Annotated in this window: 103 protein-coding genes and 3 tRNA genes (2 of these 106 cut by a window edge); 59 read left to right on the top strand and 47 right to left on the bottom strand. The window is 71.0% G+C overall.

What is annotated here, in order from left to right; translation table 11 throughout:
• The 5 genes from BLT99_RS13410 to BLT99_RS13390 form a co-directional block, all read right to left on the bottom strand.
• A protein-coding gene (locus tag BLT99_RS13410) for an alpha/beta hydrolase (RefSeq protein WP_092673422.1) crosses the window boundary here: on the bottom strand, positions 1 to 216 show its 5' portion. 732 nt of this gene lie to the left of the window's left edge; only the first 216 of its 948 coding nucleotides appear in the window; the start codon lies at positions 214 to 216; its stop codon lies off the left edge, out of view.
• A 122-nt stretch (positions 217 to 338) separates the two neighbouring features.
• Positions 339 to 1,496, bottom strand: coding sequence for an L-rhamnose isomerase (rhaI, locus tag BLT99_RS13405; RefSeq protein WP_371874209.1), 1,158 nt, complete (start codon positions 1,494 to 1,496; stop codon positions 339 to 341).
• A gap of 5 nt (positions 1,497 to 1,501) precedes the next feature.
• Complete coding sequence (locus BLT99_RS13400) at positions 1,502 to 1,903, bottom strand: L-rhamnose mutarotase (protein ID WP_092673416.1); 402 nt, start codon at positions 1,901 to 1,903, stop codon at positions 1,502 to 1,504.
• 85 nt (positions 1,904 to 1,988) lie between these two features.
• A complete protein-coding gene (locus BLT99_RS13395) occupies positions 1,989 to 4,664 on the bottom strand; it encodes an alpha-L-rhamnosidase (protein WP_092673413.1) in 2,676 nt (891 codons plus the stop codon).
• Between the two features lie 51 nt (positions 4,665 to 4,715).
• Complete coding sequence (locus BLT99_RS13390) at positions 4,716 to 5,747, bottom strand: LacI family DNA-binding transcriptional regulator (protein ID WP_229724395.1); 1,032 nt, start codon at positions 5,745 to 5,747, stop codon at positions 4,716 to 4,718.
• A 241-nt stretch (positions 5,748 to 5,988) separates the two neighbouring features.
• Here BLT99_RS13390 and BLT99_RS13385 point away from each other — a divergent pair, with 241 nt between their 5' ends.
• The 5 genes from BLT99_RS13385 (at position 5,989) to BLT99_RS13365 (ending at position 12,341) form a co-directional block, all read left to right on the top strand.
• Positions 5,989 to 7,314, top strand: coding sequence for an ABC transporter substrate-binding protein (locus tag BLT99_RS13385; protein WP_197675498.1), 1,326 nt, complete (start codon positions 5,989 to 5,991; stop codon positions 7,312 to 7,314).
• 74 nt (positions 7,315 to 7,388) lie between these two features.
• A complete protein-coding gene (locus BLT99_RS13380) occupies positions 7,389 to 8,327 on the top strand; it encodes a carbohydrate ABC transporter permease (protein ID WP_092673407.1) in 939 nt (312 codons plus the stop codon).
• Entirely contained in the window at positions 8,324 to 9,154 is an 831-nt protein-coding gene (locus BLT99_RS13375) for a carbohydrate ABC transporter permease (RefSeq protein ID WP_092673404.1), read from the top strand. The genes BLT99_RS13380 and BLT99_RS13375 overlap by 4 nt, the downstream gene beginning before the upstream one ends.
• A gap of 2 nt (positions 9,155 to 9,156) precedes the next feature.
• Positions 9,157 to 11,241 carry an alpha-L-rhamnosidase-related protein gene (locus tag BLT99_RS13370; protein WP_092673400.1) on the top strand — a complete coding sequence of 695 codons (2,085 nt, stop codon included), beginning with the start codon at positions 9,157 to 9,159 and terminating at the stop codon, positions 11,239 to 11,241.
• 86 nt (positions 11,242 to 11,327) lie between these two features.
• Positions 11,328 to 12,341 carry a LacI family DNA-binding transcriptional regulator gene (locus tag BLT99_RS13365; RefSeq protein WP_092673397.1) on the top strand — a complete coding sequence of 338 codons (1,014 nt, stop codon included), beginning with the start codon at positions 11,328 to 11,330 and terminating at the stop codon, positions 12,339 to 12,341.
• Here BLT99_RS13365 and BLT99_RS13360 read toward each other — a convergent pair.
• From BLT99_RS13360 to BLT99_RS13345, 4 genes are all read right to left on the bottom strand, one after another.
• Positions 12,338 to 13,381, bottom strand: coding sequence for a hypothetical protein (locus tag BLT99_RS13360; protein ID WP_092673394.1), 1,044 nt, complete (start codon positions 13,379 to 13,381; stop codon positions 12,338 to 12,340). The two genes, BLT99_RS13365 and BLT99_RS13360, sit on opposite strands and share 4 nt — an antisense overlap.
• Before the next feature lie 130 nt (positions 13,382 to 13,511).
• Positions 13,512 to 15,152 carry a M20/M25/M40 family metallo-hydrolase gene (locus tag BLT99_RS18180; RefSeq protein ID WP_269456991.1) on the bottom strand — a complete coding sequence of 547 codons (1,641 nt, stop codon included), beginning with the start codon at positions 15,150 to 15,152 and terminating at the stop codon, positions 13,512 to 13,514.
• A 178-nt stretch (positions 15,153 to 15,330) separates the two neighbouring features.
• Positions 15,331 to 16,752 (bottom strand): MFS transporter, encoded by a 1,422-nt coding sequence (locus BLT99_RS13350; RefSeq protein ID WP_092676352.1) that lies wholly within the window; start codon positions 16,750 to 16,752, stop codon positions 15,331 to 15,333.
• A gap of 5 nt (positions 16,753 to 16,757) precedes the next feature.
• On the bottom strand, positions 16,758 to 17,219 hold the full coding sequence (locus BLT99_RS13345; protein ID WP_092673391.1) for a MarR family winged helix-turn-helix transcriptional regulator: 462 nt from the start codon (positions 17,217 to 17,219) through the stop codon (positions 16,758 to 16,760).
• A gap of 116 nt (positions 17,220 to 17,335) precedes the next feature.
• Between BLT99_RS13345 and BLT99_RS13340 the strand changes: the two genes are divergently transcribed.
• Positions 17,336 to 18,184 carry an alpha/beta fold hydrolase gene (locus tag BLT99_RS13340; RefSeq protein WP_092673388.1) on the top strand — a complete coding sequence of 283 codons (849 nt, stop codon included), beginning with the start codon at positions 17,336 to 17,338 and terminating at the stop codon, positions 18,182 to 18,184.
• Between the two features lie 28 nt (positions 18,185 to 18,212).
• On the opposite strand, the gene BLT99_RS13335 is transcribed toward BLT99_RS13340, so the two are convergent.
• Positions 18,213 to 18,836 (bottom strand): histidine phosphatase family protein, encoded by a 624-nt coding sequence (locus tag BLT99_RS13335; RefSeq protein WP_092673385.1) that lies wholly within the window; start codon positions 18,834 to 18,836, stop codon positions 18,213 to 18,215.
• Between the two features lie 160 nt (positions 18,837 to 18,996).
• Between BLT99_RS13335 and BLT99_RS13330 the strand changes: the two genes are divergently transcribed.
• Together BLT99_RS13330 and BLT99_RS13325 are read left to right on the top strand one after the other, a co-directional pair.
• Complete coding sequence (locus tag BLT99_RS13330; protein ID WP_092673382.1) at positions 18,997 to 20,046, top strand: lipoyl protein ligase domain-containing protein; 1,050 nt, start codon at positions 18,997 to 18,999, stop codon at positions 20,044 to 20,046.
• 70 nt (positions 20,047 to 20,116) lie between these two features.
• Entirely contained in the window at positions 20,117 to 20,437 is a 321-nt protein-coding gene (locus BLT99_RS13325) for a hypothetical protein (RefSeq protein ID WP_092673379.1), read from the top strand.
• Between the two features lie 57 nt (positions 20,438 to 20,494).
• Here the strand turns inward: BLT99_RS13325 and BLT99_RS13320 are convergent, their stop codons facing one another.
• Complete coding sequence (locus BLT99_RS13320) at positions 20,495 to 20,998, bottom strand: flavodoxin family protein (RefSeq protein ID WP_092673376.1); 504 nt, start codon at positions 20,996 to 20,998, stop codon at positions 20,495 to 20,497.
• A 131-nt stretch (positions 20,999 to 21,129) separates the two neighbouring features.
• On the opposite strand from BLT99_RS13320, the gene BLT99_RS13315 reads away from it, so the two are divergent.
• Complete coding sequence (locus tag BLT99_RS13315) at positions 21,130 to 22,002, top strand: DNA-methyltransferase (RefSeq protein WP_092673374.1); 873 nt, start codon at positions 21,130 to 21,132, stop codon at positions 22,000 to 22,002.
• Between the two features lie 127 nt (positions 22,003 to 22,129).
• Here the strand turns inward: BLT99_RS13315 and BLT99_RS13310 are convergent, their stop codons facing one another.
• The 5 genes from BLT99_RS13310 to BLT99_RS13290 all read right to left on the bottom strand — a co-directional run bounded on the left by BLT99_RS13310 (position 22,130) and on the right by BLT99_RS13290 (position 27,972).
• Positions 22,130 to 23,155 carry a LacI family DNA-binding transcriptional regulator gene (locus BLT99_RS13310; protein ID WP_092673371.1) on the bottom strand — a complete coding sequence of 342 codons (1,026 nt, stop codon included), beginning with the start codon at positions 23,153 to 23,155 and terminating at the stop codon, positions 22,130 to 22,132.
• 68 nt (positions 23,156 to 23,223) lie between these two features.
• Positions 23,224 to 24,675: a GH1 family beta-glucosidase gene (locus tag BLT99_RS13305; RefSeq protein WP_092673368.1), complete on the bottom strand. Its 1,452-nt coding sequence runs from the start codon at positions 24,673 to 24,675 to the stop codon at positions 23,224 to 23,226.
• A complete protein-coding gene (locus tag BLT99_RS13300) occupies positions 24,672 to 25,613 on the bottom strand; it encodes a carbohydrate ABC transporter permease (RefSeq protein WP_092673365.1) in 942 nt (313 codons plus the stop codon). The genes BLT99_RS13305 and BLT99_RS13300 overlap by 4 nt, the downstream gene beginning before the upstream one ends.
• Before the next feature lie 2 nt (positions 25,614 to 25,615).
• On the bottom strand, positions 25,616 to 26,608 hold the full coding sequence (locus BLT99_RS13295; RefSeq protein WP_092673362.1) for a carbohydrate ABC transporter permease: 993 nt from the start codon (positions 26,606 to 26,608) through the stop codon (positions 25,616 to 25,618).
• A 98-nt stretch (positions 26,609 to 26,706) separates the two neighbouring features.
• Positions 26,707 to 27,972, bottom strand: a complete 1,266-nt coding sequence (locus tag BLT99_RS13290; RefSeq protein ID WP_092676349.1) for an ABC transporter substrate-binding protein — start codon at positions 27,970 to 27,972, stop codon at positions 26,707 to 26,709.
• Between the two features lie 279 nt (positions 27,973 to 28,251).
• On the opposite strand from BLT99_RS13290, the gene BLT99_RS13285 reads away from it, so the two are divergent.
• From BLT99_RS13285 to BLT99_RS13260, 6 genes are all read left to right on the top strand, one after another.
• Entirely contained in the window at positions 28,252 to 28,962 is a 711-nt protein-coding gene (locus tag BLT99_RS13285; RefSeq protein WP_092673359.1) for an amidase domain-containing protein, read from the top strand.
• 17 nt (positions 28,963 to 28,979) lie between these two features.
• On the top strand, positions 28,980 to 29,771 hold the full coding sequence (locus tag BLT99_RS13280; RefSeq protein ID WP_231945686.1) for a M15 family metallopeptidase: 792 nt from the start codon (positions 28,980 to 28,982) through the stop codon (positions 29,769 to 29,771).
• A gap of 36 nt (positions 29,772 to 29,807) precedes the next feature.
• Positions 29,808 to 31,082, top strand: a complete 1,275-nt coding sequence (locus BLT99_RS13275; protein ID WP_092673352.1) for an MFS transporter — start codon at positions 29,808 to 29,810, stop codon at positions 31,080 to 31,082.
• Between the two features lie 161 nt (positions 31,083 to 31,243).
• Positions 31,244 to 32,509 carry an amidase domain-containing protein gene (locus BLT99_RS13270; protein ID WP_133988391.1) on the top strand — a complete coding sequence of 422 codons (1,266 nt, stop codon included), beginning with the start codon at positions 31,244 to 31,246 and terminating at the stop codon, positions 32,507 to 32,509.
• Between the two features lie 132 nt (positions 32,510 to 32,641).
• Positions 32,642 to 34,804 (top strand): glycosyltransferase, encoded by a 2,163-nt coding sequence (locus BLT99_RS13265; RefSeq protein ID WP_092673346.1) that lies wholly within the window; start codon positions 32,642 to 32,644, stop codon positions 34,802 to 34,804.
• Positions 34,801 to 36,120: a nucleotide disphospho-sugar-binding domain-containing protein gene (locus BLT99_RS13260; protein WP_092673343.1), complete on the top strand. Its 1,320-nt coding sequence runs from the start codon at positions 34,801 to 34,803 to the stop codon at positions 36,118 to 36,120. Before BLT99_RS13265 ends, BLT99_RS13260 begins: the two co-directional genes overlap by 4 nt.
• Here the strand turns inward: BLT99_RS13260 and pgm are convergent, their stop codons facing one another.
• Positions 36,121 to 37,752, bottom strand: coding sequence for a phosphoglucomutase (alpha-D-glucose-1,6-bisphosphate-dependent) (pgm, locus tag BLT99_RS13255; RefSeq protein WP_092673340.1), 1,632 nt, complete (start codon positions 37,750 to 37,752; stop codon positions 36,121 to 36,123).
• Between the two features lie 70 nt (positions 37,753 to 37,822).
• On the bottom strand, positions 37,823 to 39,112 hold the full coding sequence (locus tag BLT99_RS13250; RefSeq protein ID WP_092676344.1) for a DUF445 domain-containing protein: 1,290 nt from the start codon (positions 39,110 to 39,112) through the stop codon (positions 37,823 to 37,825).
• A gap of 86 nt (positions 39,113 to 39,198) precedes the next feature.
• Here BLT99_RS13250 and pheA point away from each other — a divergent pair, with 86 nt between their 5' ends.
• From pheA to BLT99_RS13235, 3 genes are read left to right on the top strand one after another with little or no spacing between them, the layout of a single operon-like run.
• Positions 39,199 to 40,158, top strand: coding sequence for a prephenate dehydratase (pheA, locus tag BLT99_RS13245; RefSeq protein WP_092673337.1), 960 nt, complete (start codon positions 39,199 to 39,201; stop codon positions 40,156 to 40,158).
• Between the two features lie 3 nt (positions 40,159 to 40,161).
• Positions 40,162 to 40,791, top strand: coding sequence for a hypothetical protein (locus BLT99_RS13240; RefSeq protein ID WP_092673334.1), 630 nt, complete (start codon positions 40,162 to 40,164; stop codon positions 40,789 to 40,791).
• Positions 40,792 to 40,799: 8 nt separating this feature from the next.
• Positions 40,800 to 41,129 carry a hypothetical protein gene (locus BLT99_RS13235; RefSeq protein WP_133988393.1) on the top strand — a complete coding sequence of 110 codons (330 nt, stop codon included), beginning with the start codon at positions 40,800 to 40,802 and terminating at the stop codon, positions 41,127 to 41,129.
• Here the strand turns inward: BLT99_RS13235 and BLT99_RS13230 are convergent.
• Positions 41,095 to 42,165 carry a diacylglycerol/lipid kinase family protein gene (locus BLT99_RS13230; protein ID WP_092673328.1) on the bottom strand — a complete coding sequence of 357 codons (1,071 nt, stop codon included), beginning with the start codon at positions 42,163 to 42,165 and terminating at the stop codon, positions 41,095 to 41,097. The genes BLT99_RS13235 and BLT99_RS13230 overlap by 35 nt on opposite strands.
• A gap of 91 nt (positions 42,166 to 42,256) precedes the next feature.
• Here BLT99_RS13230 and serS point away from each other — a divergent pair, with 91 nt between their 5' ends.
• The 7 genes from serS to BLT99_RS13195 all read left to right on the top strand — a co-directional run bounded on the left by serS (position 42,257) and on the right by BLT99_RS13195 (position 50,399).
• Positions 42,257 to 43,525 carry a serine--tRNA ligase gene (gene serS / locus BLT99_RS13225; protein ID WP_092673325.1) on the top strand — a complete coding sequence of 423 codons (1,269 nt, stop codon included), beginning with the start codon at positions 42,257 to 42,259 and terminating at the stop codon, positions 43,523 to 43,525.
• A gap of 8 nt (positions 43,526 to 43,533) precedes the next feature.
• Positions 43,534 to 44,406, top strand: coding sequence for an HAD family hydrolase (locus BLT99_RS13220; protein ID WP_172802981.1), 873 nt, complete (start codon positions 43,534 to 43,536; stop codon positions 44,404 to 44,406).
• 75 nt (positions 44,407 to 44,481) lie between these two features.
• Complete coding sequence (locus BLT99_RS13215) at positions 44,482 to 45,915, top strand: LCP family protein (protein WP_092673322.1); 1,434 nt, start codon at positions 44,482 to 44,484, stop codon at positions 45,913 to 45,915.
• 149 nt (positions 45,916 to 46,064) lie between these two features.
• Positions 46,065 to 46,149, top strand: a tRNA-Ser gene (locus BLT99_RS13210).
• 36 nt (positions 46,150 to 46,185) lie between these two features.
• Entirely contained in the window at positions 46,186 to 47,490 is a 1,305-nt protein-coding gene (locus tag BLT99_RS13205; RefSeq protein WP_092673319.1) for an LCP family glycopolymer transferase, read from the top strand.
• A gap of 264 nt (positions 47,491 to 47,754) precedes the next feature.
• Positions 47,755 to 47,843 (top strand) — tRNA-Ser (locus tag BLT99_RS13200).
• 201 nt (positions 47,844 to 48,044) lie between these two features.
• Positions 48,045 to 50,399, top strand: coding sequence for an arylsulfatase (locus tag BLT99_RS13195; RefSeq protein WP_092673316.1), 2,355 nt, complete (start codon positions 48,045 to 48,047; stop codon positions 50,397 to 50,399).
• Positions 50,400 to 50,406: 7 nt separating this feature from the next.
• Here BLT99_RS13195 and zwf read toward each other — a convergent pair whose 3' ends face one another.
• On the bottom strand, positions 50,407 to 51,792 hold the full coding sequence (gene zwf / locus BLT99_RS13190; protein ID WP_092673313.1) for a glucose-6-phosphate dehydrogenase: 1,386 nt from the start codon (positions 51,790 to 51,792) through the stop codon (positions 50,407 to 50,409).
• Positions 51,793 to 51,825: 33 nt separating this feature from the next.
• Positions 51,826 to 53,757, bottom strand: a complete 1,932-nt coding sequence (locus tag BLT99_RS13185) for a glycoside hydrolase family 15 protein (protein WP_092673310.1) — start codon at positions 53,755 to 53,757, stop codon at positions 51,826 to 51,828.
• A gap of 122 nt (positions 53,758 to 53,879) precedes the next feature.
• On the opposite strand from BLT99_RS13185, the gene BLT99_RS13180 reads away from it, so the two are divergent.
• Positions 53,880 to 54,776, top strand: coding sequence for a LysR family transcriptional regulator (locus tag BLT99_RS13180; RefSeq protein ID WP_092673307.1), 897 nt, complete (start codon positions 53,880 to 53,882; stop codon positions 54,774 to 54,776).
• 7 nt (positions 54,777 to 54,783) lie between these two features.
• Here the strand turns inward: BLT99_RS13180 and BLT99_RS13175 are convergent, their stop codons facing one another.
• Positions 54,784 to 55,956, bottom strand: a complete 1,173-nt coding sequence (locus BLT99_RS13175) for a CaiB/BaiF CoA transferase family protein (protein ID WP_092673304.1) — start codon at positions 55,954 to 55,956, stop codon at positions 54,784 to 54,786.
• Positions 55,957 to 56,140: 184 nt separating this feature from the next.
• Between BLT99_RS13175 and BLT99_RS13170 the strand changes: the two genes are divergently transcribed.
• The 4 genes from BLT99_RS13170 to BLT99_RS13155 all read left to right on the top strand — a co-directional run bounded on the left by BLT99_RS13170 (position 56,141) and on the right by BLT99_RS13155 (position 60,214).
• A complete protein-coding gene (locus BLT99_RS13170) occupies positions 56,141 to 57,283 on the top strand; it encodes an acyl-CoA dehydrogenase family protein (protein ID WP_092676337.1) in 1,143 nt (380 codons plus the stop codon).
• 63 nt (positions 57,284 to 57,346) lie between these two features.
• On the top strand, positions 57,347 to 57,922 hold the full coding sequence (locus BLT99_RS13165; protein WP_092673301.1) for a TetR/AcrR family transcriptional regulator: 576 nt from the start codon (positions 57,347 to 57,349) through the stop codon (positions 57,920 to 57,922).
• 163 nt (positions 57,923 to 58,085) lie between these two features.
• Positions 58,086 to 59,576, top strand: a complete 1,491-nt coding sequence (locus tag BLT99_RS13160) for a sensor histidine kinase (protein ID WP_092673298.1) — start codon at positions 58,086 to 58,088, stop codon at positions 59,574 to 59,576.
• Positions 59,570 to 60,214: a response regulator gene (locus tag BLT99_RS13155; RefSeq protein WP_092673295.1), complete on the top strand. Its 645-nt coding sequence runs from the start codon at positions 59,570 to 59,572 to the stop codon at positions 60,212 to 60,214. Before BLT99_RS13160 ends, BLT99_RS13155 begins: the two co-directional genes overlap by 7 nt.
• 56 nt (positions 60,215 to 60,270) lie before the next feature.
• On the opposite strand, the gene BLT99_RS13150 is transcribed toward BLT99_RS13155, so the two are convergent.
• Entirely contained in the window at positions 60,271 to 62,331 is a 2,061-nt protein-coding gene (locus tag BLT99_RS13150) for a PxKF domain-containing protein (RefSeq protein ID WP_157674998.1), read from the bottom strand.
• Positions 62,332 to 62,431: 100 nt separating this feature from the next.
• On the opposite strand from BLT99_RS13150, the gene BLT99_RS13145 reads away from it, so the two are divergent.
• From BLT99_RS13145 to BLT99_RS13125, 5 genes are all read left to right on the top strand, one after another.
• Positions 62,432 to 62,890 (top strand): hypothetical protein, encoded by a 459-nt coding sequence (locus BLT99_RS13145; protein ID WP_092673289.1) that lies wholly within the window; start codon positions 62,432 to 62,434, stop codon positions 62,888 to 62,890.
• Positions 62,891 to 63,052: 162 nt separating this feature from the next.
• The gene (gene glgX, locus BLT99_RS13140; RefSeq protein WP_092673286.1) at positions 63,053 to 65,260 is read left to right on the top strand and encodes a glycogen debranching protein GlgX; all 2,208 of its coding nucleotides are present in this window, start codon (positions 63,053 to 63,055) and stop codon (positions 65,258 to 65,260) included.
• Entirely contained in the window at positions 65,257 to 67,659 is a 2,403-nt protein-coding gene (gene treY, locus BLT99_RS13135) for a malto-oligosyltrehalose synthase (protein WP_092673283.1), read from the top strand. The genes glgX and treY overlap by 4 nt, the downstream gene beginning before the upstream one ends.
• Complete coding sequence (treZ, locus tag BLT99_RS13130; RefSeq protein ID WP_092673280.1) at positions 67,656 to 69,431, top strand: malto-oligosyltrehalose trehalohydrolase; 1,776 nt, start codon at positions 67,656 to 67,658, stop codon at positions 69,429 to 69,431. The genes treY and treZ overlap by 4 nt, the downstream gene beginning before the upstream one ends.
• Positions 69,432 to 69,466: 35 nt before the next feature.
• A complete protein-coding gene (locus tag BLT99_RS13125) occupies positions 69,467 to 70,585 on the top strand; it encodes a hypothetical protein (RefSeq protein ID WP_092673277.1) in 1,119 nt (372 codons plus the stop codon).
• Between the two features lie 23 nt (positions 70,586 to 70,608).
• On the opposite strand, the gene BLT99_RS13120 is transcribed toward BLT99_RS13125, so the two are convergent.
• Genes BLT99_RS13120 through BLT99_RS13110 form a run of 3 tightly spaced genes read right to left on the bottom strand, consistent with a single transcriptional unit; the run spans position 70,609 to position 73,334 of the window.
• A complete protein-coding gene (locus BLT99_RS13120) occupies positions 70,609 to 70,926 on the bottom strand; it encodes a hypothetical protein (RefSeq protein ID WP_092673274.1) in 318 nt (105 codons plus the stop codon).
• A gap of 50 nt (positions 70,927 to 70,976) precedes the next feature.
• Positions 70,977 to 71,933 (bottom strand): non-homologous end joining protein Ku, encoded by a 957-nt coding sequence (gene ku / locus BLT99_RS13115; RefSeq protein WP_092673271.1) that lies wholly within the window; start codon positions 71,931 to 71,933, stop codon positions 70,977 to 70,979.
• Between the two features lie 51 nt (positions 71,934 to 71,984).
• On the bottom strand, positions 71,985 to 73,334 hold the full coding sequence (locus BLT99_RS13110) for a glucose-6-phosphate dehydrogenase (protein ID WP_092673268.1): 1,350 nt from the start codon (positions 73,332 to 73,334) through the stop codon (positions 71,985 to 71,987).
• Positions 73,335 to 73,461: 127 nt separating this feature from the next.
• On the opposite strand from BLT99_RS13110, the gene BLT99_RS13105 reads away from it, so the two are divergent.
• The 4 genes from BLT99_RS13105 to BLT99_RS13090 all read left to right on the top strand — a co-directional run bounded on the left by BLT99_RS13105 (position 73,462) and on the right by BLT99_RS13090 (position 80,144).
• Positions 73,462 to 75,279, top strand: a complete 1,818-nt coding sequence (locus BLT99_RS13105; protein ID WP_092673265.1) for a glycoside hydrolase family 15 protein — start codon at positions 73,462 to 73,464, stop codon at positions 75,277 to 75,279.
• Between the two features lie 19 nt (positions 75,280 to 75,298).
• Entirely contained in the window at positions 75,299 to 77,167 is a 1,869-nt protein-coding gene (locus tag BLT99_RS13100; protein ID WP_092673262.1) for a glycoside hydrolase family 15 protein, read from the top strand.
• Between the two features lie 34 nt (positions 77,168 to 77,201).
• A complete protein-coding gene (locus tag BLT99_RS13095; protein ID WP_092673259.1) occupies positions 77,202 to 79,697 on the top strand; it encodes an ATP-dependent DNA ligase in 2,496 nt (831 codons plus the stop codon).
• 108 nt (positions 79,698 to 79,805) lie between these two features.
• On the top strand, positions 79,806 to 80,144 hold the full coding sequence (locus BLT99_RS13090; protein ID WP_092676332.1) for a DUF7882 family protein: 339 nt from the start codon (positions 79,806 to 79,808) through the stop codon (positions 80,142 to 80,144).
• 35 nt (positions 80,145 to 80,179) lie between these two features.
• Here the strand turns inward: BLT99_RS13090 and BLT99_RS13085 are convergent, their stop codons facing one another.
• The 4 genes from BLT99_RS13085 to BLT99_RS13070 form a co-directional block, all read right to left on the bottom strand.
• Positions 80,180 to 81,244 (bottom strand): fatty acid desaturase family protein, encoded by a 1,065-nt coding sequence (locus BLT99_RS13085; protein WP_229724392.1) that lies wholly within the window; start codon positions 81,242 to 81,244, stop codon positions 80,180 to 80,182.
• Positions 81,245 to 81,426: 182 nt separating this feature from the next.
• On the bottom strand, positions 81,427 to 82,404 hold the full coding sequence (locus BLT99_RS13080; protein ID WP_092673254.1) for a DNA topoisomerase IB: 978 nt from the start codon (positions 82,402 to 82,404) through the stop codon (positions 81,427 to 81,429).
• Positions 82,405 to 82,414: 10 nt separating this feature from the next.
• Positions 82,415 to 82,687, bottom strand: coding sequence for a DUF7218 family protein (locus tag BLT99_RS13075; protein ID WP_092673251.1), 273 nt, complete (start codon positions 82,685 to 82,687; stop codon positions 82,415 to 82,417).
• 30 nt (positions 82,688 to 82,717) lie between these two features.
• Positions 82,718 to 83,599, bottom strand: coding sequence for an SDR family oxidoreductase (locus BLT99_RS13070; protein WP_092673248.1), 882 nt, complete (start codon positions 83,597 to 83,599; stop codon positions 82,718 to 82,720).
• Positions 83,600 to 83,781: 182 nt separating this feature from the next.
• Here BLT99_RS13070 and BLT99_RS13065 point away from each other — a divergent pair, with 182 nt between their 5' ends.
• Entirely contained in the window at positions 83,782 to 84,147 is a 366-nt protein-coding gene (locus tag BLT99_RS13065; protein ID WP_229724390.1) for a DUF7882 family protein, read from the top strand.
• A 14-nt stretch (positions 84,148 to 84,161) separates the two neighbouring features.
• Here BLT99_RS13065 and BLT99_RS13060 read toward each other — a convergent pair whose 3' ends face one another.
• Positions 84,162 to 84,758 carry an SRPBCC family protein gene (locus tag BLT99_RS13060; protein WP_092673245.1) on the bottom strand — a complete coding sequence of 199 codons (597 nt, stop codon included), beginning with the start codon at positions 84,756 to 84,758 and terminating at the stop codon, positions 84,162 to 84,164.
• A gap of 148 nt (positions 84,759 to 84,906) precedes the next feature.
• Between BLT99_RS13060 and BLT99_RS13055 the strand changes: the two genes are divergently transcribed.
• Positions 84,907 to 85,110 carry a hypothetical protein gene (locus BLT99_RS13055; RefSeq protein WP_092673242.1) on the top strand — a complete coding sequence of 68 codons (204 nt, stop codon included), beginning with the start codon at positions 84,907 to 84,909 and terminating at the stop codon, positions 85,108 to 85,110.
• Between the two features lie 24 nt (positions 85,111 to 85,134).
• Here BLT99_RS13055 and BLT99_RS13050 read toward each other — a convergent pair whose 3' ends face one another.
• Positions 85,135 to 85,458, bottom strand: a complete 324-nt coding sequence (locus tag BLT99_RS13050; protein WP_092673239.1) for a DUF7882 family protein — start codon at positions 85,456 to 85,458, stop codon at positions 85,135 to 85,137.
• 62 nt (positions 85,459 to 85,520) lie between these two features.
• Between BLT99_RS13050 and BLT99_RS13045 the strand changes: the two genes are divergently transcribed.
• The 5 genes from BLT99_RS13045 (at position 85,521) to BLT99_RS13025 (ending at position 90,687) form a co-directional block, all read left to right on the top strand.
• On the top strand, positions 85,521 to 85,958 hold the full coding sequence (locus BLT99_RS13045; RefSeq protein WP_092673236.1) for a DUF6098 family protein: 438 nt from the start codon (positions 85,521 to 85,523) through the stop codon (positions 85,956 to 85,958).
• 74 nt (positions 85,959 to 86,032) lie between these two features.
• On the top strand, positions 86,033 to 87,214 hold the full coding sequence (locus BLT99_RS13040; RefSeq protein ID WP_092673233.1) for an alcohol dehydrogenase catalytic domain-containing protein: 1,182 nt from the start codon (positions 86,033 to 86,035) through the stop codon (positions 87,212 to 87,214).
• Positions 87,215 to 87,350: 136 nt separating this feature from the next.
• Positions 87,351 to 88,742 (top strand): ABC transporter substrate-binding protein, encoded by a 1,392-nt coding sequence (locus tag BLT99_RS13035; RefSeq protein ID WP_092673230.1) that lies wholly within the window; start codon positions 87,351 to 87,353, stop codon positions 88,740 to 88,742.
• Positions 88,742 to 89,752 carry a carbohydrate ABC transporter permease gene (locus BLT99_RS13030; protein WP_092673227.1) on the top strand — a complete coding sequence of 337 codons (1,011 nt, stop codon included), beginning with the start codon at positions 88,742 to 88,744 and terminating at the stop codon, positions 89,750 to 89,752. The genes BLT99_RS13035 and BLT99_RS13030 overlap by 1 nt, the downstream gene beginning before the upstream one ends.
• Positions 89,749 to 90,687, top strand: a complete 939-nt coding sequence (locus tag BLT99_RS13025; protein ID WP_092673224.1) for a carbohydrate ABC transporter permease — start codon at positions 89,749 to 89,751, stop codon at positions 90,685 to 90,687. The genes BLT99_RS13030 and BLT99_RS13025 overlap by 4 nt, the downstream gene beginning before the upstream one ends.
• Positions 90,688 to 90,710: 23 nt before the next feature.
• Here BLT99_RS13025 and BLT99_RS13020 read toward each other — a convergent pair whose 3' ends face one another.
• On the bottom strand, positions 90,711 to 91,379 hold the full coding sequence (locus BLT99_RS13020; RefSeq protein ID WP_092673221.1) for a DUF6766 family protein: 669 nt from the start codon (positions 91,377 to 91,379) through the stop codon (positions 90,711 to 90,713).
• A 228-nt stretch (positions 91,380 to 91,607) separates the two neighbouring features.
• Here BLT99_RS13020 and BLT99_RS13015 point away from each other — a divergent pair.
• The 4 genes from BLT99_RS13015 (at position 91,608) to BLT99_RS13000 (ending at position 93,933) form a co-directional block, all read left to right on the top strand.
• Positions 91,608 to 91,680: transfer RNA gene (locus BLT99_RS13015), tRNA-Arg, on the top strand.
• Between the two features lie 171 nt (positions 91,681 to 91,851).
• On the top strand, positions 91,852 to 93,027 hold the full coding sequence (locus BLT99_RS13010) for a DUF998 domain-containing protein (protein WP_133988401.1): 1,176 nt from the start codon (positions 91,852 to 91,854) through the stop codon (positions 93,025 to 93,027).
• An 88-nt stretch (positions 93,028 to 93,115) separates the two neighbouring features.
• Positions 93,116 to 93,625, top strand: coding sequence for an Hsp20/alpha crystallin family protein (locus BLT99_RS13005; RefSeq protein ID WP_229724388.1), 510 nt, complete (start codon positions 93,116 to 93,118; stop codon positions 93,623 to 93,625).
• Positions 93,622 to 93,933: a GNAT family N-acetyltransferase gene (locus BLT99_RS13000; RefSeq protein ID WP_092673215.1), complete on the top strand. Its 312-nt coding sequence runs from the start codon at positions 93,622 to 93,624 to the stop codon at positions 93,931 to 93,933. The genes BLT99_RS13005 and BLT99_RS13000 overlap by 4 nt, the downstream gene beginning before the upstream one ends.
• A 298-nt stretch (positions 93,934 to 94,231) precedes the next feature.
• Here the strand turns inward: BLT99_RS13000 and BLT99_RS12995 are convergent, their stop codons facing one another.
• Positions 94,232 to 94,714, bottom strand: a complete 483-nt coding sequence (locus BLT99_RS12995) for a MarR family winged helix-turn-helix transcriptional regulator (RefSeq protein WP_229724386.1) — start codon at positions 94,712 to 94,714, stop codon at positions 94,232 to 94,234.
• 279 nt (positions 94,715 to 94,993) lie between these two features.
• On the bottom strand, positions 94,994 to 95,731 hold the full coding sequence (locus BLT99_RS12990; protein WP_229724384.1) for a M23 family metallopeptidase: 738 nt from the start codon (positions 95,729 to 95,731) through the stop codon (positions 94,994 to 94,996).
• Between the two features lie 127 nt (positions 95,732 to 95,858).
• Here BLT99_RS12990 and BLT99_RS12985 point away from each other — a divergent pair, with 127 nt between their 5' ends.
• Positions 95,859 to 97,385 carry a serine hydrolase domain-containing protein gene (locus BLT99_RS12985; protein ID WP_157674997.1) on the top strand — a complete coding sequence of 509 codons (1,527 nt, stop codon included), beginning with the start codon at positions 95,859 to 95,861 and terminating at the stop codon, positions 97,383 to 97,385.
• Here the strand turns inward: BLT99_RS12985 and BLT99_RS12980 are convergent.
• Positions 97,316 to 98,122, bottom strand: a complete 807-nt coding sequence (locus BLT99_RS12980; RefSeq protein WP_092673203.1) for a winged helix-turn-helix domain-containing protein — start codon at positions 98,120 to 98,122, stop codon at positions 97,316 to 97,318. The two genes, BLT99_RS12985 and BLT99_RS12980, sit on opposite strands and share 70 nt — an antisense overlap.
• A gap of 527 nt (positions 98,123 to 98,649) precedes the next feature.
• The gene (gene upp, locus BLT99_RS12975) at positions 98,650 to 99,282 is read right to left on the bottom strand and encodes a uracil phosphoribosyltransferase (protein ID WP_092673200.1); all 633 of its coding nucleotides are present in this window, start codon (positions 99,280 to 99,282) and stop codon (positions 98,650 to 98,652) included.
• Positions 99,283 to 99,330: 48 nt separating this feature from the next.
• Here upp and tadA point away from each other — a divergent pair, with 48 nt between their 5' ends.
• Positions 99,331 to 99,810 carry a tRNA adenosine(34) deaminase TadA gene (gene tadA / locus BLT99_RS12970; RefSeq protein ID WP_092676328.1) on the top strand — a complete coding sequence of 160 codons (480 nt, stop codon included), beginning with the start codon at positions 99,331 to 99,333 and terminating at the stop codon, positions 99,808 to 99,810.
• An 11-nt stretch (positions 99,811 to 99,821) separates the two neighbouring features.
• Here tadA and BLT99_RS12965 read toward each other — a convergent pair whose 3' ends face one another.
• Both BLT99_RS12965 and BLT99_RS12960 read right to left on the bottom strand, forming a co-directional pair.
• Entirely contained in the window at positions 99,822 to 100,574 is a 753-nt protein-coding gene (locus tag BLT99_RS12965; RefSeq protein WP_092673197.1) for a glutamine amidotransferase-related protein, read from the bottom strand.
• A complete protein-coding gene (locus BLT99_RS12960; protein WP_092673194.1) occupies positions 100,571 to 101,533 on the bottom strand; it encodes a cation diffusion facilitator family transporter in 963 nt (320 codons plus the stop codon). The genes BLT99_RS12965 and BLT99_RS12960 overlap by 4 nt, the downstream gene beginning before the upstream one ends.
• Before the next feature lie 24 nt (positions 101,534 to 101,557).
• Here BLT99_RS12960 and proC point away from each other — a divergent pair, with 24 nt between their 5' ends.
• Positions 101,558 to 102,421, top strand: coding sequence for a pyrroline-5-carboxylate reductase (proC, locus tag BLT99_RS12955; protein WP_092673190.1), 864 nt, complete (start codon positions 101,558 to 101,560; stop codon positions 102,419 to 102,421).
• Here proC and rlmC read toward each other — a convergent pair.
• From rlmC to BLT99_RS12930, 5 genes are read right to left on the bottom strand one after another with little or no spacing between them, the layout of a single operon-like run.
• Entirely contained in the window at positions 102,418 to 103,551 is a 1,134-nt protein-coding gene (gene rlmC, locus BLT99_RS12950; protein WP_092673187.1) for a 23S rRNA (uracil(747)-C(5))-methyltransferase RlmC, read from the bottom strand. The genes proC and rlmC overlap by 4 nt on opposite strands.
• A gap of 9 nt (positions 103,552 to 103,560) precedes the next feature.
• Positions 103,561 to 104,046 (bottom strand): GbsR/MarR family transcriptional regulator, encoded by a 486-nt coding sequence (locus BLT99_RS12945; RefSeq protein ID WP_092673184.1) that lies wholly within the window; start codon positions 104,044 to 104,046, stop codon positions 103,561 to 103,563.
• A 12-nt stretch (positions 104,047 to 104,058) separates the two neighbouring features.
• Positions 104,059 to 105,681, bottom strand: coding sequence for an ABC transporter permease (locus BLT99_RS12940; protein ID WP_092673181.1), 1,623 nt, complete (start codon positions 105,679 to 105,681; stop codon positions 104,059 to 104,061).
• Positions 105,678 to 106,610: an ABC transporter ATP-binding protein gene (locus BLT99_RS12935; RefSeq protein ID WP_172802980.1), complete on the bottom strand. Its 933-nt coding sequence runs from the start codon at positions 106,608 to 106,610 to the stop codon at positions 105,678 to 105,680. Before BLT99_RS12935 ends, BLT99_RS12940 begins: the two co-directional genes overlap by 4 nt.
• Before the next feature lie 52 nt (positions 106,611 to 106,662).
• A complete protein-coding gene (locus BLT99_RS12930; RefSeq protein ID WP_092673178.1) occupies positions 106,663 to 107,604 on the bottom strand; it encodes an ABC transporter ATP-binding protein in 942 nt (313 codons plus the stop codon).
• Between the two features lie 96 nt (positions 107,605 to 107,700).
• Between BLT99_RS12930 and BLT99_RS12925 the strand changes: the two genes are divergently transcribed.
• Positions 107,701 to 108,102 carry a hypothetical protein gene (locus BLT99_RS12925; protein WP_092673175.1) on the top strand — a complete coding sequence of 134 codons (402 nt, stop codon included), beginning with the start codon at positions 107,701 to 107,703 and terminating at the stop codon, positions 108,100 to 108,102.
• Positions 108,103 to 108,171: 69 nt separating this feature from the next.
• Here BLT99_RS12925 and BLT99_RS12920 read toward each other — a convergent pair whose 3' ends face one another.
• On the bottom strand, positions 108,172 to 108,840 hold the full coding sequence (locus BLT99_RS12920) for a potassium channel family protein (protein WP_092673172.1): 669 nt from the start codon (positions 108,838 to 108,840) through the stop codon (positions 108,172 to 108,174).
• On the bottom strand, positions 108,833 to 110,278 hold the full coding sequence (locus tag BLT99_RS12915) for a TrkH family potassium uptake protein (protein ID WP_092673169.1): 1,446 nt from the start codon (positions 110,276 to 110,278) through the stop codon (positions 108,833 to 108,835). Before BLT99_RS12915 ends, BLT99_RS12920 begins: the two co-directional genes overlap by 8 nt.
• 70 nt (positions 110,279 to 110,348) lie before the next feature.
• Between BLT99_RS12915 and BLT99_RS12910 the strand changes: the two genes are divergently transcribed.
• On the top strand, positions 110,349 to 110,783 hold the full coding sequence (locus BLT99_RS12910; RefSeq protein WP_092673166.1) for an ArsR/SmtB family transcription factor: 435 nt from the start codon (positions 110,349 to 110,351) through the stop codon (positions 110,781 to 110,783).
• Between the two features lie 13 nt (positions 110,784 to 110,796).
• On the opposite strand, the gene BLT99_RS12905 is transcribed toward BLT99_RS12910, so the two are convergent.
• Entirely contained in the window at positions 110,797 to 111,306 is a 510-nt protein-coding gene (locus tag BLT99_RS12905; protein ID WP_092673163.1) for a GNAT family N-acetyltransferase, read from the bottom strand.
• Positions 111,307 to 111,423: 117 nt separating this feature from the next.
• On the opposite strand from BLT99_RS12905, the gene BLT99_RS12900 reads away from it, so the two are divergent.
• The 4 genes from BLT99_RS12900 to BLT99_RS12885 all read left to right on the top strand — a co-directional run.
• Positions 111,424 to 111,522 (top strand): 30S ribosomal protein bS22, encoded by a 99-nt coding sequence (locus tag BLT99_RS12900; protein ID WP_003792170.1) that lies wholly within the window; start codon positions 111,424 to 111,426, stop codon positions 111,520 to 111,522.
• A gap of 79 nt (positions 111,523 to 111,601) precedes the next feature.
• Positions 111,602 to 111,877 carry a glutaredoxin family protein gene (locus BLT99_RS12895; protein WP_172802979.1) on the top strand — a complete coding sequence of 92 codons (276 nt, stop codon included), beginning with the start codon at positions 111,602 to 111,604 and terminating at the stop codon, positions 111,875 to 111,877.
• Positions 111,878 to 111,953: 76 nt separating this feature from the next.
• Complete coding sequence (locus BLT99_RS12890; protein ID WP_092673160.1) at positions 111,954 to 113,543, top strand: FAD-dependent oxidoreductase; 1,590 nt, start codon at positions 111,954 to 111,956, stop codon at positions 113,541 to 113,543.
• Positions 113,544 to 113,982: 439 nt separating this feature from the next.
• Positions 113,983 to 114,712 carry the 5' portion of a DUF559 domain-containing protein gene (locus tag BLT99_RS12885; protein ID WP_229724382.1) on the top strand. It continues 173 nt past the right edge of the window, so the window shows 730 of its 903 coding nt (coding positions 1-730); it begins with the start codon at positions 113,983 to 113,985; its stop codon lies off the right edge, out of view.

Below are 114,712 nucleotides of genomic sequence, written 5' to 3'. Positions count from 1 at the left end.
GTCGCCGACGAGCCGGTAGTCGATGGAGACGACCGTGACGCCGCGAGCGGCGAACGCGCGTGCGACCCAGTCGGCCTCGGGCATGTCGAGGTCGCCCGCGGCGAATCCGCCGCCGTGCGCCCAGACGAGCCCCGGCGTCGGGCGGGGCGCCGCGTCATCCGCCGGGTACACCCGCACGAGCCCGTAGGCGGCCGCGTACGGCGTCTGCTGCGTCATCCGTCTGCCTCTCTCGGTCTCGTCTCGTTGGTTCTCGAAATCGAGAAGTCACGGATGGCGAATGGCACTGGCCATCCCCGACGTCTCGGGGGCGGGGTGGGGGCGGGAAGGGAATGGTTCCGTCAGGCGCCCCACCCGGCCTGCACGCCGCCGACGCGGTCGGCGGCGATCTCCTGCAGGTAGCCGGATGCCGCGAAGGCCGCCATCGGGTCGGCGGGCAGGCCGCGCGACTCGCGCCACTCGGCGAGGGCCGGACGCACGTCGGTGTAGAACGCGTCCATGAAGATGCGGTTCGCCTCGAGCACGTCGCCCGACACCTGCGCGGTGCGCAGCGCCTCGGTGTCGACGAGCAGTGCGCGCGCCGTCATCTCCTGCACGTTGAGCACCGAGCGGATCTGGCCGGGGACCTTGTCCTCGACGTTGTGGCACTGGTCGAGCATGAACGCGACGTCGGGGTGGTTGAAGCCGCCGCCGCGGATCACCTCGAAGATGATGCGGAACAGCTGGAACGGGTCGGCCGCGCCCACGATGAGGTCGTCGTCGGCGTAGAACCGCGAGTTGAAGTCGAACGAGCCGAGCTTGCCGAGGCGCAGCAGCTGCATGACGATGAACTCGATGTTCGTGCCGGGCGCGTGGTGGCCCGTGTCGAGGCAGACCATGGCCTTGTCGCCGAGCGCGGCGACCTGTGCGTAGCTCGTGCCCCAGTCGGGGACGTCGGTGTGGTAGAACGCCGGCTCGAAGAACTTGTACTCGAGCACGAGCCGCTGGTCGTCGCCGAGGCGCGCGTAGATCTCCTGCAGCGATTCGTGCAGGCGGTCCTGCCGGCCGCGCAGGTCGGCCTGCCCGGGGTAGTTCGAGCCCTCGGCGAGCCAGATCTTCAGGTCGCGGCTGCCGGTCGCGTGCATGATGTCGATGCACTCGAAGTGGTGGTCGATGGCCTTGCGGCGCACCGCGGCATCCTCGTGCGTCAGGGCGCCGAACTTGTAGTCGTCGTCCTGGAACGTGTTGGAGTTGATGGTGCCGAGCGCGACGCCGAGGTCCTCGGCGTGCTTCCGCAGGTCGTCGTACGAGTCGACCTTGTCCCACGGGATGTGCAGCGCCACAGTCGGCGCGAGCGCGGTGTAGCGGTGCACCTGGGCGGCATCCGCGATCTTCTCGTACGGGTCGCGTGGCGTGCCCGGGGTCGCGAAGACCTTGAACCGGGTGCCCGAGTTGCCGAAGGCCCAGCTCGGCAGTTCGATGGACTGCAGCTCGAGCTGGTCGAGGACGGTCTGCGGAATGGTGCTCACGAGTCGCTGCTTTCTGTGGTGGTGGTGACGGATGCCGCGTCCGCATCGAGCGCGGCGAGCTGGTCTTCGAGGTGGAACACCTCGGGCAGGTGCGGGGCGCCCTGGTCGGGGCGGTCGCCGCTGAGGGCGACGAAGAAGGGGGCCATCTCGGCTTCCCACGGGGCGGTGCGCGGGTCGTTCGCGAGCGCCGCTTGCGCGGCCGCGTCGTCATCGACCTCGTAGTAGCCGATGAGCAGGCCGTCCTCGCGGAGGAAGAGCGAGTAGTTGCGTCGCCCGGACGCCTCGATGGCGCGCAGCATGTCGGGCCAGACCGCGGCGTGGCGTTGGCGGTACTCGTCGAGCCGAGCGGGGTCGACCTGCAGCTGGAAGCAGATCCGCTGCGTGGTGCCTGTGCTCATCGTCGAGCTCTCCGTTCGTTATGAATCGTTTCAAGCGTAGACAACCGGGAACGTCCCCGCAAGTACGGAACCCGGTTTCGGGTGTCTACGCCACCAGCAGCGCCGCCGGATCGGCCACACGGGCCGCAGTCACGAGGATCCGGTGCGCCCCCGCCGCGAGTGTTCCGCCGGTGGCGGGGCCCGAATCCCACGCTTCGCCGTCGACGGTCACGGTCGAGTCCGGGGTGACGGGGAGGTCGAGCATGGCGTCTGCGCCGTGGGGGACGCGGAGGTCGATCTCGAGGTCACCGGAGCCGGTGAGCCGCCAGTCGATCGCGACCGTTCCGAGCCGCGACTCGACGCTCGCGCGAGCCCACGGGATGCTCGCCGTCGGTCGCGGCGCGACCACCACGCGGCGGTACCCCGGCCGCTCCACGGTCGGCGCGATCCCCGCGACGTGCCGGTAGATCCAGTCCACGACCGCGCCGTAGGCGTAGTGGTTGAACGAGATCATCCCGTTGCCCTCGGACATGTCGCCGGCGTGGATGGCGCCGTCGGGCGCGATGGCGTCCCAGCGCTCCCAGACCGTGGTCGCGCCCATCTCGACCTGGTAGAGCCACGACGGCGGCGCCTGGCGCAGGAGCATGAGGTACGCCTCGTCGACATGGCCGCTGTGCACGAGCGCGAACAGCACGAGCGGCGTGCCGAGGAATCCGGTCGCGATGCGGCCGTGCTCGACGCGCACGTTGCGCGCGAGCGCCTCGCCGATGCGGTCGCGTTCGGCGGCGGGCGCGATGCCGAACTCGAGCGCGATCGCCGCACCGGTCTGGGTCTCGACGGCGGCCTCGCCCCACGCGGCCCACGTGTCGCGCGCGACCCGCTCGGCGAGCTCGTCGGCTCGCGCGGCCCGCTCGGGGTCGCCGACCAGCCGCTCGGCGTCGGCGAGCAGACGGGCGCTGCGGGCGAAGAACGCGTTGGCGACGAAGTCGGCCGAGACCTTCGCCTCCCAGGGCTTCTCGCCGGGTGCGTCGGGGTCGAGCCAGTCGCCGAACTGGAACTCGGTCGGCAGCAGTCCGCGCTCGCCGGCCCGGCGCTCGAGATGATCGACCCACCGCCGCATCGAGTCGAGCTGGCGCTCGAGCACCTCGGTGCTGCCGTACGACTCGTAGACGGCCCAGGGCACGATGGTCGCGGCATCCGCCCAGCCCGCCCGGCCCATGAGGACCCAGCCGCTGGGCATCGCGGTGTCCTGCGTGAGGATGTTCGGCACGACGGCCGCGACGGCGCCGTCGGCGTCCTGGTCGAGCTCGACGTCGCGCAGCCACGACATCCAGAAGGCCTCGACGTCGAAGAGCGTCGAGGCGGCCGGCGCGAACGCCTGCGCGTCGCCGGTCCAGCCGAGACGTTCGTCGCGCTGCGGGCAGTCGGTGGGCAGCGAGACGAAGTTGTCGCGCTGCGACCAGGCGACGTTGGAGTGCAGCCGCTCGAGCCGGGCATCGGCGCACGCGAAGCTCGAGCGCGGCACGTCCGCGCTGGAGATCGCGACCGCGGTCGCCGACACCACCTCGGCGCCGGTGACCTCGGCGTACTGGAACCCGTGGAAGGTGAACGTGGGCTCGAGGGTCGTCTCGCCGTCGTGCGCGAGCACGTAGCCGTCGGTCGCACGCGCGGTGCGCAGCGCCTTCGTGTGGATCGCGCCGTCGGGCTCGAGCACCTCTGCGTGGCGCACCTCGACGCGCTCGCCGGCCCTGCCCCGCACGACGAGGCGGAGCCATCCGGCGATGTTCTGGCGGGCGTCGAGCAGGGTGTGGTCACCCCGCGGCTGCGGCTCGATCGACCATTCGCCGACCGTGCGGACACCGCCGGCGATGCGCGGCTCGACGACGCTCGTGTCGACGGCGATCTCGCGGGCGGGCGTCCACGACGAGGCGTCGAACGCAGGCGAGTCCCACCCGTCCGGCTCGGCGCGGAGATCGATCTCCACGCCGTCGTAGAGCCCCGCCGAACGGATGCCGCCCGTCGAGGTCGTCCACTCGGGCGAGCTCGCGACGCGCACGTGCGATCCGTCGGCGCACTCGACGTCGAGCTGCACCAGGGCCGCGGCCTCGGCGCCGTACTGCTCGATGCCGTCCTCCCATCCCAGGCGGCCGCGGTACCAGCCGTCGCCGAGCAGGACGCCGAGCGCGTTCTCCCCGGCATGCAGCAGGTCGGTCACGTCCCACGTGCCGAGCACGACGCGGTCGTGATAGGCGGTCCATCCGGGCGTCAGGTGCTCGTCGACGGCGCGCCGACCGTTGATCCGGAGTTCGCCGACGCCCCAGAAGGTGGCGCGCAGGCGTGCCCGGACGGGCTCGGCCGGCAGCGGGACATCCGCGCGCAGCAGCATGACGGGGCCGTCGACCGGCTCGGAGCCGCCGATCGGGCGGGCCTCGAGATCGGCGGGGTGGACAGCGGCCTCGACCACGAGGTCCGCGCTCCAATCGGACCAGCCATCGGCGGTCGCGATGCGGACCGCGTAGCGGCGCACTTCGCCGGATTCGAGCGCGGGCCCCGGGGCGACGAGGCCGATCGACGCGTCGGACGCCACCGGCTCGGCCGTGCCCGACCGGGCTCCCGACCACCGGACCTGGTAGCCGACCTGGGGCGACCCGGCGCTCGAGCGCCAGGTCAGCCGCAGTCCGTCGCGCGGCACGCCGATCAGGCCGTCGGGGTACTGGGTGCTCAGCGACTCGACGCGCGCGCCGGGGTCGGCCGACGAAGTAGGGGGCAGGTGCGTGGACATCCGCGTCCTTCCATGGGGGTGCCGGGAACGCCGCTCGGGCCGTTCCTATGATCAGTCGATGTGGCGCGCCGCAGCCGGCCGCGTGGATCCGCGCACCCTCAGGGTGGGCTCGACGGAGAAGTGGACGGGCTCGGTGCGGCCCGCGATGCGCTCGAGGAGCAGTCGGATGGCCCGCTCGCCCATGGCCACGCCCGACTGGTCGACGCTCGTGAGCGAGATCGCCGGGTGGCTGGCGATGTCGACGTCGTCGTAGCCGACGACGGACACGTCGGCGGGCGAGAGACCGTGCTCGCCGATGGCCCGGAGGGTGCCGAGCGCGAGCTCGTCGTTGCCGACGAAGATCGCCGTGGGCACCTCGTCGTCGAGCAGCGCGAGCGTGTCGAGACGCGCCGACTCCTCGGTCATGCCGGTGCGCACGACGCGGATGTCGTCGCCGAACCCGGCGTTGCGCATGCTCGCGAGGTACTGCTCGAGTCGCATCGCGTGCGGCGTGCCCGAGCCCGGCTGCGTCACCTCCTCGCTCCGCGTGAGGTGGACGATGCGACGGTGCCCGAGCTCGAACAGGTGCTCCATCGCGAGGCGCGTTCCCTCGGTGTCGTCGCCGGTGACCGTGTCGTAGGCGGCCGAGCGGTCGTGGCGCCCGATCATGACCACGGGCACGCGGGCGGCCAGCCGTTCGAGCCATTCGGGCGAGACGAGCGGCGAGATCGCCACGATGCCGTCGACCTGGCGGTCGGCGAGCGCGCCGAGGGCGCGCACGCCCTCCTCGCCGTCGAAGTCGGCGGGCGCGATGATCAGCTGGTACTCGGTGCCCTGCAGGGTCGCCGTCGCTCCCGCGACGATCTTGGTGAAGAACGGGTTGCCGATGTGGGGGAGCTCGATGCCGAGCGTGAAGGTCGCGCCGCGCATGGCCCTGGCTGCGACGCGCGGGCGGTAGTCGAGCGCCTCGATCGCGGCGTTCACGCGGTCGCGCATCGACGGGCTCACGCCGTAGGCGTTTCGGATGACCTTGGAGACGGCGGCGCGCGAGACTCCGGCCTCGCGTGCGACGTCCTCGATGGTCGCTGCTCGGGCTCTGGTCACCCCTCATCCCCTTTCGCCGTCGTCGGCCGGAGGCGCTGCCTCGGTGTCACCATACACGCTTGCGGCGTCTGGGATAGACCGATCTACACATTTCGGCCGCGCCAGTCATAAATCGTTTCAAACAATCTGTGTAGATCGGTTGACAAACGGAACCTGAGGCTCGTAACGTGGGCCGCGCCACAGCACCGAGAACCCGTCGGCGCACACAACAGCGCAGTTGCTTTACATGGAGGTAGAGAAGATGGTCCCCCGTACCCCGCGGCGCACGCTCGTCGCCCTCGGCGCAGGCGGTCTCGCCCTGTCGCTCGCGCTCGCCGGCTGCAGTGCCGGCGGCGGCTCCGACGATGAGGGTGGTCCCGTGACACTCTCGTTCCTGACCGACAACACCGAGGCCACGGTCGCGACGGCCGAGGCCCTCGCCGACGCGTTCATGAAGGACAACCCCGACATCACGATCGAGGTCGAGACCCGTCCCCAGGGCGCCGACGGCGACAACGTCGTCAAGACGCGCCTGTCCACCGGTGAGATGAACGACATCTTCCAGTACAACTCGGGGTCGCTGATGCAGGCGCTGAGCCCCGACCAGACGCTCGTCAACCTGGCCGATCAGGACTACGTCGACAAGTTCGACGAGAACTTCATCAAGAGCGTCTCGACCGACAACGGCGTGTACGGCGTTCCGATGGGCCAGTCGATGGCCGGCGCCGTCATCTACAACAAGGACATCTACGAGCAGCTGGGGCTCGAGATCCCCGAGACGTGGGACGAGTTCATCTCGAACTCCGAGGCGATCAAGGAGGCCGGCGTGGCCGCTCCGATCGTCCAGACCTACGGCGACACCTGGACCTCCCAGCTCTTCGTCCTCGGCGACTTCAACAACGTGCTCGCCGACGACCCCGACTGGGCCCAGAAGTACACCGAGAACAAGGCCAAGTACGTCGACGAGCCGGCGCTCGCCGGGTTCGAGCACCTGCAGGAGGTGTTCGACAAGAAGCTCCTCAACGAGGACTTCGCGTCGGCGAAGTACCCCGACGGCGTGAGCATGGTGGCGACCGGTGAGGGCGCGCAGTACCCGATCCTCACGTTCGCCGCCTCGCAGCTGATGACGACGAACCCCGAGGCGGCCGATGTCGTCGGCACCTTCCCGCTCCCCGGCCCCGACGCGGGCACCAACGGCCTCACGGTCTGGATGCCGACGAACACGGTCTACGTCCCCAAGTCGACCGAGGGCGCCAAGCTCGAGGCGGCGCAGAAGTTCCTCGAGTTCCTCACCACGCCCGAGAGCTGCGACATCCAGTCGGAGACGACTGCGGCGCAGGGCCCGTACGTGATCGACGGCTGCGAGCTGCCCGAGGACGTCCCCGCGATGGTCTCGGACATGCAGCCGTACTTCGACGATGGCAAGACCAACCTCGCCCTCGAGTTCCTCTCGCCGATCAAGGGCCCGGCCCTCGAGCAGATCACGGTCGCCGTGGGCTCCGGCATCACCTCGGCTGAGGACGGCGCCGCCCAGTACGACGAGGATGTCAAGAAGCAGGCGCAGCAGCTCGGCCTCGAGGGCTGGTAGGCCGCGCTTCACCAAACGAACGCCGCGGGGCGGGGTCGTCACCCCGCCCCGCGGCCTCATCCGGGAGAACCACCATGACCACCGCGACGGCCCCAGGCCGCCCCGCGACCGCGGACTCCGCGGCGAAGACGCCGCGTGAGCCGCGCAAGCGCAAGCCCATGAGGAGCCCGTACCCGACGTGGTTCTTCATCCCCGCCGGCGTGTTCTACGTCGTCCTCTTCCTGGTCCCGACCATCGCCTCGTTCTACTTCTCGCTCACGCGGTGGACCCTGTTCGACGTCGAGTTCATCGGCTTCGACAACTTCGTACGGTTCTTCCAGGAGCCGCAGCTCGTCACGGGCTTCGTCAACACCTTCATCTACGCCTTCCTCACCTCCGGGCTCAAGGTCGTGCTCGGCCTGCTGCTCGGGGTCTTCCTCAGCTCGCAGATCATCGGCCGCGGGTTCCTCCGCGCCACGGTGTTCTTCCCGGTGCTCGTGAGCACGATCGGGGTCGGCATCCTGTTCCAGGTGCTCCTCGACCCGTTCGGCGGCCCGATCAACGAGGCGCTGGCCGCAGTGGGCATCACGGGACCCGGATGGCTCACCGACCCGTCGCTCGCACTGATCTCGGTGGCCCTCGTCGACGTCTGGAAGGGCGTCGGACTCGCGACCCTCATCTACATCGCCGGCATGGTGGCCATCCCCGCCGAGTACTTCGAGGCGGCGAAGGTCGACGGCGCCGGCTCGTGGAACACCTTCCGGCACATCACGCTGCCCCTGCTCCGCCCCGCGACCGTCACCGTCGTGCTGCTCTCGCTGATCGGCGGGCTCCGCTCGTTCGACCTCATCTGGACGATGACCGGCGGCGGCCCCGGCTTCACGAGCGACGTGCTCGCCTCCGTGGTCTACAAGCAGTACCAGGCCGGGTTCTTCGGCCTCTCGACCGCCGGCAACGTCGTGCTCTTCGTCGTCGTGGCCGCGATCATCTACCCGCTCTCGTGGTGGCTCAACCGGAAGGAGGCGGAGCAGTGAGAAGCGTCGCCTGGCGCTGGGGAGCGGGCAGTGCCGCCATCCTCGTCGCGATCGTCGTGTTCATCGTGCCGTTCGCGTTCATCGTGTTCACCGCCGGCAAGACCCAGGCTGAGGCGTCGTTCCTCGAGTTCACGTGGCCCACCGAATGGGTCCTCTGGGACAACCTCATCGCTGTGATCGAGAACCGCGACTTCCTCCTGGTGCGCGCGTTCCTCAACAGCGCGATCCTCACGGTGGGCGCCGTCTCGATCATGGTCGTGCTCGGCGCCATGGTCGGCTACGTCGTGCAGCGTCGCCGGTCGCGATGGAACCCGGTCGTCAACGGCCTCGTCCTGGCGGGACTCATCATCCCGCCGGCCGTCGTGCCGACGATCTGGGTGCTGCAGGGGCTGGGGCTCTTCAAGACCCTGGTCGGCCTCATCGCCGTGCACGTCGCCTTCGGCCTGTCGTTCTGCATCCTGCTGTTCCGCGCCTTCGTCGCGACGATCCCCCGCGAGCTCGACGAGGCGGCGATCATCGACGGCGCGGGCTCGATCAAGCTGTTCTTCCGTGTGATCTTCCCGCTGCTCAAGTCGGTCATCGTCACGGTGATCGTCGTGCAGTCCGTGACCGTCTTCAACGACTTCGCCTTCGCCCTGTACTTCCTCCCGGGCGAGGACAACGCGACGGTGCAGCTCACGACGTTCAACTACCGGGCGCAGGCCGTGAGCTCGTTCAACCTGCTCTTCGCCGACATCCTGCTGATCACCATCCCGCCGCTGATCATGTACATCATCTTCCAGCGCCAGATCGTCGCCGGCATGACGTCCGGTGCCGTGAAGGGCTGACCGTGGCGGAGGGGCCGCCGCACTCCGCCGAGGAGCTGCGGCGGTGGGTGCGGGCGCGCTCGCCGCAGCCGTTCGACGACGCCGACGTCGTACCGCGGGCTTCGACGCACGACTGGATGTACGGGCCCGAACAGTACCCGCTGGCGCTGCTGGTGCGGCTCGTCGACGACGGCTTCGCGGCGAACCGGAACGTGCACTACCCGCGCAACCACGGCCGTCCGGCTTCGCGCGTGCGGTTCCGGGCGGTCGCGACGGCGGCCGGCCCGGCGCGCGTGCTGGTCGAGGGGCGGGCGGATGTCGCGGTGCTCGTGCTCGAAGGTGCGGGGCCGGATGTCGCGGGGCCGACCGGATCCGAGTCGATGCGCCAGGTGGGCGACCGCATCGAGGTCGTGCTCCCCGCGGCCGGGTCGGTCGTGGAATTCGACGTGGTCGCGGAACCGGGCGGGGCACCCGCGATCGGCGTGCCGGCGGACGCTCCGCTCGGAGAGTGGACCGCGAGCGTCGACCAGGGCCCGTTCGAGCGGGTCGCTGTCCGGCACGGAGGCGTGCGCGCCCCGCACCTCGACCCGCCGGGCATGGTCGCGGTCGCGGCGGTCCGCGGCGCCGACGGACGATACGACGTCGGCGCTCCGGTGCTCGGACGACCGCTTCTCGATATCGAGCGCGCGCCCGTCGTGGGCAGCGGCGAGAGCATCGCGGAGGCGCTCGCCGACGAGTCGGAACGCGAGACCCGCCACGAGATCGTGGCCGCGCCGGTGGGCGGCTGGACCACGCGACATCCGCTCGGCTTCAGGTACCTGGCCGTGTCGGCGGATGACGCGCCGCCCGTGATCCCGGTGCGCGCCGAGGTCGCGCCGCTCGGCCGCACGGGCGCGTTCGCCTGTTCCGACGAGCGGCTGACCCGCATCTGGGCGGCCGCCCAGTACACGCTGCGCCTGTGCGACCAGGGCCTCATGATCGACGGCATCAAGCGCGACCGCATGCCGTGGGCCGGCGACCAGGCGCTCAGCACGCTCGCGAACGCGTTCGCGCTGGGCGACGGGCAGGTGATCGCCGACGGGCTCGTCGCGCTCGGGCGGCCCGAGCACGGCTACGTCAACGGCATCGCCGACTATTCGCTGTGGCACGTCGTGAACACCGACCTCTACGTGCGGTACTTCGGCGACGTCGCCCACGCCCGACGGGAGGCCGCTCGGATCGACGCCTTCGTCGGCGAGCTCGCCAGGCACGCCGATGCCGACGGCGTGTTCCGACCCGAGGCGCAGCCCGGCGGATTCGTCGACTCCGGGCCGGGGTCGGTGTTCCTCGACTGGGGCCTGGCGCTCGAGCACGGGCGCGACCCGGTCGCCCTGCAGATGCTCTGGGCCTGGGCGTTGCGCAGCGCCCAGCGGGTGCTCGCGCGAGTCGGTCACCCCGGCGCGGTGCGATGGGGTGAGCTCGCCGACGCCCTCGAGTCGACCGTGCGGGCGCGCGGATGGCTCGCCGACGCCGGACGCTGGGCCGATTACCTCGACGCCGACGAGTCCGCCTCGCGCGCGCCGTATGCGAACTTCCTCGCGGTGCTCGCGGGACTGCACCCCGTCGACGTACCGGCCGGCGTCGTCGCATCGATCCGGGAGGGCACGGCGGGGACCCCGTTCATGACGGCCTTCCGGCTCCGCGCGCTCCTGGCCGCCGGCTGGTCGAATGTCGCGCTCGACGAGGTGCGGGACGTCTGGGGCGACATGCTCGACGCGGGGCCGGGCACGTTCTGGGAGGAGGCGGCGACCGACGGATCGCCGTTCGAGATGTACGGGCGCCCGTACGGGCGAAGCCTCTGCCACGCGTGGTCGGCGGGGCCGGCCGCGATCCTGCCCGAGGCCGTGCTCGGAGTACGGCCGCTCGCCGACGGCTGGTCGCGCTTCGAGGTCGCCCCGCGCCTCGGCGGGCTCGACTGGGCGAGCGCGGTGATTCCGCTTCCGGTGGGCGACCTCGTCGTCCGGGTCGACGCGGACCGCGTCTCGGTCGACGTGCCCGCCGGGACCGCGCTCGTCCGCGGCGATCGCGTCGACCATGGTCCGACGGTCGTGGAATGGCCGATCGGCTGATCCGGCGGGGCGGCTCCGCTTCGAGCGGCGCTCGGCTGCGATCATTGGAGGAGCCGGGGGAGCGCGGCGACGACAGGAGGACGGTCATGGCGGTGAGCGTGCGCGACGTCGCAGCCGCGGCATCCGTCTCGGTCGGCACGGTGTCGAACGTGCTGAACCGGCCAGAGAAGGTCTCGCCCGACACCGTCGCGCGGGTGCTCGCCGCGATCGACGAGCTCGGCTTCGTGCGCAACGACGCCGCGCGGCAGCTTCGGGCGGGCCGCAGCCGATCGATCGGCCTCGTCGTGCTCGACGTGCGCAACCCCTTCTTCACCGACGTCGCGCGCGGCGCCGAGGATCGCGCCGCCGAGGACGGCATGACGATCCTGCTCGGCAACAGCGACGAGAACGCCGACCGCGAGCGCGCCTACCTCGACCTCTTCGAGGAGCAGCGCGTGCACGGCGTGCTCATCTCGCCCATGGCCGACGACCTTCCGCGGCTGGCACGCCTCCGCGCGCGCGGCGTGCCCGTCGTGCTCGTGGACCGCGAAGCCGAGGACCGCAGCTTCTCGTCGGTCGCCGTCGACGACGTGGTCGGGGGCGCGCTCGCCGTGCGGCACCTCGTGGAGTCCGGACGCCGCCGCATCGCCTTCATCGGGGGGCCGACGAGCATCCGCCAGGTGGCCGACCGGCTCGAGGGCGCGCGCCGTGCCGCCGCCGAGACGCCGGGCGTGACACTCGAGGTCATCGAGACCGAGGGCACCACCGTGCTCGAGGGCCGGGCCGCGGGCGAGCGGATCCGCGATCGGGCCCCGGGCGATCGCCCCGACGCGGTCTTCGCGGCCAACGACCTGCTCGCGATGGGCGTGCTGCAGGCGCTGGTGATGCTCGGGTCCGTGAAGGTGCCCGAGGATGTCGCCCTCGTCGGTTACGACGACATCGACTTCGCGCAGGCCGCGGTGGTGCCGCTCTCCTCGATTCGGCAGCCGGCATGGCTCATCGGTCACACGGCGGTCGACCTGCTGCTGCGCGAGGCCCGGCAGGGTGACGATTTCGTTCCCGACCAGGTGCAGTTCCAGCCCGAGCTGGTCGTGCGGGAGTCGACCGCGGCGCGGCGCTAGACGGTGTCGGCGGTGCTGGCGCGCGTCCGGGCCCGCGATCGTCGCAGGATGGCGCGCAGAACCAGCCCGATGACCGCGACGACGACGGCGACGACCAGTGGCGGGATGACCACGCTCGGCTGGGTCAGCGCCATGCCGAACACGTCGACGGCGTAGTCGATCATCTCCGGCGGGTCCTTCGCAAGCACCCGACTGCCCGCGGCCATGCTGACGGCGGTGATGAGCGCGGGCGCCACCCACAGCAGGATCAGGCCGATCAGGGCCGCGATCACCCGCCCGACCGTGTTCACGCCGCCCCACGCGATGGCGGCGCCGACGAGGATCGGCGGGATCCAGCGGACGAGGTCCAGCAGCGGCGACAGCTCGGTCGCCTGAACGCTGCCGAACGGGACGATGAGCCCCGTGAACCACGACATCGAGGCCACCGCCGCGATGCTCAGGCCGATGACCGCACCGGCGCGCGGCGCGGCGGCGATGAGCAGCATCACGAGCACGCCGACGAGCGTCGAGAGCGCGGAGACGCCGACCAACGCGGCGAGGTACAGGTCGGACTCCCAGCGTTGCTCGAGCCCCTGGTTCACGACGACGGAGGTCTGCACGACCGCGGTGACCTGCACGACGAGCAGTCCGACGAGCGCGAGGACGACCCCGAACCGCGGTCGGCGACGGCCCATTGCCCTGATCGCGATGCCGGCGATCGCGGCCCCCGTGACGAGCACCGCGACGATGAGGGTCAGCGCGTACTGGCTGAACGGCAGCAGGGCCACGGGCATGTCGTCGGGCAGCGTCTCGGTCGCCCACAGGTTCTGCAGCGGCAACCGCATGCCCGTGATGAGCCAGGGCAGCAGGCCGATCGCGGCCGCGGCGATGCCGACGAGCAGGCACACCCACCGCGGGATGCGGGGCAGTGTCGCGGACTCGTCGTCCGCCCGCCACTCGTCGAGCGCGGTGTCGTCGGCGCGGGCCGGGCCGTTGGTGACGACGGAGTCGGCGGGCGGCTCGGTCGGCGCGGCGGCGGGGTCGGTCTCGGATGGTTCCACGGCGTCTCGTCTCGGTCGGCAGCACGGCAGGGCGTACGGGTACCGTATCGCCGCGCCCCGACGTCGAGGCCCGGACGCGCGGATCGGCCCCCCGCACCGAGAGGTGCGAGGGGCCGATCGTCAGGTTGCGTCAGCGACGGAAGTGGGAGCCCAGGTGCTCTCCCGCGTGCAGGGTCGCGTTCGGCGAGGCCTTCGCCGTGCCGCTCACCGACCCCGTCGACATCGCGAAGGTGAGGATGGCGTGCGCCGCGGCATCCGACATCTCCTCGAGTGCGAGCGTGTTCACGTTCGTGATCACGTTGTCGTACTCGAGCGCACCGTCATACGCGTCGTTGATCGCCTCGTACAGGTCGGCGTCAGCGCCGTCGTCGATCGGGTCCATGCTGTCGCAGGGCTGGTGATAGCACGGGTCGTACGACACCGGCTGGCCATCGAAGGTCGCGAGGCCGCCGTAGAGCGCCACCTGCTCAGGAGTCTTGTTGTCCTCGGCTCCGGTGAACAGGCCGCCCGCCGGGATGCCCGCGCTGATGAACGCGTCGTAGTCCGAGCGCCCGTCGAAGGCGGTCGGCTCCGACGCGAGGCCCTGCGAGTCGAAGTACGACTCGAAGACGCCCTCGATGTTTCCGCTGCCGGTCGGGCCCTTGATGCCGAACGCGTCACCGCTGCCGTCGTAGATGAAGCGGGCGTAGTTCGGCGAGCCGATCATGTCGAAGTTGAGGTAGAGCTGGATGTTCTTCTGCTCCCGCTTGCTCAGCTGGTCGACGTAGTACTGCGACCCGACGAGTCCGGCCTCCTCGGCGCCCCACCACGCGAATCGCACGGTGTTGCGCGGTTCGATGCCGAGGTCGGCCATCTGCAGCGCGATCTCGAGCAGCGCGGCCGAACCCGTGCCGTTGTCCTCGATGCCGGGCCCGTCGGGCACGGAGTCGAGGTGCGCACCGGCCATCACGACGCGGTCGTCGCGACCGGTCGGCGTCTCGGCGATGAGGTTCGACGTCGGCACGTCGAGCTCGATGAGCGTGTCGGTCTTGAGGTGGACGACGACCTCGCCCTCCTCGAGCAGCGCGGCCAGCTCGTCACCGATCGCGAACGACGTGCCCACGACCGGGATCTCGTCGCTGAACTGGTCGCCGAGCGTCGCGTTCAGCGTCTCCTGGCGGCCTTCCTGGCCCTCGTTGAAGATGATGACACCGACGGCTCCGGCGTCATAGGCGTTCGCGGCCTTGACCGAGAAGTCGCACGTGCCGCGCTGGACGAGCGCGATGTTGCCCGCGGTGAAGTCCGCGAAGTCCTCGGGCTCGCAGCCGCTGTTGGACGTGCTGGCCGTCGCACCGGGCGGCAGCACGAGGTCGACGGCCTCGAGCGGGGCAGTCACGTCGCCGCTGCCCGAGTATTCGGCGGTGAAGAAGTCCTCGCCCGGGACGTACGCCGGCAGGTCTGGCACGACGACGTCGAACACGGGCTCCGACAGCTCGCGGAAGGAGTTGAATAGGAACTTCTGCTCGCTCACCACGTAGCCCGCGTCGGTGAGCAGTTCCTTGATGTAGTCGATGGAGTCGGCATATCCCTCGGTGCCGCTGGCCCGCGTGCCGTCGTTGTCATCGGCGATCTCCTGGAGCTCAGCGAGGTGGTCCATGATCGCGTCGGATGTGACGGCCTCGCGCAGCGCGCTCGTATCCGTCGGTACGGCGGCGTTCGCGGTGGTCGCAGCCATGGTGACGACGGCCGCGACGGCCACGACTCCCACGCCTGCTCTGGTGATGTTCTTCACGGTTTCTCCCTGCGACTCTGCAGTGGTGGACCGGGCGTCGATCGTCCGGAAGGGGGGTGCCGGCGAGCCTGGGGCGGTTCACCGGACTCGACCACTCTTTCCACAGATGGGGCGATCGGTCAAGGGGTGTCATCGCGAGCGCGGCCATGGCATGGCCCGACCGAGACCGCGCGCGGCGTCAGGTGCCGGATGCCGCGGGGGCGGTGGGAGACGGCGTCGGACGCGTCGATGCGGCCGGGCGTTCGGGTGCCACCGGCGGGCGCTCGGCGGCGCCCGCGTGCGGGGCGGGCTGCCGCTTCACCACGTCGACCGGACGCGTGAGGGGCACCGCGATGGCCGCGGTCGGCGCCTCGGCGTAGTCGAGCGCGAGTCGGGGCATCCAGCCCGCTGCCGGATGGCGCACGACGCGCAGGCCGCGGGCGACGATGAGCCAGCCGAGGCCGATGAGTGCGGCGACCGCCGCCGCGGCGGCCGCGACGCCGAGCGCCCAGCGAGGACCCCAGGCGTTGGCCACGGCACCCACGATGGGCGCGCCGATCGGCGTGCCGCCCGAGAGGATCGCCATGTAGATCGCCATGACGCGACCGCGCAGCAGCGGGTCGGTCGTGGTCTGCACGTACCCGTTCGCGGTCGTCAGCATCGTGACGATCGTGAAGCCGATGAACACGGTCGACGCGGCGAACAGCCAGTACGTCGGCATGACGGCGGCGACCGTCGCGGCCACGCCGAAGAACGCGACGGCGGCGATGATCACGCGGATGCGGGCGCGCTCGCGCTTGGCGGCGAGCAGCGCGCCCGTCAGCGAGCCGATCGCGAGGATCGACGAGAGCAGCCCGTACTCGCCGGCGCCGCGCCCGAACTCGACTGCCATGGTCGACGAGAAGATCGGGAAGTTCATGCCGAACGCGCCGATGAGGAACACCATGACGAACACGACGGCGAGGTCGGGTCGGCCCGCCACGTAGCGGAAGCCGGCGACGAAGGCGCCGCGCTCCTGGGGGGCCCGCGGCATCCGTCGCACCTTGGCACCGCTCAGCTTGGCGAGCGCGACGAGCACCGCGATGAACGTGACGGCGTTGATAACGAAGACCCAGCCGGTGCCGACGAGCACGATGAGCAGGCCAGCGGCGGCCGGGCCGATCATGCGCGCTGCGTTGAAGGACGCCGAGTTGAGGGCGACCGCGTTCGACATGTTGGACGACGAGACGAGGTCGGCGACGAACGTCTGGCGCGCGGGCGTGTCGATCGCGTTCACGATGCCGAGCAGGCCGGCGAAGACGTAGAGGTGCCAGAGCTCGGCGTGGCCGAGGATGAGCAGCGCGCCGAGCGCGAAGCCGAGCACCATGAGGGCGCTCTGGGTCACCATGAGGATCTTGCGGCGCTCGAAGCGGTCGGCGATGAGCCCGGTCACGGGCACGAGCAGCAGCTGGGGCGCGAACTGCAGCGCCATCGTGATGCCGACGGCGAGTGCGTCGTTGTCGGTCAGCTCGGTGAGCACGACCCAGCTCTGGGCGGTGGCCTGCATCCAGGCGCCGATGTTGGAAATGAGCGCGCCGACGAACCAGATGCGGTAGTCGACCGACGCGAGGGAGCGGAACATGGACTTCACTGGTCGGTGAGCCTCCTGAGGATGTCGGTTGCGGCGGCGATGGTGTTGCGTTCGTCGGGGGTGAGGGCGGCCAGGCGCTTCGCGAGCCAGGCGTCGCGACGGCGGCGGGTCTCGCGCACGATCTCGTGACCGGCCTCGGTGGCGTGCAGCAGGATCTTGCGCCCGTCGTCGGGGGAGCCCTCGCGCACGAGGAGGCCCGATTCGACGAGGCAGTTCACGGTGCGGTTCATCGAGGGCGGCGTGACCCGCTCGAGCTCGGCGAGCCGGCCCGGAGTGAGCGGGCCCTCGCTGGCCGTCCACGCCAGGGCGGCGTACTGGGTCGCGCTGAGCTCGGTGTCGGCGCGCTCCTGCCGCATGCGGCGGGCGAGGCGCATGACCGAGAGGCGCAACTCGGTGCTCTGCTCGGCGAGCGTTGCGCGCTTGGGGCGCGCGGGAGCAGGGGCGACGGTTGCGGTCATGTATTTAGCATAACAAATTAGTGTGGCTAATGATTCCTCGCGGACCCACCGTGCACGCGGCGGACCCGCGGCATCCGCCGGCCGCCGGCCGCCCCGGTCGATGACAGGATGAGCGCATGCCGACGTTCACCGACGCCTGGGGCGTGGAGATCCACTACGAGAACTGGCGCGTGCCCGATCCGGTCGCCGTGATCCAGCTCGCGCACGGCATCGGGGAGCACTCCGGGCGGTACGCCGAGCTGATCGGCGCACTGAACGCGGCGGGGTACTCGGTCTGGGCCGACGACCACCGCGGGCACGGCCGCACGGGATTCGCGCAGCACGGCGGCGGCCGCGATCGGATGGGCCGGCCGGGGCCCGGCGGGATGCGCGCCGCCATCGCGGGTGTCGCGCGGTTCGGCGAGGTCATCCGCGAGACCGAGGGCGACGACGTCCCGCTCGTGATCCTCGGTCATTCCTGGGGCTCGTTCATGACCCAGCACGTGGTCAACCGCCACCCCGACCGGTACGACGGGGTCGTGCTGAGCGGAACGGCGTGGCTGCAGCTCGGGTACACGAACATCGGCGATCTCAACAAGCGATTCGCGAGACCGGATGGCACGCCCGTCGAGTGGCTCAGCCGCGACCCGCAGGTCGCGCGCGACTTCATGGCCGATCCGTACACGACCGAGCGCACGCTGCAGCAGCTGTTCGGGTGGCCCCAGTCGTTCACGCTCATCACGCGGCCGTCGAAGCGCATCCCGAGCGAGCTCCCGCTCCTCATCCTGGTGGGCTCCGACGACCCTGTGGCAGGCGAGCGGAGTGCGCGGGCGCTCCTCAAGGACTACCGACGTCGTGCCCATCTCGCCGACGCCACCCTCATCGTCTACGACGAGGCGCGGCACGAGGTCTTCAACGAGATCAACCGCGAGGAGGTCCGCGCCGACCTCATTCGCTGGCTCGACGAGCGTTTCGCGGTCGACTGAGCCACCGATCGGTCCGCGGAGCCGCGCGTCAGTACGCGCGAGGCGGCACGTTGAATCCCAGGAGGCGCGCGCGTCGCCGCCCGTCGAGCTCCTCCAAGCGCAGGTCGGTGAGCGCGCAGTTCTCGACGACCGGGAACAGCTCGCGGTAGCGGTCGGGGTCGAGGCCGAGCAGCTCGCAGAGCACGAGCCGCATGAGCGTCGCATGCGTGACGACGAGCACGCGCCCGTGCGGGAACTCGTCGACGAGCTCGAGCAGCGCGGGCAGCGCGCGGGCGATGCCCTCGACGCCCGACTCGCCCGCCGGCATGGGCTGACGGGCCGGATGGCGCTCGAACGCCTTCCACTCGGCCGGCATCCGCTCGTCGAGCTCGCCGGGCGTGAGCCCCTCGCCCGACCCGAAGTCGATCTCGACGAGACGCGGATCGATGCGCGTGTCGAGCCCCGAGGCATCCGCCGCCGGCTTCGCGGTCAGCCGTGCGCGCTGCAGCGGTGACGCGACGATCGCCGACAGTCGCGCACGGGCCGCCCACTCGCCCAGCTCGTCCGCCTGCACCAGCCCGTGGTCGGTGAGCTCGACGTCGGAGGAACCCGCGTACCGGTGCTCGGCGTGCCACACGGTCTCGCCGTGCCGCGCCAGGAACAGCGTGGTCATGGCGCACCCCCGGTTCCTCGTCTTCTGCGATCGTAAGCGCCCAGCCCGCAGGTTGGACGAATTCCGGCGGCCGTGACCCGTGCCGTCCGCCGGATCCTGTCCGACGAGCGGCGGCCGACCCGGCCGCCGGGGCCGCCGCGGCATCCGTAGGCTGGAGCCCATGCACGGTGAGTACAAGGTCCCCGGGGGCAAGCTCGTGGTCGTCGACTTCGACGTCGAGGGCGGCGCGATCCGCAACGCGCGCGTCGCGGGCGACTTCTTCCTCGAACCCGACGAGGCGCTCGACGACATCAACGCCGCGATCGAGGGCCTGCCCGCGGCATCCGACGCCAAGCAGATCGCCGCGGCGATCACCAAGGGGCTTCGGGCCGACGCCGTCATGCTCGGCTTCTCGGCCGAGGCGGTCGCGGTCGCGGTGCGCCGGGCGTTGACGGATGCCACGACCTGGGCCGATTACGAGTGGGAGATCGTGCACGACCCCGCCGTGCCTCCGCGCCTGCACCTCGCGCTCGACGAGGTGCTCGCGACGCGGGTCGGCGAGGGTCGCCGCAAGCCCACGCTGCGCTTCTGGGAGTGGGAGGAGTCGGCGGTCGTGATCGGCTCGTTCCAGTCGGTCAAGAACGAGGTCGACCCGGATGGCGCGGCCCGCTACGGCTTCGACGTCGTGCGCCGCATCTCGGGCGGCGGCGCGATGATGATGGAGAAAGGCAACGTCGTCACGTACTCGCTGTACGTGCCGGCCGAGCTCGTGCAGGGCATGAGCTTCGCCGACTCGTACGCGTTCCTCGACGACTGGGTGCTGCAGGGCCTGCGCTCGCTCGGCATCGAGGCGACCTACCAGCCGCTCAACGACATCGCGAGCCCCGCCGGCAAGATCGGCGGCGCGGCGCAGAAGCGTCTCGGCTCGGGCGGCGTGCTCCACCACGTGACCATGGCCTACGACCTCGACAACGCCAAGATGCTCGAGGTGCTGCGCATCGGCCGCGAGAAGATCAGCGACAAGGGCATCGCGTCGGCGGCCAAGCGCGTCGACCCGCTGCGCTCGCAGACGGGCCTGCCGCGCGCCGAGGTCATCGAGCGGCTGAAGGACACCTTCACGAACCTGTACGGCGCGACGCCCGGGTCGGTGACCCCCGACGAGCTCGCCGAGGCCGAGGCGCTCGTCGCCTCGAAGTTCGCGACCGAGGAGTGGCTGCAGCGCGTGCCGTGAGGGCGCGGCGCCGAAGCGGCCTGTGGAACCCCTGAATGTGAGCGGTCGTCACTCCGTCTAGAATCGCGGGGTGGACTGGTGGATGATCCTCCTCATCGGAGGCGGCGTGATCGCGCTCGGCGTGATCGCGGTGCGCCTCGGGTGGATCGACCTGTCCGACAAGACCAAGCGCGGCAAGCCGTCGGGCGCAGCGGTCATGATGATCGGCGACGAGGTCTTCGCCCCGCGCAAGTACGAGGCGCAGGTCGAGGTCGACCGCCAAGCGCGCCTGCCCGTACCCGCGCCCGTGCCCGGCGACGGCGACAAGGGCATCGCGTTCGCGGCGGCCGACGCTGACGACGACGATCCCGACCGTTTCCGCGGTCGTATCCGCCTCGACGTCGACCGCTGAACCTGCCGAACGCGGCGACCGATGACGTGCGCGCCGTTGCGCGCGACGGAGTGTGTCCTACGTGTCGACGAGTGTCGCGCCCCACTGGCGCGCCTGGTCCAGCTCGCCGTCCGCGATCGGGCCCGAGTAGCCGTGCACGCCGAACGTGTGCGGTTTGTCGACGGGCCGGAACCCCTTCGCGACCAGCTGCTTGAGCGCCTTCTTCGCGGCCGAGCCCGGCAGGCGCGGGTGCACCGTGCGCGTGTCGAACGTCGCGACGGCGATCGGCGACGCCGGCGAGGCGAGCTGCTCGAGCCACTCGCGGATGCCGCGCGCCGGGATGCGGGTCGCGCCCTGCTGACGGGCCGAGTCCCGAGTGGATCCCGTCGACATCGAGAACGCGTGCGTCGGCCCGCCGACCACCACGAGGTCGACCTCGGGGTCGACCGCCGCGGGCGCGTCGACCGCCTCGACCACGTCGACGCCCTCGACGCCCGCACCCGATCGCAACCCGTCGGCGATGGCGTTCGCGAGCTCGCCCGTGTTGCCCCAGATCGTCTCGTACACCACGAGTGCGCGCATGAGTCCGTCCCTTCCGTGCGTCGGGTCCGTTCCGTTCAGGTTAGGTCGACGGATGCCGCGGCCACCGGGACCTTGGGCCGATCCGCCGCCCGCAGGCGGGTGGTCGCGACATCCGCTGGCAGACTTGACCGGTGGCCGCCGACGAACCCGACCGCATCATCCACGCCGACAACCTCGACGTGCTGAGCGCGTTCCCCGACGGCCGGTTCACGCTCGTCTACCTCGACCCGCCGTTCAACACGGGGCGCAGTCAGGCGCGTCGGTCGACGAAGCACGTGCGGCAGGGCGGGGCGGATGACGCGGCCCCCGCACCATCCGGAACCATCACCGGGTTCGCGGGCAAGCGGTACGAGCGCATCCGCGGCGATCTCATGCGCTACGACGACCGCTTCGACGACTACTGGGCCTTCCTCGAGCCGCGGCTGGCCGAGGCGTGGCGGCTGCTCGCCGATGACGGCACGCTCTACCTGCACCTCGACTACCGCGAGGCGCACTACGCCAAGGTGCTGCTCGACGCGCTGTTCGGCCGCGAGTGCTTCCTCAACGAGCTGATCTGGGCCTACGACTACGGCGGCAAGTCCAAGCGTCGCTGGCCGACCAAGCACGACACGATCCTCGTGTACGTGAAGGACCCCGGCGCGTACTGGTTCGACTCCGAGGCCATCGACCGCGAGCCGTACATGGCTCCCGGCCTCGTGACGCCCGAGAAGGCCGAGCGCGGCAAGCTGCCGACCGACGTCTGGTGGCACACGATCGTGTCGCCGACGGGCCGCGAGAAGACGGGCTACCCGACGCAGAAGCCCGAGGGCGTGCTGCGGCGCATCGTGCAGGCGTCGAGCCGGCCGGGCGACTGGGTGCTCGACGCGTTCGCAGGGTCGGGCACGACGGGCGCGGTCGCGCGCGCGCTCGGGCGCCGCTTCGTGCTCGTCGACGAGCATGCCGAGGCGATCGAGGTCATGCGGCGCCGGTTCGCGGACGCCGCGGACGTGCGCTTCGAGCCCTGACGCGGGCCGCGTCATCCGCTGCGCCCCTCGCCACACCCCGTTTCAGGAGAACGGAGGCTGCTCAGGATCCGTCGCGCGGGATCGTCCTGAGCAGCCTCCGTTCTCCTGAAACGGGCACCATGACGACCTACGCCGACGCGCGCCGGATGAGGCGCGTGGGCATGATGTTGCGGTGCGGCACGTCCTCGCCTGCGAGGATGCGGAGCAGCAGGTCGGCCATCATGTAGCCCATGTCCTCGGACGGCTGGTGCACGGTGGTCAGCGGGATGGCCGACGCCGTCGCGGCGGGGCTGTCGTCGTAGCCGACGACCGCGATGTCGGACGGCACCTCGCGCCCGCGCTCGCGCAGGACCGACAGCGCGCCGGTCGCCATGAGGTCGCTCGCGACGAACAGTCCGTCGAGGTCGGGAACGCGGTCGAGCAGGCGCCGGGTCGCCGCGACCGCACCGGCGACCGAGAAGTCGGCCGTCTCGACCGCGTCATCGGCCAGTCCCGCGGTCGCGACCGCGCGGCGGAAGCCGTCGAGTCGGTCGACCGCGGCGGGCATGTCGAGCGGGCCGGTGATGGTGCCGACACGGCGGCGGCCGATCGCGAGCAGGCGCTCGGTCGCGGTCATCCCGCCCTCGACGTTGTCGACGTCGACGTAGATGTCGTCGTCGGCGATGTTCGGCGGCCGCCCGCCGAAGACCATGGGCATCTCGCGCGCGGCGTCGGCGAGCGAGTGGTCGCCCTCGTGGTGCGATACGACGAGCGCGCCGTCGACGACGCCCGATCGCAGGTACCGCACGGTCTTGCGGGTCGGGTCGCTCGTCGAGAGCAGCAGGTTGAGCAGGTACTCGCTCGTGTCGAGCCGGCGCGTGATGCCCTGGACGATCGACGCGAAGTACGGGTCGCCGAAGAACATCGTGGTGTCCTCGGGCACGACGAGCGCGATCGCGCCCGAGGTGCGGCTGGCGAGCGAGCGCGCCGCGCGGTTGGGCACGTAGTTGAGCTTCGCGATCGCCGCGTTCACCGCACGCTCGACCTCGGCCGACACCTTCGGCGAGCCGTTGACGACGCGGCTCACGGTCGCTCGAGACACGTTCGCCTCGCGGGCGACCATCTCGAGGGTCGGCGCGGACGGCCGCGCCCCCGTCCCGCTCGCCCCCTGCATGCTCGTCAGTCTATTTGCGAGGGGCATGGGAGGCGGGGTCCGGGGCGCGCGACGTCACAGAGCGGCGGTCAGCGAGCGGATGCCGCGGGAAGGGCGCGGTGGCGGATGACGCGCTGGTACGCCAGTCCGCTGTCCTTGATCGTGCGCTCCTGGGTGTCGTAGTCGACCCGCACGATCCCGAACCGCTTGTCGTACCCCCACGCCCACTCGAAGTTGTCGAGGATGGACCAGTAGAAGTAGCCGTGCACGGGCGTGCCCTCGTCGATGGCGTCGAGGATGGCGCCGAGGTGCGAGAGCAGGAACTCGGTCCGCTCCACGTCGTGGATCGCGCCGTCGGGCGACACCTCGTCGTCGTAGGCGGCGCCGTTCTCGGTGACGAGCAGGCGCACGCCGGCCGGACCCGTGTACTCGCGGTGCACGCGGCCGAGCAGCTCGCGCAGCCCGTCGGGCTCGACCTCCCAGCCCATGACCGTCTGCGGGAGTCCGCGTGCGTGGAAGTGGACGCCCTCGGCGGCCGGGAACGGCGAGCGCGTCGGGCGCTCGGTCGGCGCCTCGCCGCCGTGCCGCTCCTCGGGCGGGAGCGAGCTGACGAACTCGCCGTGGTAGTAGTTCACGCCGAGCGCGTCGATGGGCGTGGAGATGATCTCGAGATCGCCGGGGCGGATCACGTCGCGGAGGCCGAGGTGCCCGACATCCGCGAGCAGGTCGCCCGCGTAGTGCCCGCGGAAGATCGGGTCGAGGAACACGCGGTTGAACTGCCCGTCGATGCGGCGGGCGGCGTCGAGGTCTCCGGGCGACGTCGGGTCGACCGGCTTCGCATTCGTGAGGTTCAGCGTGATGCCCAGCTCGAGCGACGGGTCGCGCTCGCGCAGAGCCTGGACCGCCAGCCCGTGGCCGAGCATCAGGTGGTGCGCCGCGGCGAGGCCGGCGGCGACATCCTGCCGGCCCGGGGCGTGCGCACCACCCGTGTACGAGAGGAACGACGAGCACCAGGGCTCGTTGAGCGTGGTCCAGATGTCCACGCGATCGCCGAGCGCATCGTGCAGCGACAGCGCGTAGTCGCGGAATCGGTAGGCGGTGTCGCGGTTCGCCCAACCGCCCCGCTCCTCGAGCGCCTGCGGCAGGTCCCAGTGATACAGCGTGAGCCAGGGCACGATGCCGGCGCCGAGCAGTTCGTCGACGAGCCGCGAGTAGAAGTCGACGCCCTCGGGGTTCACGGGCCCGCCGTCGGGCCGCACGCGCGCCCACGACGTCGAGAACCGATAGGCGTTGAGGCCCAGCTCTTTCATGAGCGCCACGTCGTCGCGGTAGCGGTGGTAGTGGTCGCACGCGACATCCCCGTTGTCGGCGTTGATGACCGCGCCGGGCACGCGGCTGAAGGCGTCCCAGATCGAGTCGGTGCGACCGCCCTCGTGGGCGGCGCCCTCGATCTGGTACGCCGCCGCGGCGGCGCCGAGGAGGAACCCGTCGGGGAAGCGGCGGACGGCGGTGGCGGTGGGTTCGGGGTCGAGGATGGTCATCCCTTGACGGCTCCTTGCATGATTCCTGAGACGAGCTGCTTGCCGGCGACGACGAACAGCAGGAGGAGGGGAATGGTCGACAGCAGCACGCCCGCGAGCACGATCGAGTAGTCGACGAAGTGGTTGGACTGCAGGAGCGAGAGGGCGACGGGCAGCGTGGGGTCGCTGCGGTCGAGCACGATGAACGGCCAGAAGAAGTTGTTCCAGGCCGTGACGAAGGTGAACAGGCCGAGCATGGCGGCGGCCGGCCGGGCCGCGACCACCCCGACGGTCCAGAACGTGCGGATCATCGACGCGCCGTCGACGCGCGCAGCCTCGATGAGCTCGTCGGGCACGGCCTGCTGCAGGTACTGCGTCATCCAGAACACGCCGAACGCGCTCGTCAGCATCGGCACGATGATCGCCCCGATCGTCCCGGTCCAGCCGAGATCGGCGAACAGGATGTACAGCGGCACGACGCCGAGCTGCAGGGGCACGGCCATCGTCGCGACGACGAACACCAGCAGCGGCTTGGATCCGGGGAAGCGCAGCTTCGCGAAGGCCCAGCCGGCGAGCGTCGAGGTGACGACGACGGATGCCGCGATCAGCGCCGAGCTCACGATCGAGTTCCACAGGGCCGGCCAGAAGTTCACGGCCGGGTCGTTCACGACCGTCGTGGCGTTCGAGAGGAAGTTCCCGCCCGGGATCCACGACATGTCGGGATCGTTGATGGTCGACGCGTCGCCCGACCCGATGAGCAGCGACCAGTAGAACGGGAAGAGGCTGCCGACGAGCACGGCCGCGAGGCCGAGGTAGGTCCAGAGGCCCGCGCGATTGCCGCGGATGCGGACCGTCCGCTGTCCCTGGTCGCGGCCGAAGCGGGCGACGCCGCCGCGTGACATCCGCTCGAGGGCCTGCTCTTCGGCGAAGCTCGCCGGGGGAGTGCCGAGTGCGGTCATGGCTATCGCCGCCCTTCGTCGCGCACGAGACGTCTCGTGACGAGCAGGTTGATGAGGCCGATGAGCAGGATGATCAGGAACAGGATCCAGGCGAGCGCGGCCGCCCGGCCGAAGTTCCACTGCCCCCAGCCGATGTCGTAGAGGTAGAGCGTGATGGTGAGCCACTGCTGCGCCGCCCCGCCGCGACCGAACTGGTCGTACATGCGCGGCTCGTCGAAGATCTGCAGGCCGCCGATCGTCGCCGTGATGATCACGAAGATGAGCGTGGGCTTCAGCGACGGCAGGGTGATGCTCCAGAACTGACGGAACGGACCGGCGCCGTCGACCCGGGCCGCCTCGTAGAAGTCGCGGGGGATCGCCTGCATGGCGGCCAGCAGGATCAGCGTGTTGTAGCCGGTCCAGCGGAAGTTCACCATCGTCGCGATCGCGATGTGGCTCCAGAACGGGTCCTTGTGCCACGGGATCGGGCCGAGCCCGATGCTCGTGAGCACGTTGTTCACGAGGCCGTGGTTGTCGCCGAACATGTTGCTGAAGATCAGCGCGACGGCGACCGGCGCCATGACGAAGGGCACGAGCACGCCCATCCGCCAGAAGGTCTTGGCCCGGATGTTGCGGTCGAGCATGGCCGCGATGAACACCGCGGCGATGAGCTGGGGGACGCTCGAGAGCAGGAAGATGCTGAACGTGTTGCGCAGCGCCGTCCAGAACTGCGGCTGCCCGAGGATCCAGGCGTATTGGTCGAAGCCGATGAACTGGCCGGAGTTGCGGACCAGGTCCCAGTCCATGAACGAGATGACGGCGGTGAAGGCGATCGGGAAGAGCCCCACGATCGCGAACACGATGAAGAACGGCGAGATGTAGAGGTACGGCGAGACCTTGAGGTCCCACCGGCTGACGCGGTGGCGGAACGAGATGACGCGCGGCGGCCGGTCGGGCCGGCTGGGCCGGGCGGCGCGCGGCGCGGCCTCGTCGGCACGGGTCGCAGTGGCGGTCACGGGGGCTCCCTCGGGGATGCGGCGGTGGTGGATGGTGCGGCCGGGGCCGCGGTGCGGGTCGCGCAGGGGAGGGGCGCGACCCGCACCGAGTACTCAGGTCAGAACGCGCTGACCTCGGTCACCCACGTGTCCCACGAGGTCTTCTGGTCCTCGACGCCGTCGAAGACGCGCGTGACCGCGTTCTGCAGGGCGTCGTGGTACTGGAAGAACTTCGGGCCCTTGAACGTCGCGACCGTGACGGCCTCTGCACGCGAGATGCCGATCTCACCGGACGGCGCGCCGTTGAAGTACTCGTTGGTGAAGCCCGTGAGGTCCTCGTCCTCGTAGGCGTCGGACTGGCTCGGGAAGGTGCCGGCGTTGGCGAACGCCTTCACCTGCTGCTCGGGTGCGGTCAGCCAGTCGGCGAGCTCGAGGGCCGCCTCGACGTTCTCGCCGTTCGCCGGGACGGTCAGGTACGAGCCGCCCCAGTTGCCGCCGCCGCCGGGGAAGACGTCGGCGATGTCCCATCCGGTGACGTCGGGGGCGTTGCCCGAGATGACGCCGTGCATCCAGCCGGGGCACAGCATGGCGGCGAACTCGCCGTTGGCCATCGACGCGAACCAGTCGTCGCTCCACTGGCCGGCGTACGCCGAGATCGGCACGGCGCGCTCGACGACGGTGTTGTACGCGTCCTCGATGTCGGCGTTCTCGGTCGCGACGATCGTGCCGTCGGGTTCCTCGTAGGCGGTCTCGAGCTGGTTCACGATGCCCTGGAGCACCGAGTTCGCCGAGTCGATGAAGGGCTTGCCCGTCGCGGCCTTGTACTGGTCGGCGACGTCGAAGAAGTTGTCCCAGTCACCGTCGAGGAGGGCGGCGACCTCGGCGCGGTCGGTCGGGAGGCCGGCTGCGGCGAACAGGTCGGAGCGGTAGCAGACGCCCTGGGGGCCGATGTCGGTGCCGAAGCCCACGAGGCGGCCGTCGGCGTCGGTGGCGGCGGCCTCCTTCCAGTCGAGCCAGCGGCCCTTCGCGCTGTCGGGCACCTCGGCGAGCAGGTCGGAGTACTGCATGGCCTCGGTGAACCAGTCGACCTCGACGGCCTCGATGTCGGCGAGGCCCTCCTTGCCGAGCTTCTGGAAGTAGTTGGCGCGCGCGTCGTTCGAGGTGGCGGCGCGGTTGTGGACGATGGTGACGTCGGGGTGCTCGTCCATGTACTCCTGGAGGAGCTCGTCGGTGTAACCGAAGTCGTTGAAGGTGGCGATGGTCAGCTCGACCGGCCCGCCGTCGGAGGCGGCGTCATCGGCCGCGGCGCAGCCGGTGGCGATGAGGGCGATCGATGCGGCGCCGGCGACGGCCGCGAACGCCTTGGTGCGTCGTGAGAGATTCACGGTCACTCCCTTGTGTGCGTGGATTGGTGGGATTGCGGGGCGCTCCGCGAGCGCGCCCCACGGAGGGTGAGAGCGCTCTCACGATGCGGTACCCGATGCTAGGGATTCGCCCGCGCTCATGTCAAGAGAGCGCTCTCACAATTTCGGAATCCCCATCATTTCGCGGCCGACGAGCAGCCCGAGCATTCGGGTGGGGCCCACGACTCGCTCGGCCGGCGTGGATGAAACGGAGGGGCGGCTCCCGGCGTCCTCGGAGGAGCGACGGTTAGCGTTTCCGCCGTGCCACGACCTCTCCTCCTCGCCGGGCTCGCCGCTGCCATCGCGGTCGGCGCGACCGGCTGCGCCGGCATCCCCCCGCTGCCGCCGCAGGCGTCGATCGGCACCGTCACGCCCGATGAGCAGCGCGGTGCCGAGACGGCACCGGCGACCCCCGACGACGATCCGGTCGAGCCCTCGACGGAGGTGCCGTCCGCCGACGCCTCGGACGACGTGCAGCTCGACGTGGCGACCGACCCCCGAGTCGTCGCACAGGTCGAGTATGTGCTCGAATACTGGTCGGACTACAACGACGAGGAGTGGGGCGTGCTCGAGCGCAACGACTGCGTGAACTTCGCAAGCCAATCGCTGGTGGTGCGCGGCTGGGAGCAGGACTCCGCGTGGTACCACGGCGGGGACCCGTACTCCTCGTCGGCATCCTGGCGCAGCTCGACCGCGATGCGCGACTGGCTCGAGGATCGGCCCGACCTGGCGACGCCGCTCGGCGACGAGGAGCGCGATCAGGTGCAGCTCGGCGACCTGGTGCAGTTCGACTGGGACAACTCGGGCGACCGCGACCACACCGGCGTCGTGACGCGTATCGAGCGGTCGGCCGACGGCGTGAAGGTCTTCTTCGCGGGGCACACGCTCGACAGCGACTATCGCGATGTCGACGTCGCGATCACGAAGGAGCACCCCGGAGCGTCGGTGTACTACTGGCGCCTGGCCGCCTGATGGCGCCGGGCGCGCCGGTGTCCGCACGCGTGCGGCGGAACCGATGGATCGCGGGCGGCGTCGCGGTGGCGGTGCTCGCCGCGGCCGGCGTCGCGACGGCCGTACTCGTCACGGGCGGCGCCGCCGAGCCCGGGGCATCCGCGTCGGCGAGCCCCACGGCCACGCCGAGCCCCACGCCGGATCGTCCGTCGCCGGTCGCCACGCCCACGGCCACCCCGGTGCCGACGTTCGACCGCGCGGCGCGATCGATCGACGACCCGAACAGCATCTGGGTCGTGGTCGACAAGCTCCGCCCGCTCCAGCCGATGGACTACGAGCCGGCCGACCTCGTGGCGGTTCCCGTCGCGCACACGTGGGATCCCCTGCTCCGCCGCGAGGCGTCCGACGCCGTCGTCGCGATGTTCGCCGCCGCGAAGTCCGAGGCGGGCCTCTCGCTCGCCTCGAACAGCGCCTACCGCTCGTACGCGGCGCAGCAGAACATCTACGTCGGGGATGACGAGCTCACCGCGCGGCCGGGCTTCAGCGAGCACCAGACCGGACTCTCGATCGATGTCGGGGCCGAGTCCGGCACCTGCTCCCTCGAGGTCTGCTTCGCCGACACGCCCGAGGGCGCGTGGCTCCGCGACAACGCGTACCGCTTCGGATTCCTGCTCCGATACCCGGCCGACAAGCAGCCCGTCACCGGGTACCAGTTCGAGCCGTGGCACTTCCGCTACATCGGCGTCGAGCTCGCCGCCGAGATGCGCAAGACCGGCGTGACCACGCTCGAGGAGTTCTTCGGGCTGCCCGCCGCGCCTGCGTACCAGTAGCGTGCGGCGGGCCCTGCGCGGGCGTAGGCTGCCGCGGTGGGCGATGGCGAGATGGGCGATGAGCGGATGGCGCGTGCCGCCGCGCCGCGCGGACGGAACGGACTGCAGCTCGGCCTCCTCATCCTGAACCAGCTCCTCGCGGGCGTCGGCGTCGCGACGGGCATGACGCTCGCGGCGATCCTCGTGACCGACCTCACGGGCGTCGAGGCGATGGGCGGGCTGTCGCAGTCGTCGAGCGTGCTCGGCGCCGCGATCGCGGCCGTGCCGCTCGCCGGACTGGCCGTGCGATCGGGCCGCCACGTCGCACTCGCGACGGGTTACGGCTGCTCCGTCCTGGGCGCGGTGCTCGTCGTGGCGGCGGCGACGACGGGCTTCGTTCCGCTCGTGTTCCTCGGGCTCGCGGCGTTCGGCGTGGGCACGGCGGCCGGCTTGCAGGCGCGGTTCGCGGCCACGGAGGTCGCGTCGCCGGGCTTCGAGGCTCGGTCGATGTCGTTCGTGCTGTGGGCGACCACGATCGGCTCGGTCGCGGGCCCGCTGCTGTCGTCCACCGGCGACGAGGTCGGTCGCGAGGCCGGCCTCCCGCCCTTCGTGGGTCCGTTCGTGCTCTCGGCCGTCGTGTTCGGGATCGCCGGACTCATCGCGACGTTCGCCCTCCGACTCCCGCGCGCGGGGCATCTCGAGTCCGACGCCGGCGCGGCGGGGTCCGATGCGCGGATCACCGCATGGTCCGCGTTCCGGTCGGCCTTCGCGGACCGGCGCGGTCGCCTGGCGATCCTCGCCATCGTGTGCTCGCACACGGTCATGGTCGGGGTGATGGTCATGACGCCGGTGCACATGACCGACCACGGCCTGCCGATCGCCCTGGTCGGCGTCGTCCTCAGCATCCACATCTTCGGCATGTTCGGCGCGAGCCCCGTGATGGGCTGGCTCGTCGACCGCATCGGGGCGACGCGCGTGATCGCGATGGGCGGCGGCATCCTGCTCGTGGCCACGCTCCTCGGCGTCGTGGCGGGCGATTCGATGACGCTCATCCCGGTGGCGCTCGGCCTGCTCGGGCTCGGGTGGTCGGCGGGGCTCATCGGCGGGTCGACGCTCCTCACGACGACCGTGTCGGCGGCGACGCGCGTGCCCCTGCAGGGCGCGACGGATGCCGCGATGAACATCGCCGCCGCGACCTCCGCCGCGTTCTCGGGGCTCGTGCTCGGCATCGCGGGGTTCGCGGGCGTGAACGTCGTCGCGATGCTCGTGCTCGTGCCGCTGCTGCTCGCCGGCGTCGCGGTCGCGCGTGGAGCGCGCCAGCCGGTCGCCTGACCACCCGGCGTCCGATCGGCCGCCGAGGCTCGCGGCGGCTCCCGGCGTCCGGTGAGAGCGCGCCCACGTTCCTCCCAGCCCACACGAGGGATCCTCACAAGGACGCGTGCTGGACTCTCGTGTCCCCCTGAATGCCGACAACGGATCCCCCCTCCTTCATCGTGCCCGAGAACACCAAGAACTCCTTCCTGCCCGCTTTCCGACGTTCGACCTACCGCGCACCCGACCCCGCGTCCGCACAGGCGTTCGACCTCGCCCGGCCCGATGCGGCCCCCGACACCGCCGACCCCACGGCGCGTCGTCAGGCCCTCGCGACGGTGCCGGCCCCGGCACCCGGTCATCCCCGCCACCGGGCCGACCGGATCTGGAACCGGCGTCCCTCGAGCGGCGTGCGGCGCGCGCTCCTGCTCGGCGGCGCGTCCGCCCTCCTCGGCGGAGCGCTCGTCACGACGATCGCGGTCACGGGCGTCGACCAGGGACCTGCCCTCGCGGCCGGCGCCGACCGCGAGGCGGCCATCGACGCCGCGGCGTCGGGTGCCGCAGCAGCATCCGATGAGCTCGTGTCGCAGGTCGACGCGGCCCGCCCGGTCGTGACCGGCGGCCTCTCGGCGGAGGAGGCGCCGTTCACCGGCGGCACCCAGGTCACGGTCGAGGGACGCAACCTCGACGAGGTCGCGGCCGTCACCGTCGCGGGCGCACCCGCCCGGATCGTCGCCGAGACCCCCGTCGCGATCACCTTCGCGGTGCCCGCGGTCGACGACGCCTTCCGCGGCGAGGCCGAGATCGAGCTGACGGATGCCGCCGGCACGCCGATCGACGTCGAGACGCCGGCCGCTCCGTCCAGTCCGGCCGCCGCGGCCGCCGACCTCATCGGCCCGGTCGCCGATGCGGACGCCGAGAACGCCGATGCCGCACCGACCGCGACGAGCGAGCCGCTCACGATCACCTACACGAACGACCCCGGCATCGACGCGCAGCTCGCATACGTGCTCGCCCACTGGTCGTCGTACAACTCGGCCCAGTACCCCGTGCTGAGCGGCGTCGACTGCGCCAACTTCGCGAGCCAGTCGCTCGTGGCGCGCGGCTGGGCGATGGACGGCGCGTGGTACTACGACGCCGGCACCCGCCAGATGTCGCCGGCATGGTCGAGCTCGACGGCGCTCCGCGACTACCTGCTCACGCAGCCGGGTCGCGCGACCGCGCTCACCGACGCGCAGCGCGACCAGGTCAAGGTCGGCGACATCGCCCAGTTCGACTGGGACGGCTCGGGAGACCGCGACCACACCGCGATCGTGACCCGGGTCGAGCACACCGACAACGGCACCAAGGTCTGGGTCGGCGGCCACACGAAGGACGCCGACTACTGGGACGTCGACCAGGCCCTCGCCAACGGCGGCGGCTCGGTGTCCTACTTCGCGCTCGGCTGATCCCCTGACGAGCGACTCCCAGCGAACTGTCACCGAGCCGGGAGAAACGCCCAACCTTCCCCAGTAGCCTGAGCGCCGAGCCGGCGGTCGCCTTCGGAGGTCGCCGGTCGAGGCTGGGAACCGGGGGTCGACATGGGAGTCCAGACCGCGCTCGATGCCGTACGGCGCGCACCGTCGCTGATCGACGCCATGCGCCTGTCCGACGACCTCGCGTTCGAGGCCGCACGCGACCCGGGGGTCCGCACCATCCGGGTGCTCGCGGATGCCATCCACGGCGAGGATCAACTCGTGGCGATCGCCGGGGTGCACGCACTCGGCGGGGTCATCGATCGCGATGCCGGGCGTCAGCTCGCGAGCCTGCTCTCCGACCCGCGGCCCTTCGTGCGCGAGCACACCGCGTGGGCGCTCGGATCGGGGCTGCCCCGGTTCGACGCGATCGGCCGACTGCTCGGGATGGTCGCGGCCGGCGGCTTCTCGGGCATGCTCGCGCAACGCGCGCTGGAGCAGTGGGCCGATGCGGTTCCCGAGGCGCTCGTGCCGGGCCTCGAGGGCGCGCTGCTCGGGATCGCGGAGCCCGAGGCACGGGCGCGCCTGGTCGAGACCCTGGGCCTCGTGCGCGACCGCCTCGCCGACGGGTCCCTCGTGCGGCTGGCTGCAGAGGAACACGAGCCCGACATCGTGCGGGGTGCCGCGGTCGCGGCCCTCGGCGACCGCTCGGCCGACGGGGCGGCGAGCGACATCCTGCACCACCTGGCCGGTTGCGAGGGATCGCTCGCCGAGGTCGCCCGGCTCGCGCTCATCGACCGCTCCGCGGCCGACGGCCGCTTCCGGCGTCACGCCGGCGAGTGCACGATCGCCCAGCTCTTCCTGCATGCCGACATCGATCCCGGCCTGAGCGCGGCCGGCGCGGGCGACAACGGCGGCATTGCGACCCTGCTCGTCCGCCTCGGCGACGCCCTCACCGCTGAGGCGGGGGGCATCGACCGGGTCCTCACGCTGTCGCGCGGATCGGCGGCCGATGCGGCGGCCGACGCGCTCGCCCTCGAGGCGGACGCCGGCGAGGCCGGGCACGTGTACGCCCGCGTCCCGATGCCGACCGAGCCGGTGCCCGCGGTCCAGGCCTGGCCGTGGCGAGTGGCGGCGCGGCGCGGCATCCGGCGGGCCCTGCGCGCTGCCGGCGGCGTCGACCTGCTGCACCTGCGGATGGCCGACGTCGGCAGCCTCGCGGCGTCGGAGGTGGCTCGCGAGCTCGGCATCCCCGTCGTCTTCAGCGTGGCGCCCGATCCGCACGGCGTCATCGACTCACTCGACCGATCGGGTCGGCTCACGCGCGAGGACTACGGCGACGTGGATTCCGCCGAGCACTTCTGGTTCCGCGCCCGGCTCGTCCAGCGTCTCGCGGCGAACTCCGCGCACACCGTGGTGTTCCCGCGCCCGCGCCTCCGCGAGGACCTGCAGCGCCTGATCGGCATCGACCTCGAGGCGCACCGCGAGCGGCACACCATCGTGCCCGAGGGCGTGGACCTCGTGACCGGGGACGCGGCGCTCGACGAGGCGTCCGCGCACGCATCCGGCGCCGAGGCGGGCCCCGCCCTCGGCGAGCTCCGCGGCCTGCTCGAATCACTTGCACCCGAGCGTCGCAGGCTGCCGCTCATCGTGACCGCCGGCCGCCTGCACCGCGTCAAGGGCATGGCGGCGCTCGTCGACGCGTGGGCGACGGGGCCGCTCGCCGACCGTGCGAACCTGCTCCTCATCGGCGGCGATCTCGAGCGCCCCTCCGCCGACGAACGCGAGCAGCTCGATCGCATCGACGCGATCGTCCCACCCGCCGAGCGGACGGCGGCGGGCCTGGTGCTCGCCGGCCATCGGCCGAACGACGTGACGGCGCGCTGGCTGGCCGCGGCTCGCGTCGGCGTGCCAGGGCTCGCCGCCCCGCGCGGCGTCTACGCGTGCGCGAGCCTCAAGGAGGAGTTCGGCCTGGCCCTGCTCGAGGCGATGGCCGTCGGACTGTTCGTGGTCGCGCCCGACGGCGGCGGACCGGCGACCTACGTCGCCGACGGCGACACCGGCCTGCTCACGGCGACCTGGGATCCCGCCCGCCTGGCCGATGCGCTCGAGGTCGCGGTCGCCACGGCCGCGGCCGAGCGCGACGAGGAGCGGGCCGAGCGTTCGCGCGCGATGGTCCGCGAGCACTTCACGATCCAGCGGATGGCGCGCACGCTCGCCGAGGTCTACCGGGGCGTCGCGCGCGACGAGGCCGAGCTGCTGCGGGCCGGCCACAGGGCGGCGTCATGACGCTCCTCGTCATCAGCCCCGACTACGCGTCGCACCTGCTGCCGCTGGCCACGCTCGCGACGGCATGGCGCGACCGCGGCGAGCGCGTGGTGGTCGCATCGGGTCCCGCCACCGCGGGGATCGCCGACGCGTTCGGCCTCGAGCGGCGCGACCTGCGCCTCGGACGCGGATCGAACCCCGGCGTGATCACGGCCGACGCGCAGCCTGTCGACGAGGGTGCGTCGCTCCGCGGGTTCTTCGCGGCGACGCGCGAGGGCGCCGTCGCGACGCTGCGGTACCAGGCGTCCGAGCGGCTGACCGACCTCATGTGGCAGCCGGTCGAGTCGGCGCGGGCCACCCAGCGGATCGTCGAGGAGGTCGATCCGGACGCGGTGCTGGTCGACCACCTCGCGTTCAGCGCACGGCTCGGGCTCGCGACGGCCGGCGTCCCGTACGGCGACGTGGTGCTGGGACATCCGAGTGCGCTGCCGGTCGGCGACGAGGTGTACGGGTTCCCTCCGGATTGGCCGGCGGCGTTCAGTCCGGATCCCGACGACCTGGCGGCGTTGCGGGCGCTCTGCGAGCGGGTGTCCGAGCGCTTCGCCGAGGAGTGGAACCGGGCGGCGCACGAGCTGGATCCGTCGTTCCCGGCGACCGAGGACGCGTTCGCGGAGCATGGGCCGCTCGTGCTCTACAACTCGCCGTCGGAACTCGTCGACGATGCCCGGCGTGCGCTGCTCCCGCCGCACCGCTTCCTCGGCTCGGCGCTCCGCGACGAATCCGAGGATCGCGAGGTCGGCGAGTGGGTCGAGGAAGCGGGCCGCTTCGCCTACGTCAGCTTCGGCAGCTTCCTCTCCGTGCGCGGCGACGTGCTCCGTCGCGTCGCCGACGCGCTCCGGTCGGTCGGCCTCAGGGCCGCGGTCGCGACCGGTTCGGCGGATCCGCGCGAGCTCGGCGACCTCCCGGCCGATTGGCTCGTACGGCCGTACCTGCCGCAGGTGCGACTGCTGCGGGCCGCGTCGGTCGCCGTGACGCACGGCGGCAACAACTCGGTGACCGAGGCGCTGGGCTGCGGGGTCCCGCTCGTGGTGCTCCCGTTCTCGACGGACCAGTTCGCCGGCGCTGCCGCGCTCGAGCGGAGCGGGTTCGGTACCGCGCTCGACCCGAACGCGGCCACGGCCGACGAGCTCGCACGAGCGCTGCGGCACGCACTCGACCTGGGCCCCGAACCGCGCGCACGGCTCGAGGAGCTGGCGGCGGCCCAGGCCGTACGCCCGGGGCCCGACGTCGCGCTCGATGCCCTCGACGACACGCTCGGCCTCGAGCGCGCGAGCTGACTACCCCGAGGCGAGCGCCGCGTCGACGATCCGCTTGGCCTCGGCCTGCACCTCGGCGAGGTGCTGGGGACCCTTGAACGACTCGGCGTAGATCTTGTACACGTCCTCGGTGCCGCTCGGACGCGCCGCGAACCAGGCGTTCTCGGTCGCCACCTTGACGCCTCCGACCGACGCGCCGTTGCCGGGCGCCGACGAGAGCTTCGCGACGATGGGGTCGCCCGCCAGCTCGGTCGCCGAGATGGCGTCGCCATCGAGCTTGCCGAGCGCGGCCTTCTGGGCAGCGGATGCCGCGGCATCCGTGCGCTCGTAGGCGGGGTCGCCGAACCGCTCGACGAGCTCGGCGTACAGCTGCGACGGGCTCTTGCCGGTCACCGCGCGGATCTCGGATGCGAGCAGGCACAGCAGGATGCCGTCCTTGTCGGTGGTCCACACCGTGCCGTCCTTGCGGAGGAAGGACGCGCCGGCGCTCTCCTCGCCGCCGAAGGCGACCGAGCCGTCGATGAGGCCGGGAACGAACCACTTGAAGCCGACCGGCACCTCGACGAGCGTGCGGCCGAGCGACTCGGCGACGCGGTCGATCATCGAGCTCGACACGAGCGTCTTGCCGATCGCCGCATCGGCCGGCCAGTCGGGCCGGTGCGTGTAGAGGTACTCGATCGCCACCGCGAGGTAGTGGTTGGGGTTCATGAGCCCGGCGTCGGGCGTCACGATGCCGTGCCGGTCGGCGTCGGCGTCGTTGCCCGTGAGGATGTCGAACCGGTCGCGGTTGGCGAGCACCGAGGCCATCGCGTTCGGGCTCGACGGATCCATCCGGATCTTGCCGTCCCAGTCGAGCGTCATGAACGCCCAGCGCGTGTCGACCTTCTCGTTCACGACCTCGAGGTCGATGCCGTAGCGGTCGCGGATGGCGCCCCAGTAGCCGACCGACGCGCCGCCGAGCGGGTCGGCGCCGATGCGGATGCCGCTGGCCTTGATCGCGTCGAAGTCGATGATGCTCGCGAGGTCGTCGACGTACCGGCCGCGGAAGTCGTACGTCTCGACCGCGGAGGGCTCGGCCTGGTTCACGCCGCGCAGGCCGTCGGCGATGAGCTCGTTGGCGCGGTTCGCGATCCAGCTCGTCGCGTCGGAGTCGGCGGGGCCGCCGTGCGGCGGGTTGTACTTGAAGCCGCCGTCCTGCGGGGGATTGTGGCTCGGCGTGATGACGATGCCGTCGGCCTCGCCCTCGGCGCGGGAAGCCGGATCGTTGTTCCATGTGAGGATGGCGTGGCTGAGCGCCGGCGTCGGCACGTAGTCGTCGTACTCGTCGGCGAGCACGCGCACGCCGTTCGCCACGAGCACGTCGAGCGCCGTCGTCTGCGCCGGACCGCTCAGCGCGTGCGTGTCGGCGCCGATGAACAGGGGTCCGGTGATGCCCTGGCTGTTGCGGTAGTCGACGATCGCCTGCGTGATGGCGAGGATGTGGTCCTCGTTGAACGCGGTGTTGAGACTCGAACCGCGGTGCCCCGAAGTGCCGAACACGACGCGCTGCTCGGGGATCGAGACATCCGGGTGCAGGTCGTAGTACGCCCTGAGCAGGGCCTCCACGTCGATCAGGTCGGATTCGGTCGCCGGGGTGCCCGCTCGCTCGTGCATGCCCCCAGTCTGCCCCTCCGGTTCCATCGGCGACACCCCTTGCGAGGCTGCCCGCGGCGCGGCGTCGCGGTCACGCGAGCGACTGCACCGCGGTCGCGATCGCGTGGATCGCCAGGCCCGCGAGCGCACCCACGACCGTGCCGTTGATGCGGATGTACTGCAGGTCGCGCCCGACTTGGAGCTCGATCTTCTCCGTGGTCTCGGTCGGGTCCCACCGCTCGACGGTCTCGGTGATGACGCCCGCGATCTCGTGGCGGTACTTGCCCAGGACGTAGGCCGCGGCATCCGTCACCCAGACGTCGACCTTGGCGGCCAGCTCGGCGTCGGACGCGAGCCGCGACCCCACCTCGATGAGGCCGGAGCGCAGCCCGGCGCGCAGCTCGCTCGACGGGTCCTCGAGGGACGCCGCGAGCGAGACCTTGACCGAGCCCCACACCTCGCCGGCGAACTCGCGCAGCCGCGGGCTCTCGACGAGGTCGGCCTTGAGCTGCTCGACGCGCGCGATCATCGCCGGGTCGTGCTGCAGGTCGTCGGCGAGCTCGGCGAGCCATCGGTCGATCGCGAGTCGCAGCGGATGGTGCGGATCCTCGCGCACGGCCCGCGCGAACGCGAGGACCTCGCGGTAGGCCTTGTCGTCGACGAGCCCGCCCACGAAGCCCGGCATCCAGCGCGGCAACCGGCTCGAGACCATGCTGCCGAAGGCCTCGGGATGCTCGCTGAGCCACGACTCGGCCCGCTCGAGCACGGCGTCGACCGCCGCGCGCTGCTGGTCGGCGGCGACGAGTCGCGCGCCGACGCGTCCGATCGCCGGACCCCATTCCGGCTCGAGCAGGTGCCGGCGCGCGAGCTGCTCGATCACGTCGGCCACGTCGTCGTCGGCGAGCAGCGTGAGCACGCCGCGTCCGGCCACCGACACCTCCTGCGTGACCCGCGAGGCGTTGGCCGGCTCGCGCAGCCACTCGCCGAGCCGATGCGCGACGCCCATCGAGCGCAGCTTGCCCGCGACCACCGCGTCGGACAGGAACTCGTCCTCGACGAACGCGCCGAGCGCGGCGCCGATCTCGTCCTTGCGCCGCGGGATGATCGCGGTGTGCGGGATCGGCAGGCCGAGCGGATGCCGGAACAGCGCCGTGACCGCGAACCAGTCCGCGATCGCGCCGACCATCGCGCCCTCGGCGGCGGCGCGCACGAATCCCATCCACGGGATGTCGTCCTGCAGCGGGAAGGCGACCGCGAACACCCCCGCGGCCACGATCAGCAGGCTCAGTGCGAGCCGCTTCATGCGCCGCAGCGCGATGCGCCGCTCCTCGTCGGTGGGCACCGATCGGTGCGGTGCCGCGACCTCAATCGTCCGGGTCATCTCGCGCACCCCCTTGGCGCGATTCTGCCCCGCCCGGGGGCGTTCGGGGCGGGAAACACGGCGATCTCCCAACGTAGGCTTGCGGCATGACGGATGCCGCGGCGCCACGACCCGACGAGACCTACTCGTACCTCGGGCCGGCCGGCACGTTCACCGAGGCCGCGCTGAAGCAGGTGCCCGAGGCATCCGGCAAGCACTGGCGGAGCGTCAACAACGTGGGCGAGGCGCTGGCCGACGTCGTCGAGGGCCGCTCGGTCGCGGCGATGATCGCGATCGAGAACTCCGTCGACGGCGGCGTGACCGCCACGCAGGACGCACTCGCGACCGTGCCGGGCCTGCGCATCGTGGGCGAGTACCTCGTGCCCGTGAACTTCGTGCTCGTCGCGCGGCCCGGCACGCGGCTCGACGAGGTGCGGGTCGTGAATGCGCACCCGGTGGCGTACGCGCAGTCGCGCGGATGGCTCGAGCGCACGCTGCCCGACCACGCGCACCTGCCCGCGACGAGCAACGTGCAGGCCGCGGCATCCCTCTTCGAGAACGGCCTGGCCGACGCGGCGGTCGCCCCGCCCGGCATCGTCGACCACCTCGACGTCGACGTGCTCGCCGACGGCATCGGCGACAACCCCAACGCGATGACCCGGTTCGTGCTCGTGAGCCGCTCGCGCCGCATCGCGCGCCGCACGGGCGCCGACAAGACGAGCCTCATCGTCGAGCTGTCCGACGACGAGCCCGGATCGCTGCTCGCGATGCTCGAGCAGTTCTCGACGCGCGGCGTGAACCTGTCGCTGCTGCAGTCCCGGCCGATCGGCGACGAGATGGGTCGCTACCGCTTCGTGGTCGACCTCGAGGGGCACGTCGAGGACGAGCGCGTCGCCGACGCGCTGCTCGGCCTCCGCCGGTTCAGCCCGAAGGTGATCTTCCTGGGGTCGTACGCGCGCGCCGACCGTCGCGAGGCGCAGTACCACTCGAAGTACGAGGACGACATCTTCATCGAGTCGCGCGACTGGCTGCGCGGCATCCTGAGCGGAGAACCCGAGGAGGACTGAGCCATGGCGGGGGCGGCGAGGGGGCCGGAGTTCGATCCGCGGTACGACGCGCGCTACCAGCGCGGCTGGGCGCCCGGCGAGTCGGATGACCCGGAGCCGGACGATCCCGCTGCGCCCGAGGATCCCGCCGCGCTCGCCGATCGCGCCGATCCGCCGACCGATCCGGTCATGGCGAGCCCGGTGCCCGATCTCGCCGCGTCGGGGCCCGTCGCGGCGCCCGCGCCCTGGAACGATCCTCACCCCGGACCGGAGGCCGAGCCCGAGCCCCTCGCGGTGGACGCGTCGGAGCCGGTCCCGTCCATCACGCCGTCACCGTCGCCTGCCGACGTGGAGGGCCGCCGCGATGCCGCTCGGATCATCCGGATCGCCCTCGGCGTCTCGTGGGCGATCGCGATCGCGGCCACGCTGGTCGGTGCGGGGCTCATCTGGTCGCTCATCGCGGTCGAGGACCCGTTCGGGATCCCGGCCGGTGGCGAGGTCGAGCTGATGATCCGGACGCTCGCCCAGTTCGTCGCCCCGAGCCTGCTCTCGACCGGACTGCTCGGGATGGTCGCGCTGCTGGTCGTCGACGGACTGCGGCGTGCTCGCAGGATTTGCGCGCCGATCGCCGAGAGGGCCGGCGGCGCCTCATGAGCCGGGCCGTGCTCGATCGATCCGTGATCGCGCTGGCGGTCGTCGCCATCGCGGCCGCACTCGTGCTCTGGCGCCTGACGACGGGATTCGTGGAGGCCTCGTCCGCGTTCCAGGGCGCGGTCCCGACGAGCGAGGAGCAGCGCGCGGCCGACGTCGCGTTCTTCATGACGTACCTGGTGAGCCCGGCCGCCACCGCCGCATTCGTCGGAGCACTGGTCGGCCTGCCGCTCGTGATCGGGGCTCGCGCGGCGGCGCTGCGGCGCGCCCGGGCCGCCGCGCCCGCCGCGGCCGGCGCGGCGGACGCTACTCCTCGACGACCTCCTTCGGATCGCCCGTAGCGGGCTTGTCGGCGGGCTTGTCCTCGGGCGGCTCCGAGACCCGCACCGTGAGCGCCTTCGGGTCGACCACGAATCGTGCGGCGGTGATCACGCCCATCTCCTCACCGTCGATCTCGAACTCCTGGGGCTCGCCGTCGATGACCACGTCGATCGACTTGCCGCTCGAGTAGACGACCTCGCGCCGCTTGTTGCCGCCGGTGAGGTCGATGAGCTGCCGGCCGAGCGCGGTCTTGCGCAGCACGCGGTTCTCCCACGCGATCTTGCGCCAGACCATGAGCCATCCCCAGAAGTTCCTCGGCTGAAGCCGCACGACGTCGAGCTGGCCGTCGTCGATGGCGGCGTCGGGGATGAGCTCGAGGTTGCCCGGCAGGTATCCGAGGTTCGCGACGAGCACGCTCGCCACGCGCGACCGGTGCGTGCGGCCGTCATCCATGCGATGCGCGACCCGGAACGGCGCCGAGTTCGGGATCGCCCGGATGCCGGCATCGACGTAGGCGAGCCATCCGACCCGCTTCTTCAGGTCGGGGTCGGTGTTCGCGATCATGGCCGCGTCGAAGCCGATGCCGCTCATCACGAGCGACACCTCGGTCTCGGTCTCGCCGTCGGGACGCCGCACACGCGCGCGCAGCACGTCGACCTTGCGGTCGATGCCCGAGAAGGCGAGCGCCACCGCGCCCGGGATGTCGCTGACCGGGATGTCGAGATTGCGCGCGAAGAGGTTGCCCGTGCCGAGCGGGATCAGCCCGACCGGGATCCCGGCGCCCTCGAGGCCCTCGGCGACCGCCCGCACTGTGCCGTCACCGCCCGCCGAGATGAGGAGGTCGACCTTCTCCTCGACCGCGGTGCGGGCCTGGCCGGTGCCGGGGTCCTCCTCGGTGGTCTCGATCCAGAGGCTCGGCCCGAAGCCGTGCTCGGACTCGGCCTCGGACACCGCCGCGCGAAGCTCGTCGACGCCCTGCTTCACCGGATTGAAGATGACCGCGGCGCGCCTGCGCCCGCCGTCGCCATCCGTCCGCTCCTCGCTGCCCGCGTTCATGCGTCGAATCTAGGGCATGCACCCTCGAAGGCAGGTGGGTTGCGCGTCCGGGCTCGGTCGGGCATGGAGCGCACACCCTAGACTTGCTCGAATGATCGACCCCGTACTGCTCCGCGAGAACCCCGACATGGTGAAGCGCTCGCAGGAGGTGCGCGGGGAGTCCGCCGCACTCGTCGACGACGCGGTCGCCGCCGATGCCGCGCGTCGCGCCGCCATCTCATCGTTCGAGACGCTGCGCGCCGAGCAGAACGCGTTCGGCAAGCAGGTCGCCAAGGCTGCGAAGGACGAGAAGGCCGCCCTGGTCGCGCAGGCGCAGGAGCTCGCGGCGAAGGTCAAGCAGGCCAACGCGGATGTCACGGCCGCCGAGGAGGCGTTCACGGCCGCGGTGCAGCGACTCGGCAACGTGGTCATCGACGGCGTGCCCGCCGGTGGCGAGGACGACTTCGACGTGCTGCGCGAGGTGGGCGAGATCCCCGCGTTCGGCTTCGAGCCGCGCGACCACCTCGAGATCGGCGAGCTGCTCGACGCGATCGACATGGCACGCGGCGCCAAGGTGTCGGGCGCGCGGTTCCACTTCCTCAAGGGCGTGGGCGCCCGGCTCGAGCTCGCGCTCATGAACATGGCCCTCGACAAGGCCATCGGCAACGGCTTCACGCCGCTGATCACCCCCACGCTCGTGCGGCCCGAGATCATGCAGGGCACCGGGTTCCTCGGCGCGCATGCCGAGGAGGTCTACCACCTGCCCGCCGACGACCTGTACCTCGTGGGCACGAGCGAGGTCGCACTCGCCGGGTACCACTCCGACGAGATCCTCGACCTCTCCGACGGCCCCATCCGCTACGCGGGCTGGTCGACCTGCTACCGCCGCGAGGCCGGCAGCCACGGCAAGGACACGCGCGGCATCATCCGAGTGCACCAGTTCGACAAGCTCGAGATGTTCTCGTACGTCGATCCCGCCGACGCCGAGGTCGAGCACGAGCGGCTGCTCGCCTGGCAGGAGGAGATGCTGCAGGCGCTCGGCCTCACCTACCGCGTGATCGACGTCGCCGCGGGCGATCTCGGCTCGAGTGCGGCCCGCAAGTACGACGTCGAGGCGTGGGTCCCCACGCAGCAGGCGTACCGCGAGCTCACGTCGACCTCGAACTGCACGACGTTCCAGGCGCGCCGCCTCGACATCCGCTACCGCACCGAGAGCGGGAAGACGGCGCCCGTCGCGACGTTGAACGGCACGCTCGCGACCACGCGCTGGATCGTCGCCATCCTCGAGACGCACCAGCAGGAGGACGGTTCGGTCGTCGTGCCCGAGGCCCTCCGCGGCTACCTGGGCGGCCTCGAGGTGCTCCGCCCGGTCGAGCGATGAGCGAGCGGATGCCGCGGGGCGACGATCGAGCCGGCGCCGACGCCGCCACGGGCGGAGGGTCGCGTCCCGCCCGCGTGTCCGAGTCCGACCGCTGGTTCGTCGCGCTCGACGTCGACGGGACGGTCATGCACGAGGACGAGTCGATCGACCCGCGCGTGGCCGACGCCGTGGCATCCGCCGTCGCCCGAGGCCACCTCGTGACGCTCGCGACCGGGCGCTCGTGGGCGACGACCCGGCCGGTGCTCGAGCACCTCGAACTCGAGCCCGACTACGTCGTGTGCGCGAACGGCGCGATGACCATGCGCCGCGATCCCACGGCGCCCGACGGGTGGGTTCGCGAGCACGTCGAGACGTTCGACGCTTCGCCCGTGCTCCAGCAGATCCGCGAGGAGCTTCCGGGCGGCCGTTTCCTCCTCGAGCTCGAGGACGGCTTCCGGCTCTACACCGAGGGCATGACCGACTGGAACCTCGAGCGCGCCCGCCAGGTCGAGTTCGACGAGCTGCTCGGGCAGCGCGCCATACGGATCGTCGCGACCTCGGTCGACCACGAGCTCGACGAGTTCTTCCGCGTCGTCGAGCAGATGGGGCTGAACCACGTGAGCTACGCGATCGGGTGGACGGCGTGGCTCGACATCGCGCCCGACGGGGTCAACAAGGCGACCGCGCTCGAGCGCGTCCGCGGCTGGATGGGCCTCCCGCTCCAGCGCGTGATCGCCGTGGGCGACGGGCGGAACGACATCGAGATGTTCCACTGGGCACGCGCCGCCGGGCGTGCCGTCGCGATGGGGCAGGCGCCCGCCGAGGTCGTCGGGGCGGCCGCCGAGCGCACCGGCACCATCGACGAGGCGGGCCTCGCGCCCGTGCTCGACTCGCTGCCCTGAGCCACGCCCGCGTCGCGGGACGTTCCTCCCATCTGATCGGGAGCTTCGCGAGTAGGATCGCGCACGGGGGAGGGCGTGATCGGATCGGGATCGGAACCGGACGAAGACGCGCCGGAGGACCACGGCGCGTCGCACGACCATGCATTCGCGGATGCGGTCGAGCAGGGCGACACGACGGAAGGTCCGCTTCCCGAGCCGCTGATGCTGGTGCCGCCGGCGCCGTCGACCGGATCGACCGCCGCGCCCGTGCTCACCGAGGCATCCCTGCCGCCGGCTCGTCACGGCCGTCTCGTGCGCCACGGCACCGGCCGCACGGTCGGGAAGGGCGTGGGCGCCGTCATCGCCGTGCTCGCGCTCAGCGGTGCGGCCATCGGCGGGTTCGCGGTGATCGACGTCGTGCGGGAGATCAAGCCGCCCGTGCAGCTCGAGAGCGAGGAGGTCCTCGAGAACGTCCCCGACATCGGGGCGATGGAGGGCGGGCTCAACTTCCTGCTCGTCGGAAGCGACAAGCGTCCGGCGAGCGGCGCCTTCGGCGATCCCGAGATCGATTCGGCGACGCTCAACGACGTCACGATGCTCCTGCACATCTCAGAGGACCACTCGCACGTCGAGGTGGTCAGCTTCCCGCGGGACATGCTCGTCGACGTGCCCGCCTGCCCGAGCGTCGACGGGTCGGCGGAGGGCTACGGCGAACGGTACGACGTGAAGCTCAACACGATCCTGAAGGACGGCGGGTTCGCGTGCATCGCCTCGACGCTCGAGCGGATGCTCGGCATCACGATCCCGGTCGGCGGGATCGTCGAGTTCGACGGCGTCGCGGCGCTGGCCGAGGCGGTCGGCGGCGTCCCGGTCTGCCTCGTCGACCCGGTGAGCGACCCGTACTCGGGTCTCGACCTCGCGGCCGGCACGCACTCGATCACGGGGTACCAGGCGCTCGCGTTCCTGCGCACGCGTCACGCCGTCGGCGACGGCAGCGACCTCGGGCGCATCTCGATCCAGCAGACGTTCCTCGCATCCCTCGCCCGCACGCTCCAGTCGACCGGCACCCTCGCCAACCCGATCAAGCTGTACTCGATCGCCAAGGCGGTGCTGGCCAACATGACGCTCTCGCAGGGCCTGCGGGATGCGGGCCGGCTGGTCTCGGTCGCGAGGGCGATGCAGGACATCGACCTCGACAAGATCGCGTTCATCCAGTACCCCACGGCGTACACGTGGGACTTCAGCGCCGTCGAGCCCGCGGAGTCCGCGCAGGTCGTGGCGTCGGCGCTGCAGCGGGACGTCGCCGTGGCGTTCAACCCCACCGCCACGGGCAGCGCGTCCTTCGGCACGGTCGAGGCCGGGGTGCCGACCGCGACCCCGAGTCCGACGCCCTCGACGCCGCCCTCGGCCGGCGCGACGCCACTGCCCACGCCCACGACCGCGCCCACTCCGGCGGCCGAGGCGCTGCCGGGCGACGTCACCGGGCAGACGGCGGGCGAGGTCCGGTGCGCCGCGGCGAACTCCGGCTGATCGGCCGTGGGACGCGGGTCGCGTCATCCGGTTCAGGCGCTTCTCAGGCGGAGCGTGCCAGTCTGGCTGGGCTGTGATTCGGTTAGAATCGGGCCTGCCCAGCCCGTCGGCGCGCCGCGGAACCCGCGGACCGCTCGCGTGCCGGGCGAGGAGGGCTGTCCGAGCGGCCGATGGAGCTGGTCTTGAAAACCAGTGGGCAGCAATGCCTCGTGGGTTCGAATCCCACGCCCTCCGCACGGCCCGAGAGATGACGAGAGAGGAGCCGACCGAGTGAGCCGAGCGCCCCAGCCGACTCCCCGATCCGACGACTCCCCGGCGATCGCACGCCACGGGCGGCTCCGCAGCAACGGCGTCTGGACCACCGTCGCCAAGGCCGCCGCATCCGTGCTCGCGGTCGTGCTCGCCTCGGGCACCGCGGTCGCCGCGTACGCCGCATTCGACCTCGCGGCCACCGCGAAGCCCTCGGTCTCGCTCGGCAACGAGTCGGTCCTCGACGGCGTGCCCGACGTGGGCGCGATCGAAGGCGGCGTGAACCTGCTCGTGATCGGCAGCGACAGCCGAGCGGGCCAGGGCGACGGCTTCGGCGACCCGGATGAAGAGACCGCCGTGCTCAACGACGTGAACCTGCTCCTCCACATCTCGGAGGACCACTCGCACGCCGAGGTCGTGAGCTTCCCGCGCGACATGCTCGTCGACGTGCCCGCCGGCTGCACCGACCCCGGTTCGGGCGAGGAACTCTGGGAGCAGTACGACGTCAAGATCAACTCGGTGCTCGCATACGGCGGCATGCCGTGCGTGGTGAAGACGGTCGAGGAACTGACGGGCGTCAGCATCCCGTTCGCCGGCATCGTCCAGTTCATGGGCGCCGCGGCGATCTCCGAGGCGGTCGGCGGCGTGTCGGTCTGCGTGGCCGAGCCGATCGAGGACGAGCACACCGACCTCTACCTCGAGGCCGGCACGCACGAGCTCAAGGGCCTCCAGGCGCTGCAGTTCCTCCGCACGCGCTACGGCGTGGGCGACGGGTCCGACCTCGGCCGGATCTCGAACCAGCAGGTCTTCATGTCGGCGCTCGCGCGCGAGCTGCAGTCCGAGGGCACGCTCACCGACCCGGTGAAGCTGTACTCGATCGCCAAGGCCGCGCTCGACAACATGCAGCTCTCATCGACGCTCACCGACCCTGCCAAGATGGTCTCGATCGCCAAGGCCGCGAAGGACATCGACCTCTCGAAGATCGCGTTCGTGCAGTACCCCACCTCCGAGGTCGACGACTGGGCCGCCGTCGTGCCGACCGATTCGGCCGAGGCCGTCAACCTGGCGCTCCAGCAGGACCTGCCGATGGCCCTCGACCCCACCGCGCTCGACGAGAACAGCTTCGCGTCGGTCGCCGATCCGAACGCCGCGACCGCAGAGCCGACCCCCTCCGAGGAGCCCGTCGACGAGCCCGCCGACGTGCCCGTCGAGACGCCCGCGACCGAGGCACCTGCGCCGACCGAGCAGGCACTGCCGAGCGACGTCACGGGCCAGACCGCGGCCGAGACCCGCTGCTCGGCGGGCCGCACGCTCGCCGACCAGTAGGCGCTGGCCGCGCCATCCGCCGGTCGGGCACGCGTCGCCGCGCCATCCGCTTCACGGGCACGCGGGCGCCGCGCCATCCGATCGCCGGCGCCTCGGCGCTCGATCGCGGCGCCGTTTCAGGAACACGCACGCTGTTCAGGACGCGATCCGGCATCCGAGCCTGAGCAGCCTCCGTTCTCCTGAAACCGCCGAGGTCCGCTCGAATCGTCTTTCGAACGGATGCCGGTTATGATGGCAGTCGCGTTCGCCTTCGGGCGTTCACGAGGAGACGTCGCATAGTCCGGTCGAGTGCACCACCCTGCTAAGGTGGAGTCCCCGTAAGGGGACCGCGGGTTCAAATCCCGCCGTCTCCGCTCTCGAATCGCCGCACCCTCGTGTGTTCGCAGATCTCGTGCCCGCACGCTGCGACCGACGCGAGCGGGACCAAAGCCTCATGGTCCACCGTTCACGCCCCTAGGCTGCCCACCGAGCGAGGCGATTCGGAACTCCGTCTCCGGTTCATCGTGGATGGATCCGGACTCCTCGTGCCAAGGCAGTACGAGGGGGACTTCACCATGGCCGACGAGACCCGCGATCCCGTGATCGGGCCGCCCCTTCCGCCGGAGCGTACGCTGCCGTTCGCGCCGCCGGCATCGGGCAGCATCGCCGGCCGCACGATGCAGGAATCCACGTACAGCCCCAGTCCGCCCGAGCCGCACCTGCCGGCGGACGCGCCGAACGTCCTCATCATCCTCATCGACGACGCGGGCCCGGCTCTGCCGAGCACCCTGGGCGGCGACGTCCGCACGCCGACGCTCGATCGGGTGCGGGCGAACGGTGTCGGCTACAACCGGTTCCACACGACGGCCATGTGCTCGCCCACCCGGGCGTCGCTCCTCACCGGTCGCAACCACCACCGGGTCGGGAACGGCCAGATCGCGGAGCTCGCGAACGACTGGGACGGCTACTCCGGGCACATCCCGAAGAGCAGCGCGACCATGGCGGAGGTGCTGCGGCAGTACGGCTACGCCACCGGCGCGTGGGGCAAGTGGCACAACACGCCCGCCGAGGAGACCACCGTCGCCGGACCGTTCGATCGCTGGCCGACCGGCTACGGGTTCGAGTACTTCTACGGGTTCCTCGCCGGCGAGGCATCCCAGTACGAGCCCAACCTCGTGCGCAACACCACGTCGGTGCTGCCGCCGAAGACGCCCGAGGAGGGGTATCACCTCAGCGAGGACATCGCCGACGACGCGATGGCCTGGCTGCGCAACCACAAGGCCCTCAAGCCCGACCAGCCGTTCTTCATGTACTGGGCGACCGGGGCGCTGCACGGCCCGCACCACATCATGAAGGAGTGGGCCGACAAGTACGCCGGGACCTTCGACGACGGCTGGGACGCATACCGTGAACGCGCCCACGCCGGGGCCAAAGCGACGGGCTGGATCCCCGACGATGCGGAGCTGACCCCGCGGCCCGAGAGCCTCGCGGCGTGGGACGACATCCCCGAGCACCAGAAGCCGTTCCAACGCCGACTGATGGAGGTCGCGGCGGGCTTCGGCGAGCACGCCGATGTGCAGGCGGGCCGGCTCATCGACGAACTCGAGCGCCTCGGCTACGGCGACGACACGATCATCATCTACATCTGGGGCGACAACGGCTCGTCGGGCGAGGGCCAGAACGGCACGATCAGCGAGCTGCTCGCCCAGAACATGATCCCGTCGACGGTCGACCAGCACATCGCCGCGCTCGAGGAGCTGGGCGGACTGGACGCCCTCGGCACGCCCGCCACCGACAACCAGTACCACGCGGCCTGGGCCTGGGCGGGCTCGTCGCCGTACCAGGGGATGAAGCTGCTCGCCTCGCACCTCGGCGGCACGCGCAACCCGATGTTCGTGCAGTGGAACGGCCGCATCGAGCCCGATCCCGTACCGAGGACGCAGTTCCACCACGTCGTCGACGTCGTACCCACGATCTACGAGATCATCGGCATCTCACACCCCGACTCGGTCAACGGCATCCCGCAGGACCCGATCGACGGAATCAGCCTCGCGTACTCGATCGACGATGCGGATGCCGCGGGTCGCCGCCGCACGCAGTACTTCGAGATCATGGGCAGCCGGGCCGTCTACTCCGACGGATGGATGGCCTCGGCGCTCGGCCCGCGCCTGCCATGGGTGCCCGGCGCACCTCCGGGCATCGCGACGTGGACCCCCGACCAAGACCCCTGGGAGCTCTACGACCTCGACCACGACTGGAGCCAGGCGCGAGACCTCGCCGCGGAGCATCCCGAGAAGCTCGCCGAGCTGAAGGAGTTGTTCGCGATCGAGGCGGCGCGCAACGACGCGCTCCCGATCGGCGGCGGACTCTGGGTGCCCGCGCTGCACCCCGAGGACCGGATCAGTCCGCCGTACACGGAGTGGGAACTCAGCGGCGACACCGTGCGCGTGCCGGAGTTCTGCGCTCCGGCGCTCGGCAACCGGCCGAACACGGTGACCATGCAGGTGCACCTCGGCGACCGGGCGAACGGCGTGCTCTACAAGCTCGGCGGGGCCGGCGGCGGGTTGACGTGCTTCTTCGCCGACGGGGTGCTCACCTACGAGTACAACCTGTTCCTGATCCAGCGCACGGTCATCGCGTCGGCATCGGCGGTCCCGGTCGGCGACGTCACGATCGAGGTGCAGACCGACTTCGTCGAGCCGCGGCCCGGCGGCCCCCTCCGGGTCACGCTCCGGGTCGACGGCGCAGAGGCCGCCTCGGGGATCGTGCCGGTCAGTGCTCCGCTGCTGTTCTCGGCGAACGACTGCCTCGACATCGGGCGCGCGTACGGCGGTGCGGTCTCACGGCACTACGCCGACCGCATGCCGTTCGCGTTCGATGGGCGTATCGACCGGGTCCACGTCGCGTACGCGGCTCCGGAAGGAAGGTGACCGGCGCTCAGGTCCAGGGCCCGCGCCATCCGCCCACATCGGCGACGAGATCGTCGGCCGCTGCCGGCCCCCACGTCCCCGGCGCATACGGCTGGATGGGCGACGGGTGGTCGAGGAGTGGCTGCATCACCCGCCAGGCTGCCTCGACGGAGTCCTGGCGGGCGAAGCGGGTCCGGCGGCCTTCCATCGCGGCGTGCAGCAGCACCTCGTACGGGGTCGGCCCTTCGCCGCCCTCGTCGGCGAAGAGCATGTCGAGCGATACCGCGCCGGGCTTCGGTGCATCCGCGCGATGGGCGTTGATCCTGATGCGAACGCCGGTCGTCGGATCGAGCCGGATCACGAGTTGATCGGGCTCGCTGCGCTCGCCGAGCTGGTCGAAGCCGAGCTTCGGTGACGGCTTGAAGACGAGCCGAGCCTCCGTCTGGGTGGTCGGCAGAAGCTTCCCGGTGCGGATGAAGAACGGCACGCCCGACCAGCGCCAGTTCTCGACCTCGAGCCTGAGCGCGCAGAAGGTCTCGGTGGTGGAATCGGCGGCGACACCGTCGATGTCGCGGTACCCGTCGAACTGACCGCGGACGTACCGGCTCGGATCCGCGTCGACGGTCGACCGGAACAGCGCCGTCTGCATGTCCGTGATCGTCTCGATGTCGCCGTGGGAGGGCGCCTCCATCGCGACGGCGGAGAACACCTGCATCAGGTGGTTCACGACGACATCGCGCAGTGCGCCGACCGGGTCGTAGAAGTGACCCCGATCCGAGACGCCGAAGTCCTCCGCCATCGTGATCTGCACGGACTCGACGTAGTTGCGGTTCCACACCGGCTCGAGCATCGTGTTCGCGAACCGCAGGTAGAGGATCTCCTCGAGGCCCATCTTCCCGAGGTAGTGGTCGATCCGGAAGATCTGCGACTCGTCGACGTACCGGTGCAGCTCATCGGCGAGCGCGCGCGCTGACTCGAGGTCGTGGCCGAACGGCTTCTCGATCACGATCCGGGCGTTCGCGGTGAGGCCGGCGACGGAGAGGCCCGAGACGACCTTCGCGAAGAGGCTCGGCGGGGTCTCGAGGTAGAAGACCGGCGTGGTCGCGCTGCCGAGGGCGCCGGCGACGCGAGCGTAGGTGGACTCGTCGGAGAAGTCGCCGTGCACGTAGGCGAGCCGTGCCGCGAGGCGCGCGAAGACCGCTTCGTCGATCTGCTCGCCCGTTCCCGTGATCGACGACCGGGCGCGATCGACGAGCCGGTCGAGCGTCCAGTCGTCGAATGCGACGCCGAGGATCGGGCAGTCGAGCAGCCCTCGCGCTTCCATGCGGTACAGCGACCTGAACGTCATCACCCTCGCCAGGTCGCCGGTGATCCCGAATATCACCAGCACGTCGGCCCTCGCGTCCTCTGCCACGGATCTGCTCCTTCTTCGCGTCGACGTCGGGCCTCAGCCGGAGGTGCCGCCCAGGCGCCACGACGGCCCGCCGTCGCGTTCCTTCGCGGCGCGGCGAGCCAGGTCGAGGACCGGGCTGACGAGCCCCGGACCGTGGTCGAGCTGGGCGTCGAGGTTCATCGCCGCGCTGATCAGCGCGAGATGGCTGAACGCCTGGGGGAAGTTCCCGAGCTGCTCGCCCGTGAGGCCGATCTCCTCGGAGTAGAGGCCGAGGTGATTCGCATAGGTCAGCATCTTCTCGAAGGTCAGCTCGGCCTCCTCGAGGCGTCCCGATCGCGCGAGCGCGTCAACGTACCAGAACGAGCACATCGTGAACGTGCCTTCGGAGCCACGCAGTCCATCGGGCGACGCACTCGGGTTGTATCGGTACACGAGGCTGTCGGAGACCAGTTCCGCGTCCATCGCGCGCAGCGTCGACAACCACATCGGGTCCATCGGCGCGATGAGCCCCATCAGGGGCATGCGCAGCAGCGACGCATCCAGCACGTCCGTGCCCTCGTACTGCACGAACGCGCCGCGATCCGCATCCCAGCTCTTCGCCATGATCTGCTCGTAGATCGCGTCGCGCTGTTCCTGCCATCGCGCGATCGGCGCCGGTCGACCACGCGACTGCGCCAGGCGGATGCCGCGGTCGAGCGCGATCCAGCACATGACCCGCCCGTACGTGAACGGCTTCTGTCCGCCCCGGGTCTCCCAGATCCCCTCCTCGGGCTGGTTCCAGTTGTCGCAGACCCAGTCGAGCATCGCGGCCATGTTCCGCCACGCCACGTTCGCGACCTCGAGGCCGTTCGAGTCGGCGAGGAAGATCGAGTCCATGGCTTCGCCGAAGATGTCGAGCTGCAGTTGGTCTGCCGCGCCGTTGCCGATGCGCACGGGCCTCGATCCCTTGTAGCCGTCCCAGTGCTCGAGGCTCTCCTCGACGAGGTCCGACGACCCGTCGACCCGGTACATGATGTCCAATCTCCCCGAGCGGTCGCGCACGCTCTCGTGGATCCGGTCCATCAACCAGACCCCGAAGGCCGCGGCCTCCTCGGTGTAGCCGAGACCGAGCAACGCATAGACCGAGAACGACGCATCGCGGACCCACGTGTACCGGTAGTCCCAGTTCCGCTCGCCGCCGACCTGTTCCGGAAGCCCTGCCGTCGGCGCGGCGACCAGGGCACCGGTCGGCGCGTACGTCATCAGCTTCAGGGTGATCGCCGAACGCTCGACCATCTCCCGCCATCGCCCCCGGTAGGTGGAACGGCTGGTCCAGTCCTTCCAGTACCGGCTCGTCCCGAGCAGCAGCGCCTCGACCTCGGCGGGTGAGATCCGCTGGGGAGCCGCTCCACCGGTGTCCAGCACGATCCCCGTGGTCTCGCCCGCGTTCAGGGAGCCGGTGATCCGGATGCCCTGGCCGACGCGTTCGATCGTGCCGGCGCGCTCCGTGCCGTGCAGGACGGGGTCGCCGACCCGATGCACCGTGAGCGACTGGTCACCGGCGGTGAAGATGACGCCCGTCCCGTCCTCGCCGGCCCGGATCTCGTGCGCCGTGCGACCGTAGTCGAAGCGCGGCTGGATCTCGCCCTCGAAGGCCATCGTCCCCCGCACCACGCGGAGCATGCGCACGAGTCGGTGCTGGTCGGTCGCCTCCGATCCCAGCACGGGCATGAAGTCGACGACCTCTCCCACGCCGTCCTCGGTCATGAACCGCGTGACGAGGATGGCGGTGTCGGGCAGGTACAGCTGCCGGGTCACGAAGTCGTCGGTGACCGGCCGGATCCGGCAGAACCCTCCGCCTTCCGCGTCGAGCAGCGCTCCGAAGATGCTCGGCGAATCGAACCGCGGAGCGCAGAACCAGTCGATCGTTCCGTTGGTGTCCACCAACGCGGCGGTCTGCAGATCGCCGATCAGGCCATGATCCTCGATGCTCGGGTAGTCACCCATGAGGTCCCCGTCCCCGTTCCCGTCCCCCCGGACGCTCCATCCCCATGCTGGCATGCGAGGTCGCAACGGGGCAGGATTTCCGCGAAGTGACGGCGTCCGCCCGCCGACCTACTGTGGGGACCGTGGACATCCAGCAGGCGCAGGCCTTCATCACCCTCGCCGAGGAGCTGCACTTCGGCCGTGCGGCGGCACGCCTGCACATGGCCCAGCCACCGCTGAGTCGCCTCATCCGGGGCCTCGAAGCCGACCTCGGCGTCCCGCTGTTCGAGCGCAGCACGCGCAACGTGCGCCTCACGCCCCAGGGCGAGGCGCTCGTCGAGCCCGCCCGCGAGCTCGTGATGCTCTCGCAGCGCATGACCGAGATCGCGCGCCGCGCCGACGCCGGCGAGATCGGCCGGCTGCGACTGGGATTCTCAGGCGCGTCCGTGAATCACCTCATCGCCGAGCTCGCGCGCGGCGTGCGTCGGGAGCGGCCCGGCCTGTCGGTGGAACTGCACAGCGCGCAACTCTCGCATGCGGGCCTCGGCCGGCTCCTCGACGGGTCGCTCGACGCTGTCATCGGGCGATGGGACTTCCTGCCCGCCGGCATCGACTCCCGCATCCTCGCGCGCGAGCGGTTGCTCGTCGCGCTGCCCGAGTCCCACCGGCTCGCCCGCCGCGCGAAGCTCGTCGCCGCGGACCTCGCCGACGAGCCGTGGGTCGTGCTGCCGGGCGGAAGCGGTGCGACGCTCTCGAACCGGCTGCACGTGCTCGGGCAGCAGGGCCGATTCGTCCCGCGGATCGTGCAGACGGTCGCGGACTCGGCGACCGAGCTGCTGCTCGTCGACGCCGGCGTCGGGATCGCGCTGACGTTCTCGGGCGTGCGCGACAACCTGCCGACGAACGGCGTCGTGTTCCGCGAGCTCGAACCCGACCTCGGCGTCGTCGAGGTCCGGCTGGCCTGGCGTTCGGGGAACGACAGCCCGGCGCTCCGGGTCGCGATCGAGGCATCCCGGCGCATGCTGCCCGACGGTCGGTGAGGTCGCCCTATCGATCCAGCCAGGCCAGGACGCGCTCGCGGTCGCCGTCGAAGTGCGGCGGCGCCTGCGAGTAGTCGACCTCGCCGCTGGCGTACCCGATCGGATGGCGCACCGTCGGGATGACGCGTGCCCCGCGACCGGCGGGGGCCACCGGGTCGAGGCCAAGGCTCTCGGCGAACCGCACGCCGCCGTCGACGCCGAGGATCGGCCCGCTCGGGACGCCCGCGGCGCGGAGGAGCTCGAACCATTCGTCGGCACCGCGAGTGCGCAGTCGGTCCGTGAGGAGGTCGCGCAGCGCGTCGCGATGCCGGTTGCGCGCGCCCATCGTCGCGTACTGCGCGTCGTCGGCGAGCTGCGGCATCCCGAGCACCTCGCACAGCCGCGCGAACTGCGCGTCGTTGCCCACGGCGAGCACGAGGTCGCGATCGGCGGTCGGGAACGGCTCGTACGGCGCGAGGCTGGGATGCGCATTGCCCATGCGGCGCGGCACGACGTCGCCCGCGACGAACGCCGAGGTCTGGTTGACCATGCCCGAGAGGATCGAGGACAGGAGGTTCACCTCGATGCGGTCGCCCCGCCTCGTCGCGTGTCGGGCGTTCAGTGCCGCGAGGATGCCCGCGGTCGCGTGGAGCCCGGTGATCACGTCGACGAGCGCCACGCCCGCCTTCGTCGGCCCGCCGTCGGGCGAGCCGGTGACGTCCATGAGCCCCGAGACCGCTTGGGCGAGGAGGTCGTACCCGGGAAGGTCGATCCCGCCGGCGGTGCCGAAGCCGGTGATCGATGCGTACACGAGGCGCGGATGCCTCGCGCGCAGCGTCTCGAAGTCGAGCCCGAAGCGCTGCAGCCCGCCCGGCTTGAAGTTCTCGACGAGGACGTCGGCGCGCTCGACGATGCGGTGCACGATCGCGAGCTGCTCCGGCTCGGCGAAGTCGAGCGCGATCGAGTACTTGTTGCGGTTCACGGAGAGGTAGTACGTGCCCTCGCCGTCCCGCTCCGGCGGCACCCAGGTCCGGGTGTCGTCGCCGCGCGGACCCTCGACCTTGATGACGAGCGCGCCCATGTCGGCGAGGAGCATCGTCGCGTACGGTCCGGCGAGGACCCGGCTGAGGTCGGCGACGACGATGCCCGCGAGCGGGCCGGTCGCGGGCCGTCCGAACAGCGCCTCGAGGTCGTCGGTCATTCGGCCAGTTTGGTCAATGCGGGATGCGCCATCCGCCATTGATACCGAACCGGTATCGATCGTGACCGGATGGCACATCGGACGACACGAGTGAGGACCGTCTGCCGCACACTCGTAGCAGCGTCTCGAAGAGGAGTGACCTGTGACCACCACGACTGCCGGCCCGCGTTCCGCCAGCGACCTGATGAACCTCGACGACGAGTTCAGCGAGGCAGAGCTCGACGTGCGCGCCACGGTGCGCGAGTTCGTCGACCGCCGCATCCGCCCGAACATCGCGGATTGGTTCGACCGAGGCGTCTTCCCCCTCGAGCTCGTTCCCGAGATGGCCGAGCTCGGCCTGCTGGGCATGCATCTCGAGGGATACGGCTGCGCCGGGCGCTCCGCCGTCGAGTACGGGCTCGCGATGCAGGAGCTCGAGGCCGGCGATTCGGGCATCCGCACGTTCGTGTCGGTGCAGGGCTCGCTGGCGATGTCCGCGATCCGGAAGTTCGGCTCCGAGGAGCAGAAGACGGCCTGGCTGCCCCGGATGGCGCGCGGCGAGGTCATCGGATGCTTCGGGCTCACCGAGCCGACGGCGGGTTCCGACCCGTCGAGCATGTCCACGAACGCGCGCCTCGAGGACGGCGAGTGGGTCCTGAACGGCTCGAAGCGCTGGATCGGACTGGCGTCGGTCGCCGACCTCGCGGTGATCTGGGCGAAGACCGACGATGGCGTTCGCGGCTTCGTCGTGCCGACAGACAGCCCCGGGTTCACGGCCACCGCGATCCAGCCCAAGCTCTCCATGCGGGCCTCGATCCAGTGCGACATCGAGCTCGTCGACGTGCGCCTGCCCGAGGACGCCGTGCTGCCCGGCGTGGTCGGCCTGAAGGGCCCGTTCTCCTGCCTCAACGAGGCGCGGTACGGCATCGCCTGGGGTGCGGTGGGTGCGGCACGTGACAGCTTCGACCAGGCGCTCGCGTACGCGCTCGAACGCACGCAGTTCGACAAGCCCATCGCGGCATTCCAGCTCACCCAGCAGAAGCTCGTGAACTGGGCGCTCGAGATCCAGAAGGCGCAGATGCTGGCACTGCGGCTCGGTCGCCTGAAGGACACCGGCAGGATCGAGCCCCACATGATCTCGGTCGCGAAGCTCAACAACACGCGCATCGCCATCGACATCGCCCGCGACGCCCGCACGGTGTTCGGGGGCAACGGGATCACGCTCGACCACTCTCCGCTCCGCCACGCGAACAACCTCGAGTCCGTGCGCACCTACGAGGGCACCGACGAGGTGCACACGCTCGTGATCGGGCAGCACCTCACCGGGCTCGCGGCCTTCCGCGGCTGAGCCGGAGAAGCAGACCCGGTTGCGCGTCGGCCTCGCGCACGCCCGCCGGAGGATAATTGCCGGATGCCGAAGATCTCCGCCCCGACGGTCGCCGAGCACCGGGCGGCGCAGCGTGCTGCGCTCGTCGAGGCCGGGGGGCGGATCCTGGTCGAGGACGGAATGGCGGGCATCACCGCCCGTACGGTGACCGAGCGTGCCGGCTTGGCGCGCTCGAGCTTCTACGACTACTTCCCGTCGAAGGACGACCTGCTCGTGGCGATCGCGATCGACGTGTTCGCCGCGTGGGACGCCGAGATCGAGCAGGCGCTGGCGGAGGTCGAGGCCGGCCTCCCGAAGCTGCGCGCGCTGGTCGACGCGACGATGGCGATGACCGCCGACGGCCGGCACGACCTCGCCGGTGCGCTGCGCGAGGCCGACCTGCACCCCAGCCGGTACGAGGACCTCATGGTGATGCATGACGCGCTGCTCCGTCCGCTCGTGCAGGTCCTCGCCGACGCCGGGGAAGCCGAGCCCGAACGGTCGGCCATGCTCGTCCAGGGTGTGCTCGGCGCGGGCATCCAGCTCGTGACGCACGGTGTCGATCATCGCCAGGTCGCTGCGGACGTGTACCGCGTGCTCACCCAGGGGGTGTTCGGGTAGGCGCAACGCGACGCGACGGCGGCGTGCCGGCCGGTCGCGAGGTGCAGCATGCCGTGCGGCGCCCCGCCGCGTCAAGCCAGTGCTGCGCATGCAGCGCCCCGGTAGACTCGGGCCACCGATCGGCGGCGAGCCGGCGGGGGGAATGGACCTTCGGAGCTGATCGATGGGCGTCGATGGCGGAACGACCTCGGGGGAGGGGGCGTCGCCGACGCATGCCGACCCGCAGGCACCGAGCGTCCGCCCTGCCGAGCCATCCCGACCGCGTCACGGACCCTGGTATCCGCTGACCATCGCCGTCTGGCTGTTCTGCCTCCTCGTCACCGCGCTGCTGCTGTTCAGCCCGGTTCCGTTCGGCTTCGCCAACCGTTCGCTGCACCTCGTGCTCGACTCCGTCGATGCCTGCATCGCCCTGTTCGTGGCGTACCTGCTGCATAACCGGTTCCTCCGCGGATGGCGCCTGCAGGACTGGCTCCTGACCGAGGCGATGCTGCTCCTCGCCGTCGCGGGCCTCGGACTCAGCTACATCCTCGAGGAGCTGATCGGCGTACGGGACGGACGGCTCAACGTCTGGCTGCCCCTCATCGTGCGAGTCAGTGGTGCGGTCCTCGTGCTGGCCGCGGCACTCGTCGGTGCGCGAACCGCTCCACGGGTGCTTCGGCGGTGGACGCTGGCTGCGCCGGCGCTGCTCATCGCCCTGTGCTGGGTGGTGCTGTGGGGCGTGCGCGACGCGCTCCCGGTGGCGCTCGATCCACCGCCCGACGACACGGTCACGCCGCTCATCACCGGACACCCGGTGCTCCTCGCCATCCAGGCCGCCGGCGCGGCCTGCTTCCTCGTCGCGTCGGTGAGCTTCGCCCGCCAGGCCGCACGCCGCGACGACGAGCTGTTGCGCTGGTTCGCACCCGCCTTCACGCTCGCCGCGTTCGCGCGGATCAACTACCTGCTCTTCCCCTCGATCTACACCGATTGGCTGTACACGGGCGACCTGCTCCGCACGGGCTGCTACCTGCTGCTCATGATCGGTGCGCTGCGCGAGTTGCAGCACTACTGGAGCGACCAGACGCGATCGGCCGTGCGCGAGGACCGTCGCCGACTCGCGCGCGAGCTGCACGACGGCCTGCTGCAGGAGCTCGCCTACATCCGGATCGAGACGAACGGCATCCCGCCGGGTTCGTCCAAGCGCCACATCGCCGATGCGACCGAGCGCGCGCTCGACGAGGCGCGTGCGGCGGTGAACGCACTCGGGCAGGTCGGCGACGAATCGCTCGGGTTCGTCCTGCACCGCACGGCGCGCGAGCTCGCGGAGCGTCACCGCGTCGACCTCGAGGTCGACCTCGACGATTCCATCCAGGTCGACCGCGATCAGCGCCACGCCCTCATGAGGATCACCCGTGAGGCGGTGCTCAACGGCGTGCGCCACGGCGGAGCGAACAACGTGCGCATCCAGCTCGAACGCGACAACGGCCAGCGCCGGCTCACGATCACCGACGACGGGTCCGGCTTCGATTGGGCGTCCGCGTCGGCGACCGCCTCGCCGGACGGATCCGGCGGGTATGGGCTGGTCAGCATGGAGGACCGCGCCCGCGGGCTGCCGGGCGAGTTGCAGATCCGGTCATCGCCGGGAGAAGGCTGCGTGGTGACGGTGACGTGGTAGCCGAGGTCATCCGGGCGGTCATCGCCGACGACGACGCGCGGCTTCGCGATGCGGTGCGCAGGGGCCTCGATACCGGCGGATGTCGCGTGGTCGGAGTCGCGAAGAACGCCGACGAGGCGATCGAGCTCACGGTCCGGCAGCGACCGGATGTCGCGCTGCTGGACATCCACATGCCGGGCAACGGCATCCGGGCCGCCCAGGAGATCCGCCGCACCGCCCCCGACACCGCGATCGTCATGCTCACCCAGTCGCGCGACGACGACGACCTGTTCGATTCGCTGCGCGCCGGGGCCGTCGGCTACCTGCTCAAGGACGCCGACCCCACCACCCTCGTCCCCTCGCTGCGCGGCGTGCTCGCGGGCGAGGCGGCGATGCCGCCGGCCCTCGTGGCTCGCGTGCTCGACGAGTTCCGCGCTCCCACCCGGCGCCGCTTCGGCCGGTCGTCGGCGGCGGCCGGCAAGCTCAGCGCCCGCGAGTGGGAGGTCATGGAGTTACTGAGCCGCGGGCTCAGCACCGAGCAGGTGGCGACGCGGCTCTTCCTGTCGCCGACCACGGTGCGCGTGCACGTGTCGTCCGTGCTCAAGAAGCTCGCGGTCCGCGACCGCGAGAGCGCCCTCCGCCTGCTCAGCGGCGATTGACAGCGGAAAGCCCCGAGCGGCGTGAGTGTGCTCGGGGCCTTCCGGTCTGGGGAGCCTTACTTCAGCTTGAAGATTGCCGCGATGGAGGAGCCATCTCGAGCGGTCATGGTGACCCTGTAGCACGACCCCGGCTTCTTCGGAGTCGCCCAGTTCTGGATGTATTGCCCCGCCGTGGCGTCATACCGCAGCTGCGTGCCGCCGGTGACGGTGAACTCGATCTCGTCGGTGATGACGTCCGAGCCGACGCACGTGACCTCCGCCGCGGCGAACTTCGTGACCTCCGACAGCGACGTCAGTTCGGTCGTTCCCGCGAAGATCTCGAACTTCATCGGCACGGTGCTGCCGCCCTTCACGGTGTTCAGTACGCCGGCCATGTCAACGGGGCTGGTGAAGCCCTTGACGTTCCAGGCGAGTACCTCGTAGGTCAGCGACGTCGTCGCGACGTTGCCGGCACGGTCGATCGCCGTCGCGGTGAACTTGTGCGTACCGACTTCAGTCCCACCGCCGGTGACCTTGCACGGCGTCACGAGACCGGAGAGCGCGTCCTCGGCGATGCAGTTCGGCGCGGACGGCACCGCTCCGAAGTAGTGCTTCGAGCCGAAGTCCCCTACGAACGCCAACGTAGGCTTGGTGAGGTCGACATCGATGTCCGAGACGGTGTCGTTTCCCGTGTTCCCGGCGACGTCGGTAGCCGTGCCGGAAACCGACTGGTCCTCACCCTCGCCGAGAACGGTGTCGTCGGTGCAGCCTGCGATCTTGGACGTCTCGTCGTCGCACTCGAAGTGGACGGTGACCGGCGTCTTGAACCATCCGCTTTCCGGCTTCGCGGGTGCGTAGCTGCCCTCGATCGTCGGGGCGACCGTGTCGACCTTCAGGCCCGAGACCGAGGTCGTGGCGGTGTTGCCCGCTCGGTCCGTCGCCGTTCCAGTGGCGCTGCCGGCAGACGTGTCGGTGATCGTCGTGCTGCCGAGGCAGGTGTCGATCTTCGAGAGCGCGTCGGCGCACTCGAAGCCCACCTGGACCGCCGTGCGGTACCAGCCGTTGGAACCGTCGGGTGCGGCCGGGTTCAGCGTTGCGCTGATGCCGGGAGCGACCGAGTCGATGTTGATGCCCGAGACGACGTCGGTCGCGGTGTTGCCCGCCCAGTCCACAGCGGTGCCGGTGTAGGTCTGGTCGGCGCCGTCGCCGAGTGTGGTGTCGGGCCCGCACGACTGGAAGCCAGAGCCACCGTCTGCACACGTGAAATCGATCCCGACGGGGGTTTTGAACCAGCCGTTCGCGTTCGGGTCAGCGGGCGAGAGGACGTGTGAGATCGTCGGTTTCCCGGTGTCGACGATCCTGTATGTCGCCGACGCGGTCGTCGCCTTCAGGCCGCCCTTATCGGTGTAGTCGCAGGTCGCGGTGAGCGTGCCCAAGCCGTTCGTCAGCGTGCCGGTCATCACCGGTGAGGGGATGGTGATCGGGTCGTCCTCCGCGTCGATCACCGAACAGGTCGGAGTGGGCTCGGATCCGATCTCGTAGAGGTCCGACGTCACTCCCTCCACCGAAACCTTCGGAGCCGTGTTGGGGTACGTGACCGTGATCGGGATCTTCACTTGATTGTCGAAACCACCGGCGGGAGCCGACTGGATGGTGACCGTCACGACACCGCTCACCGCCGTACTGGACGCCGTGAAGTACACCGGCGTGAACGTGTTATCGCATTCGGTGAGTGTGAGGGGATCGGGTGAGGCGGTGATGCCCTGCGGCGTGACGATGTCGAGCACCAACGGGGGGTCGCCAGAGTCGATATTGCACATCGGGTCGCCATCGCCGCCGGTACCGATCACTCGGATTCCGCCAGCGCCGGCCTTACCGGTGCCGGCCTCGAGCACGAGTGCACCGGACACGCTGTCGGTGATCGTGCCCTGGATATTGTCGGCGTAGGCGACGAGCGAGGCGCCGAGGACCGACGCCACGGTCAGCGCCGCGAACGCGCCGGCCATTCCCGTTCGGGTCAGGGTTCGTTGCATGAGGGAGTTCCGCTTTCGGGTCCGCGGCGCGCCCCGGGCGGGCAGGCCATCCTCGACGGTAAGCGGCATCCCGGCCTCGGAAGAACGTTTCAGGCGTTCAAACACCTGAACAGGCCCCGATCTGGGGGTGCGGCTCGGCCCCGTGCGGGAAGTCGGTGGCGAAGCGTAGACTCCACTCTGTTTCACGAGAACGAAGGAGTCTGCGATGCGACGTCTCGCCATGCCCGCCGTACTCATGTTCGCCGGTGCACTCGCCTTGTCGGGGTGCGCGGCCGATGGAGGCGGTGACAGCGCTGGTTCGTCCGAAGACAACTGCACCACCGTTGCCACCGAGGTCCGCGACATCTCGAACGGCGTGCAGAACAACCTGGCCAATCCCGCATCGGTCGACGACCTGGAGGAGTACCTCGACGAGGCGAAGTCCCGTTCGGAAGAGGCTGCCGGTGAGGCCGAGAGCGACGACCTCGAGAGCGCGGTCGACGACTTCACCGCGACGCTCGAGGGCGTGTCGGAGTACGCCGACGGCCTGACCGAGGGCCCGTCCGAGGAGGACCCCGAGGCCACCGTCGTCGAGCAGGACCCCGACGCCCAGGCCGAGCAGCAGACCGCTGTGCAGGAAGCGGCTGTGGCCGTGGCCGACGTCTGCACGTCCGACGAGGAGTAGCCGGCCCGGCGTCCATGACGCCGATCCCCCGACCTCCTGAACGGCCGGAGTGCGGAACGCCCGCACTCCGGCCGTTCGTGCGAGCGGCGCCGGCTGTCAAGCGGCCCCGGGCGGAGGTGTGCGCCGCCTACGATGGCGTGAGGCTGACCGTTGGGGGACGAATTGCACACTTGGCCCGGATCGACCTACCCGCTGGGTGCGACGTTCGACGGCAACGGCACGAACTTCGCGTTGTTCAGCGAGGTGGCCGAGCGCGTCGAGCTCTGCCTGTTCGACGACGACCGCGTCGAGACCCGGGTCGAGCTCATCGAGGTCGACGCCTTCATCTGGCACGCCTACCTGCCGCAGGTCCAGCCCGGCCAGCGCTACGGCTACCGTGTCCACGGGCCGAACGACCCGGCGAAGGGGCTGCGGTGCAACCCGAGCAAGCTGCTGCTGGACCCCTACGCGAAGGCGGTCGACGGCGCGCTGGACTGGAACCAGTCGCTGTTCGGCTATCCGTTCGGCAAGCCCGACGGCCGCAACGACGACGACTCGGCCGCGAGCATGATGCTCGGGGTCGTGACGAACCCGTTCTTCGACTGGTCGGGCGACCGCCAGCCCAAGACGCCGTACGCCTCGACGTTCATCTACGAGGCGCATGTGAAGGGACTGACCGAGTCGCTTCCCGGCATCCCCGACGAGATCCGCGGCACCTACGCGGGCATCGGGCATCCCGTCGTGATCGACCACCTCGTCAAGCTCGGCGTGACCGCCATCGAGCTCATGCCCGTGCACCAGTTCGTCAACGACGGCACGCTCCAGGAGAAGGGGCTGTCGAACTACTGGGGGTACAACACCATCGCGTTCTTCGCGCCGCACAACGCCTACGCGTCGACCGGCCAGCGCGGCGAGCAGGTGCAGGAATTCAAGGCGATGGTCAAGTCGCTGCACGCCGCGGGCATCGAGGTGATCCTCGACGTCGTCTACAACCACACCGCCGAGGGCAACCACCTCGGGCCGACGCTCTCCATGCGCGGCATCGACAATGCCGCCTACTACCGGCTCGTCGACGACGACAAGCGGTACTACATGGACTACACGGGCACCGGCAACTCGCTGAACGTGGGCCACCCGCACGCGCTGCAGCTCATCATGGACTCGCTGCGGTACTGGGTGCTCGACATGCACGTCGACGGCTTCCGATTCGACCTCGCGTCCACCCTCGCGCGCGAGTTCTACGAGGTCGACCGGCTCGCCGCCTTCTTCGAGCTCGTGCAGCAGGACCCCGTGGTCTCGCAGGTCAAGCTCATCGCCGAGCCGTGGGACGTCGGCCCGGGCGGCTACCAGGTGGGCAACTTCCCTCCGCAGTGGACCGAGTGGAACGGCAAGTACCGTGACACCGTGCGCGACTTCTGGCGCGGCGAACCCGCGACGCTCGGTGAGTTCGCGTCGCGATTCACCGGGTCGGCCGACCTGTACGAGCACTCGGGCCGCCGCCCCGTGGCATCCATCAACTTCGTGACCGCGCACGACGGCTTCACCATCCGCGACCTCGTCTCGTACAACGAGAAGCACAACGACGCCAACGGCGAGGACAACAACGACGGCGAATCGCACAACCGCTCCTACAACCTCGGCGTCGAGGGGCCCACCGACGACCCCGACATCCTCACGTTGCGCGCGCGCCAGCAGCGCAACTTCATCGCCACGCTGCTGCTCTCGCAGGGCGTCCCGATGCTCCTCCACGGCGACGAGCTGGGCCGCACCCAGCAGGGCAACAACAACGTCTACGCCCAGGACAACGAACTCAGCTGGGTCGACTGGGATCACGCCGACCAGCCGCTCATCGAGTTCACGGCAGCCGTGGCGAAGCTGCGCGCCGAGCACCCCACCTTCCGGCGCAGCCGGTTCTTCGACGGGCGTCCGGTGCGCCGCGGCGAGGGCGACCCGGTTCCCGACATCGTGTGGCTGCGCCCCGACGGCTCGACCATGGAGCCCGAGGACTGGGACGCGGGCTTCGGCAGGGCGATCGGCGTCTTCCTGAACGGCGAGGGCATCCGCGAGCGCGACCGGCGCGGCGAACGCATCGTCGACCGGCACTTCATCGTGCTCTTCAACGCGCACGACGACACGGTCGAGTTCACCCTGCCGATGCACGAGTTCTCGCCCGAATGGGAAGTGCTGATCGACACGGCGGGCAAGCGCGCCGACAGCGACCCGATCCAGCCGGGCGGCACGATCCCGCTCGAGCAGCGTTCGCTCGTGGTGCTCTGCCAGCACGACCCCACCCCCGACGAGGTCGACCATTCCGTCGCGGCGTCGCTGTCGGCGATGGTGGCCGCCTCGAAGGAGGAGGCGCCGGCGCCGAAGGCCGAGGCGGGCAGGTGACCCCGGCCCGCGAACCGCGCTCGACGTATCGGCTGCAGGTTCGTCCGTCGTTCGACCTGCACGATGCGGCAGCGGTCGTCGACTACCTCGACGCGCTCGGCGCCGACTGGATCTACCTCTCGCCGATCCTGCCGTCGCGTGCCGGGTCCGATCACGGCTACGACGTCATCGCGCATGGCGAGGTGGACCGGGCGCGCGGCGGGGCGGCTGGCCTGCACGCGGTGGCGGATGCCGCGCACCGCCGTGGCCGCGGCATCCTGGTCGACATCGTGCCCAACCACGTGGGCGTGGCGGATGCCGCGCAGAACCCGTGGTGGTGGAGCCTCCTGCAGCACGGCACGGACTCCCCGTACGCCGAGGCGTTCGACGTCGACTGGGCGCTCACGGGCGGGCGAGTGCGGATCCCGCTGCTGGGCGGCACGGTCGAGGAGGCGGCCGCCGCCGGCGACCTGCGCGTCGAGCACGGCGAGCTCCGCTACTTCGACCATCGGTTCCCGCTCGCTCCCGGCTCGGCTGACGAGGCCGACGGGGTCGACGCCGCGACGGTGCACGCACGCCAGCACTACGAGCTCGTGCACTGGACACGCGCCGACGCCGAGCTGAACTACCGCCGGTTCTTCGCCGTGAACGAGCTCGCCGGCATCCGAGTCGAGGACCCGGCGGTCTTCGACGCGACGCACGCCGAGATCGTCCGCTGGGTGCGCGACGGCCTCGCCGACGGGTTGCGCGTCGACCATCCCGACGGCCTCGCCGCGCCGGGGGCCTACCTCGACCGGTTGGCGGCGGCGACGGGCGACGCGTACGTGCTCGTCGAGAAGATCCTCGAGGGCGACGAGGCGCTGCCGCCGCACTGGCGGACCGACGGCACGACCGGGTACGACGCGCTCGCCGACGTGGACCGCGTGCTCATCGACCCCGACGGCGAGGACGCGCTCGACGCGCTCGACGCGCGCCTCCGGGAGGCCACGGGCATCGCGGGCGCGACCGACTGGCACGAGCTCATCCACGGCACCAAGCGGGGCGTCGCCGACGGGATCCTCCGCAGCGAGGTGCTCCGGCTCGAGCGCCTGCTGCCCGAGCCCCGTCCGGCCGATGCCGCCGATGCGCTCGCCGAGCTGCTCGCGTGCTTCCCCGTCTACCGTTCGTACCTGCCGGCCGGCCGGCAGCACCTCGACGAGGCGGCGCGGATGGCGCGGGCGCACCGTCCCGAGCTCGGCGGCACGATCGACGCGCTCATGCCCGTCCTCGCCGACCCTGCGCATCCGGTCGCGATCCGGTTCCAGCAGACGAGCGGCATGGTCATGGCCAAGGGCGTCGAGGACACGGCGTTCTACCGGTACACGCGACTCGGGTCGCTGACCGAGGTCGGCGGCGACCCGTCGGAGTTCGCGATCACCGTCGACCGGTTCCACGCGCGGCAGGAACGACGCCTCGCCGAGTGGCCGCATTCCATGACCACGCTGTCGACGCACGACACCAAGCGCGGCGAGGACGTGCGGGCACGCATCGACGCGCTCGCCGAGGCGCCCGAGCGCTGGGCCGCCGAGTTCGAATGGCTGCGATCGTCGGATGGCGCAGGGTCGACCGGCGACGGGCCGTTCGACGCCCTGCTGTGGCAGGCGCTCGTCGGCGCATGGCCGCTGGAGCGCGGGCGAGCGCATGCGTACGCCGAGAAGGCCTCACGCGAGGCATCCGTCTCGACGCACTGGACCCGGCCCGATGAGGCGTTCGAGGCGCGCATGCACGACGTGATCGACCGGGCGTTCGACGACCCGGCGGTGCGCGGGCGCCTCGACGCGTTCGTCGCGTGGCTCGCCCCCGCGGGCTGGTCGAACTCGCTCTCGGCCAAGCTGCTGCAGCTGACCATGCCGGGCGTGCCCGACGTCTACCAGGGCAGCGAGCTGTGGGAGACGAGCCTGGTCGACCCCGACAACCGGCGGCCGGTCGACTTCGCGGTTCGGCGGCGCATGCTCGCCGACCTCGACGACGCGGTCACGCGCGGTGACCTGCCGCCCGTCGACGAGCGCGCGGCCGCGAAGCTGCTCGTCACGTCGCGCGCCCTGCGACTGCGCCGGGATCGGCCCGAGTGGTTCACCCGCTACCGCCGGCTGGAGGTCGTCGACCTCGCCTCGCGGCACGCCATCGCGTTCGACCGCGGCGGGGCCGTGACTGTCGCGACGCGCCTGCCGATCGGGCTGGCGGCGCGCGTGGGCGCGGAACCTGCGGCATGCGCCCCGCCCGGGGCGTGGGGCGACACGGTCGTCATCACGCGGCACGAGCCGCTCGTCGACGTCCTCACCGGTCGGCGATACGAGGGCGGCGCGCTGCCGCTCGCGGACGTACTGGCAACGTATCCCGTGGCGCTGCTCGCTCCGGCCGACTCCGAGGAGGCACGATGAGCGTCGAGGTCTGGGCGCCGATCCCGGCTCGCGTCGGCCTCCGCCGCGAGGCACAAGCCGACCTCTCCATGGAACGCGGCGACGGGGGCTGGTGGCACGCCGATGTCGAGCTCGCCCCGGGCGACGAGTACGGCTTCGTGCTCGACGACGACGATCGCGCGCTGCCCGATCCTCGCTCACGGCGGCAGCCGAACGGCGTGCACGAGGCGAGCGCCGTATTCGACCTCGGCGCGCACGAGTGGGCGGATGCCGCGTGGACGGGCCGCCAGCTCGCGGGCGGCGTGATCTCCGAGCTGCACGTCGGCACGTACACGCCCGAGGGCACGCTCGATTCGGCGATCGACCGCCTCGACCACCTCGTCGAGCTCGGCATCGACTTCGTCGAGCTGCTGCCGGTCAACGCGTTCAACGGCACGCACAACTGGGGCTACGACGGCGTGCTCTGGTACGCGGTGCATGAGGCGTACGGCGGGCCCGCCGCGTACCAGCGGTTCGTCGATGCCTGCCATTCGCGCGGCCTCGCGGTGATCCAGGACGTGGTGTACAACCACCTCGGGCCGAGCGGCAACTATCTGCCCCGGTTCGGGCCGTACCTGCGCGCGGCCGAGCGCAACACGTGGGGTGAATCCCTGAACCTCGACGAGCCCGAGGTGCGACGGTTCATCGTCGACAACGCGATGATGTGGCTCCGCGACTTCCACGTCGACGGGCTGCGGCTCGACGCGGTGCACGCGCTGCGCGACACATCCGAGCGGCACATCCTGCGCGAGCTCGCCGAGCATGCCGATGCGCTCTCGGCGCACCTCGGCAGGCCCGTGTCGCTCATCGCCGAGTCCGATCTCAACGACCCCACCCTGATCATGCCCCGCGAGGCCGGGGGTTACGGCCTCACCGCGCAGTGGAGCGACGACCACCACCATGCGATGCACGTGGCCCTCACGGGCGAGATCGCGGGCTACTACGCCGACTTCGCACCGCTCGACGCGCTCGTCAAGACGACCTCGGGCGGGTTCTTCCACGACGGCACGTTCTCGTCGTTCCGGGGCCGCGATCACGGCCGGCCGATCGATCCCGACGTTCCGACGTGGCGGCTCGTGACGTTCACGCAGGACCACGATCAAGTGGGGAACCGCGCGGCGGGCGACCGGCTCTCGCCGGCGCTGGGAGAGCGCCGCCTCGCGGTCGCGGCCGTGCTGAACCTGACGAGCCCGTTCACGCCCATGCTGTTCATGGGCGAGGAATGGGGCGCCTCGACACCCTGGCAGTTCTTCACGTCGCATCCGGAACCGGAGCTCGGCCGCGCGACCGCCGAGGGCCGCATGGCCGAGTTCGCGCGCATGGGATGGGACGAGTCCGTCGTGCCCGACCCGCAGGACCCGTCGACCTTCGAGCGCTCCAAGCTCGACTGGTCCGAACCCGATGATCCGGATGGCGCGCACGCGCGGCTGCTCGACCTCCACCGTCGCCTGCTCGCCCTCCGCCGCGCCCGGCCCGAGCTCACCGATCCCGCGTTCGCGCACACCAGCGCCTGGGCGGATGACGCGACCAGGCGGTTCCGCATGGAGCGCGGCGCACCCGACGCCGCCGAGCGCGTGGTCGTGCTCGCGAACCTCGGTCTCATGCCCTGGGAGGTCGGCTTCGACGGCCCCGCCGAGGTGCTCCTCAGCACGGGTCCGGCCATCGCCGACGTCGTGGCGGCCGACGGCATGCTCGTGCTGCCCGGCGAGTCCGCCGCGGTCGTCGCGGTCGCGCGATCTCGGGGCGACCACTGAGGACGCGCGCGGCAGTGGTTCACTAGCCTCCGGCCATGGAGACCCCGAACGCCGGGCGACGCGCCCGCGCCACGATCCGCCGCCCGCAGCCCGTGCTCGCCGCCGGGATCCTCGCGCTCGCCGCGCTCATCACGAGCGGGTGTGCCAGTCCGGCCGCGCCAGCACCGTCCACGGACCCCGCGCCGCCGCCTGAGACGAGCACGCCGACGGCCGAGCCGGATTCCCGGCCGGGTGCGCAGCCCGCGTCCCGGTACGACTTGTCGTGCGATGAACTCGTACCGACCCAGGCGGTCTCGGACATGTTCGACGTGCCGCTCGAGCCGGTCGACCCGCTGGTCACCGCCGCGTCGGCGGGCATCGCGGTGCCGCGCATGACCTCGATCCTCAGCATCGGCGGCCTGGCGTGCGAATGGAGCAACGGCGAGCCGTACAACAGCCAGTACGGCGGCAATCCGGCGTATGCGGGCGTGCTCGTGACCGTGGTGCCCGAGCAGGACACCGGGTGGTCTTCGCGCGCCGCGAGCGCCGGCCTGCCGGCCGACGCGACGTCCTGCGGGCCCGACTTCTGCACGATCCGGCGCGTCGGCGCATCGGGCGCCTGGATCGAGATCTTCGGCTCGGCCGGCCCGGGCACGATCCTCCCGGCCGGCGCGACGGCGTTCGCGGACGCGGCCCTCGCGGCCGTGGACGCGGCGGGCCCGCCCGCACCGGCGCCGGCGATCGAGTCATCGATTCCGGCGGACTGCGACGCACTGGTTCCGCTCGCGACCGTGGAGTCGATCACCGGCACGGCAGGACTGGTCGCGGTCACGACCGGCGGCGGATGGAGCGAATGGGCCGAGGCCCGGGCCATCGCGGGCGACCTGGGCTGCCGGTGGATGCCCACCGACGTCGAGGAGATCGTGGTGGCGGCCGATTGGGTGCGCGGCGGACTGTGGGCGTTCGAGCGCATCCAGGACGCCGGTGCGCTCGTCCCGGCGGCATCCGAGATCTCGGTCCCCGGTGCCGACCGCGCACTCCTTCGGTGCGATGCAGCGTACGGCACGTGCGGGGTCGACCTCCTCGTCGGTCCCGACTGGATCCAAGTGACTGCGCCCGAGGAGGCGTGGGCCGTCGACGTCGCCGAGGAGATCGCGGCCGGCCTCGCCGGCTGAGTCCCGGCCTGCGCGGCTGCGCCTCAGCTCGGGTGACCGGGCAGGTTCAGCTCGTCGGGGTCGACGTCGACGTCGCCCGCGTCGTCGGGGCCGCCGGTTCCCGGCACGGCACGGATGTCGCGGGCATCCACGTCGTCCACGACCTGCTCGGGCACGGGGTCGGCCTGCTTGGCCGCCGTCTCGGCCTCGCTGGCCGGACTCGTGCGATCGTCGTCGGGGTTGGTGTTCGCGCCGGGGACGTCGTCGCTCGACCCGGAGGTGTCGACGCGCTCCGGAGCAGGCGGGAGGTGCTCACCCTCGCCCGCGGCGAAGCGCGAGAGGATGTCGTCGTTGTCGCTCATGCCGTCACGGTACGGCGGCGCTCGGCCCGCGCACAGGGGTTGACGCGCGGTCAGCCCGCCTTCTTCGTGGTCTTCCGTCGCGCGGCCGGCTTGGCGGCGCCGTCGGATGCCGTCTTCTTCGCGGGCGACTTCGCCGTCGACTTCGCCGCCGGCTTGGCGGCCGCCCCCGAACCCGACTTCGCGGTCGACTTCGAGGCCTTCGCGGGCTTCTCATCGGAGCCGCCCCGCTTGGCCGCGATCGACTGCCGCAGCGCCTCCATGAGGTCGATGACCTCGCCGCCCTCCTCCTTCTCGGGCTGCTCCCCGAACGTGGCGGCGGTGTCGATCGCGTCACCCTGCTCGAGCTTGGCCTTGATGAGCGTCCGGAGCTCCTGCTGGTACTCGTCGACGAACTGCTCGGGATCGAAGTCGCCCGAGAGGCTCTCGATGAGCTGCTTGGAGAGCTCGAGCTCCTTGTCGCTGATCCGGGCCTTCTCGTCGAGCGACGGGAACTTCGCCTCGCGGACCTCGTCGTTCCAGAGCAGCGTCTGCACCATGAGCACGTCGCCGAACACGCGCAGCGCGGCGAGTCGCGTCTTCTGTCGCAGCGCCATCCGCACGATCGCGGTGCGCTCGGTCGACTCGAGCGCCTCGCGCAGCAGCACGTACGCCTTGTTCGAGGCGGAGTCGGGTTCGAGATAGTAGCTCTTGTCGAAGCGGATGGGGTCGACCTGCTCGGTCGGCACGAACTCGACGACCTCGATCTCACGGCTGCGCTCGGCCGGCAGCGCCTTGAGGTCCTGATCGGTGATGATGACCGTGCGCTCGCCGTCGTCGTACGCCTTGTCGATGTGCTGGTACGGCACGACCTCGCCGTCGATCTCGCACACGCGCTGGTACCTGATGCGCCCGCCGTCCTTGTCGTGCACCTGGTGCAGTGACACGTCGTGGTCTTCCGTGGCGCTGTACAACTTGACGGGCACATTGACCAGGCCGAATGTGACCGCCCCCTTCCAGACGGCTCGCATGCCCCCAGTACACACCCGCGGATGCCGCGAGCGGTACCCCTTGCGGCCCGCCTACCAGTCCGCGGGTCCGTCGGATCCGGCGGGATACTCGTCGAGCGGAACCCGCCCCTCGCGCCAGGCGGCGAGCACCGGCTCGATGATGCGCCAGCACTCCTCGGCCACGTCGCCGCGGACGGAGAGCGTCGGATCGTCGCCGAGGATGCCCTTCAAGACCTCGCCGTAGGGCAGGAGTGCGCCGGGGACCTGCTGCGCGATGAGCGTCGTCTGCTCGAGCGCGAAGGGGTCGCCGCCACCGTTCATCGTCAGGCCGATCTGCACCTCGCCCGAGCGCAGGTCGAGTTCGATCCAGTCCGAGTGCGGTCGCCCTTCGAGCCCTTCGATGGGCGCCGCGGCGCGGACCACGGCCCGTGCGATCTTGCGCCCCCGCCCGAGCGCCTTGCCCGAGCGCAGGAGGAACGGCACGCCGCGCCACCGGTCGGTGTCGACTCCGACGACGACCTGAGCCAGCGTCTCGGTCCCGAGGTCGGGGTCGACGCCTTCCTCGTCGGCGTACGCGGGCAGGGCGCGCCCGTCGATCTCGCCCGCGCTGTATCGGGCGCGACGGCTCGACGCCACGGGGTCGTCCTCCCAGACGGCCGTCGCGCGCAGCACCGTCGCGATCGCGTCGCGCAGCACGACCTCGTCGACCCGGTCGACGGGCTCCATGGCGATGAGCGCCAGGACCGCGAGCAGGTGGCTCTGGATCATGTCGACGAGCGCTCCCGCGTGGTCGTAGTAGCCGGCTCGGCCCTCGAGGGCGAGCGTCTCGTCGTAGACGATCTCGACGCGCTCGATCACGTCCCGGTTCCAGATCGGCTCGATCAGGCGATTGGCGAACCGCGTCCCGAGGATGTTCAGCACGGTGGCCCTGCCCAGGAAGTGGTCGATGCGGTAGATCTGACGCTCGGGAACGATCCGCGTGAGCAGCTCGTTCAGCCGCCGGGCGCTCTCGAGGTCGGTGCCGAACGGCTTCTCGAGCGCGAGTCGCATCCCGTCGGGCGTGGGGATCCGCTCCAGTTCGGCGCACACGCGTGCTGTGACGGACGGCGGCAGCGCGAAGTAGATCACGGGCACCGCCGCGCACTCGGCGATCAGGTGCGAGAGGTCGTCGGCGTCGGTCGCATCCGCTCGCACGTATCGAGCGGTGTCGACCAGCCGCGCCCGCCGCGGTGCCGGCACCTCGCCGAACGCCTCGGAGACGAGCTCGCGCCACTGGGCATCGGTGCGGTCCTGCAGCCCCGACCCGATCACCTCGAGGTCGAGGTCGTGCGCCGCGAGCAGCGTGCCGAGCCCCGGCAGCAGGAGTCGCTTGGTGAGATCACCGTCGGCGCCCAGGATGAGCAGCGTCGCCGTCGCCGTCATGAGGTCTCCCTCCACCCGCCGGGCCGCGCGCATGCGCGTGCACCCCACGCTAGGCCCGATGACGCACAGGGCGCTGCGATCGGGCACGGGGTTGACACCGTCCGCTTCCAGTGGCCATCGTCGCAGCATGATCGAGCCCACGCCGATCGAGGACTATGCGCTCATCGCGGACGGCGCCTCCGGGGCGCTCGTCTCCCGAGACGGGAGCATCGACTGGCTCTGCCTCCCGCGCTTCGACTCGCCGTCGGTGTTCGCGGCGCTCCTCGGCGGTCCCGAGGCCGGACACTGGTCCCTGCGTCCGACGGCGGACGATGCCCGTGCCGAGCGCGAGTACGTCCCCGGCACGTTCGTGCTGCGCACCACCTGGCGCACGGCGGACGCGGAGGCGGAGGTCGTCGACTTCATGCCGTTCCGAGACGGCCGCAGCAACCTCGCCCGCGTGGTCCGCGGCATCTCGGGGTCCATGGAGTTCGAGGACGTGATCCGGCTCCGGTTCGACTACGGCGACCTGCGGCCGTGGGTTCGCCGGGTGCCGGAGGACGGCGGCGAGGCCATCCTGGCGATCGCCGGTCCCGACGCCGTCGTCATCCGCGGGGTCCCGCACCACGCCGAGGACGGGGCGCACGTCGCGCGCTTCACCGTCTCCGCGGGTGAGGCCATGCATGTCGGCCTCACGCGCTACGCCTCGCACGTCGAGCCGCCGGTCCCGATCGACCTGCCCGGAATCCTTGAGTGGACGATCGACTGGTGGCAGGACTGGGCGTCGCGGAGCAAGCCGCCCTCGCCGTACGACCGCGAGGTTCAGCGGTCCCTCCTCATCCTGCGGGGACTGACGCATGATGAGACGGGCGGCGTGGTCGCGGCGGCGACGACGAGCCTGCCCGAGGAGATCGGCGGCTCGCGCAATTGGGACTACCGGTACGTGTGGCTGCGCGATGCGGCCCTGACGATCGAGGTACTGCTCGACCACGGCTACCGCGAGGAGGCCGAGAAGTGGCGGCGTTGGCTGCTCCGGGCGATCGCCGGCGACCCGTCCCGCATCCAGATCATGTACGACGTGGAGGGCGCCCGCCTCCTCCCCGAGATCGAGTTGGCCCACCTGCCCGGGTATGCCGGCTCGGCCCCCGTCCGCATCGGCAATGCCGCATACACGCAGGTGCAGTGGGACGTCTATGGCGAGGTCATGGTGGCCCTGCATGCGGCGCGCATCGCCGGCGTGCACGAGGACGAGTTCTCGTGGCCGCTCCAGACCGCGCTGCTCGAGTTCCTCGCCGCGAACTGGCAGCGCCCCGATCGGGGGATCTGGGAGATCCGGGGACCCGATCGGCACTTCACGCACTCGAAGGCGATGATCTGGGCGGCCTTCGACCGCGGCGTCCGCGGGATCGAGGAGTTCGGGCTGGACGGCCCGCTCGAGCGGTGGCGACTCGTGCGCGACGAGGTGCACGACGACATCCTGCGTCGCGGCTTCGACGCCGAGCGCGGCACGTTCACCCAGTACTACGGCGGGCGAGGCACGGATGCCGCGCTGCTCCAGCTTCCGCACATCGGGTTCATCGAGGCCGACGACCCCCGCATGCTGGGCACGGTGCGCGCGATCGAGGACGAGTTGCTGCGCGATGGGCTCCTGCTCCGGTACCGCACCGAGACCGACGTCGACGGCCTGCCCGGCGACGAGAACCCCTTCCTCGCATGCTCGTTCTGGCTGGTCGAGCAGTACGCCGCATCCGGTCGCCTCGCCGACGCCAAGGCCTTGATGCAGCGCCTGACGTCGTTCGTCAACGACGTCGGCATGCTGAGCGAGGAGTACGACCCCATCCATCGGCGGCAGATGGGCAACACGCCGCAGGCGCTCTCGCACCTCACGCTCGTGCGTGCGGCCGACGCGATCGGGCGCGTTGTCGAAGGGCGTGCGGACACGCTGCCCGAGGTCCGCGGCGAGTGATCTCCGAGCACCCGCGCCGATGGACTTGACAGGGGATCGCGGCGGTGGTCAGGTCGGAATCGTGGGGAAGCCGACGCCGATCGAGGACTACGCACTCGTTGCCGACGGTGCCGCCGGCGCCCTCGTCTCGCGACACGGGAACATCGACTGGCTCTGCCTGCCCCGCTACGACTCGCCATCGATGTTCGGCGCCCTGCTCGGCGGCGCCGAGGCGGGCCACTGGTCGCTGCATCCGGTCGAGTCGAGCGCCGAGCCGACGCGCGAGTACGTCGAGGGCACGCTCGTGCTGCGAACCACGTGGCGGTCGCCGGATGGCGCGGAAGTGGAGGTGCTCGACTTCATGCCCTTCCGCGACGGCCGCCGCAACCTGATCCGTCGGGTCCGCGGCGTGACCGGCACGATGCGCTTCCGCGGCACGATCCGCTTCCGATTCGACTACGGAAGCCAACGCCCGTGGGTGCGCCAGATCGAGGAGCCCGAGGGACGCGCCGTGCTCGCGGTCGCCGGACCCGAGGCGGTCATCCTCCGGGGGGCGCCGCATCACGCCGAGGACGGTTCGCACGTCACCGAGTTCACGGTCGAGCCGGGCGACGTCGTCGACCTCAAGCTCACCCGGTTCCCGTCGCACCTCGACCCTCCGTCGGGCATCGACGTGGACTCCGAGCTCGACTGGACGATCGACTGGTGGCAGGACTGGACCGGGCGGCGCCGTCGCGCCGAGCCGTACCACCGGGAAGTCGAGCGCTCGCTGTTGGTGCTCCGCGCCCTGACCAACGACGAGACCGGCGGCATCGTCGCGGCGGCGACGACGAGCCTGCCCGAGGAGCTCGGAGGGTCGCGCAACTGGGACTACCGGTACGTGTGGCTGCGGGACGCGGCGCACACCATCGAGGTCCTGCTCGCCCACGGCTATCGGGAGGAGGCGCAGAAGTGGCGCGCCTGGCTGCTGCGCGCCATCGCGGGCGATCCGTCGGCCGTGCAGATCATGTACGACGTCGACGGCGGCCGCCGACTGCCCGAGACCACGCTCGACCACCTGCCCGGCTACGCGGGATCGGCTCCCGTTCGCATCGGGAACGCGGCCTACCGGCAGGCGCAGTGGGATGCGTACGGCGAGGTCATGCTCGCGCTCGCCGCGGCCCGCAACGCGGGGATCGAGGAGACCGAGTTCTCGTGGCCGCTGCAGCGGGAGCTGCTCGACTTCCTGGTCCGGAACTGGCACCGGCCCGACCGCGGCATCTGGGAGATCCGCGGACCGGAGCGGCACTTCACGCACTCGAAGGCGATGGTCTGGGCGGCGCTGCAGTGCGGCATCCTCTCGGTCGAGAAGTTCGACCTGCGCGGGAACGTCGAAATGTGGCGGCAGGTGCGCGACCAGATCCGCGACGACATCCTGCAGCACGGGTTCGACGCCGATCGCGGCACGTTCACGCAGTACTTCGGCGGCGGGGGCACGGATGCCGCGTTGCTGCTGCTTGCACCGATCGGATTCATCGCGCCGGACGATCCGCGCATGCTCGGCACGGTGGAGGCGATCGAGCGGGAGCTGTTGCGCGACGGATTGCTGCTGCGATACCGCACCGAGACCGACGTCGATGGGCTGCCGGGCGACGAGAACCCGTTCCTCGCCTGCTCGTTCTGGCTCGTCGAGCAGTACGCGTCCTCCGGCCGGCTCGACGACGCGACGGCCCTCATGGACCGGCTCGTGGGTTTCGCCAACGACGTCGGCCTGCTGAGCGAGGAGATCGACCCGGCTCGCCGGGCGCACATGGGCAACACGCCGCAGGCGCTCTCGCACCTCTCGCTCGTGCGGGCGGCCGATGCCATCGCGCGCGTGAGCGATCCCGCCGCGCGGGATGCGACCATGGGCGCCGTCCGCGGCTGGTGAGCCGCCAACCGACGCCATCCGGCAGGATGGGGACATGGCGCAGGGCCCGTACCAGCTCGTCGACGTCGATGGACGCCGGCTGCGCCTGACGAGCCTCGACAAGGTCATGTACCCCGAGACGGGCATGACCAAGGGCGAGATGATCGCGTACTACGCCGAGATCGCGCCCACCATGCTGCCGCACGTTGCGGGCCGCGCCATCACGCGCAAGCGCTGGGTCAACGGGGTCGGCACACCCGATCATCCCGCCCAGGCGTTCTTCGAGAAGAACCTCGAGGAGCACGCGCCCGAGTGGATCCGACGCGGTGTGCAGCACCACTCCGACGGCGACAAGTCGTACCCGATCGCCGACAGCCGGGCCACGCTCGTGTGGCTCGCGCAGATGGGCGCGATCGAGCTGCACGTGCCGCAGTGGCGGTTCGATCCGTCGGGGGAGCCCGCGAACCCCGACCGCATGGTGTTCGACCTCGACCCGGGGCCGGGCATGGGCCTCGCCGAGTGTGCCGAGGTCGCGCGGCTGGTCCGTGCCATCCTGCAGCACATGGGACTCGAGGCGGTCCCGGTCACGAGCGGGAGCAAGGGCCTCCAGCTGTACGCCGCGCTCGACGGCTCGCAGACCTCTGAGCAGGTGAGCGCGGTCGCGCACGAGCTCGCGAAAGCGCTCGAGGCCGATCATCCCGATCTCATCGTCTCCAACATGCGCAAGAGCCTGCGCGAGGGCCGGATCCTCATCGACTGGAGCCAGAACAACGCGAACAAGACGACCATCGCGCCGTACTCGCTGCGCGGTCGATTCCGTCCGACCGTGGCGGCCCCGCGCACGTGGGACGAGCTCGACGACCCGGATCTCCGCCATCTCGAGGCCGACGAGGTGGTCGCGTTGGTCGCCGAACGCGGCGATCCGATGCTCGCGGTCACCGCGGCATCCGCCGAGGGCCCGCTCAGCACCTACCTCTCGATGCGCACGGCCGGCTCGACGCCCGAGCCCATGCCCGAGTCGCCGTGGGGGGTGGCGAACGACGGCGACCCGCGGTTCGTGATCCAGGAGCACCACGCTCGCCGACTGCACTACGACCTGCGGCTCGAGCGCGACGGCGTGCTGAAGAGCTGGGCCGTGCCCAAGGGCGTTCCCGAGACCGCCGATCGCAACAACCTCGCCGTGCAGACCGAGGACCACCCCATGCAGTACCTCGTCTTCGAGGGCACGATCCCCGAGGGACAGTACGGCGCGGGCGGCATGACCGTGTGGGATACCGGCACCTACGAGACCGAGAAGTGGCGCGACGACGAGGTGATCTTCACGCTCACGGGTCGCGTCGGCGGGCCGCTCGGTCGCGTGCGACTCGCCCTCATCCGCACGCAGGGCCAGGGCGAGAAGAGCCAGTGGCTGCTGCACCGCATGAAGGAGCAGCACCACGCCGAGGCGGGCGACGGCCGAGCGGATGCCGCGGGCGGGGGCTCGGACGAACCGCCGTGGGCTGCGTCCCGGCCGTCGCGGTCACGCGCGCGCCGCGGCCCCACGCCCTCCGACATCTCGTCGCCGGATTCCGACGATCACCCTCCTGCCGCGGCGATCGAGTTGTCGCCCATGCTCGCCGTGCCCGGCACGGCCGCGCTCGCCGCGGGCGCTGACTGGGCGCTCGAGTGGAAGTGGGACGGCATCCGGCTGCTCGCTCGCGTGGACGACGGCGCGGTCCGGCTGGTCAGTCGGAAGGGCATCGACCAGACCGCGACGTATCCCGACCTGGCCGGCATCGCGCGCGTGCTGCGGGCCGACGCCGTGGTCGATGGCGAGGTGGTCGCGCTCGACGAGCGCGGCCGGCCCGACTTCGGGCTGCTGCAGCAGCGCATGAACCTGACCAAGCCGCGGGAGATCGCCGCGGCCGCGAAGGCCGTGCCTGTGGTGCTGCACCTCTTCGACGTGCTCGAGGTCGCAGGGACGCCGACGCTCGACGAGCCGTACACGCGTCGTCGCGAACGGTTGGAGCGGCTGTTCCGCGCGCGTGACGATGTGCCCGTCGACGTGCCGCCCGTCGTCGACGGCGACCCGGATGCGGCCCTCGACGAGGCGCGGCGGCTCGGCCTCGAGGGGGTCGTGGCGAAACGGCGCCGGTCGACGTATCGGCCGGGCGTCCGCAGCGACGACTGGGTGAAGCTCAAGCTCACCCGCACCCAGGAGGTGGTGATCGGCGGCTACCGCAAGGGCGTCGGCGCACGGGAGGGCCGCATCCGGTCGTTGCTCGTCGGCATCCCCGACTCGGGCGGGCTGCGCTACGCCGGCCGTGTCGGCTCGGGGCTGCGCGAGCGTGATGCCGAGCGGCTGCTGGCGCGGCTCGACGAGCTCCACGAGGCGGCGGCGCCGTTCCACGACGTCCCGGCGACCGACGTGGTCGACGCGGTGTGGGTGCGACCCGAGCTGGTGGGCGAGATCGAGTTCGGCGAGTGGACGCGGACCGGGGTGGCGCGACATCCGAGGTGGCGCGGGCTGCGGCCCGACAAGCGCCCGGATGACGTCGTGCTCGAGACCTGATCGCTCGCGTATCCGAATTCGGCAGAACATCTCGTATTTCGAAGGAAAACGCGAGGAATCATCGACCTGGGGGTCCCACGTCCCCCATTGGGGGGTAAGGTGCGATTCGTGGGCACTCTCTTCTACGGCGACTCAGGAACCCCGGTCGACATCGACGACCGGGCCCTCGCGCACCTCAAGATCGCGATCACGACCAAGCTCCGTCGCGGCGAGAGCTTCATGTTCTCGTGGCGGCACGGCGGCGGCGAGCCGCGCGGCCGCAGCTCGCTTTGGCTGCACCCGGCCATCCCCCTCCGCTTCGTCTTCGAGGCGGTCGAGCCACCCGAACTCAGCCGCGACTGGATCGAGGAACTGATGCGCTCGGCCAACGCGAGCGGCGGCATCGTCATCGACCTGCGCGAGTTCGAGGTCGAGCGCCCGGGTCCGAAGCCGGTCGAGGCCGCCTAGCGTCCCGAGCGGCGGCCGAGGCGTCGTCGACGCCATCAGCGCCGGCGGAGCTCGCCCGCCGCGGGACAGTCGAACGGATCCCGGGCCGCGAGGCCGACCCGATTGAGGTATCGGACCACGATGCCGTAGGAGTCGATGAGGCTCGTCTCGGTGTACGGGACGCCGAGCGACCGGCAGTGCTCGCGCACGATCTCGCGTGCCCTCGCGAGATGCGGACGGGGCATGCTCGGGAACAGGTGATGCTCGACCTGGTGGTTCAACCCGCCCATCAGCGGGCTCGTCCACCGGCCGGTGATGTTCCGGCTGGTGAGGACCTGCTTGGACAGGAAGTCGAGCTTCGCGCCGGCGGGCACGAGCGGCATGCCCTTGTGGTTGGGGGCGAACGAGGCGCCCATGTACACGCCGAACACCGCGAGCTGCACCCCGAGGAACGCGAAGGCCATGCCGAGCGGGAGCGCCCAGAAGACGACGGCGACGTAGAGCGCGATCCGCAGCCCGATGGTCGTGAGCTCGAGGGCGCGGCCCGGGATCGCGCGCCGCTCGAACAGCGAGCGGATCGAGGTCACGTGCAGGTTGATGCCCTCGAGCAGGAGGAGCGGGAAGAACAGCCATCCCTGCCGACGCGTGATCCAGCCCATCAGCCCACGTTGGCGGGCCGCGGATTCTTCCGTGAACGAGATCGTGTCGAACTCGATGTCGGGGTCCTTGCCCCGCTGGTTCGGGTTCGCGTGGTGGCGGGTGTGCTTGGTCATCCACCACTGGTAGCTGATGCCGACCACCGCGGTCGCGACGAGCCGGCCCACGCGGTCGTTCGCCTTGCCCGAGGCGAGGACCGCGCGGTGCGACGCCTCGTGCGCGAAGAACGCGAACTGCGTGAAGATGATGCCGAGCGCCGCGGCGATGAGCAGTTGGAACCAGGAGTCGCCGAGCAGCACGAACCCCGTCACGGCCCCGCCGAGCGCGAGCGCGAGCCCGCCCACGAGCAGCCCGTAGAACCAGGGCGTCCGCCGCAGCAGCCCGCTCTCCTTGATGACCTGGGAGAGCGCCGAGTAGCTCTGCGTGACATGCGGCCGATCGCCGCGGGGGGTGGTGCTGCGCACCGCGCCGAGGCGCGCGGGTACGGCGGAAGAGATGGTCGTGATGATCCGGCCCGTCGTCGTCGACTTCCCAGCCGGTGTGTCACGGGCGACCGCCCGTTGCAGATGCCGCAAGCCTACGGGCCGTGCCTGCGTGTGGGGTGTGGGTTCACACGGACGGACTCGGGACGTACCATGCCCCCCGGTCACTCGCCCGCGTCGTCGACGAGCAGCTGCAGCAGCGCCGTCTCGCGCCCGCCACGGAGGCTGACCAGCCGCCCGTGTTCGTACGCCTCGATGACGCGCGGGTCGACGTAGCTCGCCTTGGCGATCGTCGGCGTGTTGCCGAGCACCTCGCTCGCGTGCACGATCGCCTCGCGAACGGATGCGTCGCGCGCGCGCTTGGTCGACGCCGTACCGAGCTGCGCGAGACGGTCCGCCGCGGCGACGGTGCCCCGCAGCGTGCGGAAGTCCTTCGCGGTGAAGTCGCCGCCCGTGCGTCCGCGGATGTCCTCGTTCACGTCGACCGGTCCGAGCGGGCGCATCCGCCTGCCCTGCTCGTGCGCATAGAGGCGCGACGCGGGCGAGCGGCCCTCCATGCCCCGCACGAAGGCGGCGAGCGCCGGGTCGACGAGCATCAGGTCCTGCGCGATGCCGCCCTTGGCGCGGAACCGCAGGCGCACGGCGTCGGCCCCCTCCAGGCGCGCGTTGCGCACGAGCAGCGTCGTGAGGCCCCGGCTCCGCGCGGTCGCCAGCGACTCCTCCGAGCCGATGCGGATGGCGCCGAGATCCAGTGTGCGGAACGCCGCCGCCAGCACCCGCTCGCGCGTGAGCCCCTCGAGGCCGAGGTCGCGGCCCACGCTGCGGCGCGCGCCGGGCAGCGCCTCGGCGAGGTCGGTCATGCGCAGGAACTTCTCCATGTCCTGCTTCTCGCGCCATACCGGGTGGTAGAGGTACTGGCGGCGGCCGGCCGCGTCGACGCCGACCGCGAGGATGTGCGCGTTCGGCGCCTCGGCGATCCACACGTCCTGCCAGGCGGGCGGGATCGCGAGGTCCGCGATCCGCTCCCGGTCGGCACGGCTGACCGCCGTGCCGTCGGCGTGACGGTACGTGAAGCCGCGGCCGCTGCGGCGGCGCGTGATGCCGGGCGACGCGTACGGTTCGACGCGTCGCAGTCGCGGCATCCGATGCCCCTCAGTGGTTGCGCAGGGCGCTGATGAGCTCGCCCTTGCGCTTGCTGCTGTAGCCGCTCAGGCCCAGTTCCTTCGCCCGCTTCTTCAGTTCGGGGACCGTCCAGTCGTCGTAGTCGCCCGACTTGCCGCCCTTCCGGCCGACGGAGCTGCGACCGCGCGCCGCGGCGGCGTTCGAGATGCGGGCCGCCTTCTCCTTGGAATTGCCCTCGTCGCGAAGCTTCTCGTAGAGCTCCGGATCCTTCAGGGACGATTGCCCTCGTCGGTTCGCCGGCATGATGTGCTCCTTTCCACTCGTGTCAGCCGCCTACAGCGGCTTGCCCCCCGTGACCGGGAGGATCGCGCCCGACGTGTAGGACGCGTCGTCGGACGCGAGGTAGACGTAGGCGCCCGCGAGCTCGGCCGGCTGGCCGGCGCGGCCGAGCGGCGTGTCCTGGCCGAACTTCGGCAGCTTGTCGGGCCACCCCGTCGCCGGGATCAGCGGCGTCCAGATCGGGCCCGGTGCGACCGAGTTGACGCGGATGCCGCGGGGCCCGAGCTCCTCGGCGAGTGCCCGGGTGAATGCGACCAGCGCGGCCTTGGTCATGGCGTAGTCGACCAGGCGCGACGACGGGTCGAAGCCCTGGATCGACGAGGTCGTGATGATCGAGGATCCCGCCGGCATCCGAGGCACGGCGGCTCGCGCGAGGAACACCGTCGCGTACAGGTTGGTGCGCATGACCGCGTCGAAGTCGTCGCTCGGGATCTCGTCGATGCCGCCCCGGTCGCGCTGGTGCGCGGCGTTGAGCACGAGGAGGTCGAGGCCGCCGAGGGCATCGCACGTGCGGTCGACGAGGTCGGTGCAGTGCTGCTCCTCGCGCAGGTCGCCCGGCAGCAGTTCGACGCGCCGGCCGGCGTCCTCGACCCACCGCGCGGTCTCCTCGGCGTCGGACTGCTCGGCGGGCAGGTAGGAGATCGCCACGTCGGCCCCTTCACGCGCGAACGCGATCGCGACCGCGCGTCCGATGCCGGAGTCGCCGCCGGTGATGAGCGCACGGCGGCCGGCGAGCCGCTCGTGCCCGCGGTAGCTGTGCTCGCCGTGATCGGGCTGCGGGCTCATCGCCGGCGTCAGCCCGGGGGGTTGCTGCTCCTGGCGCGGGAACGGCTCGGCGTGGTGCTTGGTCGTCGGGTCGGTCAGATGGTCGGTCACGGGATCCCCCTCGCGTGCATCGTCCGGATCGTCCTGTCCGCATCCACGCTAGGCGCGGGCATCGACGGGGTCGACGGGATTGACAGGGCAGCGGGGTCCGCTCACCATGCGGTCGCGCCGCGGTCGCGGCAGCGCGAGATCCGCCCCCGCTCGGCGCGCGCTCAGAGCGGTATGGTCAGTGCATGGGCACGCTGTTCTACGGCGACGCCGCCACGCCGATCGGCATCGAGGATCGCGCCCTAGCGCACTTGAAGGTCGCGATCATCACCAAGCTGCGCCGTGGCGAGTCGTTCACACTGTCGTGGCAGCACCCCGATGACCAGCCGCGAGGCCGCAGCACGCTCTGGCTGCACCCGAACATCCCGCTCCGGTTCGTATTCGAGGAGCCCGAACCGCCCGACCTGAGTCGAACCTGGATCGAGACGCTCATGCGATCCGCGAACTCGACCGGCGGTATCCAGCTCGTGCCCGAACAGCTCGACACCGGGCCGATCGCGACGGTTGATCCGCTCGCGACCGAACCCGGTGCCGAGAATGCCGCGTCCTGACGCGGCCGAGCGTCCTACGCCCTCAGGTCGGGGTCCGAACCGACGATGCCATCGCTCGTCGGCGGATTCGTCGAACCGGGGGCCACGGTTCCGCCGTAGCCATAGCCGGCCGTGCCCGCAGTGGGCCCGCCGGCGCCGGCCGACGTCTCCTGCCCGCCGTGGACCTCGCCGCGCCATGCGCCGCTCTCGGTCTGCCGCTTCTCGATGTACTCCTTGAAGCGGTGGAGGTCGCGCTTCACCTGGGCGTCATCGAGCTGCAGCGCCGCGCCGGCCTTCTCCACGAAGCCCTCCGGCTCCCACTCGATCGTGAGGTCGATGCGGGTGCGGTCGGGCGAGACCTGACGGAAGTTCACGCGGCCGCGGTGACTCACCTCGGCCGTCGTGCTGCGCCACGCCACGTGGTCGTCAGGCACCTGGTCGGAGATGTCCGCATCGAACTCGCGCTTGACGCCCGCGATCGACACGATCCAGTGCGTCGTGGTGTCGTCGAGCTGGCGCACGGACTCCACGCCGCCCATGAAGTGGGGGAACGACTCGAACTGCGTCCACTGGTCGTAGGCCGTGCGGACCGGCACGTCGACCTCGGTACCCGCGGTGACGGTCGTGCTCATGTTGATCCTCCGTTCCGGACGCGCTGGGTGCGCGCCCTCGGCCACGGTAGGCAGCGGCGGGAACGGGAATCGAGGGGGTTGCAGCGCTCCGGGGCGGCTGGTACGAACAGACTCAGGGGAAGTCCAGCGAGCGATCCGGGGGTGCGCGATGGCGGAGCAGCGAACGGATATCGAGCGGTGGTGGCCTCATCTCTCCATCGACGCCAAGCACGCGGTCCTCGCCGACCCGGCGGGCCCGCTGGCCGAGGTGGTGCGCGAGGAGATCAGCGCGATGACCGGCAGGCCGGCACCCGAGCGGCTCGACGCCGATGACGTCGACTACATCCGGACCCAGGTCGAAGCGGTCGACTGACCGACGTGGCCGTGCCCCGCTGCGTCACTCGATCTCGAACGGCTCGTCCTCAGGCGGCTCGGGCACGTACTGCAGGCCGGCCGTGCTGTTGGCCGAGAGGAGCATCTGCTCGATCCAGAGGCGGTTCAGCTTGGGCGGGCGGTTCCCGCTGAAGATGAACTGGAGCGGGATCGACTCGTGCAGCCACAGGGTCGTGCGTCCGCTGCCGTGCTCGATGCCGTGATCCCACGTCATGGCGAAGCTCTCGGACCGACGCAGCTTGTTGATGATGGCCACCCGCAGATGCGCGAGCGTCCGATCCTCGATCTCGATCTCCCGGTTGGAGGAGTTGTAGATGAGCTTGCCCATGGCGGAATGCTAACGAACACGGACGGCCTTCGGAGCACTCTCGCGTGAGGAGCGGGTCAGGGATGACGAACGATGAAGGACTTCCGGCGATCCGGCGGCTCGAGGACCTCGAGGGCAGGTTGGGCGAGGCACGTTCCTACGTCCGCTACTCCGAGGGCCCGGCGCACGACGCCGACGGCGGCTCGGTCGACACCGAGAGCGGTCTGGAGCTGCCGGGACTCTCCGTGAATCCGCTCGACCCGGAGGACTGGTGGACGAGGCCGGTTGCCGACTGGCTGGCGCGCCAGCTCTGCCAGTACAAGCACCTGCGCGACTCGAACCGCGAGCGCCGGGCGTGGCTCGTGCGCGGGCAGGTCGTCGGACGCGGTCCGGACTGCGAGCCGCTGCTCGCCGACGTCGAGTATGTCGGTCTCCTCGACGAGGCACTGCTCGATGAAGCCGAGCGTCGGTACCGGGAGCGCTTCGACGCGGGCGAGGGGCCCGAGGGATCGGAGGGCTGAGTCCGCTCCGATGGCGGGCGTGAAGGGTGTCAACCCCCTCGCGGCGCTTCAGGCGTCCTTGTTGGGATGACGCCATGAGAGCTGTGACCTGGCATGCCGCCCGAGACGTCCGCGTCGACGAGGTCGACGACCCGAGGATCGTCGAGCCGACCGACGCGATCGTCCGCATCACGTCGACGGCGATCTGCGGCTCCGACCTGCACCTGCTCGACGTCTTCGGTCCGCTGATGCACCGCGGCGACATCCTCGGCCACGAGCCCATGGGCATCGTCGAGGAGGTCGGTGCGGACGTCGAACGCATCGCCGTCGGAGACCGCGTCGTGGTGCCGTTCGTCATCGCGTGCGGCCACTGCCGGATGTGCCGGGCCGGCCTTCCAACGCAGTGCGAGACCACCCGCAACGACGACCAGGGCACCGGCGCGAGCCTGTACGGCTACACCGAGCTCTACGGCCAGGTCCCCGGCGGACAGGCGGAGGCGATGCGCGTGGTCCTCGCCGATGCGAACCTACGCGTGGTCGGTCGCGACCTGCCGGACGAGCGCTACCTGTTCCTGTCCGACGTGCTGCCGACCGCCTGGCAGGCGGTGGAGTACTCCGGCGCGCAGCCCGGCGACACGCTCGCCGTCGTCGGACTCGGGCCGATCGGGCAGATGGCCGTCCGCGTCGCGCGGCACCGCGGCATCCGTGTCGTCGGGGTCGACCCGGTGCCCGAACGGCGGCTCATGGCCGAGCGCTACGGTGCCGAGCCGATCGACTTCGAGGAGCACGAGCAGGCCGTCGATGCGCTCGCGAGCACGACCGTCGGCCAGGGCCCCGACGCGGTCATCGACGCCGTCGGCCTCGAGGCGCACGGCAATCCCGCGACGGCGCTCGTGCAGAACATCGTCGGCAGCATGCCGTCGGGGCTGGGGAAGCCGATGATGACGAAGGCCGGCGTGGATCGGTTGAGCGCGCTGCAGCTCGCCATCGACGGCGTCCGACGCGGCGGAACCCTGTCGGTCGTGGGCGTGTACGGCGGCAACGCCGACCCCATGCCGATGCTGCGGATCTTCGACAAGCAGCTCACGCTGCGCTTCGGGCAGGCGAACGTCCAGCGCTGGTTCGACGACATCCTGCCGCTCGCGGAGGCCGAGGACGACCCGCTCGGGCTCGAGGACTTCGCCACGCATCGAGCACCGCTCACCGACGCCGCTGAGCTGTACGACCTGTTCAAGAAGAAGGAGGAGGGCTGCGTGAAGGTGGTCCTGCGCCCCTGATGAGCACCGCTCACCCCCCGCACGGGGGAAAAGCGCTTCTCCGGAGAGCCGCTTCTGTCAAGGCCCTTCTCGCCCGCATCCCTGCCACCGTACGTTGGGCGCGTCCGGGGGATGGGACAGACGAACGGGGTTGCACATGCGATTCGGACACCGCGCCCTTGCCGCGACCGCACTGGTCGGGTCGGCAGGGCTCCTGCTCGGCGGATGCGCCGTGGGGACCGGGGGACAGGCCGGCGAGACCGATGCGGAATACGATCCGGACGCCGACCTCTCCGGCACCCTGTCGGTCATGGGCTTCTCGGCGGACACCGACGAGGTCTCCTCGACCCGTGCGGAGATGGCCGAGGCCGAACTCGGCGACGTCGAGTTGGAGCTCATCGAGGGCGAACTCGACATCCAGCAGTTCCTCTCCTCCGTCGCGTCGGGTGAGCCGCCGAGCCTGCTCTACGCCTCTCGCAACCAGATCGGGTCGCTCGCGGCGCGTGGCGCCATCATCCCCCTCGAGGATTGCATCGACGGCGAGGGCATCGAGACCGGCGACATCGTCGAGTCGGCGCTCGACCAGGTGACGCTCGACGGCACGATCTACGGCATCCCCGAGTTCAACACCGTGCAGGTGACCATGGCGAACGCCGACCTGCTCGACGCCGCGGGCGTCTCGATCGAGGACGTCAACGGCTCCGATCGCGAAGCCATGACCGAAGCTGCCGGCAAGCTCGTGCAGAGCGAGGGTGACAACGTGAGCGTCATCGGCTTCGACAGCAAGCTGCCGGAGTTCCTGCCGCTCTGGGTCCAGGCAGCGGGCGGCTCGATCCTCAGCGACGACGGCCGGACCGCACAGCTCGACTCCGACGAGGCGGTCGAAGCCCTCGAGTGGGCGGCGGGGATCTACGACGAGCAGGGCGGATGGCCGGCGATCAAGGCGACACGCGACTCGGCCGACTTCTTCGGTTCGGGCAACCAGTTCGCGACGAACACGCTCGGCGCCATGCCGATGGAGCAGTGGTACATCAACGTCCTCAACGAGGTCTCGGCCGATGCGCCCATGGCCTTCGACACCGTGCGAACGACCGGCGGCGAGCCGACCGCGTACGCGACGGGTCAGGCGTGGGCCATCCCGTCCGGCAGTGACAACCCAGAAGCAGCGTGCCGCTGGGCGCGGGTGATGACCTCGATCGATGCGTGGCGCGCGGCCGCGCAGGCCCGACTCGACGCTCGTGAAGCCGAGGGCCTCACCTTCACGGGCATCCTGACCGGCAACACCGTGGCCGACGAGGAGATCCAGGGCATGACGACGGCCGATGAGGAGCCGTGGGCCTCCGCGGTCGCCGCGATGTACGAGGCGAACGAGAACACCTTCTCGCTGCCCGCCAATCCCGCCGACGCCGAGTTCCAGGACGCGATGTTCGATGCGGTCAACAGCGTCCTGAACGGTGAGGCCGAGCCGGCCGATGCGCTTGCGAAGGCGCAGGAGGCGGCGCAGGCGGCGCTCGACGACGGCTGGGCGGAGCTCGAGGGCGGTGAGTGATGTCCACCACGACCAGGCCGGGCATCAGCCCGGAGCCTGAGTCGATCCGCGGCCCGGCCGGCCCGCCCTTGGGGGCGGCGCCGGCCGGCGCGGTCGACCGGCGGCCGGGACGCCGCCGCGCGCGGCGGCGCAACGTGCTGTCGGCGCTCTTGTTCCTCAGCCCCTGGATCATCGGATTCCTGGTCTTCACGGCGTGGCCGATGATCTACAGTGCATATCTCTCGCTGACCGACTACGACGTGATCAACAATCCCGAATTCGTCGGGATCGAGAACTACGTCCAGCTGGCCTCCGACGAGAAGCTGCTGCTGGCCCTCGGCAACACCGCGTTCTTCACGCTCCTGCAGGTGCCGCTGTACGTGATCGTGTCGCTCGCGCTGGCCCTCCTGCTCGACCGGGCCGGACGAGCCTCCGGCTTCTTCCGCACCGTCTTCTTCCTGCCGAAGATGACGCCGCCGGTCGCGGTCGGCGTGCTGTTCCTGCTGCTGTTCAACGGCCAGAGCGGGCTCGTCAACACGGTCCTCGGCTGGTTCGGCATCGACGGCCCATCATGGACGACGGACCCCGACTGGGTGAAGCCCGGTCTCGTGTTCATGTCGCTGTGGACTGTCGGCGCGTCGGTGATCATCCTGCTGGCGGCGCTGCGGAATGTCCCGAAGGAGCTCTACGAGTCGGCGCAGCTCGATGGCGCGGGCTTCTGGCGGCAGTCGTTCAGCGTGACGCTGCCGATGATCAGCCCCGCGCTGTTCTTCGTCATCGTGGTGAACACCATCGCCGGCCTGCAGACGTTCGATGAGGCCTACACGGCGTTCTTCGGCGCCGGCAACACGACCTACAGCAACGACGCCGCGCTGTTCTACGTCATCTACCTGTTCCAGCAGGCGTTCCAGTTCCTGCACATGGGGTACGCGTCGGCGATGGCGTGGCTGCTCTTCCTGGTCATCATGATCATCACGGGGATCCAGCTGCTCGTGTCGCGCCGCCTGGTCTATTACGAGGGGGACCGATGACCACCGACATCCGCGTCGCGGCCGCTGAGAAGCAGGCCGCACGGCCCGACGTCGTCGAGCCGCCGCAGCGTCAGATCCCCGCGGGCCGGGCGGGTCAGACCCGCGGTCGCCGGCGGGTCGGCACGGTCCTGACCTGGATCGCGCTCTGCCTCATCGGCATCGTCTTCGTGTACCCGTTCATCTGGCTGGTGAGCGCGTCGTTCAAGCCGCGCAGCGAGGTGTTCGACAATCGCCTCATCCCGCAGACCTTCACGTTCGACAACTACGTCCAGGTCTGGCAGGAGGCGCCGCTGGCACTCTGGCTGCTGAACACCGCCATCGTCACCGTGCTCGCCGCGGTCACCGTCACGATCTCGAGCGCCATGGTCGCGTGGGGCTTCGCGTACTTCCGATTCCGCGGTCGCGGGTTCCTCTTCGGGCTGGTGCTCGCGACGATGATGCTGCCCGGCGCGGTCACCATGATCCCCACGTTCCTGATCTGGAACGCGCTCGGCCAAGTGGGAACGCTCACCCCTCTGTGGGCCGGCAACCTGTTCGGCAGCGCGTTCTACATCTTCCTGCTGCGCCAGTTCTTCCTCGGCCTGCCGCGCGACCTGTTCGAGGCCGCCCGCATCGACGGGGCGAGCCAGTGGGGCGTGTTCTGGCGCATCGCGCTGCCGCTGACCGGTCCGGCGCTCGCCGTCGTGCTCGTGTTCGAGGTGCAGGCGGTCTGGACCGACCTGATGAAGGCCCTGATCTACCTGCGCGACTCCAGCACCTTCACCATCCCGAGGGGCCTGAAGTCGCTCGTCGACGCCTACGGCTTCGGCGGCGAGTGGCACTGGGAGATCATCGTGACCGCGAGCGTCATCACGACCGTCCCGCTCATCATCGTGTTCTTCCTTGCGCAGAAGCGCATCATCGACGGCGTAGCCTCGACTGGCCTGAAGGGGTAGCGGCTGCCTGAAGGGGTGGCGGCTCAGCCCTCGACCGAGGTGACGTGGTGCGGCGTGCCCACGGGCTTGGACTCGCTCGAGCCGCGCTGGCGGAGCACGATCGAGAGGGCGACCATGCTGCCGACCGCGAGGAACTCGGACTGCCAGTTCTGCAGGGTGCGGTTCCAGAAGTCGGGGTTCACGACGTACTCGGCCAGGCTGATCGCGGGCTGGCCGTGCATCGCCTGCTCCTCGTTGTAGACGACCTGGCCGGCGAGCGCCTGCGCGAGCCACGAGAGCAGGAAGATCGCGCCCATCGTGATGAGCAGCGAATTGCTGTAGGCCCACGTCCTCCAGCCGCCGGCGCGGGCCCAGGCCGGGGAGTCCTCCCGCGCGTACCGACCCACGAGCTGCTCCTTGTCGGTGCCGACGCCCTCCTCGCCCGGCTGCTTGGACTCGGGCGAGCCCTTCTGGACGAGCCAGATGGTGAGCAGGATGAAGAGGAAGAACTGGAGGTACTCCGACTGCCAGTTCTCGGCGACGTCCACGATGAAGTCCGACGACGTGACGAACTGCCCCCAGGTCTCGAGCGGATGGCCGTGCTGCGCGTTCTCCTCGTTGACCACCGCCAGGCCGGCGAAGGACTGGCCGATGAGCGCGAGCACGAAGATGACGCCGAAGAAGATGCTGAGCAGGTGCTGGCGGATGCGCATGGGCTACCTCCCGGTGATGATGACGGCGAACATGTATGCGAGACCGGCGAAGATTCCGACCAGCCATGATGTGAACACGACCCTCATATCCGGAACGTATCGCCGTTCGAGCGGGAAGCACCGGGGGTTGACGAGCCGCTTCGCGGCACTCGATTGGCGCCTCGGCGGCGGGTGGGTTAGAGTAGCGGGGTTGCCTGATCAGCGGAGCTCGCGCAGGCGACATCCCATGCGCCCGTAGCTCAATGGATAGAGCATCTGACTACGGATCAGAAGGTTGGGGGTTCGAGTCCCTCCGGGCGCGCAGAAGAAGGCGGTTCGCGACAGCGGGCCGCCTTCGGCGTTCCAAGGGGACCGGGCTGTCGTCTGTGAATCCGCCGCGTACCCCGTTCGGGGACCCCGGTTCGGCCGTGACGGGCATGGAGCCCCGGGTTAGGCTCGAAGGGGTCTGATTCGCGAGGACGAGGGTTCGGCTATGAGTGGTGTGCGAGCCGTCGCCGTCGGCCGTGCGCCGATCGTGCGTCACGCTGCGCTCGTGACGGCCATGCTCGCCATCGCGGCGGCGGTCGCCGTGGCGGTCTCCGTTGAGCTCATCCACGCCGTGCATGTGGTCCACGAGAGCGACCCGGCCCATCATCGCAACGAGGGCGTGCACCTCGTGTTCGACCCGCTGTGCATCGCGGCCGCGGTGGGTGTGGCGGTCCTGCTGCTCGCGGCGCTCGCCGTGGCATCCGTGCCGCCGGGGCGCAGGCCGGGGTCGCGGCAGCGCTCAGCGTGGGCCGACCCGGGCAGGGGTGCGCTCGCGAACGCGTCGGTGTGGGCCACGATGGGCGCGCTCGCCGTGGGGGCGGCGGCCGAGGCGTTCGCCCCGCTGCCGGGCGGGCATGTCACGGCGTGCGCGCTGATCGCCGGATCGCTGGGCGCCGTCACGGGGACCGTGCACCGCCGGGCGCATCACCAGCCCGCGTACCGCTCCTTCAACATGGTGGCGATGCTCCTCGCCGCCGGATGCCTGGCGAGCATGAGCCTCACGTCGACGGGCGAGTGGTGGGTGCGCAACTTCAGTACGCTCGGCACCTCGGGCGACTTCGCGGCGGCGTGCTTCAACCTCGCGCTCATCCTGTCGGGTGGCGCGATGGCCGCCATGGCCGGCCGGCTCGCCGGCGGACTCGCTCGCCCCGAGTACGGCGCCCGGCGCGGCGCGGTCGCCACCGTCCGCGTCCTGGTCGCCGTGATCGGCCTGTCGCTCGCGGGGGTGGGACTCGTGCCGATCAACACCGAGGAGCTCATCCACAACGTCTTCGCAAGCGCCGCCGGTGCGTCGTTCTTCCTGCTCGCGTCGCTCACGCCCTGGCTGGTGCGACGGATGCCCCGCCGCCTCGTCGCGACGTCCTGGTTCTCCCTCGCGACCGAGGTGGGGGTGTGGGTGATCTACGACCGGCTCGGGCTGGCCTCGCTGACGGTGTTCGAGGTCGTCGCCTTCGCGCTGGTGTTCGTCTGGTTGATCGCCCTCGTCGTGACGACGCACCCGGCCATGCTGCACGAGCCGGCAGCGCGGTCGTCGCGGACCCGAGCGATGGTGCGGACGTCGTCGTTCGCCGTCGGCGGACCGACCGGTGGAATGGTCTCGGCGCTCGCGCGTTCATCCTGACAGAAGTTGAGTCGTGCGGACTCAACTCGTATCATCGAAGTGAAGGTGAGTCGAACCGACTCAACTTCGTGCGATGGAAGGAGAGATCATGGCCACCAACGACCCGTTCCGCGACCTCGACCGCCTCGCGTCGGCGCTCTTCGACACGACGCGCCGCGGACCGCGCCGCATGCCGATGGACCTGTACCGCGACGGCGACCACTACGTGCTCACGGCCGACCTGCCGGGAATCGACCCGGGCTCGGTCGACATCGACGTCGACGGCCAGCTGCTCACGATCCGCGCGGAGCGCACGCTGCCGTCGGGCGAGGGCGTCACGTGGATCACGCGCGAGCGCGAGGCCGCGTCGTTCCTGCGTCAGCTGAGCCTAGGCCAGGGCGTCGACACCGAGCGGATCTCGGCGAACTACAACAATGGGGTGCTCAGCGTCACCATCCCCGTGAGCGAGAAGGCCAAGCCGCGCAAGATCTCGGTCGAGACCGCCGACAGCGCCCGCACCGTGCAGGTGCCCGAGGCGTCGCACGCGGTCACGGGCGGATCGAACGCCTCGTCGGGCTCGGGCGGTTCCGGCGACGGCGTGCAGCCGGTCGAGTCGTGACCGACGACGGGGTGCGGATCACCCGCAACGACGACGCGAGTCGCTACGAGCTGTTCCTCGGGAGCGAGTTCGCCGGCTTCGCCGAGTACCGACTCCGGCCGGGCCGGATCGTCTTCATCCACACGGTGATCGATCCGACCTTCAAGGGCCAGGGCCTCGGCAGCCGGCTCGCCCGTTACGTGCTCGACGACGCGGTCGCTCGCGGCGAGCGCATCGTGCCGCGATGCCCGTTCATCGCCGCCTACCTGCGCGAGCACTCCGGCTGGGAGGCTTCGGTCGACTGGCCCGCCGAGGCGCCGAGCACCTGAGCGAGTCGGGATCCGGGGCGGTGGCTCCGGATCCTGACCCCCGCTCGGGGCACTGGTCGCTGAACCGCACCCGGCGTTACGATTCCTCAATACCCCGAGTCGGGAACCCGACCCGACACGTCGTCGCACCGCGACGCCGCGACCGCCATGTCCCAGCACGGTCGCTCGGGAGGTTGGCTCGCCGAGCTCAGTTCGGGTCGCTCGGCGGGGAGGGCCTCCTGTGAGGCCGCGGTGGGGCGGGAGGTAGGGTTCCCGCCCCACCGTCATGCCCGGGCGCGGGCCGTCGCCCCACGCGGGCTCAGGCTCGACCGTTGCGAGGGCCGGGCGAGCTTGCGCGGTGCCGAGCGTCCTGCGCGAGGCGCAGCCGGTCGCAGAGATCGGTGAGCTCTCGCAGGTCGTCGTCGCCGAGCGCACCGCCGACCCGTTCCGTGATCGCCTGCACATGGTGCATCGCGGCGCGGCGGAACTCCTCGAAGCCCTTGGGCGTGAGCTGCACGATCGTGCCCCGACCGTCGAGCGGGTCATCGGTCTTCTCGACGAACCCGCGGGCCACCAGGCGGTCGACGAGACGGCTGACGCTCGGCTGCGAGATGAGCACGTGCCGGTTGAGGTCCTTCAGGCGCAGCCGACGGCCGGGCGCCCGCGAGATGTTGAAGAGGACGTCGTACTCGTTGAGCGACATCAGGTCGGTCGGGAACTCGGCCGAGAGGCCCCGCATGATCGAGACCTGTGCGCGGAAGAGGGCCTCCCACGCCGCCACGGCCGTCGCGCGATCAGCCACGCGTGCTCCCTCCATCGGATGCGGCGACCGGGGATGTCCGCCGACGGATCCGACAATAGCCAACACGATCCCGGCGCGGGCGGAGCCTCGGCGAAGGGGCGAGAGGTGTGCCCCGAAGACGGGGCACGACGCTCAGCCGGAAACGGTTGAGGGCCGGTCGTAGAGGCTGACGACCGGCCCTCGCCCTTGCACCAAGAGTGTCCTGCAATCACATTCCGCACCGGCCGCCACAGCAAACAACCGGTGCACGATGAATATATAACGGATCGGTAACGGGCGCTAGATCTGTGTGCCTCGAATGCGGGGGAATTTCCGGAGCGGCGGCCCGCTCCGTCCGTCACGCCGGCCCTCGGCGATTCCGGGCGGCTCGACGATCTCGGACTCGCGGGGCACGCCGACGGTCTCCCCATTCTGCGTCATCGCACCTCGGAAACGGAAGGCGATCGGCAGTCCAGTCGCACCCGCCCAGTCGACCGAGTCGGTGGCCTGGACGTGGACGTGCGGCTGCGTGCTGTTGCCCGAATTGCCGCACTCGCCGAGCACGTCGCCTGCGGCGACGACATCGCCGACTTCGGCGCGAACGCTGCCCCGGCGGAGGTGCACGAGCGCCACGTACGGTCCGCTCGGACCGAGCGCGAGGATCACGTGATTCCCCGCGATCGCGTTCGGCCCCGCGCGCAGGCGGCCTGCCTGCCCGAGCACGTACGGCACGAGCGTGAGCTGGGAGCGCCGGGCCTCGTGGTCGGCCTCGCCGTCATGCGCTGCGACGACCGTGCCCGCGATGGGCGCCAGGATCGGCAGGCCGAAGCCGAGGAACGCCTCGGGCGGCTCGACCGCGAGCCACGACCTCCAGTTCGAGGGCGCCGACCGGCCGTGCTCGTCGACCGCGATGAAATCGATCGCGTAGGTCGTGCCGAGCGCGTGCGTGCCGTGGCTCGGCACACGCCGCGCGGGACTGTTGCGCGCGAGCCACCGGCCCCGGAACGGCAGGTCGAGCACGATCGGGTTCGTCGTCACGCGGTCCTCCTCGCCAGCGCCTCCCATGCTGCCCGATTCCGCGCGGATGGCGCAGCAGCGCCGTGCTCGGACGGCGGCACGATCGCGCGGCCATCAGGCACCGTGCGGGCGGGCGGATACTGGGTGCGTGCGAACGAGGGCGACCACCGCCGACCGCTCGGTGCGCGCCGATGAGCGCCGGATCGCGGCACCGGCCGAGATCGACGCGCGGCTTCGAGCGCACATGGCACATCTCCGTCTCGCGGGGCTCGCGGTCGCGGTGGTGGGGCGCGAGGGCGTGCGGTTCGCGCGCGCGTACGGCCGCGCGCGCCGCGACGGCGCCCCGATGACCCTCGACACGCCCATGGTCATCGGGTCCACCGGCAAGCAGTTCGCGGGGCTCGCGATCCAAGCGCTCGTCGCGCACCGGCGGCTGCGCCTCGACGACACCGTCGCCGAACTGCTGCCGCACCTCGGCGGCGCCGTGGGTGCTTTCGTCGACGTGACCGTCCAGCAGTTGCTCGCCCACCGTTCCGGCCTGTCTCGGGCGTCGGGCCTGGACGTCTTCCGGCTGCGTCCGGCGGCGCAGACCATCCGCGATCAGGCGCGTCACCTGCTGCGGGCCCAGCCGATCGCGAGGCCGGGCGATCGGTTCGCGTACTCGAACGCGAACTACGTCGTCCTCGGCGCCATCCTCGAGGCCGTCACCGGAGGAACCTACGAGTCGGCATTGCAGGACCTCGTGGCCGGGCCGCTCGGGCTCGTCGCGACGACGGCCGACCTGCAACGTGCACGCGAGGCCGGGCTCGCCGAGGGCGAATACACGTGGTTCCGCCTGGCCAACGCCCGCACGCCGGCGAGCGTGGCGGAGGCGACCGCGCCGGCGGGGTACCTCGCCTCGACGGCGCGCGACCTGGCGGTGCTGCTGCGAGCGCATCTCGGCGGCCCGACGGGACTGCATGCGTCCGTGCTCGAGGCGGCTCGTGCACCCTTGGGCGATGCGGTGCCGCCGGCCGAGTACGCGAGCGGATGGATCGTCCGAGCGCTCCCCGAGGGCGCGGGCGTGGTCGATGGTGCCCGCGGCGGGCGCCCACCGCAGCTGTGGGAGCACGACGGCGACAGCCTCCGCACGATGTCGTACCTCGCGCTCGTCCCCGAGCTCGACGTCGGACTCGCGATGCTCACGAACACCGCCCTCGGCACCGACGGCCGTCGCTTCACCGTGCTGAGCACCGAACTGCTGCACGACGTGCTGGGCATCCCGAGCCCGCCTCGACGCCACGATCCGTTCCTCGCCGCGGTGCCGGTGTTCTTCGCCCTGCCGGTGCTCCAGGTCGCGGGATCGACGTGGACGGTCGCCTCCGCGCGTCGGGCGAGACCGTCACGAGCCGCCGGTCGTCCGGTCGCCGCCGCGGTCGCCCTCGCGCTCGCGACGGCCGGCCTCGTCACGGCGTTCGTCGTCGTCCCGCGTCGAACCCGGTCGCGAGCGACCGATTCATGGTGGTGGGTCGCCGTGCCTGATCTGGCCGTGTCGGTCGCGGCGAGCGTCGCCGCGGCGGTGGGAACGCTCGTGCTCCATGCGGGCCCAGCGCTCCGACTCGCCCGTCAGAAGACGTCGGGGCTCGGCGTGGAGGCCTGGCGGATCGACACGTCGGCGTGGCGGTCGAAGCGGTAGCCCACGCCCCGGACGGTGCGCACGATGTCCTGGTAGTGGGCGAGCTTCGAGCGCAGGCGGCGCACGTGCACGTCGATCGTGCGCTCGTTGGGCACGTCGTCCTCGCCCGACCAGAGGCCGTCGATGAGCTCGTGCCGGTCGATCGTGCGGCCCTCGCGCAGCACGAGGTACTGCAGCAGCTCGAACTCCTTGTAGGTGAGGCCGGCCGCCTCGCCGTCGAGCAGGACGCGCTTGCGCGAGATGTCGATGATGACGCCGTCGGGGTGCCGATCGGCGTCGTCGCTGAGTCCCTGCGACTCGCGCTGCCGGGCGAGCGCGGTCGGGTCCTGGAGTGCGAGGCGCACGACGTCGACGTCGCGGCCGCCGGCGCCCTCGGGTGCCAGCGCGACCGCGGCGTAGGTTTCGGCCGAGGGTGCGACCTCGGCGGTCAGGTTGCGGATGGCCTCGACCAGGCGGTGCAGGGTCGTGCCGTCGGCGGTGGCCTTGGCCTCGTCGAGGCCGACGTAGAGCACGAAGCCGCGGGCCTCGGTGCCCTCGGGCACGGCCCGGACGCGCGGCGCGGCCTGGGCGGGAGCCGGGGACGGGGCGGCGGCCGGTGTGGCGACGCCGGCGTGGACGGCCGGCGCGGTGGCCACCGGTGCCGCCGGGCGCGCCGGCTGCGGCGCGTAGGCGGCCGGATGCGTCGAGCGCACGGCGGGGTGGGTCGGACGGGCGGCGGGAGCAAGTGCGAGAGACATGGCGGATCCTTGTGCTGAAGATGCGTCGACGACCCACTCGAGGGGTCGGAAGCGAATGGCCGGTGTGGCCGGGAGAACCCGGATTGGCATCGGGTTCGACGGAGCCGCGCCGATCGGGATGTGATCAGTCGCGAGACTCGGCGGTGGGTTCGCTGGTCAGCGGCACATTCGACAACACATGGACGCACGCGCCGACATCATCATGTCGGCAGACCCGTTCACCTCGCGGGTGGTCAGGATGCGTGCGGTGTCAGTCATGGGCGAAAGTCAAACCGAGGTTCGAGGATGTGTCAAACCGTGACGGTCGCGTGACGCCGCGTGACGTCGCACGCGGTGCGCGAGAGGTTCGGCGGAAGCGGCAGTTCCGTTCGAACCGGAGTGACCCACGAAGATCCTGCGACGCAACGCGGATTCATCGAATTCCGAGATTCGGATGCCGCGTCGGCGTGTCTCACGACGCAGATCCTGCGACGTGAGGCGGCCGACGCGCGGAGGAAACACGACCGGCCGCCCGCGACCGCGGCGAATCAGACGGTGCCGTAGAGCCGGTCGCCGGCGTCGCCCAGGCCGGGCACGATGTACCCGACCTCGTTGAGTCGCTCGTCGACCGCGCCGAGCACGATCGACACCTCGCGCCCGTGCAGCGCCTCCTCGACGGCCTTCAGCCCCTCTGGCGCGGCGAGGATGCAGATGGCCGTGACATCCGTCGCGCCGCGCTGCAGCAGGAACTCGATCGCCGCCGTGAGCGAGCCGCCGGTGGCGAGCATCGGGTCGAGCACGAAGCACTGGCGGCCGCTGAGGTCGTCGGGCAGGCGCTCGGCGTACGTGGTCGGTTCGAGCGTCTCCTCGTTGCGTGCCATGCCGAGGAAGCCGACCTCGGCGCTCGGCAGCAGCTTGACCATGCCCTCGAGCATGCCGAGGCCCGCACGCAGGATCGGCACGATGAGCGGCTTCGGCTCGGCGATGCGAACGCCCGTGGTCGGTGCCACGGGCGTCACGATGTCGACCGGCTCGACACGCACTTCTCGGGTGCCCTCGTAGGCGAGGAGCGTCATGAGCTCCTCGACGAGCGAGCGGAACACGGGCGACGGCGTGTTCTCGTCGCGAAGCACCGTCAGCTTGTGGGTGATGAGCGGGTGGTCGGCCACGTGGACTCGCATAGGCTGCAGTCTAGTTGCGGGGGTTCCGCCATGGAGAAGGGCGAGGGGATGCCGGTGCAGCTGCCCGAGCACGCGGACTGGATGCGACTCGCGCTCGCCGAGGCATCCGCCGCCCTTGCGACCGGCGACGTACCGGTGGGCGCCGTGGTCGTGCGCGACGGCGCGGTGATCGCGACCGGACGCAACGAGCGCGAGCTCCACGAGGACCCCACCGCGCACGCCGAGATGCTCGCCATCCGCGAGGCCGCCCGCGCGACAGGCGATCGGCACCTGACCGACTGCACGCTCGTCGTCACGCTCGAGCCGTGCATCATGTGCGCGGGCGCGATCGTCGCCGCACGCATCCCCACGGTCGTGTTCGGCGCGTGGGACGAGAAGGCCGGCGCCGCCGGCTCGCTCTACGACGTGCTGCGCGACCGCCGGCTCAATCACCGGGTCGAGGTCTACGCCGGCGTCGAAGCGGACGCGGCATCCCGCCTGCTTCTCGACTTCTTCGCCGACCCCGCCCGTCGGCCGGCCGTCGACTGAACGGCAGCGGCTCAGCTCGCGAGGCGCTCCGGGCGACGCGTTGCCGCGAGCCCGTCGAGGAACTCGCCGAGGATGGCGCGCGACGCCGCCTCGGCGGCCGGCCCGCACTCGGCCTGCAGCTCGCGCATGCGCTCGACCGAGAGTCCGTACTCGGGCAGCTCGTCGCCCCACGCCTCGAGCCAGTCCTCGTGGATCGCGGGCGTGACCTCGGGGTGGAACTGCACCGCGAGCATCCAGTCACCGCGTCGGAAGGCCTGGTTCGGGTAGGCGGGCGACGACGCCAGGCGTTCCACTCCCTCGGGCAGGTCGAAGGTGTCGCCGTGCCACTGCACGAACCGGACGCCGCGCGCATGGCGCACGGGCGAGGCGTCGCCGGCGTCGGTGGGGTCGACGCCGAGCCAGCCCACCTCCTTGCGCGCGCCCTGGTACACGCGCGCGCCGAGCGCGGACGCGAGCATCTGCGCACCGAGGCAGACCCCGAACACGGGCGCCTCCGCCTCGATCCGCTGCCGCAGCAGTTCGATCTCGTGGCCGACGTACGGATAGGTGTCGGCCTGGTACGCGGCCTCATCGCCGCCGAGCACCACGAGCAGGTCGGGGGCGAGCGCGTCGATGGCCGTGACATCCGCATGCGGCGCGTCGACGACGCGCACCTCGTACCCGTGCTCCTCGAGCACCGGGCCGAGGTTGCCGAGCCCGATGGCGGAATCGTGGCGCAGCACCAGGGCGACGGGGCGGCCGGCCGTGCCCGCGACCGCGGTCATTCGAGCCCCTTGATGACGATCGCGTCGGTCGGCGGCGCCTGTTCGTTCGGATCGACGTAGATGTCGGGTTCGAGGTAGATGACCCGCGCGGATGGCACGGCCTCGCGCACGCGCTGCTCGATCACGTTGATCGCGGTCGACACCTCGGCGAGGCTCTCGTGCGGCTGGAAGCCCAGCTTGGCGGCCACGAGGAGCTCGTCGGGGCCGAGGTAGAGGGTCTTCATGTGGATGATGCGCTCGGCTTCGGGCCCGGAGAGGATCGCCGACTGGATCTTGTCGAGGTCGGCCTCGTTCGCCCCCTCGCCGACGAGCAGGCTCTTCGTCTCGATGCCGAGGATGATCGCGATGACGATCAGGAGCGTGCCGATCATGAGCGTGCCGATCGCATCGAAGATCGTGTTGCCCGTGATGATGGTCAGCCCCACGCCGAACAGGGCGAACACGAGGCCGAGCAGCGCGGCGACATCCTCGAGCAGCACGACGGGGAGCTCGGGCGCCTTGGCATGACGCACGAACTGCACCCAGCCCTGCTTGCCGCGGATCTCGTTGGACTCCTTGACCGCGGTGCTCAGCGAGAACGACTCGAGGACGATCGCGATGACCAGCACGACGATCGGCACCCACGCATTCTCGAGGGCGTGCGGGTGCTGGATCTTCTCGACGCCCTCGTAGATCGAGAACAGGCCGCCGACCGAGAACAGGATGATCGACACGACGAACGCGTACACGTACCGCTCGCGCCCGTAGCCGAACGGGTGGGCGCGGTCGGCGCGCTTCTTGGCCTGGCGTCCGCCGAAGAAGAGCAGCAGCTGGTTCCCGGCATCGGCGACCGAGTGCACGGCCTCGGCGAGCATCGAGGCGGACCCCGACACCAGCCATGCGATGAACTTGGTCACGGCGATGCCTGTGTTGGCGAGGAATGCCGCCAGGATCGCCTTCGTGCCACCGGATGCGCTCATGGCGACAATCCTAGGATGGTCGCCATGACCTCCCGCCAGCCGGTTGACCGGCCGATCGAGCTGCCGTCCATCGCGTTCCTCGGGGCCGGCTCGATGGCCCGGGCCATCCTGGCAGGGCTGCTGCAGCCGCACGTCACGGTGGCCGGCGGCATCCGCACGACCAACCGCAGTGCCGCGCGCGCCGCCGAGTTCGACGCCGAGCCGCGCGTGACCGCGTACGCGACCGAGGCGGATGCCGCGGCCAACCGGCGTGCGGTCGCCGGCGCGAAGCTCGTGGTCGTCGCGGTCAAGCCCGCGATGGTGCCCGACCTGCTCGACGAGATCGCCGACGCGCTGGAGCCGGGCAGCGTGGTCGTCTCGGTCGCGGCCGGCGTGACGGTCGCGACGTTCGAAGCCCACCTGCCGTCGCACGTCTCGGTGGTCCGCACGATGCCGAACACGCCCGCGGTCGTCGGCCGTGCGGTGACCGGGGTGTCGGCGGGCACGCGCTCCTCCGGGGCCGACCTCGCGCTCGTCGTGTCGCTGTTCGAGACCGTCGGCGAGGTGCTCGTCGTGCCCGAGTCGCAGCTCGACGCGCTCTCGACGATCTCCGGGTCGGGTCCCGCCTACGTCTTCCTGCTCATCGAGGAGCTCACGAAGTCGGCGATCGCGAAGGGCTTCACCCGCGAGGAAGCGGCCGTGATGGTGCAGGGCACGTTCCGCGGCGCGAGCGAGCTGCTCGCGGCATCCGGCGACGACCCCGCCGAGCTGCGCCGCCGCGTCACGAGCCCCAAGGGCACCACCGAGCGCGCGATCGCGGTCCTGCAGGAGGCCGATCTCTCGGCCCTCTTCGACCGCGCGACCGACGCCGCGCTCGCTCGCGCGAGGGAACTCGCTGCCGGCGCTTAGCCGCGCGGGTTGCGCTCGAGCAGCACCATCACCTCGAAGTGCGTGGTCTGCGGGAACATGTCGAAGACGCGCGCCTTGACGGGCCGTAGCGACGGCATCGCGGCGAGGTCCTTCGCCAGCGAGGCCGCGTTGCAGCTCGAGTAGAGCACGTGCGCCGTGTCCGAACGCTCCAGCCAGCCGGCGAGCTCGGCCCCGATGCCACGCCGCGGTGGGTTGACGACGACCAGGTCGGGGGCGGATGGCGCGGCGAGCGCGAACGCGGTGGCATCGCCCGCGGCGAAGCGCACGCGTGAGAGCGCGGCATCCGTTCGGCTCAGCTCGGCGCTCGCGACGGCCTCGACGCTCGTCTCGATGCCCGTGACCTCGGTGCCGCCGCCGGCGAGGTGGAGGGCGAAGCCGCCGACGCCGGAGTAGAGGTCCCACGCGTCCTCGGGCGCGAGGTCGCGGATCCAGTCGCGCGCCTCGGCGTAGAGCGCCTCGGCGATCGCCGTGTTCGTCTGGAAGAAGCTCTGCGGACGCAGGTGCATCGTCACGTCGTTCAGGCGCATCGGCAGCGTGTCGGCGTCGGTGAGCACGATCTCCTCGGCGCCCTCGAGCACGGCCTTGTGCTCGGGCAGGAGGTTCGCGGTGACGACGCGCGCCTGCGGCAGCTCGGCGAGCAGCGTCGGCATGTGCTTGCGCATGCGGCCGAGCGGCTCGCTCGAGCGCAGCACGAAGCGCACCATGAGCTCGCCATCGGGCGACTCGGTGACGATGACGTGCTTGAGCTCACCGCGGCGGGCGTTCACGTCGTACGGCGTGATCCTCGCGAGGGTGATGAACCTCGTCAGCACGGGGAACGCGGCTCGATGCCCGGGCGAGCAGATGCCGCACGCCTGCAGGTCGACTCCGAACCCGTCGGCGTCGAGGATGCCGATGGTCGGCGCGTCGACCGTGCCGCCGACCACCATCTTGGCCTTGTTCCGGTAGTCGCGCTCACGGCTGGCGGTGGCGGGAAGCCAGGCCGGCACGTCGAACGGCGCGAGGAGCTCCTCGGCGTGACGCTGCTTGTCGTCGAGCTGCAGCGGGTACGGCCGACCCATGAGCGAGCACGAACGGCATCGCCCCGCGTCGAAGTACGGGCACTGCACCGATCAAGGCTACGGCCGGCTCGCCGTCGACGCCGCCCGCAGCTCCTCCCACTCGCGCATGAGCTCGGGCATCCGGGCATCGATGAAGCGGTAGAACCGCGCCATCTCCCGCGCGCGGGTCGCCCCAGCCGCGTTCTCGTCGCCGATCGCGTCGGCCGCCCGGTCGCCCAGGTCGGCGATCACGCCGTAGACGGGACTCTTCGCCATGAGTGCGGTGTACCAGGCGTCGTCGAGGAACTCCCACCGATCGCGACGACTGCCCGCCTGGGGCACCCGGTGGAGGATGCCGATCTGGGCCAGGTACCGCACCGCACCCGAGATGGCCGCGGCGCTCACGCCGAGCTGTTCGCCGAGCTCGGACGCGGTGAGCCCTCCCGCGTCGGCGACGAGCAGGGCCATGAGCACGCGTGCCGGCATCCTCGGGAACCCGGCATTGGTGAGGACCGCGGCCGACTGCTCCACCGCGGACCTCAGGCCCTGCTCGTCGCGTGGCATCCGCTCAGTCTTTCATCCGCCCGAGGCCAGCTCGCGGCGACGCATCGACCACACGGCAAGCGCGGCGGCCGCCAGCGCGATGGCGAGCATCCAGAAGCCACCGGTCCAGTCGGTCTCACCACCGGACGGGACCGGTGAATGGGCGAACGGCGACAGGTTGATGAGCCACTCGGGGAGCTGGAGGATCGGCCCCCACGTGCCGAGGATCGCGGCGAGGCCGATGGCGGTCCATCCGACCGGGATCGTCGCGCGCGGCAGGAAGGCGAACACGACCAACGTGAAGCCGAGGAAGACCAGGCACGCGGGCAGTTGCGCGGCCGCCGCTTCGAGCACGTTCGGGACGAGCGATTCGGGATCGGCTGCGCTGCTCGCCCCTACGATGCCCGCGAGCGCGGCGGCGGCGAGCACGATCACGATGACGATGACGCCGACGATCCAGTACTCGAGCAGCCAACGGACGCGAGGGACGCGGGTGCCGAGCACGAGCTCGGCGGTGCCGTGGGCCTCCTCCTGCCGTGCCCGGATGCCCACCTGGATGGCGCAGCACGCGGCGAGGACGCCGACGAGCCCGTAGAAGACCCCCACGAAGGCCTCCTCGATCGTCGCGTCGCTGCCGATCGCCGAGCGGAGCGTCTCGAGCACCTGCGGCGTGTCGGTCGCCGCCTGGTTGATGACCGACGACAGCGAGGTCGCTAGCAATCCCGTCGCGATGCCGCCCGCCGTCCATGAGAGCAGGATGGCGGTGTTCAGCCGCCACGCGAGGCCGAACGAGCTGCCCAGCACGGGCCCGGCGGTCGCGCGGCCGGCGCGACCGGCCACCAGGCTCGCACCCTGGTCGCGCACCGCCTGCAGTCCGAACACGACGGCGATGAGCGCCGCGGCGAAGCCGAGCGGGACGAGCAACGGCGTCAGGTCGTTCTCGACGTAGGCGCCGGTGAACTGGCCGTACCCGATGGGGGAGAGCCAGCTCGGCCACGCGGGGGTGACGTGGAGCAGGTCCTCGGACGGCGTCCCCGCGGCATCCCCGATGCCACGCAGCAGGTAGGCGGCGAGCACGAAGGCGACCGACAGCCCGTTGGCTGCACGCGAGGTCCGGAACAGCTGGGCGGCGAACAGGCCGAACGCGAGGAAGGCGACGCCCGAGGCCGCGATCGCCGCGCCCCAGACGAACGAGCCGGTGGTGTCGAGGCCGTTCGCGATGAGCGCCACGGCGATGAAGAGGCCGAGGCCGATGTTCGCGAGCACGCCGTGGACGACGGTCGCGGTCGTCGGGAGGATGCGACCCGCCGGCGTCGCCGCGATCGCCTCGGCGCGACCCTGCTCCTCCTCCTGGCGCGTGTGGCGCACGGCGAGGAACGTGCTCATCAGCCCGCCCATGAGCGCGAGCCACGCGAAGAGGAGGAAGAAGGCGAACGCGCCATCATCCGTGCCGTTGGGCGTGCCGCGGAAGACGAGGATCGTGCGGGTCGCGACCGCGACGCCGAGGATCTCGCGTCGGTCGCTCTCCTCGCCGTACGTGGAGTACACCGCCGAGATCGAGCCGTATGCGAGCAGCGCGGTGCCGAGGATCCAGAGCGCGAGCTGCAGGCGGTCTCGACGGATGCGCTGCCGCAGCAGCACCATGAGCCTGGTCACGCCCGCGCCTCCTCCTCGACCGGGGCGAGCTCGTCGCCGTAGTGGCGCAGGAACAGGTCCTCGAGCGATGGCGGGGCCACCGTGAGGCCCTGCACCCCGAGTCGGCCGAGGTCGGGGAGGACCTCGGCGACACGTTCGCTGTCGACGGTGAACCGCACGCGGCCCTCGTCGATGACGAGGTCGTGGGCATCACGGATGGCGGCGACGTCGGCCTCCGTGGAGGGGTCGTGGATGAACGAGATCTCGGTGCGGGTCAGGTGACGCAGCTCGGTGAGCGTGCCGCTCTCGACGACCTTTCCGGCACGGATGATCGTCACGCGGTCGCAGAGCTCCTCGACCTCGGAGAGGATGTGGCTCGAGAGCAGCACCGTCGCGCCGTCACGGGCGACGCGATCGATCTCGCGGTTGAAGACCTGCTCCATGAGCGGGTCGAGGCCGCTCGTGGGCTCGTCGAGTACGTAGAGCTCGGCCGGAGACGCGAATGCCGCCACGAGCGCCACCTTCTGCCGGTTGCCCTTCGAGTAGGCGCGGCCCTTCTTGCGCGGGTCGAGCTGGAACTCCTCGAGCAGCCGCTCCTTGCGCTCCCCGTACGCGGCGCGGTCGGTCATCCCCCCGCGGAGCTTCGTGAGCAGGTCGATCGCCTCGCCGCCCGTGAAGTTCGGCCAGAGCGCGACGTCTCCGGGCACGTAGGCGACCCGCCGATGCAGCTCGGCGGCGTCGGTCCACGGGTCGCGGCCGAAGAGCGTCGCCTCGCCGGCGGACGCGCGCGCCAGCCCGAGCAGGATGCGGATGGTCGTCGACTTCCCCGCGCCGTTCGGGCCGAGGAAGCCATGGATCTCGCCGGACTCGACGGTGAAGTCGAGCCCGTCGAGTGCGATGGTGCGCCCGAAGCGCTTCTCGAGCCCTCGGGTGCGGATCACGGTGGTCATGGTCGCGATGCTACGCGCGATTCACAAAGTTGTGAATCCTTCTAACGAAACCCTAACGGTCGCCCGTCGCCGACCCGTCGGTGACCCAGTCGGGCTCATCGGCGTAGTGACGCAGGAAGAGCTCCTCGAGCGAGGGCGGTGCGACCGTCAGGCCCCGCACGCCCAGGCGACCGAGTTCGGGAAGCAGGTGCGGGACGCGGTCGCTGTCGACCGAGAAGCGGACGCGACCGTGGTCGACCACGAGGTCGTGCGCTCCCGCGATGGCGGCGAGCGCCGCATCGTGTCCGGGCTCGTGAATGAACGCGATCTCCGATCGGGTCAGGTGACGCAGGTCGGCGAGCGTTCCCGATTCCACCAGCCTTCCGGCCCGGATGATGCTGACCCGATCGCACAGCACCTCGACCTCGGAGAGGATGTGGCTCGAGAGGAGCACCGTCGCGCCATCCGCCGCCACGCGTGCGATCTCGCGGTTGAACACCTGCTCCATGAGGGGGTCGAGGCCGCTCGTGGGCTCGTCGAGCAGGTAGAGGTCGGCCGGTGTCGCGAACGCGGCCACGAGCGCGACCTTCTGCCGGTTGCCCTTCGAGTACGCGCGGCCCTTCGCGCGCGGGTCGAGCTGGAACGCGTCGAGGAGGCGCTGCCGGCGCTCGCCGTAGGCCCGGCGGTCCGACCGGCCGCCGCGCAGCCGCGTCAGCAGGTCGATCGACTCGGAGCCCGACAGGTTCGGCCAGAGGCCGACATCGCCGGGAACGTACGCCACGCGGTGGTGGAGCTCCGAGGCATGCCGCCACGCGTCCCGCCCGAACAGTTCGGCGACGCCGCCGCTCGGCCGAGCGAGGCCGAGCAGGATCCGGATCGTCGTCGACTTGCCCGCACCGTTCGGGCCGAGGAAGCCGTGGATCTCACCCTCGCCCACCGAAAGGTCCAGGCCGTCGAGCGCGATGACCGGCCCGAAGCGCTTCACCAGGCCCCGGGTGCGGATGACGTCGGCCATGCGCCGGATGCTACGCCGGGGTGGCCGTGCCGAAAGGGGACCAACGGCACTCACTGCCGTGTCCTCGAGGGCTCGCGCGACGGGTACGCTCGCGTCATGGGTTCGCTCGACGTCATCGCGCTCGTGAGCGAGGTGGTCGCGTGGATCACGCTCGTCGGCGGCGGGCTCTGCCTGCTCGCGTTCGCGTTCGCGCGGATGGCTGACGGCACGTGGGAGCCCACCGACGCGGTCCTCGTCGACGCGGGCGGCGATGACGGCACGCGCGTGCGCTGGTTCGCCGAGGGCGAATTCCACGAACGCGGGCTCGAACCCGACGAGCACTCGCATGTCGTCGGCACCGAGACGCAGCCCGCGTTCTATCGTCGGCGCACCCCCGAGCGGCTGCGCTTCGAGGCCGACTCGCCCGTGCCGCGCCTCCTCGGCACGCTCGCGGTCATCCTGCTCGTGATCGGCGTGATCGCGACGATCGTGTCGACCCTCGCGGGCGACGCCGCCTGAGCTGCGGCCTCACCGGTCGCCACGGCCGGGGCGACGGATGGCACGCCCGCCCGCCCTGCGGCATCCGGGTCACTCGAGCGCGGCGAACTTCTCGATGTCGCCCTCGGTGCCCGACACGATGATGAGGTCGTGGTTGGACACCACGGTCTTCTCGGTCGCGTAGGTGAACGGCTTGCCCGGGCTCTTCACGCCGACGACGGTCACGTTGTGCCGCGAGCGCACGCCCGACTCGGTGAGGGTCTTGCCGCGGATCGGCTTCGGCGGGTACATCTTCACGAGCGCGAAGTCGTCGTCGAACTCGATGAAGTCGATCATGCGGCCGCTGACCAGGTGCGCGACCCGCTCGCCGGCCTCGGCCTCGGGGTAGATGACGTGGTTGGCGCCGATGCGCTCGAGGATCTTGCCGTGCGACGTCGAGATCGCCTTGGCCCAGATCTGCGGGATCTTGAGGTCGACGAGGTTGGCGGTGATGAGCACCGACGCCTCGATCGACGAGCCGACCGCGCAGACCGCGATCGAGAACTCCTGCGCGCCGATCTGCTTGAGCGCGTCGAGTGAGCGCGCGTCGGCGACGACGGCGTGCGTGACCCGTTCCGCCCACTTCTGAACGAGCGCCTCGTCGTCGTCGACGGCGAGCACCTCGCGGCCGAGGCGGTCGAGCTGGCCGGCGGTGGCCGCCCCGAACCGGCCGAGTCCGATGACGAGCACGGGGGCGTCGTGCTTGATGCGATCAACCAACGATGGGCCTCTCTTCCGGTCTCCTGAACAGTTGGCGTTTCTGGGCCGCCGCGAGTGCCGCCGCCAGCGTGACGGTGCCGACGCGGCCCATGAACATGGTCAGCGCCATGACGTACTTGCCCTCGGGCGGCAGCGACTCGGTCAGGCCCGTCGAGAGACCGCACGTCGCGAATGCGGAGATGACGTCGAACAGCACGAAGTCGAGCGGCGCCTTCGTCATCTGCACGATCACGACGGTCGACACCGCGACGATCGTCGCGCCCCACAGCACGACGCTGACGGCCAGGCGCAGGATGTCGCGAGGGATCCGTCGCCCGAACGCCTCCATCGCGGGCGCGCCGCGGGCCTCGGCGTAGGCGGCGAGGAAGAGCACCGCGAGGGTCGTCACCTTGATGCCGCCGGCGGTCGACGCCGATCCGCCGCCGACGAACATGAGCATGTCGGTCACGAGCAGGCTCGATCCGTACAGGTCGTGCATGTCGATCGTGGCGAAGCCGCCCGAGCGGGTCATGGTCGACATGAAGAACGCCTCGTACAGCGTCTTGCCGAATCCGAACGCGCCGTAGGTCTTCGGGTTGTCGTACTCGAGCACGAGGAACGTGAGGGCGCCCGCGACCCACAGGATCGCGGTCGTGGTCAGCGTCAGCTTGACGTGCACGCTCCAGCGCCGCGGCATCCGCCACGTGCGCAGCAGCGCGTAGATCACGGGGAAGCCGAGGCTGCCGAGGAACACGTCGAGCATGAGCAGCGACTGGAACCAGTAGTCGTCGAAGAACTCGACGGGGCCGAGCGGGTTCGGCGCGAAGCCCGTGTTCGTGAAGGCGCTGACCGAGTAGTAGGCCGAGTACCAGACGCTCGTGCCCACGTCGTACCCGGCCGCGAGCACGCTCGGGATCATCCCGAGCATGATGACCGCCTCGATCGACAGTGTGCTGATCGCGACCGTCGCCAGCAGCCCGCCGACCTCGCCGAGACGCACGGCCTGTCGTTCCGACACCGGTCCGGCGTGCACGCGCGACGGGTTCGTGTCGCTCGCCGCGATGAGCTTGGCCCGCAGGCCGAGCCGGCGCGAGATCACCAGGCCGAGGATCGAGGCGAGCGTCAGCACGCCCATGCCGCCGACGTTCATGCCGATGAAGATCACGGCGTTGCCGAAGGGCGACCAGTGCGTGGCCATGTCGACGGTGGTCAAGCCCGTGACGCAGATCGCCGAGGTCGCGGTGAAGAAGGCGTCGTACAGGGGCGTGCCGCCCGTCCCGGCGCCGGCACGGGCGATCGGCAGCGAGAGCAGGAGCGTCGTGATGAGGATGAGGCTCGCGAAGACGATGATCGCGAAGCGCGACGGCGAGCTGCGTACGAGCGCGTCGATCGCATCGCGGACACCGCCGAGCCATGAGCGCCGGACCACGCCCCGGCGGCCCACGGGTTGCGCGGCCATCCGCCCTCCTCCGCTCGACGCTGTGTCATCGTACTCCCCGCGTCAGGCGCGGACTGACTACCCTTGAGCCATGGCGGACATCTTCGACGTGGTGGCGGACCCGACCAGGCGAGACATCCTCGGCGTCCTCCTCGACCGTGAGACGTCGGTACCCGAGTCCGGCGGCGAGATCAGCGTCGGCGAGATCGTCACGGCCCTCGGCGTGAGCCAGCCCACGGTGTCCAAGCACCTCAAGGTGCTCCGCGAGTCGGGCCTGGTCGCCGTGCGCGAGGAGGGGCAGCACCGCTATTACCGGCTCGATCGCGCGCCGCTCGAGCGCCTCGAAGACTGGCTGATCCCCTTCGTGTCGACGGATGCCGCGACCGACGCGGTCACGCTGGCCGGCGCCGATGCCGAGGTCGACCTCAACGCCGACCAGCGCGCGTTCGCCTCGGCGCTCGGCAAGGCGTTCGCCGAGACCGCGCACCAGGTCACCGCGGTCGTGGCGCAGCGCAAGCGCCGTTAGCCCCGCAGCGCCGCTATCGGAGCCGCTTCTCCATCTCGAGCTCCAACCCGCCCGGCTCGAGTTCGTACGGCCGGCTGTGGCCGGTGTACGCGAACCCGAGCTTCTCGTAGAACCGCCGTGCACGGGGATTGTCCTCGTGCACCTCGAGGCGCAGCCGGTCGCTGCGCTCGCCCGCCCAGCGCTCGATCTCGGTGAGCAGGGCCCGAGTGACGCCGGCCTGCTCGCCACGGCGATCGGGCGAGACGTAGACGCCGACCAGCAACGGGCCCGTGCTGAGGTCGGGCACGTAGCAGCCCATCGTGCCGACCCACCGGTCGCCGTCGATCGCGACGATGAGCGTCTGCTCGTTCGCCTCGCCGCGGCGGGCGCGGATCCGCCACTCGGTCTCGCCGTAGCCGAGCGCGCGTTCGAGCGTGTCGCCGAAGGCGATGGGAGTGTCGCGGAGCATCTCGAGGCGCAGCTCTCGCATCGCCCGCCAGTCGTCCTCGCGGGTCGTTCGGATCACCAGTCCGGGTCGTGGCATCCCTCGACGCTAGCGGATGGCGCGGGCGCCTCGCCGGTGAATGGGCTAGACTACCGCGGGGCTCCTCGCCCCACGGCTGCGGCACGCGCGGCCGACCCGGATCTTTGTGAGGTTTTCGTGGGTTCCGTCATCAAGAAGCGTCGCAAGCGCATGGCGAAGAAGAAGCACCGCAAGCTGCTTCGCAAGACGCGCCACCAGCGTCGCAACAAGAAGTAGTCGCATTCCGACCACTGGCAGAGCGTCAGGCCGTCCGGCCTGGCGCTTTTCGCTGCCCTGGCGCGCGTATCCTGATCGGGTGAGCCCCCGAGACATCCGCCTCACCCTCATCGGCAAGCCCGGATGCCACCTGTGCGACGACGCGCGGGAGGTCGTCACGTGCGTGCGCGAGGAACTCGCGGCGACGCCGGGGGCACCGGGCACCACGCTCGACGAGCTGTCGATCCTCGACGACGACGCGCTCCGCGCGCGCTACGCCGAGGAGATCCCGGTGCTGCTCGTCGACGGCGAGGTGCACGGGTACTGGCGCATCGACCCGGTGCGGCTGAAGACGGCACTGCTGGCCGCGGCCTGACGCTGCGCCTCTAGTCCGCGCCATCCGTTCCCTCAAGGGGGTGACGACGGATGGCGCGCGGGCGTTGACTGGTGCCATGACGAGCATCCGACGCGAGCGCTCTGTTCCCATCGACCCCGACCGGCATTCCGACGTGATCGTCGTCGGAGCCGGCATCACCGGCCTGTCGACCGCGATCATGCTGCTCGCCGCCGGCCGCCGGGTGACCGTGATCGAGCAGGACGTGCCGGGCGCGCTCGCGAGCGGACGCAACACCGGCAAGGCGACCCTGCTCCAGGGCAACCGGCTCGCCGTCATCCGCCGAGGTCATCCGGCGCGACTGGTGCGCGCCTACGTCGACGCCAACCGCGCCGGGCAGCAGTGGCTGCGGCGCGCGTGCGAACGGGCCGGCGTCGAGGTGCGCGAGGCGACCGCGTACAGCTACGCCCAGACCGTCGACGGCATCGAGGCGGTCGACGCCGAGGTGCGGGCCGGGCGCGAGGCGGGGCTGCCGGTCCGGCGCGTCACCGAGATCCCCGACGACGTGCCGTTCCCGGTCGCCGGCGCAGCGGCGCTCGACGGCCAGCTCGCGCTCGATCCGGCCGAGCTCATGCGCGGGCTCGCCGAGCTCGCGACGGCGGGCGGCGGGCGCATCGTCACGGGTGCCCGCGCGCTCGGGGTGACCGCGTCCTCGCCGGCGCAGGTGCGCACGAGCGCGGGGACCTTCACCGCCGAGCAGGTCGTCATCGCGACCGGCGCTCCGATGCTCAACCGCGGCCTGTACTGGGCGAAGACCGGTGGATCGCGCTCGATGCTCGCGTCGTTCGAGATGCCCGCGGGTGCGGCGCTGCCCGATGGGCTGTACCTGTCGGTGGACCAGCCGACGCGCAGCATCCGCCGCGACGACCACGGGGATGCGACGCGCCTGATCGTCGGCGGGGCGAACCACCGCACGGGTCGCGTGCCGAGCACTCGCGAGCTGCTCGACGAGCTCGTCGGCTGGGCGCAGACCTGGTGGCCCGACGCGACCGACCCGGTGCACTGGGCGGCGCAGGACTACCAGTCGCACAACCTCATCCCGTTCGTCGGCCGGATGCCGCGGGGCCGGGGTCGGATCTGGTTCGCGACGGGGTACGCCAAGTGGGGCCTCACCAACGGCTCGGCGGCCGGCATCCGCATCGCCCACGAGATGCTGGGCGCGCGCCGACCCGATTGGGGCCGCGTGATCGGCTCGCGGTTGACGACCCCGGGCGATTTCGCGCGCGGCGCCGTCGACGGTGCTCGGGTCGGTGCGTTCCTCGCGCGCAGGTGGGTGCACGCGCTGCGGGCACCCGTCGCGGAGGCCGCGCCGCCGCCGCCCGAGGGCGTGGGCGTCGTGCTGCGCCGCGGCACGCGTCCGGTCGGCGTCTCCACGGTCGGCGGCGAGACCTGCGAGGTCTCGGCGGTGTGCACCCACCTCGGAGGCGTGCTGCAGTGGAACGACGCCGAGTGCACGTGGGACTGCCCGCTGCACGCGTCGCGCTTCGACCACCGCGGCAACCGCATCGAGGGTCCCGCGCTGCGCGACCTCGCGCGCGTCGATGCGACGCCGCTCGACGAGGTGCTGCGCGCGGGCGCCGCCGAACGCGCCGCCGCGGGTGCGGGCCGGCCCGCCTCGGGCGGCGCCGCCGACGCCCCTGGCGGCTGACCGCGCGCGCCGCTCGTTCGCCCGCCGCCCGCCGCCCGCCCGCCGCCCCTCCCGCCGAGGTGACGCGAACTGCTCTTCCCGCGCTGGCGAACCGCGTTTCCCGTCACCTCGCGTGGCCAGGCTCGCCCGCCTTCTCGCCGAGGTGACGCGAACTGCCCTTCTCATCGCGCTGAACCGCGCTTCGCGTCACCTCGCTGACGCCACGCCAACTGCTCGCCACATCTCGCTGAGGTGACGCGAGCTGCCCTTCTCGGGCCGGCGAACCGCGCTTCGCGTCACCTCGCCGGGACGATTCGCCAGCCAAGCGCTCGCTCGCCGTCGTCGCCGCGGGCGACGGCCGGTCCTCCACAGCTTCGGCAGCGAGGCGCGTTCCCACGAGACCGCCGCGCCGCACGTCAGGGCGGTCGCCCGCCAGAAGAGTGGCGGGGTGGGTGCGCGCGTGCAATTGCCGGAAGAACTCTCGAGTGCGGCGTTCTCGGTGCGCCGCGGGCGCAAGGCCGGCCTGAGCACCGGCCGCCTGCGCGGACCCGACCTGGTCCGCCCGTTCCACGGTGTCCGGGTCATCGCCACCGTCGACCTCGACCTGATCGCGGTCTGTCGCGCGTACGCCGAGCGGATGCGACCGTGCGAAGTCTTCACGCATCGAACGGCGGCGGCGCTGCACGGGCTGCCGGTCAGGGGGATGCGTCCCGACGGCGAGATCGACGTCGCAGCCATCGCACCGAAGGGACTGCCGCGTGCTCACGGCGTGCGCGGGCATCGTGTGAAGGCCGACCTCGTCAGCATCGAGGAGGTCGACGGTCTGCGCGTGATCTCGGCGATCGACGCCTGGTGTCAACTCGCTGCCGAGCTGACCGAACGTACGCTCGTCGTCCTGGGTGACGCGCTGGTTCGCCGGCAGGGTCCGATTGCGACCATCGAGGCATTGCGTCGGGCTGTCGAGGGGATGGCCGGGCGACGCGGCGCGCGTCGGTTGGCCAGGGCGTTCGCCCGGGTGCGGGCGAACACCGACTCGCCGCAGGAGACTTGGCTCCGCCTCGACCTCGTCGATGCCGGGCTGCCCGAGCCGGCCGTCAACGTGACCATCCACGATGCGACGGGCAAGCAGATCGCGATCGGCGACCTCGTCTATTTGGAATGGCGCGTCCTGGTCGAGTACGACGGCGAGC

This window comes from Agromyces flavus (assembly GCF_900104685.1).
GTDB lineage: Bacteria > Actinomycetota > Actinomycetes > Actinomycetales > Microbacteriaceae > Agromyces > Agromyces flavus.
This window is presented reverse-complemented; position numbering and strand designations above follow the sequence as displayed.

Bases quoted from the DNA above. Each gene is read 5' to 3' on its own strand.
- BLT99_RS13335 (WP_092673385.1), bottom strand. From the start codon at position 18,836: ATGACCACGCTGTTCCTGGCGCGGCACGGCGAGACCGTGTGGCACGCC.
- BLT99_RS13220 (WP_172802981.1), top strand. From the start codon at position 43,534: ATGCCGCGGGGCGACGATCGAGCCGGCGCCGACGCCGCCACGGGCGGA.
- BLT99_RS13005 (WP_229724388.1), top strand. From the start codon at position 93,116: ATGGCCACCAACGACCCGTTCCGCGACCTCGACCGCCTCGCGTCGGCG.
- BLT99_RS13035 (WP_092673230.1), top strand. From the start codon at position 87,351: ATGCGATTCGGACACCGCGCCCTTGCCGCGACCGCACTGGTCGGGTCG.
- tadA (WP_092676328.1), top strand. From the start codon at position 99,331: ATGCCGGTGCAGCTGCCCGAGCACGCGGACTGGATGCGACTCGCGCTC.
- BLT99_RS13040 (WP_092673233.1), top strand. From the start codon at position 86,033: ATGAGAGCTGTGACCTGGCATGCCGCCCGAGACGTCCGCGTCGACGAG.
- BLT99_RS13055 (WP_092673242.1), top strand. From the start codon at position 84,907: ATGGCGGAGCAGCGAACGGATATCGAGCGGTGGTGGCCTCATCTCTCC.
- BLT99_RS13265 (WP_092673346.1), top strand. From the start codon at position 32,642: ATGGGAGTCCAGACCGCGCTCGATGCCGTACGGCGCGCACCGTCGCTG.
- BLT99_RS13320 (WP_092673376.1), bottom strand. From the start codon at position 20,998: ATGCGCGCACTCGTGGTGTACGAGACGATCTGGGGCAACACGGGCGAG.
- BLT99_RS13020 (WP_092673221.1), bottom strand. From the start codon at position 91,379: ATGCGCATCCGCCAGCACCTGCTCAGCATCTTCTTCGGCGTCATCTTC.
- BLT99_RS13125 (WP_092673277.1), top strand. From the start codon at position 69,467: ATGGAGACCCCGAACGCCGGGCGACGCGCCCGCGCCACGATCCGCCGC.
- BLT99_RS13250 (WP_092676344.1), bottom strand. From the start codon at position 39,112: ATGACCCGGACGATTGAGGTCGCGGCACCGCACCGATCGGTGCCCACC.
- BLT99_RS13310 (WP_092673371.1), bottom strand. From the start codon at position 23,155: ATGCAGGGGGCGAGCGGGACGGGGGCGCGGCCGTCCGCGCCGACCCTC.
- BLT99_RS13100 (WP_092673262.1), top strand. From the start codon at position 75,299: ATGGACTTGACAGGGGATCGCGGCGGTGGTCAGGTCGGAATCGTGGGG.
- BLT99_RS13395 (WP_092673413.1), bottom strand. From the start codon at position 4,664: ATGTCCACGCACCTGCCCCCTACTTCGTCGGCCGACCCCGGCGCGCGC.
- BLT99_RS13095 (WP_092673259.1), top strand. From the start codon at position 77,202: ATGGCGCAGGGCCCGTACCAGCTCGTCGACGTCGATGGACGCCGGCTG.
- BLT99_RS13165 (WP_092673301.1), top strand. From the start codon at position 57,347: ATGCCGAAGATCTCCGCCCCGACGGTCGCCGAGCACCGGGCGGCGCAG.
- BLT99_RS13345 (WP_092673391.1), bottom strand. From the start codon at position 17,219: ATGACCGCAACCGTCGCCCCTGCTCCCGCGCGCCCCAAGCGCGCAACG.
- pgm (WP_092673340.1), bottom strand. From the start codon at position 37,752: ATGCACGAGCGAGCGGGCACCCCGGCGACCGAATCCGACCTGATCGAC.
- BLT99_RS13025 (WP_092673224.1), top strand. From the start codon at position 89,749: ATGACCACCGACATCCGCGTCGCGGCCGCTGAGAAGCAGGCCGCACGG.
- treZ (WP_092673280.1), top strand. From the start codon at position 67,656: ATGAGCGTCGAGGTCTGGGCGCCGATCCCGGCTCGCGTCGGCCTCCGC.
- BLT99_RS13170 (WP_092676337.1), top strand. From the start codon at position 56,141: ATGAACCTCGACGACGAGTTCAGCGAGGCAGAGCTCGACGTGCGCGCC.
- BLT99_RS12980 (WP_092673203.1), bottom strand. From the start codon at position 98,122: ATGTCTCTCGCACTTGCTCCCGCCGCCCGTCCGACCCACCCCGCCGTG.
- BLT99_RS13080 (WP_092673254.1), bottom strand. From the start codon at position 82,404: ATGCCGCGACTGCGACGCGTCGAACCGTACGCGTCGCCCGGCATCACG.
- BLT99_RS13175 (WP_092673304.1), bottom strand. From the start codon at position 55,956: ATGACCGACGACCTCGAGGCGCTGTTCGGACGGCCCGCGACCGGCCCG.
- BLT99_RS13400 (WP_092673416.1), bottom strand. From the start codon at position 1,903: ATGAGCACAGGCACCACGCAGCGGATCTGCTTCCAGCTGCAGGTCGAC.
- BLT99_RS12930 (WP_092673178.1), bottom strand. From the start codon at position 107,604: ATGGCCGACGTCATCCGCACCCGGGGCCTGGTGAAGCGCTTCGGGCCG.
- BLT99_RS13380 (WP_092673407.1), top strand. From the start codon at position 7,389: ATGACCACCGCGACGGCCCCAGGCCGCCCCGCGACCGCGGACTCCGCG.
- BLT99_RS13185 (WP_092673310.1), bottom strand. From the start codon at position 53,757: ATGGGTGACTACCCGAGCATCGAGGATCATGGCCTGATCGGCGATCTG.
- pheA (WP_092673337.1), top strand. From the start codon at position 39,199: ATGACGGATGCCGCGGCGCCACGACCCGACGAGACCTACTCGTACCTC.
- BLT99_RS13350 (WP_092676352.1), bottom strand. From the start codon at position 16,752: ATGTTCCGCTCCCTCGCGTCGGTCGACTACCGCATCTGGTTCGTCGGC.
- BLT99_RS13365 (WP_092673397.1), top strand. From the start codon at position 11,328: ATGGCGGTGAGCGTGCGCGACGTCGCAGCCGCGGCATCCGTCTCGGTC.
- BLT99_RS13120 (WP_092673274.1), bottom strand. From the start codon at position 70,926: ATGAGCGACAACGACGACATCCTCTCGCGCTTCGCCGCGGGCGAGGGT.
- BLT99_RS13260 (WP_092673343.1), top strand. From the start codon at position 34,801: ATGACGCTCCTCGTCATCAGCCCCGACTACGCGTCGCACCTGCTGCCG.
- BLT99_RS13060 (WP_092673245.1), bottom strand. From the start codon at position 84,758: ATGAGCACGACCGTCACCGCGGGTACCGAGGTCGACGTGCCGGTCCGC.
- BLT99_RS13240 (WP_092673334.1), top strand. From the start codon at position 40,162: ATGGCGGGGGCGGCGAGGGGGCCGGAGTTCGATCCGCGGTACGACGCG.
- BLT99_RS12960 (WP_092673194.1), bottom strand. From the start codon at position 101,533: ATGAGCGCATCCGGTGGCACGAAGGCGATCCTGGCGGCATTCCTCGCC.
- BLT99_RS12905 (WP_092673163.1), bottom strand. From the start codon at position 111,306: ATGCCACGACCCGGACTGGTGATCCGAACGACCCGCGAGGACGACTGG.
- BLT99_RS13195 (WP_092673316.1), top strand. From the start codon at position 48,045: ATGGCCGACGAGACCCGCGATCCCGTGATCGGGCCGCCCCTTCCGCCG.
- BLT99_RS13305 (WP_092673368.1), bottom strand. From the start codon at position 24,675: ATGACCATCCTCGACCCCGAACCCACCGCCACCGCCGTCCGCCGCTTC.
- BLT99_RS12910 (WP_092673166.1), top strand. From the start codon at position 110,349: ATGGCGGACATCTTCGACGTGGTGGCGGACCCGACCAGGCGAGACATC.
- BLT99_RS13010 (WP_133988401.1), top strand. From the start codon at position 91,852: ATGAGTGGTGTGCGAGCCGTCGCCGTCGGCCGTGCGCCGATCGTGCGT.
- BLT99_RS13105 (WP_092673265.1), top strand. From the start codon at position 73,462: ATGATCGAGCCCACGCCGATCGAGGACTATGCGCTCATCGCGGACGGC.
- serS (WP_092673325.1), top strand. From the start codon at position 42,257: ATGATCGACCCCGTACTGCTCCGCGAGAACCCCGACATGGTGAAGCGC.
- BLT99_RS13385 (WP_197675498.1), top strand. From the start codon at position 5,989: ATGGTCCCCCGTACCCCGCGGCGCACGCTCGTCGCCCTCGGCGCAGGC.
- BLT99_RS12890 (WP_092673160.1), top strand. From the start codon at position 111,954: ATGACGAGCATCCGACGCGAGCGCTCTGTTCCCATCGACCCCGACCGG.
- BLT99_RS13145 (WP_092673289.1), top strand. From the start codon at position 62,432: ATGCGACGTCTCGCCATGCCCGCCGTACTCATGTTCGCCGGTGCACTC.
- BLT99_RS12935 (WP_172802980.1), bottom strand. From the start codon at position 106,610: ATGACCACCGTGATCCGCACCCGAGGGCTCGAGAAGCGCTTCGGGCGC.
- BLT99_RS13030 (WP_092673227.1), top strand. From the start codon at position 88,742: ATGTCCACCACGACCAGGCCGGGCATCAGCCCGGAGCCTGAGTCGATC.
- BLT99_RS13300 (WP_092673365.1), bottom strand. From the start codon at position 25,613: ATGACCGCACTCGGCACTCCCCCGGCGAGCTTCGCCGAAGAGCAGGCC.
- BLT99_RS13065 (WP_229724390.1), top strand. From the start codon at position 83,782: ATGGGCACGCTGTTCTACGGCGACGCCGCCACGCCGATCGGCATCGAG.
- upp (WP_092673200.1), bottom strand. From the start codon at position 99,282: ATGCGAGTCCACGTGGCCGACCACCCGCTCATCACCCACAAGCTGACG.
- BLT99_RS12945 (WP_092673184.1), bottom strand. From the start codon at position 104,046: ATGCCACGCGACGAGCAGGGCCTGAGGTCCGCGGTGGAGCAGTCGGCC.
- BLT99_RS13045 (WP_092673236.1), top strand. From the start codon at position 85,521: ATGACGAACGATGAAGGACTTCCGGCGATCCGGCGGCTCGAGGACCTC.
- proC (WP_092673190.1), top strand. From the start codon at position 101,558: ATGACCTCCCGCCAGCCGGTTGACCGGCCGATCGAGCTGCCGTCCATC.
- BLT99_RS12965 (WP_092673197.1), bottom strand. From the start codon at position 100,574: ATGACCGCGGTCGCGGGCACGGCCGGCCGCCCCGTCGCCCTGGTGCTG.
- BLT99_RS13340 (WP_092673388.1), top strand. From the start codon at position 17,336: ATGCCGACGTTCACCGACGCCTGGGGCGTGGAGATCCACTACGAGAAC.
- BLT99_RS13160 (WP_092673298.1), top strand. From the start codon at position 58,086: ATGGGCGTCGATGGCGGAACGACCTCGGGGGAGGGGGCGTCGCCGACG.
- ku (WP_092673271.1), bottom strand. From the start codon at position 71,933: ATGCGAGCCGTCTGGAAGGGGGCGGTCACATTCGGCCTGGTCAATGTG.
- BLT99_RS13110 (WP_092673268.1), bottom strand. From the start codon at position 73,334: ATGACGGCGACGGCGACGCTGCTCATCCTGGGCGCCGACGGTGATCTC.
- BLT99_RS13075 (WP_092673251.1), bottom strand. From the start codon at position 82,687: ATGCCGGCGAACCGACGAGGGCAATCGTCCCTGAAGGATCCGGAGCTC.
- BLT99_RS12925 (WP_092673175.1), top strand. From the start codon at position 107,701: ATGGGTTCGCTCGACGTCATCGCGCTCGTGAGCGAGGTGGTCGCGTGG.
- BLT99_RS12915 (WP_092673169.1), bottom strand. From the start codon at position 110,278: ATGGCCGCGCAACCCGTGGGCCGCCGGGGCGTGGTCCGGCGCTCATGG.
- BLT99_RS13330 (WP_092673382.1), top strand. From the start codon at position 18,997: ATGCACGGTGAGTACAAGGTCCCCGGGGGCAAGCTCGTGGTCGTCGAC.
- BLT99_RS13230 (WP_092673328.1), bottom strand. From the start codon at position 42,165: ATGAACGCGGGCAGCGAGGAGCGGACGGATGGCGACGGCGGGCGCAGG.
- BLT99_RS13050 (WP_092673239.1), bottom strand. From the start codon at position 85,458: ATGGGCAAGCTCATCTACAACTCCTCCAACCGGGAGATCGAGATCGAG.